We start from the raw sequence: 114615 nt of genomic DNA on the forward strand, positions 1-114615 counted from the left end.
GCTTCCGGGTGCTCCTCCCGGTGTGTCAGTGGGGTGTGGTCAGTGGCGTGTGTCCGTGGCGTGCGCCACGGGTCACGGTGATGGTCATCCCGGCGGTTGCCAGTCCCAGCAGGCAGATGACCGCGCCGGTGACGACGTTGTTCCAGATGACCCCGGTCCCGGCGCCGTGCGTCGCCGTCGCCACCCAGGGCGAGATGATGAGCCACACGCCCAGGGGGACGAGCGTCCACGCCAGCCGGAACATCCGGACCGGTGCGAGTGCCAGTCCCGCCCCGATGAAGGCCGCGGTGAGACCCACGATCAAGTTGTTGATCGTGAGGCTGCCGGCGGTGGCCGAGAAGTGCACGATCCACGGCGATATCGCGGCGTAGATACCGGCCAGTAGGACCAGTCCCTCGGTCGCCACGGCGGTGCCGCTCGAAGCCGTTCGTTCGAGCCGGTCACGCATCTCGGCCAGTTCGGGGTGGCCGCCCATGGTGGGGGAGTGTGAGTGCGGTGAGGACGTCATGGGAGGTCCTTCCTTTCACGCGGGATTCGCCCTTTTGGGTGGAATACCCCATTTCCTGGCGTCTGACCCTGTTCGGGTGATCTCGGGTTCGGGTGATCCCGGGGGCGGGCGAGAGCACTGCTCACGCCGTAGAGCACCGCGTGCCGCAGGTATCGGGCGTGCCGCGAACGATCTCGCGCCAAGGTCTCCGAAACGGGCAAGGTCTCCGGCGGGCCCAGGGGTGGCCCGTGGGGCCTCCCCGAGGTCCGCTGTCAGGTCTCCTCGTCCAGGCGGATCGCTTTTCTGAGGTCCTCCGCGGCCTTGCCGCCCTGCTGCCCCTCGTGGGACTCCAGCAGGGCGGCCGCCACCGCGTCGAGTTTCCGTTGGATGGCGTGTTCCGCCCGGAGCTCGGAATTCTTGAGCAGCGCCAGGAGCAGCAGGGTCACCGCGGACAGGAAATGCCCGGCCAGCAACTGCACGTCCAAGGGCAGGTGGGCGAGGTGGACGGCAACGAAGAGGGCGACCAGGGCGAGGCACACCGTGAAGAACAACGGGGAACTGGTCAAATGGGATGCTCTTTCGGCCAGTTCGGCGAACCGCCCACGTTCGCTGCCACCCCGGTCCACCGGGTGTCGAAGGGTCATTGCTCCTGGATACTGGATGGCGCGGGCGGGTCGGCCGGTGCCATGCCGAGGCCGGCCGGCATTTCCCCGGGGTAGGCGCCCGCCCGCCTCCTGCCTTCTGCGTACCGCCTGCGGGCTGCGGGGTTTCAGCGCGTGCGGCGTAGCGCGAGGACGTTCTCGGTGACGGTTGCGGTCTGGCCCTGGGGGCCGGTTGCGGTGCGTTCGGGGGCGTGGCACCGCTCGACGTGCCAGTCGTCGCCGATCCGCAGGCCGGCCAGCACCTCGTCCGGAGTGGGGAAGTGCACGTCCTCGCCCGCCTGCCAGGACCACGGCGCCACCGAGGCGTGCTCCACCACGATCAGCAGTCCGCCGGGTGCCACCGAGGCGGTGGCGCGGCGCAGCACGTGTGCGCGGGGGATCTCGACGGGGGAGTGGAAGTAGCTGGCGGCGACCAGGTCGAACTCGCCTGCGGGAAAGGTCTGGGACAGGTCGTGCCGTTCGGGGTGGATGCGGTCGGCCACGCCGCTGGCCTCGGCGCCTGAGACGACCCGCCGCAGGGCGGTGGCCGAGACGTCGACGGCGGTGACGTCCCAGCCGCGGGTGGCGAGCCAGATCGCGTCTCCGCCGTGGCCGCAGCCCAGGTCCAGGGCCCGGGCGGGGGACGGTGCGAGGTCGGCGACGAGTTCGGCCAGGACCGCGTTGGGGCCGGTGCCCCACTGGGCGTCGAGGTGCGTGTAGTGGTGCTCCCAGAAGGTGGCGGAGTCGCTGCTGGCGGGCATGGTGATTCTCTCTTCGTCGGGGTGCAAGGGGCGGGCCCGGGTGGGGAGTTGGGCCGCTGGGGAGACGGTGCGGTGCCGCCGGCCGGTGGGGCAAAGCTTCTTGCCGTTTCGGCAACCCGAAGGGTGGGGAGCGTGCGAGGAAGGACGTCCTGGCCTGCGAATCCCGGCCGGACCGGACCGGACCGGACCAGTCCGGACCGGGCCGGCGGGCGGCTGGAAGCCTCCGGCTCGTGGACCGGGTCCGCCGTCAGCGGTTGGCCCTTTCGATCGCGGCCGCGGTGACGGGGGTGAAGAAGTTGACGAGGTTGCCGTCGGGGTCGCGGAACAGCAGTGCGCGGTTGCCCCAGGGCATTGTGGTGGGTTCGGTGACGAAGTCGCTGACGAGGTCGGTCAGGTTCTGGTGCACGCGGTCCACGTCCTCGACGCGGAACTCGACGATCACGCTGTGGTTGGCGGCCGGGCGGGCGGAGCCCGGGGCGAACAGCGGGACGGTGCCGGTGCCGGCGATCGCGAGGGTGGCGTGCGGCGTCCTGAGCTCGGCGAATTCCTCGGTGGCCCACACCGCTGCGATGCCTGTGGCGCGCTCGTAGAAGCCGACGAGGCGTGCGACGTCGCTGGCGATGATGCGGATCGAGACGAAGTCCACGGGATCTCCTTGGTTGCGCTGAAGTCGTGCGTTCCGCAGGCTAGGAGGAATAGGGGACAGAATCGGTCCTGTATTGGCGATAGGTTGCGCTCATGTCTCGTCCCACCGGCCGCGTGCTGACACTCCTGGAGCTGTTGCAGTCCGGCGGCACCCGGACCGTGGCCGAACTCTCCGACCGGCTCGGCGTCGACGGGCGCACCGTCCGGCGGTACGTGGAGCAGCTGGTGGACCTGGAGGTGCCGGTGGAGTCGGTACGCGGCCGGTACGGCGGGTACCGGCTCGGCGCCGGGTACCGCTTGCCGCCGCTCATGCTCAGCGACGACGAGGCGCTGGCCGTCCTGCTCGGCCTGGTCGCCGGCCGCCGCGCGGGGCTGGCGACGGCCGAGCGCACGGCGAGCGAGACGGCAGCGGCCAAGATCCGCCGGGTGCTCCCCAGGCACCTCACCCGCCGGCTCGACACGCTCCTGGAGTCGTTGGCCTTCACGGACCGGCCAGGCGGGTCCGCCCCTCCGGATGCCGGGGTCCTGCTCACCCTCGCCGATGCGGTACGGCACCGCCGACCGGTCTCGCTCCGGTACACCGACCGCGACGGGCGGCCCAGTGAACGCACGCTGCACGCTTACGGGATCGTCTCGCACGCGGGCCGTTGGTACGTCACGGGCAGGGACGCCCGGATCGGCGAGGACCGCACCTTCCGGCTCGACCGCATCGCGGACGCCAGGACCCTGCCCGGCGCGTTCGCGCCACCCGAGGACGACACCGATCCGGCGGAGCGCGTGCTGTCAGGGTTCGCCACGGCCGCGTACCGGCATCGGGTAACGCTGCGCATCCAGGCGGCAGTTGACCACATCAGGGACCGTCTCCCCGCCGCCGTCGCGATCCTGGACGACGGGGCGGAGGGGCCCGGGCGGGAGCAGGCACACGCGCGCGTCCACGACCACGAGCACGGCGAGGGGGACGAGCGCGCGGCCGCAGAGGCGCCCGCCGCCGAGCGCTGGTTGCGGGTCGAGCTGCGGGTGGAGCGGCTCGACTGGCTGCCTGCGGTACTGGCCTCACTCGACCGGCCGTTCGTCATCGAGCGCCCCGACGAACTGCGCGGTCTCGTCCTCGCCCATGCCGACCGCCTGGCGGACTGCGCCCGCGCCCGAGCCTGAGGAAGGGCCCGGGCGGCGAGCGGCGAGGCCGGGTGCCCAGGTGCCGGGCGGCAGGCGTCGTACGGTGGGTGGGGAAGCTCTTCCTCGGGGAAGGAGGGGCAACGTGACGGGAAGGAGGACGACATGACAGTGACGCAGTCCGCAGGAGCAGCCGATCCCACGCGGCCCGATCCGGTGCCGCCCACGCCGGGACCGGCGCCGGGGCCGCCCGGTCCGCAGCCGGGGCCTGCCCCCGGGCCGGTCCCCGCGCCAGGCCCCGATCCCGTACCGGCGCCGCCTCCGGGCCCGGAGCCGGACCCGGTCCCGCCCGCCCCGACGCCTCCTACGCCCGGCCCCTCTCCGGGCCCGGCCCCGGACCCGCTGCCCGCCTGAGCCGCGGGCGGCGAGGGGCTGGTGGGCGGCCGGGCACCCCGCAGCGCGGGGCCGGCGTCCGGACGGGGCGGCAGCACGCTCGGGGCGTGGTCGGCCCGGCCGGTGCCCGGGTGCCCCGCCGAGCCCTCACCGGGTCCGGATGTCGTACGTCGTGCCGGTGGTGACGGCGCGGAGTTTGTCGGGGTTGGCCATGTTGTGGAGCGCGGTGATGCGGCCGTCGGGGCCGAAGTCGAAGGTCACGGTGGCGATCACGCGGTCCGGGCCGCTGAACACCAGGCCGGGGCCGCCGTTGATCCCGACCAGTTCGGCCGTCATGTCTGCGGGGGCGACGCCCTGGTAGGTGATGGTGCCGAGGGCCGCGAACCAGGCGGCCACCGTGGCCGCGCCCACCACCGGACGCAGTGCCTGGCGGACCTTGCCGCCGCCGTCGGTCCACAGCGTGACGTCCGGGGCGAGCAGTTCCATCAGGGCGTTGACGTCCCCGCCGGTCGCGGCGGCGACGAACCGCTCGGTTGCCTGGCGCTGTCGCGACCGGTCGGCGGCGAACCGCGGCCGCCGGGCCCGCACGTGCGCGCGGGCCCGGTGCGCCGCCTGCCGCACCGCCGCTTCGGAGCGTTCCACCGCCTCGGCGATCTCGGCGTGCCGGAAGCCGAAGACCTCGTTGAGCACGAACACCGCGCGTTCGAGCGGACTGAGGGTCTCCAGGACCACCAGCATCGCCGTGGACACCGATTCGGCGTCCGTGACTGCCTGGGAGGCGTCCGGGCCGGTGAGGATGGGTTCCGGCAGCCACGGCCCCACGTACGTTTCGCGCTGGTGGCGGGTGGAACGCAGCCGTTCCAACGCCACGTTGGAGACGATCCGGGTCAGGTATGCCTTGGGGTCGGCCACCTGTGAGCGGTCCGCGGCGGACCACTTGATCCAGGCGTCCTGGACCGCGTCCTCGGCGTCGGCCGCGCTGCCCAGGAGGCGGTAGGCCACGGAGAACAGCAGCCGCCGGTGGCTGTGGAAGACCTGCTGGTCGGGGTGGGCCGGTGGGGTGGTCACCGGACCTCCCGGAGGCGGGAGAAGCGGCCCCCGCGGGGCCAGAACGCACCCGAGGCGGGCATCTTCTTCATACGGCCGTAGGTCGGCCAGGGCGAAGCGGTCACCGTCTCCTTGTACCGGACCGCCAGGTGCCCCGTCAGGCAGATCCGGCGCGGACTGTCATCCGGGTGCGTGAACTGCACCACGGCGTCACCGCGCCCCAGGCTCACCGGCGTGTGGTAGTAGCCGAAGCGGAACGGCTTGGGCTGCTTGCCCCGGAGCGTCCGGCCGATCGACAGGGCGGCGTGCACCCCCGTCGGCATACCGCCCTGGCAGGTGCCGTGCAGGACGCCGTAGCCCTGCCGGATCGCGGCCGCGTCACCGACCGCGTACACGTCGGGGTGCGACACCGACCGCAGTGCGGCGTCGGTGAGGATGCGTCCGTGCCCGTCGACGGCCAGTCCGGCGGCCGCCGCCAGCGGTGAGACGCGGGTGCCGCTCGTCCACAGCACCGCGTCGGCGGCGACGCGTTCCCCGCCGGCCAGTTCGACCGCGTCCGGCAGTACCCTGACCACCTCGACGCCGGCCCGCACCGCCACGCCCAGCCGGTCGAGGGCGGCGCCCAGATACGCCTTCGCCTTCGCGTTCATGGCCGCTCCGGGCTCCTGCCTGCCCAGCAGCACCACGGTCAGCCGCGGGTAGCGCTCGGCGATCTCCGCGGCCGACTCGACGCCGGTCAGTCCGCTGCCCGCGACCACCACCGTGCCGGTGCCGAGCCGCGCCAGCCGGTCGGCCAGCAGCTCGGCGTCCTGGGCGCCGCCCAGGGTGTAGGCGTGGTCCGCCGCGCCAGGCACCGCGGACGTGTCCGCGACCCCGCCCAACGCGTACACCAGCGTGTCGTAACCCAGTGCCTGGCGGTCGTCGATCCGCACCGTCCGGGCGTCCGCGTCCACCGCGGTCACCCAACCCTGTACGAACTGCGCCCCGGTGCCCGCCAGCAAGGCGGGGATGCTCAGCTCGGCGAGCTGCCGGCCGGTCGCCGCCATGTGCAGCCGCAGGCGCTCGGTGAACCGCTCCTGCGCGTTCACCACCGTCACCCGCACCGAGCCGTTCCGCCCGGCCCGGGCCGCGAGTTGGACGGCCGCGGCCAGGCCGGCGTAACCCGCTCCCAGGATCACCACGCGGTGCGCCGCGGCCGCCGTGCCGCGTTCCTGCCGTACGTTCATCGTTCCGTCCTCCTCGGCTCGCTCACTGACGCCCACCAGATGGGAGCGGGCGGCCTGGATGTGACACGGGGAGTGTGTGAGGCACGTCACGGCCGGGTGCGGGGTGGTGGTGGCTCGGCGGCGGTCAGGGCGCGCCGGCCGCCCGCGGGGTGCGCAAGAGGGCGAGGGCCATGACGACGGTCCAGGCGTCGGCCGCGAAGGCGGCGATGCGTTCCAGGCTGCCGAGCCCGAGCCCGGGATCGTGCTGACCGAAGAACAGCCACGCCGCGAGGACCGCGGCGGCCGCCGGCAAGACGCTGACCGGCCGCAACCTTCCGAACAGCGCATTCCCCGGGAGGAATCCGGTGCAGACGAGCCCGAGGTTGCCCAGCCCCATGATGAGCAACGCGCCCAGGACATGGAGGTTCTCATCGGCGTCCGCGGGGACGCAGCCGACCAGGACCCATCCGCCGGCGCCGGCGGCAAGCAGAACGCGGGCACAGAGCGACAGCCGGCTGCGGCCCCAGTGGGCGCCGGTCGCCAGGATGCCGAGGAGCAGCAGCACCCCGTGCACGGCGAAGGAGAGGTTCATCGCGTCGTGCAGCGGTGAGCAGACGTAGCGCGGGCGGGAGACGTCCCACATCCGGCAGTGGATGTTGCCGAGGTCGCTGATGTTGTTCCCGGCCCAGCTGTACGGCGTGGGCCAGGCAGCTCCCACGACCACTTGGACGAGGAGGAACTGCGCGGTGGCGACGAGCCAGGCGGCCGCCCCGATCCTCGCGGGCCGGGAGGCGGGTATGCCGGTGAGCGGGGTGGGCGTGGGTTTCACGATGTCCTTTCCGGGGCCGGGCGGTGGCGTGGCGCAACGGCCGTGCCGGCGCCGGCCGTTCAGGAAGCGGTCTGCGCCGGTCGCCGAACGTTCTCAGGCCCGGGCGCGGCCGCGCATCGCTGTGTCGGGGGAGCGGGGGTGGCTCCTTCGGGGGAGGGGGAGGGGGAGCGGAGGTGCGGTCCGGCCGGGGCCGCGCACGGGGATATCCCGTTGTCGGGCCGGGGGAACGCCCATAAGGTCACCGGCATGTCCCTACGTCTTCGTATGCGTCACGCGCTGCCGGAAGCGATGCGAGCCCGAGACAAGGCCGCGGTCAGTGCCTTGCGTTCGACGCTCGCCGCACTGGACAACGCCGAGGCGGTGCCCGTGGACGCGTCCGCGCGGCGCGGTGCGGCCCTGGAGCACTCGCCGGTCGGCGTCGGCACCACCGACGTCGCGCGGCGTGAGCTCGGTGAGGGCGCCGAGGTGGCCATCGTGCGCGCCGAGGTCGAGGAACGACTGGCCGCGGCCGCGCAGTTGACGGCGCCCGCGCACGCCGACCGGGCCGCCACGCTCCGCGAGGAGGCCGCCGTGTTGCTGCGGTTCCTCGACGGGCCTGACGGGGCGTGACCCCGGCACGGTCGCGGGGGCCGAGCCCCGCTCCCGCGCTGCGCCCGGCCGCCGCGGTCAGTCCGTGTGTGCCTGGAGGGCGTCGAGGAGCCGGGGCCACAGGGCGCGCGGCCGGTCGTGGCCCATGTCGGGGATCAGCATGAGCTGTGCTCCGGGGACGAGGGCGGCGGTGCGTTCGCCGCCGCTCGGGGTGATCAGCGCGTCGTCCGAGCCGTGGATCACCAGCGTGGGCACCCGGAGCGTCCGGAGCGCCTGCGCGCGCGACCCGTCGAGGAGCATCGCGCCCAGTTGCCGCGCGATGCCGGCCGGGTAGTACGCGCGGTCGTAGCCGGCGGCGGCCAGTTCGCGCAGGGCCGCGGGGTCGCCGTAGCGCCTGGAGGCCCACACCAGTTCGCGTTCGGCCGCTGCGAGGTAGCCCGCGCGGTCCGCCGGCTTCGGCGCCAGGAGGACCGCTTCCGCCTCGGGGGTGGGCCGGCCGTAGGCGGGTTCACCGGTGGAGGACATCATGGAGGTCAGGGTCAGCACGCGGGCCGGCTGGGCGATGGCCATCCGCTGGGCGATCATTCCGCCCATCGAGGACCCGACCACGTGGGCCCGTTCGATGCCGAGGGCGGTGAGCAGGCCCAGTCCGTCGGCGGCCATGTCAGCCAGCGTGTAAGGCACCATGGCCTGGGCGGAGGCAAGGTCTCCGGCGCTCACGGCGGCGATGAACCGGCCCATGTCGACGGGGTGCGCGTCGAAGGTGGTGGACAGTCCGCAGTCGCGGTTGTCGTAACGGATCACGTAGCGGCCGCGGTCGGCCAGTGCGCGGCAGAAGTCCTCGTCCCAGGCGAGCAGCTGCGCGCCGCATCCCATCACCAGCAGGACGGGCGGGTCGGCGGGGTCGCCGAACGTCTCGTACGCGAGGGAGACGTCCGGTGAGACGCGAGCAAGGGGCATGCGCCGATCTTGCCGGTGTCGGCTGCCCTACGGCAGTGAATATCGGCGGTGGCCGAGCGGTCGGTCGGCGCCCACCAGCGCTCGCGCCCGGTCACGGCCGAGGGTGCCGCATCCCCCGTGGCGCCGGGCTCAGCCAGGCGGCGAGCAGGGTGAGCGCGGCGGCGGCCAGCAGGACGAGCAGTGCCCACCGGGGGCCGTCGAGGGGGGCGCCGGCGGGGGCCAGGTGGAGGGCGAGGGTGACGAGGGCGACGCCGAGCGCGGTGCCCAGGCCGCGGGTCATGTTGACCAGTCCGCCGCCGGTCCCGGAGGAGGCGGTGGGGACGGCGCTCATGATCAGTGTGTTGTTGGCCGGGGTGAAGGTGCCCAGTCCCAGTCCCAGCAGGGCGAGCAGTACGGCGAGCCAGGCAGGGGTGAACGGGGTGGTGAGCAGTGCGGCGAGGGTGCCTGTGCAGAGCGCGGCGCCCAGCAGGCACCGGCCGCGGTCGGTGAGGGACGGCGGCAGGAGCCGGTCCGCTGTCGTGGCCGCCGCCGCGAAACCGGCCGGCAGCGCGGTGAGCACCGCCCCCGCGGTCAGTTCCGAGTACCCCGCCTGCCCCAGGACGACGGGGACGAGGACGAGGGGACCGAAGAGCACCAGGTAGCCGCTGAGCGCGCCGAGGAGGCCGGTGGAGACCGCCCGCCGGCGCAGCAGTGACAGATCGAGGAGCGGCGCCGCGGCGCGTCGCTGCCGGACGGCGAAGGCCCAGCCCGAAGCGGCGCTGAGCGCGAACAGGCAACCGACCGCCCACCCCGGCACGGGGAGACCGGAGGCCGCCGAGACGCCCAGGAGTCCCGCGGTCGTGGCCACGGACAGCAGGACGAAACCGGACCGGTCGAAGCCCGTGGTGTGCTGTCTGCTGCGGGTGCGGGGGAGCAGGTAGTGGCCGGCGACCAGGGCGAGCACGCCGACCGGAACATTGACGCCGAACACCCAGCGCCAGCCCAGGGTGGAGACCAGCGCCCCGCCGACGGTGGGGCCCAGCGCCAGGCCGAGTGCCTGGGCGGCGGCCTGGACCCCCAGGGCGGTGCGCATCCGCCCGCGCGGTGCGCTGGTGGCGACCAGGGCCACGCTGTTGGCCTGCATCATCGCCGCACCGGCGGCCTGGAGGACCCGGAACCCGATGAGGGTGCCCAGCGAGGGTGCCAGTCCGCAGGCGGCGGACGCGGCGGTGAAGACGACGAACCCGTACAGGTAGAACAGCTTGCGGCCGTGCGCATCCGCCAGTCTGCCGGCGGGGATGAGCAGGGCGACGAGGGTGAGCAGGTACGCGAGCGAGACCCACTCCACGGCTGCCAGCTGCGCTCCGAATTCCTGGCGCAGGCCGGTGTAGGTGAGGGTGACGATGCTGGCGTCGAGCTGGCCCATGAAGGCGCCGAAGCACACCGTGGCGATGGCCAGCCACCAGGCTCCGGGGCGGCGGCGTATCCGCTCCGGGCGCGGACGTTCGGTGGTCAGGGCCGCCGGAACCAGGCGGCGACGCAGCGTGCTACCGGTGCTTCGGCCAGTCACAGCGTCCCCCTGTGGGAAAGACGTCGGTCGGGTCCAGGGGCAGCCGTGGGTGCCGCCGCCTCCTTCCCTTACCACATTACATCGGGTACCGAAATATTTGGTACCCGATGGGTGGGCCGGACGGCGGCCGGCCCCGCGGCACGGCGCTCACCGGTCCCGGCCCGCCGTCATCGCTGTCCCCGCCGCCCCCGCCGTCACTCCCCGCCCGCGCCCTCCTCCAGGAACTCGGCGACGCGGAACAAGGCGGGCAGCGCGGCCCGGACGGCGGTGCGGTCGGGCTCGTCCAGCGACTCCAGCGCGGCGTCCAGCCGGTTCTCGTGGGCGCGGGTCCAGGCGGTGAGCTGCTCCCGGCCGGCCTCGGTCAGGGTGACGACGGAAGCGCGGCGGTCCGCGGGATCGACACCGCGGGCGACCAGTCCGGCGCTGATCATCTGCCCGATCAGGCCGCTGACCGTGCTGGCGGCCAGGCGCTGGCGGGCCGCCAGGTCCCCGATGCGGGCCGGTGAGTGTTCGGCGAGCACCTGGAGGAGCTCGACCTGGGCCATGGGGAGCGTCTCCCACGGGTAGTCGGTGCGGATCGAGGCGCGCAGGGCGCGGCGCAGGCGGGTGACGGCCTCGGTCAGCAGACGGGAATCCGTGGCACTCCCCGTCCGGTGTGCAGGGAGGTGGGAAGGTGACTGCGGGGGCATGGTGGGCACTTTACCCACGGCGTCCACCGGTCATCCTGGGTGGAATTTCGGTGTCCGATGTAACCTCGGGCCCGTCCCTCCCGGCAGATCGCCGGGCCCGCCGTGAGAACGGTCGACCGTATGAACCTGGCGTATCTGCCGAGCCCCTCCCAAGGGGTCTGGCACCTGGGCCCCGTGCCCATCCGCGCGTACGCGCTCTGCATCCTCCTCGGCATTTTCGTGGCGGTGTGGCTGTCGCAGCGCCGGTGGGCGGCGCGTGGCCGGGATCCGCAGGAGGTCGCCGACATCGCGATGTGGGCGGTGCCGTTCGGACTGCTGGGCGGCCGGCTGTACCACGTGATCACCGACCCGGAGCTGTACTTCGGACCGGGCAAGCACCCCATCGAGGCGCTCTACGTCTGGAACGGCGGGCTCGGTATCCCCGGTGCGGTCGCGCTGGGCGCGTTCGGTGCCTGGCTGGGGTGCCGCCGCCGCGGGATCAAACTGGCCGACTTCGCCGACGCGGTCGCCCCCGGCCTGGTCCTCGCCCAGGGCATCGGCCGCTGGGGCAACTACTTCAACCAGGAGCTCTACGGCGCGCCCACCGGTCTGCCGTGGAAACTGCTGATCGACCCCGCCCACCGGCCGCCGGACAGCCCCACGGTCGCCTTCTACCACCCGACCTTCCTCTACGAATCCCTGTGGGACATCGGCGTCATGGCCCTGCTGCTCTGGCTGGACCGCCGCTACCGGTTCCCGCGCGGCCGGCTCTTCGCCACCTACGTCCTGGCGTACGCGGCGGGACGCGTCTGGATCGAAGCCCTCCGCATCGACCACGCCAACCACTTCCTGGGGCTGCGCCTGAACGACTGGGTCTCGGCCGCCCTGATCCTCTCCTCCCTGGCCTACCTCATCGCCACCCGCCACCGCACCGGCGGTGAACCGGCGGCGGAGCGCGGCGGGAACGCGGACGCCGTGAGCGGCAGCCCGGCCCCCGAGGGCCGGGAGCCGGAGGGTGCCAGCGACAGCCGTGGCACCAAGGACAACGGGGGCGCCAAGGAAGACGGCGCCGCCGAGGAAGCCGGCAGTGACAGCGGCAGTGGCAACGGCAGCGGCAGCGGTCTGGCGGGCAGCGAACGGCGTTAGGTCGTTTCTGATGGCTCTTGCTGGGGTGGTGGATCAGTGCTCTGGCTGGGCAGTTGCGTCATATGGTGCGGCGACATGAGCTCACGGACGCGCAGTGGCAGAAGATCAAAGCTTTACTGCCCGTCAATGGCAAGCCTGGCGGGCAGTGGGCCGATCACCGCATAGTGGTCAACGGGGTGCTGTTCAGGGCCCGTACCGGTGTTCCCTGGCCGGACCTGCCTGAACGGTACGGCCCCTGGCAGACCGTCTACGAACGCCACCGCCGCTGGTCAGCTGACGGAACCTGGCAGCAAATCCTGACCGAGTTACAGATCGAGGCAGACGCCACCGACCCCGACGGGACCCTGGCCAAGGACGTCGAGAAGGAAGGTGTGCCGCGTCGTCGGGAGTGGGCGGTGACCATCGATTCCACGTCCTGCCGGGCTCACCAGCACGCGGCCGGTGCGCGTCGTCGGCCACCGCGGGACTTTCCGCAAAAGGGGGCGGTGCGCGTGTGGACACAGAGGGGCGTGAGGCGCTGGGGCGCTCGCGAGGCGGACTGACCGGCAAGGTCCATCTGCTGGCCGATGATCGGGCTCGTCCCTTGACCTGGCAGACCTCTCCAGGCCAGCGAGGCGACAGCCCCATGTTCATCCCCGCGCTGGAGGGCCTGCGGATCCGACGGCGTGGGTCGGGTCGGCCCCGCAGCCGTGTCCGGATCGTGTCCGCGGTGACAAGGCGCACTCCAGCTACGACAACCGTGCTTACCTGCGAAGGCGGGGTATCAAGGCGACCATCGCGCAGCCCGAGGACCAGCGGGCCAACCGCCAGCGCAAGGGCCAGGCCGGCGGACGTCCTCCAGCCTTCGACAAGATGCAGTACCGCCGCCGCAGTGCCGTCGAGCGCTGCGTCAGCAAGTGGAAGCAGCACCGCGCGGTGGCCAGCAGGTACGACAAACGCGACTACATCTTCAACGGCACCGTCACCGTCGCAGCAATCGTCATCTGGCTCCGCGACACCGTCCAAGAGCCATCAGAAACGACGTCTTAGACCGTGTCCTATGTGGTGATCTCTCGTTGGTTAGCGTATGGGGCGGGGTACGTGGAGTTGGATTGTTCCGGACGGACTGTGGGAGATCGTGAAGCCGTTGATCCCGCCGTCGAAGGTGCGGCCACAGGGCGGTGGGACGCAGGACACGCCTGATGAGACGCTGTTCGCTGCGATCATCTACGTGTTGGTCAGCGGTTGTTCCTGGCGGGCCCTGCCGCCGTGTTTCGGGATCTCGAAGTCGACCGCCCACCGCCGGTTCTTGATCTGGTCGCGGGCCGGGGTCTGGGGCCGACTGCACGAAGCGATCCTGCACCGGCTCGACGACGCAGGGCTTATCGACGCCTCCCGCGTGATCCTCGACTCCGCCCACGTGCGCGCTAAAAAGGGGGCGGCCACACAGGTCCGAGCCCCGTGGACCGGGGTAAGCCGGGTTCCAGGATGCACATCCTGTCGGACGCGAACGGACTGCCCCTTCTCGTCGGCGTCTCCGCCGCGAACGTCCACGACAGCGAAGGGCTGAAGCCGATGGTGGCCGGTCACCAAACGAGACACGACCCCCACCGCGGCCGCTGCTTCAAGTCCCAACGTCTCCATGCGGACAAGGCGTACGACGTGCCTCACCTGCGGAAATGGTGACGCGGCAAGCGCATCGGCGTGCGGATCGCCCGTAAAGGCATCGAGTCCAGCGAACGGTTGGGCCGGCGAAGGTGGGTCATCGAGCGGACCATCTCCTGGCTGTCCGGCTACCGCCGGCTCAGTCCCCGCTATGAACGCAACCCCCGGAACTACCTGGCCTTTCTCGGTCTCGCCGCAGCCCTGTGCTGCTACAAGCGACTCGTCCGCCTCACCACATAGGACACGGTCTTAGTTCAGAGAGACTGGATGAGCGGTCCGGACGTGCTGGCGATGGCGCACCGGATCGCCGCGCCGCAGGCCTCGCTGGCGATCATGGGGGACGGCAGCCTCTGGGGCCCGGGCGGCGCGCCGGCGTGCTGGGGAGCTACCCCCAGCCCGTTCGACCGTTCCAGGAGAACTCGCCCGGCTGCGCCCTGCTTGGCAGCGACGTGCCGCTGGCTCCCCTACGCTGGCCGGGTGGCGGAGATCGAGCTGTTCAACGCGTGCTGCCTTCATCTGGCCGAAGGCGAACCGCCTGTCTTGTCCGCTGAGTTGGAAGCGGCCCGGGACCTGGTGTGGGAGAGGGCGGTCGCAGCCAATCCGGCGCTGTTCGACGGCCCGGTGGTGGGGTGCGCGGAACTTCGGCGGGAGGGGACTGCGCCGGGCACGTTGTTCCTGCGCTGGGCAGCGGTGACGTACCGCCACTATGCGCTGCGTCGGGTTCGCGGGGGCCGGGCGTTGCCGTCATTGTTCGTGAACGTGGTCCAGCCGACGACCACGACCGACGGCAGGGCCGTCGTGGGGAGGATGTCGCGGGTGACGGCCGCGCCTGGTCGGTGGCAGCTGCCGGGCGGCTCGGTGGAGCCGCCTCGGGACGGCGAGGTGCTGGACGAAGGAGCGCTGAGGCGGCAGGCGGCGCGGGAGCTGGCCGAGGAGATCGGTGTGGAGGCCGATCCGGAGGTGCTGCGGCTGTGGCTCGCCACCCGCGGCGAGAACGCCAGTGTTGGCCTGACCTACCTTGCCCCGGCCCTGCCGGAGACGGAGTTGAGGATGAGGTTCGCGGCGGGGGTGGCGGCAGAGCGGGCGGCCGGCCGGGAGCCCGAGTTCGACGCAATCACGCTGGTGCGGACGGCCGACGATCTGGCCGGCCTGGTGCCGCAGGCGGATTACCTGGCGGCGGTCGTGGGCCGGTATGCCAACGGCGGGGGCCGGCCCGAGGCTTGATCACGTGGTGGCGAGGAAGTCACGGCCGCGGTCTTCAAGGTCGGTGACGCAGCGCAGGCCGCGGGCCCGGAACCGCGCGAGGTCCCCCCGCATACGGGAGACGGCCTTGCGGGTCCGGACGGAGCGGACGCCGCCCATGTGGTCGATGGCCCGGTGCCAGGTGGCGCACGCCTGCTCGATGCTGCCGCGTTTGAGGTGCATCTCGGCGCCCGCGACCAAGTCCAGGGCGACGATTCGCGCGTAGGTGGAGGACGGGCGTGCTGTGGCGGCCAGCGCGTACTGCTCGGCGGCGGCGCGGTGGTCCCCGAGGGTCTCGTGGACCTTGGCGGTGCGGGAGTATACGGATGCGGCCGGTGGCCCCCAGGCCAGCGCCCAGAACGGCACCTCGTCCCCGGGTGCGCCGGTCAGCAGGTTGCGGGCGTGCTCGGCGGCGGCCAGGGCGGCGCGGTGTTTGCCGCTCTTGGCGAGGGTGTGGGCGTGGACGACGCGGAAGAGGGCTTCGGTCTGGGCGTCGACGTGCCCCTTGGCCCGGTTCAGGCCGGTCTCGGCCAGGCCCAGGCAGTGCTCGGGACGGTGGAGCTTGAGGCCCTGCATGGCCATGGTGCGCATCACGAACCCGTCGTGTCCGCGAAGGCCCGATTCGACGGCCAGGGCGTAGGACTGGAGGTAGTAGCGCTGGGCGAGGCCCTGCTGGCCGACGTCGTAGGACTTCCAGCCCAGCAGGTGCACGCCGCGGCTGGCGGCGGAGAGCATGTGCTGGCGGACCTCGTCGGTGCGGAACCGGGCCCGGCACAGCGGGGCGACGTCGTCGCGGAGGTAGGTGACCAGGGCGCTGCGGCCGTGCTGTCCGCCGTGGCGTTCGTCGAGTTCGGAGAACGCGTTGATCATGTCGCGGACGGCGGCGACCTCGGCCATGCCCACGGTGTGGCCGGTTCGCGCGGCGGCGGTGCGGGCGGCAATGTCCTGGACGTGGGTCAGGGGCAGGGCGGCGGCGGCCACGGAGTAGGCGGAGGCCGTCAGGAAGCGGCGGCGGTCCAACTCGTACCTCCACATGGGCAGCAGGGCATCCAGCGGGTCGTCCCCGAGGGACAGTCCGATGGTGTCACTTTCGGCCTCGGCTGTGGAGGGCAGTCCGAGGTCGGCGGGGGTCAGGAGGCGGCCCAGGCGCCGGGAGAGGGCGACGGCGAGGAAGCGGGGGGTGTCCCCGCGGGGTGCGGAGCCGCCGATCCAGTGCTCGATGTTGGACTTGTTGGTGCGTAAGCGTGTGCCGCACTCGGCCGCGACAGCGCAGACCGCCTTGGCCAGCGCCTCGTAGGTGAGGCCGGATTCCGCGACGAGGGCTTTGAGCTGGTCGTTCGGCGTGCGCGTGGTCATGGGCACCTGCCTGATATACGCGATATACCGCTTGGCCTGCCCGCCACCGTACCGCTGTGGGGCACCTGGCGGTTGACTCTTCATCAGGCCCGAGCCCGGCGGTCGGCAGCCGTATCAGCGCCGCCCCGGATCTGCTCCCGTGCCCACGTCCGCGAGCCGTATGGATGCCCCATGCCCTGGGAGGGATCTCATGGATGAGCCTGATGACCGCTGGATCGCCGCCACCGCGTCGGCGCTGCTGGCGGCGGAGTACGAGAACGTGCCGGTTGAGCCGCTGACCCGGCGCCGGCCCGGCCTGCGGCTGGAGACCGCCTACCGCATCCAGGCGGCCACCGTGGCACGGCGCGTGGCGGCCGGTGCCCGCGTCGTCGGTCACAAGGCCGGTGCCACCTCCGAGGCCATCCAGGAGCAGGCGGGCGTGGACGAGCCGGACTCCGGTGTCCTTCTGGACGACATGGTGCTGGCCAGTGGCAGCACCGTGCACCGCTCCGTGCTGATGCAGCCGCGGGTGGAGGCGGAACTGGCCTTCCGCCTCGGCAGCGACCTGTACGGGCCCGGCGTCGCTCTGGAAGAGGCGCGGGCGGCGGTGAAGGAGGTGTTCCTCGCTTTGGAGGTGATCGATACCCGGTTCACCGGCTGGCAGATCACCATCGCGGACAGCATCGCGGACAACGCCTCGTGCGGGCGGGTGGTCACCGGCCCCATGGTGCCCTTGGACGCGGACATGGACCTGGCGGCCGAGCCGGTCGTCGTCAGCGTCAACGGCACCGCCGTCGCCACGGGCGAGGGCCGGGCGGTCCTGGGCGACCCGTTGCTCGTCCTGGTCTGGCTCGCCGCGAGACTGCACCGCTTCAGTGACGGCCTGCGGGCCGGTCAGCTGGTCCTGGCCGGCGCCCTGCACGCGAGCCTCCCGCTGGAAGCCGGGAGCACGGTCCGGGCCCAGTCGCTGCACCTGCCGCCGGTCGAGCTGCGCGTTCGGTAACCGGCCCGGCACCGCTTCTCTGCGCACCCACACCCTTCTCTCTTGACCGAAGGAGCGGCCGATGGCTGCTGAAGAACGAAGGCGCGTCGCCGTACTCGGCGCGGGTCTGATCGGGATCGACCTCGCAGGCAAGATCACCCGGTCGTCGAAGCTGGAGCTGGCCCTGGTGGCAGGGCGCCGCCGCGACAGTCTGGGCCTGCGCCGGGCGGCGGAGATGGGGCTTCCCACGACCGCCGGCGGTGTCCGCGCCGTGGTGGAGGCCGGGGCGTTCGATGTCGTCTTCGATGCCACCAACGCCGACAGCCATGCCGAGCACTGGGCAGCGCTGCGGCCGACCGGAACCACCTTGATCGACCTGACCCCCACGGGTCTGGGCACGGTCACCGTGCCGGGCCTCGAAGGGCACCGCTCGGCGGCTCACCGGCACCTGAACCTTGTGAGCTGCGGCGGACAGGCATCCATCCCGGTCCTCCACGCCATCGCCCAGCGCTGCACCCCCACCTACATCGAGGTGGTCTCCACGGGGGCGAGCGCGAGCGCCGGTCCGGCCACCCGCCTCAACCTCGACCAGTACATCGCCACCACCTCGGCCGCGATCCGGACGTTCACCGGCGCCCGGGAGGTGAAGGTGATGGTGAACATCAGCCCCGCCCGGCCGGCCCCGCCGTTCCGGGTGGCCATGACCGTCCTGGCCGACAACTTCCGTCCCGCACCGGTGCGCACGAGCATCGCGGCCGCCGCCGAGGCGGTGCGCGCGTACGTGCCCGGGTTCAAGGTGGCCTCCCTCGCGGTGGACCCCGGCCGGATCCAGGTCGCGGTGGAAGTGACCCCCTCAGGCCGCCACCTGCCCCACCACGCCGGAAGCGTCGACATCATCAACGCCGCCGCCGTCCTGCTCGCGGAGCAGTCGGCCGCCGCCTCCCGATGAAGATGAAGGGAACCACGCCCGTGAACAGCACGCCGAACGACCCTCGGCCCTCCGTTCTGATCCACGACCCGACCCTGCGCGACGGGCACCACGCGGTCGGCCACCGGCTCGACGCCGGCCAGCTCCGCGCCTACGCCACCGCCGCGAACGCGGCCCGGGTGCCGGTTGTGGAAGTCGGCCACGGCAACGGCCTGGGCGCCTCCAGCCTCCAGATCGGCCGCGCCCTCCTCGACGACGCCACGATGCTCACCACCGTCCGCGAGGCCCTCACCTCCTCGAAGATGGGCGTCTTCATGGCCCCCGGCTGGGGCACCTCCGAGGACCTGACGGCCGCCGTCGACCTCGGCGCTGACGTCGTACGGATCGCCGCGCACTGCACTGAGGCCGACGTCACCGAACGCCACCTCGGTACGGCCCGCGCCCTCGGCGCCGAAGCCCAGGGCGTCCTGCTCATGAGCCACATGGCCAGCCCCGAGCGCCTGGCCGAGCAGTGCGCCCTGATGGCGAAGTACGGCGCGCAGGCCGTCGGCATCATGGACTCCGCCGGCCACTACCTCCCCGGCGACGTGATTGAGCGGGTCCAGGCCATCGCCTCGGCCGTGGACGTCCCGGTCATCTTCCACGGCCACAACAACCTGGGTCTGGCCGTGGCGAACTCGCTGGCCGCCGTGGAGGCGGGGGCATCCGTCATCGACGCGACCGCCCGCGGGTTCGGTGCCGGAGCGGGCAACACGCAGCTCGAAGCCCTCGTGGCCGTGCTCGACCGGCGCGGCTTCGACACCGGGATCGGCCTGCGCGAGGTCCTGTCCGCCGCCGATGCCGCCGCCGACCACCTGATGAAGGCCCCGCCGTCCATCGACTCCATCGCGGTCGCCGGCGGGCTGGCCGGGGTGTTCTCCGGGTTCAAGTGCCCCGTCCTGGAGGCCGCTCGCGCCGAAGGCGTCGACGCCATCGACCTGTTCCTCGCTCTCGGGGAGCGGCAGATCGTCGCCGGGCAGGAAGACCTGATCGGTGATGTCGCCCGGCAGCTCAAGGCGGGCTCGCGATGACCCGGGCCGCCGTGGTGGCCGCGGTCGGCGCAGCCCTCCCCGCGTCCGTCGTCTCCAACGAGGACCTGACCGCGCGCCTGGACACCACCGACGAGTGGATCCGCTCGCGGACCGGCATCACCCGCAGGCACGTCGCCGGTCGGGAGCAGTCCACCGCCGACCTCGCCATGCGGGCCGCAGCCCAGGCCCTGACCAGCGGCGAACCGGAGCACGTGGACGCCCTGGTCCTCGCCACGACCACGCCGGACCGCTGCTGCCCGGCCACCGCGCCCGCCGTCGCCACCCGCCTCGGGCTCACCGGCATCCCCGCCTTCGACCTCGCCGCCGGCTGCACCGGCTTCCTCTACGCCCTGGCCACCGGCGCCGGACTCATCGCCGCCGGAACCGCGCGCACGGTCCTGGTCATCGGGGCGGACCGCCTGGCCAGCCTCCCCCACCCCGACGACCGCACCACCGTCCCCCTGTTCGGCGACGGCGCCGGCGCCCTGCTGCTCCGCCACGGCACCGCAGGCGAACCGGGGGCGCTCGGCCCGGTCGTGCTGGGCAGCGACGGCACCGGCGCGGACCTGATCCGCGCCGACCACCCCGGCGCCCTCCACATGGACGGAGCGGACGTCTTCCGCCACGCCGTCGACCGCATGGCCGCCGCCTCCCGGCAGGCCGCCGCCGCTGCCGGCTGGGACCTCGGCGACGTCGACCGGCTGGTCCCGCACCAGGCCAACCACCGAATCACCTCCTTCGTCGCCCGCCAGCTCGGCATCCCCGAGGACCGACAGCTCGGCAACGTGGCCGAGGTCGGCAACACCGGCGCGGCCTCCATCCCCCTGCTGCTGGACCGGGCCCGCGCCGACGGCCGCCTGGAGGCCGGGCACCGCACCCTGCTCACCGCGTTCGGCGCCGGACTGACCTGGGGCGCCCTCACCCTCACCTGGCCCGACCTCACCCGCACCCGCCGCCTGGAAGGAGCCCCGGCATGACCGGCGACTTCGCCCGCATCCTGACCGACGACCTCAAGCTGCCCGCCGGCCAGCTGACCGACGACGCCAGCCTCGACCACGCCGGCTTCGACTCCCTCGCCGTCGTCGAACTCTCCGTCCTGCTCGCCGACCGGTACGGCATCGACATCACCGACAGCGACATCAAGGACGCCGCCACCCTCGGCCAGCTCGACCTCCTCATCACCACCAAGCGCAACGGAAGGTAGACCTCCCCATGACCCACACCAGCCGCCGGCCCGGACGGGCCTGGATCATCACCCCCGGCCTGCGCACCGACCGCTTCGAAGCGGCCCGCACCTGCGGCGCCTCGGTCGCCGTCGTCGACATCGAGGACTCCGTCGCCCTGCACGACAAGCAGAGCGCCCGCACCGCCTCCGAAGCCTTCTTCACCCCCGCCGACCCGCCGTGCACGCTCGGGATCCGCATGAACGGCCTCACGACCCTCGACGGCATCAAGGACCTTGTCGCCCTCGCCGCCTACACCGCCCGGCCCGACCTGATCGTGGTCCCCAAGGTGGAAGCGGCCCGCGACGTCGAGCTGGTCGCCGCCGCCCTGGACGCCGACGGCTACACCCCCGACATCTGGGCTCTGGTCGAAAGCCCCCGCGCCTTCGACCACCTGCCCGAGATCATGCGCGCACCCCGCCTCGGCGGCGTCATCTTCGGCTCCGCCGACTACGCCGCCTCCGTCCGCTGCGGCCTGGGCTGGGACGCCCTCCACTACGCCCGCTCGGCCCTCATCAACGCCGCCACGGCCGCGAACATCCCCGCCATCGACGCCCCCACCTGGGAAATCGACGATCCCGACGCCCTGCGCCGAGACGCCGAACGCGCCAAGGAGCTCGGCTTCTACGGCAAGGGCTGCGTGCACCCCCGTCACGTGCAGGTGATCGACGACGTGTTCACCCCCACCGCCCAGGAGATCGCCGAAGCCCGCGCCATCGTCGCGGCCGCCGACGCCAGCGGCGGTACGGTCACCACCGTCGACGGACACATGCGCGGCACCCCCTTCTTCAACCGCGCCCGCGCGCTGGTCGCCGACGCGGACCGAACCTCATGAGCACCGCGCTGCCCCGCGGCTACCGCGCCCTCGACGACGACCGGATCCGCGAGAACGTCGGCCTCTCCTACCGCGAACTCGCCCCCGGCCTGGTCATCGAGCACCGGCCCGGCCGGACCGTCACCGAACTCGACAGTCTCCTCGGCGCCGCCCTGAGCGGCAACGTCGCCCCCATCCACACCGACGCCCACTACAGCAGCCAGACCAAATGGAGCCAGATCCTGGTCTGCTCCGGCGTCACCCTCAACCTCGTCGCCGGCATGACCGTCCGCAGCATCAGCGGCCTGACCACCGCCAACCTCGCCGTCGACCGCGTCCGCTTCACCGCCCCCGTCCACATCGGCGACACCCTCTACGCCGAAACCAAAATCCTCACCCGCCGCGCCTCGGAAAGCAGCCCCGGCAACGGCGTCATCACCTGCCACACCACCGCGCACAACCAGACCGGCACCGACGTCATGGCCTTCAATCGGACCTTCCTGGTCCCCCTGGATGCCGACGCCGTCCGCGACGCCACCAACTACTAGAAGGCGACCATGAGCCCACAGCTGACCTTCGCCCCGGCCGATGACGCCCTGTGGCAGCAGTACGACCAACTCGCCACCCGCGCCTACGGCCACCCCCTCCAGGACATCACCCACCTCCGCAACCAGGCCGACCTCCAAGTCGCCCTCCGCGGCAGCCGCGTCGTCGCCGGCGGCCTCGGCCTCCTCGTCAACCAGTTCTTCGGCGGCGCACCCGTCCCCAGCGCCTGCCTCGGCGACGGCTGCGTAGCCCCAGAGGAACGCGGAGACCACCTCGCCACCCGCATGACCACAGAGCGCCTGCGCCCCCTCATCGACCAAGGCGCGGCCATCTCCACGATCAGCACCTCCTCCACCGGCTACGCACGCCGACTCGGCTGGGAGGCCCCGGTCGACGTCCTCGCCTGGGCCGTGGCCACCGACGACCTCAAGAAGTCCTTCACTGGCGAGGACTTCGAGGTCGAACACGGGCTCAGCGACGAAGCGGCCACCCTCCAGCACCGGCTCGCCCGGCAGTGGAACGGACCCGTCCACCGCCCCGCCTGGTGGACCCGGTGGAAGGAGGCGAAGAGCAACCTCACCACCTACCGCTTTGCCCGCCCCGGCCTGCCCACCGCCGGCCTGCTCACCCTGACGACCCAACGCCACGAGCGCCACGGCATGACGCTGATCGTCCACGACTTCTGGGCCGCCGACCAGCCGGCCACCCACGCCATGCTCGCCTTCCTCGGGCGCCACAACACCCGCGCCCGCACCGTCACATTCCGCCGCGGCGCCCTCCCGCCCTACCCCACCTTGCTCCACGGCCTCCGCCACCACCGGCCTACCGCCGAGTCCTGGCACCCCTGGATGCTCCGCATCCTCGATGCCCCCAAGGCCATCCAGCTCCGCGGCTGGCCCACCGGCCTCACCACCACCGTCCCCATCGAAATCGAGAACGATGCCGGCGACACCTCACGCCGCTGGGCGCTGCACGTAGAAGACGGCACCGCCGAACTCACCCCCACGACCACCGAAGCGCAGGTCACCCTGACCCGACGCCAACTCGCCGTCTGGTACGCAGGCGGCTACCGGACCGCCACCTCCGCACGCATGGCCGGAGTCCACGCCGTGTCCCAGGAAGCGCTCTCGGACCTCATCCGCACCACCATCGACCATGAACCCTGGCTCCCCGACCACGTCTAGCAGTCAGCGCCGACCGTCCGGAGACCGCCGGCCAGACCGAGCCCCTGGCGAAAGTCCCCGTCGGCGGCCACGCCCCCGCCCCCGTGGCGCCGCCCCCGTAAACCCCGTACCCGCCCCGGCGCCCGGCGCGGTCAGGGCCACCCCGGGAGCGCCCCTAACCGCACCGCAACGATCGGCCTGCCACCGAGGTCACGGCCCCTGCGCGAAGTGCCCGAACTTCGCTGCCCCGGGGGCGAAGCCGCCCAAAAGTCGGCCCGAGTCCGGTTGACCGTGCACGGCCGGGCTCGAAACACCATGTCCTGACCGATGCGAACGGTATCCCGCTGCGGGTGTCGCTGACTGGCGCCAACCGCAACGACATCACCCAGCTCCTGCCGCTGATCGATGGCCTGCCGCCGGTGCGGGGCAAGCGGGGCCGCCCCCGCCGCAGGCCCCGCGCGGTGTATGCAGACCGCGGGTACGACCACGACATCTACCGCCGGCGGCTCCGTGAGCGGAACATCACCCCGAAGATCGCGCGCCGCGGACAGCCGCACGGCTCGGGCCTGGGCCGCGTCCGCTGGGTCGCCGAATCCGCCATCGCCCACCTCCACGGCCCCCGCCGCCTACGCATCCGCTGGGAAGCACGCGACGACATCCACGATGCCTTCCTCCCACTCGCCCACTGCATGACGCTCGCACGCAGACTCCCAGCTTTCTGAAAGGACTCCTAAGGGGCCCTCAGCCGACGGCCTTGGCCCGCATCTTCCGGGCCAGGTCGGCATCGCTGCTCAGCCTTTCGGGGACCTTGGCGTCGACGTTGTCCTGGCTGTGGTCCTCGCCGCACGGGCACAGGCTCCAGCCGCTCGTCTCGATGTGGGACGTGTTCGAGGGCTTGTGCCGGTCTCGTCGAGGACACCGACGGAGATCTGCACACCGTCGCTGCCGGGGTCGTCGCCGCTCACCAGGCCGAGTTCGAAGATCAGGTCGGCGGTGGTTCTCCCGGAAGGTCATCCGGTGGCCTCCTTCATACCCGCCACCACCCGCACGCACGCTCAAACCAACCCGACCAGCGACAACCTCAACAGCTCGCCATACACCACATCCGTGGACGAGGTATGACCGATTCCGGGTGCTCCCTTATTCCTAGCCGGCTGACACCATCACGGGCAGGGCACAGAGCCGACACCACTGGAGGAATGGAGAGAACGGTATGAGACGAACCCTATTGGCTGCCGCATCTGCAGCGAGCGGCTTACTGGTGGTACTGGGCATGACGTCCAGCGCGCAGGCGTATCCCATAGAGACGCACAAGGGCTACGCAAGCTCCTCAGCCTACGGTTACGGCGCCTACGAGGTCGACACCAATGGCTACGGATTCATCTATGCGATGGACACGAACGCCGACGGATACCGCATTGTGTCGTCGGTGTACAACGACACCCAGGGCCGAAGGGTCGCCTACGTGGAGGACGCCAACGGCTCCAGCAACGGTTCAGGCGCGGCGTTCTACGACTACGGTGGGCACGCTGGAGATTCGATGCACTTTGTGACGTGCCGCCAGAACGGCTCCAGCGGTACTCCCTTCAACTGCAAGACCACGTACTTCACCCTGCCTTACTGACGTCATCAGCGCTGGTGTGCGTGTATGCCCTGTGGCTCTATCGAGGCTGAACTCGTGCTGTCGTGCCGTTGGCAGGCGGGCCTGCTGGTCAGGCCGCTCTCGGGGAGGCAGCCCACCACGACCGAAAAGGCCAGAACCCCAGGTCTCCATGCCGCCATAGTCTGCTCCCGAGCTTCAGGTCCTCTCAGGCGGGCCGGAGATGCACAGTCGTGAAGTCCCCCGGTTCTCGTCAGCAGGCGCGGACCTGCTCTGGCCAAGCCTCTCGAAGGAGACATCATGCGCAAACGCGGCATCAGCACCCTGATCTCGGTTACGGTCGCTGTCAGTCTGGGGCTGGCCACCACAGCCGAAGCCGACGCAACGGCAGAATCCTCCGTCATACCGTCGATGGCGAGTGAGGCCTCGCGCGGCGATGTGTACGTCAGCCCCTCGGGCAAGAAGTCCAACCCCGGGACGGCGTCCCGACCGGTTCGCGACCTCTCGGACGTACGGCGGGTTCTGAACGCTCGCCGCGCCCATGGCCACATCCGGGTGCTGTTCCGGGGCGGCACCTACAAGCTGGGACAACAGGAATGGAAGGACTACCAGGCCGAAAGCATCACGTTCCGGCCGGAATCCGCGAACGCCCCAGTGCGGTTCGACGGACGGAAGGCGCAGAAGTACTGGCTGGTGGTGCGCCCGACCCGGACCAAAATGACCCTTACGGGACTTCACGTCGCGGGCTACACCGTCGGCGGGATCTTCCTGCGGGGCGAGGGAACGGCCGACAGCCAGCGGGTCATCGGCGCAACCGTCGACCGGATGGTCTTCACTGGTCTCGGTACCGAAACGACAGGCTATGCGGCTGTGCATCTGAACTACGCCAGCAACACCACGGTGCGCGACAGCCAGTTCATCGGGCTGGCGAACGGGAAGTGCCCGGGGTGCATGCATGCTGTCTACTTCGCCCAGCAGAGCAACGACAACAAAGTCACCGGCCGGAACGGCTTCCTCGCCATCTCGGGCGATGCCGTCCGCGCGTCCGACTACAGCAACCGCAATCGGGTGGAGTACGGCTCTGCCTTCGCCATGACCGGTGTCAACGCCGTCTTCTCGGCCTGGAGGATCCGTGACAGGGATCCCAGGTGCTCTGCCGGCAACGTCTTCGTCACCGACACGGACTGGTACGCAGGCTTCAAGGGGAAGAGGATTCCGGCGGTCATGAGCGGTCAGGACAAGGAATACGCGGACACCTGTCCGCATCCCCAGGTCACATCCGAACGCCCCTGACGCGAGGCACGGGCCGCTTCGGTTGCGTGTGGCGAGTCCGAAACGGGCACGCGGCAGCGTCATAGCGCCGCTGAGCGAGGGCCATGTTGCTGGGCGTCGACTGGTCGTCCCGGACCGTCTCCGACTCAGGAAACGCACGGAGACTGAGTTCGCGCAATACCCGGCTCTGCCGCTCCACCGCTTCCGCGACGGCCGGGTTTATCCAGTGGCGCCGAGGGTTCCGCCGCCGGGCCCGGAGCACCCGCCCGAAGCTGAATGGCAGCCCTACGCCAGCACCTGGCGAAGCGCTACTGGCCGCAGGGCGGGTTCCTTACGCGGCCTCGTACTGGTGGGCTCTCGTATTCAACTGTCGCCAGTTCCCGAGGTCCCCAGCCGGCTTGTGACCGTGCGTGATTCCCGAGGCATATCGACTGGGCCTGCTCGACGGCGGGGGGGGGGGGGGGGGGGGGGGGGGGGGGGGGGGGGGGGGGGGGGGGGGGGGGGGGTGGGGGGTGGTTGTGGTTGCTGTGAACCCGCTGCGAACGGAGCAACGCCTCGTGCTTCATTCGAAGCCCTTGCCCCACTTTGTCGCTCCGGGGTGGAAGCGCTTCTTGTCGCAGATACGCCCCCACCAACTCCTGGGACTCACGCGCAAGGTGTTCGATCCAATCCGTGAACCACATGATGTCCCTGTAGGAAGCCCAGTTAGCGGTCATGTCCAGGGTCTCTTTGACGCGCTGTCGTAGCTCTGCCGAGGGCATACGTAGAAGGGCTGACTCGGCGCGTTCTGCATGTCGACGCAGCTCTCGGTGCCATTCGAGACCGTTGCCGCCAGGTCCCATGTCGTAAGGAGCGTCGTGCGACTTCTGCTGGATGGCGAACAGCTCAGTCAGGAGTGCCTCGGCCGCGACTTTGGTTAGTTCACCTTGCTGTTGGTCCCGAGCAGTCTTCGCTTGATGGCGCTGAGTGGCGATCGTCGTCCAAACGGAGGCCCCTGCTCCAATGCCAGTTCCGATCAGCCCCGACAACGCTGCCATCCACACCGATGCGTCCATGGCTGCATCATGCCCAGAGCCCGGGACTTGTGGAGAGTGATCTCCGTAAGTCCCAGGCTTGCCGTCATCGGCCTTGGTGCTGGTGGGCTCTCGCGTTCAGCTGTCGATGGTTCCCCGAGGAATCCAGCCCGCTGGTGACCGTGTGTGATCCCCGGGGGCGTATCGACTCCATGTTCCGCCGGTCTCGTTGCGGAGCCGGGTGGTGGTCTTGTCGTGGTAGCCGAGGGCGTCTGCGACGACGGGGGCGGGTAGTTCGAGCAGTTGCTGTCGGATGGCAGCACCGCGGGCGGCTGCGACAGGAACACCAGCCTTGTTGAGGAGTCCGGACAGGTGGTCGGGACGGAACGGCTGGCCCGCGCGGCGGCCGGGAAGAGCCAGCGGGAGTCCGGGTTGGTGGCGGTGTCCATGTTGTCGCGGTTCGCGAGGTGCTCCAGCAGCAGGGAGTCGACCGGAGCGGGGACGGGTGAGGGCGGTTCCCTGAGTCGTAGGAGTATGGCGCCTCCGTCGCAGAGCACATCGTCGACAGTGAGCCGGACGACCTTGCTCAAAGGCTGTGCGTAGAGGAGCACGATGACGCCGGCGGCGCGTAGGAACATCGGTATCTCCGTGTCGGCCAGCAGCCGCCCCAGGGCGTCCAGACGCTCGTCCTCGCTCAGCGGGGCTCGTCGGGTCGCCTTCATCGCGGGTATGGAAAGGGAGCGTCGGCAACGGCGGCTCTGCATGGCCCAGTTGAGGAAGGCCCTCAAACAAGTGCGGCCGTGCTCGCTGTTCCCGGCCCACCAGGCGTCGATGTCGATCTGGGAGCAGGACGCGAGGGTGGTGTTCCGCTCGCCGAGCCACTTGAGGAAGGAAGTCGCGTGCTTGACCTGATCGGCGGCGAAGCGGCGGACGCTCGGTGTGATGTGGCTCTGCTCGGCGCGGGCCCGCAGCCGGGGCAGGACACGCCAGGTCGCGAAGAGCCGGATCGTTTTGACGTGCTCGGAGTCCTCGATATCGGCCAGATGGCCGTGAAGCCAGCGTTGGAAGGAACAGATGTACTTGTCGACCGCGGGCAGAACCCCGCTTGCCATCAGGAGTTCTTCGAGGTGAGCCGCTGACCGCCAGGGCTGGAGTTCGTGGAAGGCGTCGTGGGTCAGCGGGATCTGGCCGAGGCCGAGCTGCCGCAGCCTCTGCGAGGCGTTTCCCGGCTGGTCGCGACGCAGGGCCAGCCAGGCCAGTCCGCTGCTGGGCTTGTCCATCGCTACCAGCAGGTCGAACAGCGTGACCAGCTCGGGACATACCCGGCCTCTGCCGTCGTCGAGGAGGGCGATGAGCCGGTCCGAGAGTGTGCAGCGTTCGCAGAGCCGTCCACCCAGGAGCTTTCCCTCGAAGCCGCAGCGTGAGCAGTCGAAGGACTGGGAGAAGCCGGCGCAGGTCGTGCAGATCGCGGCGCCGTCGCCGGGGCGGAGTCCGGGAAGAGCGCGTTCCTGGCCGCATCCCGGGCAGGTGCCCCGTGTCCGAACCGCGCGGTCCGAGCAGGTCCGGCAGACGTATCCGTCCGGCCAGGTGCCGGCCTTGTGCCTGCGGCGGCCGCAGCGGCAGCACTCGGCTATGAACCAGCGTTCGTACTGCTCATCGGTGGCGTAGGAGCGGGTCATGCGTCGGGCAGGATGCGGGCGGCGCGGGGTCGCAGCTTCGCGACGTTCGCGGGCGGGGCGGGAAGGTCTCCGGTGGCGGTCTTGCGGACCCCGGCGTTCTCGGCGGTGGTGGCCACCAGGTCAGCCGGGGTGCAGGACAGGATGTCGCAGAGCGCGGCCATGACCTGCAACGACAAGCGTTCTGGGGTGCCGGAGACCAGGCGGTGGACCTGGGAGGCGGACAGGTCGATGCCGCGTTCGCGCAGCAGAGGCACCAGTTCGGTGGCCGTGAAGATCTGGTGCTGAGCCATGACCTCGCGCAGCCGCCACGTGTATCCGACCTTGCGTTTCATGCTTGCCTCCCGGCCTGGGTCTGGAGGGCCGCGGCGATGGTGGAGTCCAGGTGGCGTCGCAGGGTACGGATGCGGAAGTCCGAGGACGCGCAGGTGTAAAGCGAGGTGGTGCTGGCGTGCTCGTGGCCAACCTGTTCCTGGACGAAGCGCGGGTCCCAGCCGTCCTCGATCAGGTGAGTGACGTAGGACCTGCGGAAGGCGTGGAAGTCGAGTCCGTCGTCCAGGCCCAGGGCCTTGCGGTAGGCGATGAAGCGGGAGTTGAGTCGCTGGCAGCCGATCCGCAGGCCGCGTTCGGAGGGCCAGGCCGCCGGGTTGTTGTCGGTGCCGAACAGCGGGCGGACCTCGGTGAACCACTCGTCCAGGACGTCCGGGGTCCAGTCCCACACGGTCAGCACTCCGCGGCGCTTGGGCGGCGATCCCTTCTTGGCCTTGCCGAACCGCACCTGGCATCGGCCGTACTCGCCGAACTCGCCGCCGTACGGGTTCCGGCCGAAGTCGGCGGCGTCCAGCATCCGCGTCTCGTTGCGCCGCAGCCCGTAGGCGTAGGCAGTCTTGAACAGGGTCGCGTCGCGGAAGGCAGGCAGCCAGCCCTTGCGGCCGAAGGCCCGGATGCGGGCGACCTCGTCGTCGCAATGCGCGAAGAAGGCATGCAGTTCGGCCTTGGTGAACGCGCGCTTCTTCGCGTCCGCCTCGTTGTCCTGGACATGCACTGCGGTGTTCCACTCGTGCACCACCTGCACCGGGTGGGTGCCGAACCGCTCTTCGCAGGTCGCCGTCCACTCGTAGAGCGGATCGGTGATGAAGTGGCAGAACGCTCGCACGGCTTCGGAGTACGAGCGGATCGTCGAGCGCTTCAGGTCCCGCAGTGAGCGCAGGTCGCCGAGCCACTCGTCGACCATCGCCGGCGTCCAGTGCCAGGGATAGGTGTTCACGTAGGCCGCGAACGCCTTGACCGTGTTCTCCCGGCCCTCCACCGTCGTGCGGGCGAGATTCCGCGCGAGCTGCTGGTTGGCGAACCAGGTCAGCATCGCCGCGAAGACCTGCTCTTCCGGCCGCAGCAACGCGACCCCGTCGACCAGGGGCAGCCTCGCCACCCCCGGTATCGACCCGTTGAACCCCACCGCTTCACCACTCTCCGTGACTCGCATTAGATGCGAGAAAACCGCATCCTATGCGAGTCGCTAGAAGAGCCCCAGGTCAGCCCCCTGTGCGAGTCGCCGTGGAGCCCGGCGGACGGATATCGTCACCGCCAGGAACCGCACTCAAATCCGCACAGCCGCAACGCGGTTGCCTTCTCTGCCCGGGCAGATTCGCCGACTGTCGCGTGTTCGCATCCGATGCAATTGGCAGCGGTTGGAACAACGGAACAGCCGTTAGCGCCAAGCACTTGATCTTGGTCGCTTCGCCCAAGACGTCAAGTTGGGAGATCGCCCTCCGCTGGCCACGTCGGCAGGGTCTGGTCATTCGACTGGCCCGAATATGCCACAGGCGTAATCGATCTGGCTGCAAGCCACCGCCCTCCAGGGGGCGGGCCGCCGAGATTGCATCCCTGGTCAGGGCCAATGCGCCGCGCAACCGTCGATTCGCGCCTGTCCGGATCACTGGGCAACCTGCCCGGCGAGCCCTCGTGCCCCCAGCCGCCGTACTGCTAAGACAGTGTGCCGTCGGCACATCCACCCGACGAAGGCATCACCCGTTTCCAAGGGGGAATATCCGATCATGCTCAACCGTCGCAAGATATTCACTGCTGTCGCCGCCGCCGCCATGGTGGCCGGACTCTCGGTCGGCACCGCCGCCGCCTCCCCGGCGCTCGGCAACCAGCAGCACTCCGAGTACACGGCCGCCGGCAGCTGCAACTACTACAGCGGCACCGCCCTCACCGTGCGTGGGGACACGGGGCCACGGGTCAAGGAAGTCCAGTGCCTGCTGATCTCCTGGGGCTACAATGTCGGTCCTGACGGAGTCGACGGCAAGTTCGGTGCCAACACGGAGGCGGCCGTCCGGCAGTTCCAGGGCTGGTTCGGCGGCCTGACCGTGGACGGCAAGGTGGGCACCAACACCTGGCGCGCCCTGCGCAGCTGATCCGATGTGCGGGGCTCCGGCGCGACAAGGCGGGAGCCCCGCACCTTTCCACCGGCCATGTACGGGAAGGGCGGTGCCGTCCGTGCTGGTCAACGACCGACCCCGCTTCTGCGTCCCGGTGTGACCTTCCCCGGTCGGCCGGGCGTACGGTTGGAGACATGGCCGGGCAGGTGCGCCGCTGCGCGTACGGCACGCGGCGGACGGTACCGACGCCCCGCACCCCGCCAACGATCTTTCCCGAAAGCCCCACGCACAGTGGATCACCTGTGGTAGCCGCCCAAGATCAAGTTCTTAGCGCTAACCGCTGTACCGATGCTCCCCAAGGCCGAGTACCGCCTGCATGGGCGGCCGCTGGCCCGCCGGAGGACTGACGCACCAGGGGTTGAGCGGTCAGGCGGCCCGCTCCCCCGCGGGCACCTCGCGGTGGCCCCAGCGCGGTCCGGTCTCGGGGTCGTACGCCCACAGGTATTGGGCGTCCGGGGTGCGGGTCATGCCGATGTCCCACAGCGCCGGGGCCCCGGCTGCCTGCCACTCCTGCCGGCCGGCGGCCAGTTCGTCGGCCAGGCGCCGCGGGCCGCCTTGCCACGCGGTCGCCGGGCCGCCTTCGGTCGCGATCCGTGCCCACGAGGACCGGCCATCGTGCGCCCAGGCGGCCAGACCACCCTCCGTCGCCGCGGTGCGGACCTCGATGTCGGGCCGGATCACCCGCAGCGCGAACAGCCCGTTGGCGTCCTCGTGGAGTGCCGCGACGTCCAGATCGACGCGCGTTTGCGCGGTGACCGGATGCTCGTCGTGCACCTGCTCCCAGGTACGGGATTGAGTGCCGCGGGCGGGCATGAACATGGCCAGCCCTTGGATCCATCCGCTCGCGGACCGGCCGTCGGGGGCAACCGTCAGGGCGACGTGCCCGAGCCGGCCCCAAGGGGTGACGATGCGGCCGCCGGGGCGGGTCTGCTCGACCCAGGCCCACGGCACGGTCTCGACGGCGTAGGTGGAGATAATCCGGTCGTACGGGCCGCGGTCCGGCGCGCCGACGGCGCCGTCGCCGACGCGCACTTCGACGCCGCCGCCGGTCGCGGTCAGGTTGGTGACGGCGGCCTCGGCCAGGTGGGGGTCGTACTCCACGCTGACGACCCGGCCGGGACCGGCCCGCTCCGCGAGGAGCCGGGCGTTGCGGCCGGTCGCGGTGCCCAGCTCCAGGGTGGTGTGGCCGGGCTCCAGGTCCAGCGCGTCGAGCATGTCCGCGACGATCGACTCGCAACTCAGGCTGGAGGTGGGCATCCCGTCGATGACCTGGGTGACGGTGGACTCGTACGGCCCGGCGTAGAGCAGACGGGCCCACGCCTCGGGATCAGCGCCGCGGTCAAAGGCCACGTACTCGTCGCGACCGTTCCACGACCACAAGCGCGTCGGTGCGAACCGATGCCGGGGGTGGGTCTCCGCGGCGCGGCGGACCCAGGGGGAGTCCGCCGGCCACAGCCCCAGCTCCGCCATGGCGCGTGCCAGTTCGTCCTGGAGCACGGAGAGATCTTCCATCACTTCCGGCGCTTCCCTGACGGCGGAGGCTGCGGTGGCAGCTGCCCGTCCGAATTCCCGGGCGGCGGTTGCCCTTCCGACAGCGGCTTCTCCGGCTTCTTGTGCTCGGCCACGAGGCTCCTCTCTCGCGGTATCTACGCTCGGCTGCCATGGTGGCGCCCCGACGGCCCGCGCCACCACAGTCCTACTGCCTGTGGCCAGAATGCGCCCCGTCCTGGCCGGGGGCTGCTTGCGGGCATGTGTGCGGTTCTGTCAGGCGGTCATACCCGCGGCCGCCACCAGCTCGCGCACACCGGCTGCTCCGCGCGAGAGCCCGACAGGTGTGGTCACCGACCATAGAGTCTGGGAGGAGTGAGTGGACGCCGTTTGCAGAAGGTGCAAGCGGGTCCGCCGAAGGACTACCGCACTGGGCCTGCGGGTTCCTCTTCCTTCAGGCTGGCGTCGGGTCGAGCAGGAAGGAATCGAGGATGGCGGCGGTGCCTACTGGGTCCGTGGTGTGGTGCACGGTGCGGATCCCCAGCCCCTCGGCCGGCGGCAGATTCTCAGCATGGTCGTCCACGAAAACGCACTCTGAGCCGGTCAGCTCCAAGGCATCGAGTGCCCGCTGGTAGATGAGCGGGGACGGCTTCCGTACGCCCTCCAGCTCCGAGAGGATCAGCGCGTCGAAGACGCCTGTCCACATGCCTTTGTCCTCGTACGGGTTGTAGGGCTCGATGCCGAACGAGTTGCTGAGCATGGCCACCTTTACGCCTGAGGCGCGGGCGCGCTGCGCGGCGGCAACAATTTCAGGCTGGGGATGCAGGTTGGCCAGTGCGCGCCGCATCAGGTCGGTGGGGTCGATGCCGAGGATGCCGCCGATCACGCGGTTCCAGTCCTCCTGTGTGGCCTCCCCTACCTCCAGCGCCGCGTAGATGGCGACGCCGTCGGGATGTTCGTTCAGGGCCGCGAAGTAGGCTCCGGGCGCCAACCCTTCTGCCCTCTCGAACGCCTCGCCGTTCAGTCTCATTCGGGTGGTGAGTACCCCGCCGAAGTCGAGGATCAGGCCCCGATATGGAGCTGGCAATGCGACCTCCTTGCTCGTACCTGCACGCAGTCCCCTGGGGCACCTGGCGGCAGGGGGCCGTTGGATGCCCTCCTCATCCGGGGAGACCACCAGTATCGCCGCTGCCCGACACGCAGAGGCATACGCTTGACGCGAGCAGCCCTAGCTAGTAGGCGGCAACGCCGGTGGCCGGACGGGTGGGTCGCCGGTCGTGGTGGGGCTGCCGCGCGGTGGCCCCACCAAAGCGGACGTACCGCATCCGCACCCACGTACCGGGTCGGGAAACCCTCACCCCTCCGCCGCGCCGCCGCCGAACATGGCGGCGGCCTCGCGTCCGCGTGCCTGGTTCTCCGTGACGTACGGGCGGAGTTCGGCCTCGTAGGCGGCGAAGGCGGTGCGGTGGTCGCCGTCGGCGGCGGCGAGGTTGCGGGCCAGGGAGCGGGCGGCGAGGAGGGCCTGGGAGGTGCCCATGCCCGAGGTCGGGGCCGCGCAGTAGCCCGCGTCGCCGAGGAGCGCGACGCGGCCGGTGGACCAGCGGTCGAGCTGGACCTGGCAGGTGGAGGCGAAGAAGAAGTCCGGGGCCCGGTCCATGGCGTCGAGCAGGCGCGGGACCTCCCAGCCGTGGCCGGCGAAGGCGGCGCGTACCGCCTCCTGCTGGGCGTCCCGGGGCCGCCGGTCCAGGGCGGGCGAGGCGGTCGCGAAGGACAGGCTGGCGGTGAGGCGTTGCGGATCGCCGGCGCTGAAGAGGTAGACGGCGGAGTCGCCGGTGGTGTGCAGGATCCCTTCGTGGTCCAGGCCGAGGAAGTTGTCGGTGGTGAAGCCGGCTCCGGACATGCCCAGGTGGTGCAGTGCCTGGTCATGGGGGACGAAGGCCAGCCGCCGCACCCGTGAGAAGACCCCGTCGGCCCCGAAGACCAGGTCGAAGTCCCGGGCGGCGGCCTTCTCGAACTCGACGGTGACGCCGTCCCGGTGCTCGGTCAGCGCCGCGATCGAATCGTCGAAGAGGTACTCGATGGCGCCGTCGGTGGTTGCGGTGGTGAGACGGTGCAGCAGGCGGGTCAACTCCCCCTTGGGGACTTCGAGTTCCCCGGCGAACGCCTCGGCGGGCAGCTGGCCGCACGCGGCTCCGGACGCGTCGATCAGGGTCGTGCCGCGCATCCTGGTGTCGTGGGCGCGCACCTCGGCGAGGATGCCGAGTTCGTCCAGGACCTCGAAGGCGGCGCCGCGGAAGTCCACGGCGTAGCCGCCGCCGCGGACGGCGGGGGCGCGTTCGACGACGGTCACCCGATAGCCGTCGCGGTGCAGGAGGTGGGCCAGGGCGGGACCGGCGACGCCGGCGCCCGAGATCAACACGGTGGTTGCGGTCATGGCGAGGACGTTAGACGGGTCTTGTCCAAATGGTCAATCCATCTGGATGAACCATGTGGGCAACTCTGCTGCTACGCTCACCGGCATGGGAAACCGCGAGGATCTGCTGGCGGGCGCCAAGAAGTGCCTGATCGAACGCGGCTGGGGCCGTACGACGGTGCGGGACATCGCCGCGGCCGCCGGTGTCAGCCACGCCGCCATCGGCTACCACTTCGGCTCCCGGGACGCGCTGCTCACGCAGGCGCTGGTGGAGGCGGTGGACGAGCTGGACGAGGAACTCGCCGGCCGCTCCACCGGTGACCGCCCGGAGGACCGCTGGCAGGCGCTGATCGACAGCTTCACGACGCACCGTGCGCTGTGGGTGGCCCAGTTGGAGGCCGCCGTCCAGGCGCAGCACTCGCCGGAGGTGCGCGAGCGCCTGGCGGAGGGCCAGCGCCAGGGCCGCGAGGGGCTCGGCGGTTCGGTGCCGCTCGCGCTGCTGTCCGGACTGATGCTCCAGTGGCTGGTGGATCCCGACCATGCGCCGTCGGGGGCCGAAGTGGTCGCCGGGCTGCGGTCGTTGCGGTGAGTCGGTGAAGTGAGCGGCTCGCCAGGTGTTCCGGAAGGGGGCGCCCGCGGCCGATCATGCGGGCATGGAGATTCCTGACCGACGGATCGAGCTGTTCACCGGTGACGAGAGTGAGCAGCGGTTCAGCGGCCCCGCCACGGGGGAGGAGCGGGGGATACTGGTGGCGATGCTGGGCGCCCAGCGCGCCACGCTGCGACTGAAGTGTTCCGGGCTGGGGGCGCAGCTGGCCCTGCGGTCCGTGCCTCCTTCCTCGCTCTCGCTCCTGGGGCTCGTCCGGCACCTCGCCCATGTGGAACGCCGCTGGTTCCGATCCGTACTCGCCGGAGAGGACGTCGCGTTGCGCTTCTCGTCCACGGCCGCACCCGAGGGCGACTTCGACGGCGCCGGCCCCGAGCCGGAGGTGGTCGCGGCGTCCTGGGCGGCGTGGGAGGCCGAAGTCGCCTTCGCGGAGGCGTTCGCCGCCCAGGCTCCGCATCTGGACATCGAAGGCCGCGATGGCTGGCGGGGCCCGGTCTCGCTGCGCTGGGTGCTCCTCCACATGATCGAGGAGTACGCCCGCCACAACGGGCACGCCGACCTGATCCGCGAACGGATCGACGGAGCGGTGGGGGTCTGAGCCCCGCGTGTGCTCCCGGCGTGGCGAACGCCTGCGCCGGGTCAGGCGGTCAGGTCAGGTGGTGGCCAGCAGGAAGTCCTCGCCGCTGGACGGGCGGAGGGCGTCGGTGCGGTGGGCGAAGTAGCGTTCGGCGAGGGAGGTGCCCGAGACGTGTGCGGTGTGCGGGAAGCCGGCTTCGCGGGCGAGGGCCAGCATGTCCTGCGGGGGGTAGAAGCTGAGGAACGGCGTTCCGGATGACCGGGCGCCGTTGGTGCTCGCCCGGAGGCCCGGGCGGTCGGCGGCGTCGAGGAGTTCGGCCGGCAGCAGGAAGGACAGGGCCAGGGTCGAGCCCGGCGCGAGGGCGGCGATCTGGCGCAGGGTGGCCGCGGTGGCGTCCTTGGTGAGGTACATGCTGACGCCGGTGGAGACGATCACCGTCGGCCGGGCGGGGTCGAAGCCGGCGGCGACCAGCTGCTGGAGCCAGTCCTCGCTCGCCTCGAAGTCGACCGGCACCAGGTGCAGCCGGTCGGGGATGCCGTAGCCCAGTTCGTGCAGGCGGTGCCGCTTCCAGCTCTGCGGGCCGGGCTGGTCGACCTCGAAGACCTGGAGGCGGGCGGCGATCTCCGGTCTGCGCTGGGCGAAGGTGTCCAGACCGGCGCCCAGGATGACGTACTGGGTGACGCCGCGGTCGGCCTGTTCGGCGATCAGGTCCTCGATGAAGCGGGCACGGGCCACGACGGCCGCCCGGAAGGCGCTGGTGGCGTGCGGATCCATGTCGGGGCGGCTGCGCCAGTCACCCTCGGGGGCCGCGAGCCGCAGGCCGATCTCGTCCACGAGGACGTGCGGGGGCGGGTCGATCTGGACGTGCATCGCCCGCCAGAGGGCTGTCCGCACCGCGGTGCTGTCCGGCGTGGCGGGGTGGTTGCCTGGCATGGTGGTTCCCCTTCCGTGGCGGGGTGGTCAGTTGCCGGCGGGGGCCTGGAGGCTCCACAGGCGGCCGTCGGGGTCGCGGACGGTCATCTCCCGGGTGCCGAAGTGGGTGTCCTCGAACGGCGTCACCACCTCGACGGCGGGGTCGGCGCGGAACGCGTCCGCGTCCGGCACCTTCAGGACGAGCCGGGTCTGCGGCTCCTGGTCCTCGGGGACCTCGGCGATGAAGACGTACGGTCCCTCGCCGTTGCGGAGCCGGCCGGAGTTGTGGTCGGTCGTGAACTCCAGCTCGTACCCCAGGGTCTGGAAGAACTTCGCCGCCCTTCCCCAGTTGTGCGTCGTCAGGAAGACGGCCTCGATGCCTTCGGTGGCCATGTCAGGACTCCTTGTCGGTCGTGTGCGGTGCCTGCTCGGGGGAGTCGTCGAGGTAGGCGCGGAGCGCGTCGGTGACCAGCGCCGACAGCGACATGCCCGACTCGATGGCGCGGTACTTGACCTGCTTGATCAGCTCTACCGGCAGGTACACGTTGAACTGCTTGACTTCTTTGTCGCCCACGCGGCGATGCTAGCATACTAGCAAGCTAGGAAGGTGGGGCTGGTTTCCTGCGTCACATGGGTGCCATCGCCGGCTCGCCGATCACCACTTCCGCCCAACTCCGCGCCCGCGGCGGGATGCCGGCCGGGTGGGTGCGCGGAGCGGGACCGGCTCGGTTCCGGCTCGGTTCCAGGGGTCGGTGAACGACCGTCCGGGCACCGGCTCGGCGATGAGCGCGACCGGAACGAAGAAGTCGACCCGGCCGATCACGAACATCCCGGAAGCTGCTCGACGACGGCGGCCCCCGCGGCGCAATACCCGGCCTCGGTAGGCGCGTCCGGCCCGGCCGCCGCGTTTCCATTCGACATCTCGCGGACGGGCTCCTTGAATGGCTGTGCCAGGGAGTAGACATCAGCCGGGACACCACCGGGCTGACGGGGCCGTCCGGAGTGGATCAATGCATGTGAACGGTGCTGCTTCGCGGATAGATTCCTACTATGCGTACGACGCCGCGCAGAGCGCGCGCGATGTGGTCGCCCTCCTGGAAGTCCTGTGGGAGCGGGGCCGGGACGGCGCCTCGCCCGCGCCGGTCTCCACGCCGCAGCTGCGCGTGCTGCACGTCCTGGAGCGCGGCGAGGGCATCAACCTCAACGCGCTGTGCAAGGCCCTCGGCGCGGCGCCGTCCTCGGCGAGCCGCCTGTGCGACCGCCTCCAGGCACTGGGTCTCATCGAGAGCGTCCGCAGCGAGGCCAACCGGCGTGAGCGGTACCTGCGGTTGACCGGAGAGGGCGCGGCCTACCTCGCCGGCCTGCGGGTCCGCCGCGAGGAGGCGCTGCTCGACGCCATCGACGCGATGCCGCCGACGGCCCGCCGGGCCCTGGCCGAAGGGCTGCGGGGCTTTCGCCGGGCGGTCCGCACCACCGCACCGGAACTCGACGGTGCACCGTCCCCCCGCCCGTCGCGACGGGACTGAAGGGGCGCCGGGGGTTCCGCGAAAGGATTCCGACGGTACCGTGGCTTGACGGTACTGGATAACATTTGTCATGCGACAAATAAGGTGTGCATCGATGATCGTGAACGGGGCTCGGGCCACTGGGCAGTTACGGGAGCCCCGGCCATGATTGGTGGAAGGAAAGTGTTGTGAGCACGACCGAAGCTGCCGCACGCGAGCGTGTCCTCGCGGTGCTGCGCGCAGAGGCCGATGACATCGCGGACCGCTGGGTCCAACTCCAGATGGCCCAGGCACCGTTGGGCGACGGGGTCAGCGAGTCCGAGCTCCGGGAGGAATCCGACGCGCTGCTCAGCGCCCTGATCTCGGGACTGGACAGCGACGGGCCGGTCGCACGCCTGGTCAGCGGTCACCCCGAACTCCGGCAGGCGGTCTGCGACCTCTCCCTGCGCAGAGCACGCGCCGGGGCGTCGCCCACCGACACCTCGCTGGCGGTGCTCGCGCTGAAGGAGGCCATGCTGGAGGCGGTGCAGCGGCAGACGGAGAACAGCGCCGCCCTGTTCGGCGCGGCCGTGCTCATCAACCGCCTGCTGGACAGCGCCGGCGTCCTCTCCTTCGAGACCTACGTCGAGGGCCGCGAGGAGATCATCCGCCGCCAGAGCCGGCAGCTGCTGGAGGTCTCCACGCCCGTGGTGCGGCTGTGGCGGCAGGTCCTCGCCGTGCCCCTGATCGGTACGCTCGACACCGCCCGCACCCAGGTGGTGATGGAGAACCTCCTCCAGGGCATCGAGGAGCACGAGGCGCGGGTCGCCATCATCGACATCACCGGTGTGCCCACCGTGGACACCGCGGTCGCCCAGCACCTGATGCAGACGGTCAACGCGGTGCGCCTGATGGGCGCGGACTGCGTCATCAGCGGCATCCGGCCCCCCATCGCGCAGACCATCGCCCAGCTGGGGATCGACCTGTCGACGATCCTCACCCGGGCCACCCTGTCCGACGCTCTGGCCGCCGCGGTCAAGCTCACCGACACCCCCTCCGCGCGACCCACCCCGGCGGACCGATGAGCAGCGCATCCTCGAACGGTGTCCCGATCCTGCGGCTCGGCGACGTGCTGGTCACCGGCCTGCTGAACGAGCTCGACGACAAATCGGCCATCGCCTTCACCGAGGAACTGACCGCACGCATCACCACGGACCGCGCCCGCGGCGTGCTGATCGACATCTCCCGACTGGAGATCATCGACTCCTTCGTGGCCCGCACCCTGATGGAACTGACCACGATGGCACGCCTGTTGGGGGCCCGGGTGATCGTCGCCGGGATGCGGCCGCCGGTGGCCATCACCCTGGTCGAACTCGGACTCCAACTCACCGGGGTGGAAACCGCGCTCAACGCGGAGCAGGGGATGACAGCGCTGGGGTGGCACCGCGTTCCCGCGCCTCCCGAAGGGGTTATGCGTGACACAAGCCAGTGATGTCGGCACCGCTGCGCGCGGTGGGGCACACGTCTACGAGGAAGGCTGCCCGACCACGCCGACGGTCCACGAGGTACGCAGCGAAGAGGACCTGCTCGCCGTCCGGCACGCGGTGCGCGCGGCGACCCTGCGCGCCGGGTTCAGCATCGTCGACCAGACCCGGGTCGTCACCGCGGCCAGCGAACTGGCCCGCAACGCCTACGTCCACGGCGGCGGTGGCACGGTGACCATAGAGTTCCCGGACCGCAACGGCACGCCGGGGCTGCGGCTGACGGTGCGGGACGACGGCCCCGGCATTCCCGACCTCTCCGCGGCGCTGACCGACGGCTTCACCACCGGCGCCGGTCTGGGCCACGGACTGGGCGGCGCCCGGCGCCTGATGGACGAGTTCGAGATCGACACCGCGGCCGGCCAGGGCACCACCGTGACGGTGACCCGTTGGGCGGTCCGTTGACCTCGCTCCAGCCCTGCACCACCACCCACGTCCGCATCGACCACTACAGCGCCGTGCACCTGGCCGCGGAGGCCGCACGGGAACTGGCCGCCCGGTGCCGGCTGCCGGGCGCGCTGGCCTCCCAGGCGGCCGTCGTCGCCTCGGAACTGGGCAGCAACCTCGCCAAGCACGCGGTCAACGGCTCCCTGTTCATCCAGCCGATGCCGCTCGGCGGCGGGGTGGAGATCCTGGCCACCGACCGCGGCCCGGGCATGCCCGAACTGGGACGCTGCCTGACGGACGGTTACACCACCACCGGCTCTCTGGGTGCCGGACTGGGCGCGGTGGTCCGGATGGCGTCGCACTTCGCGATCCGCACGGAGGCCCCCGGCGGCACGCTGGCCTGCGCCCGGATCGCGCCGCCGGACCGGGCGGACGCGGCGAAGGCGGCCGTCGGCGCGGTCTCCGTTCCCGCCGAACGCGAAACGGCCAACGGCGACGGCTGCGCCGTCCTCGACGCCGGGGGCTGCCGCACCGCGCTCGTCGTGGACGGCCTCGGGCACGGGGAGCCGGCCGCCGAGGCCGCGCAGTCCGCCCTGCGGGCCTTCGCCCGCGCCCCGGACCGGGCGCTGCCGGACATCCTCCACAGCGTGCACCGCGCCCTGCGCCACACCCGGGGCGCGGCGGTCGGCCTGCTGCGGCACCACCCCGACCGGGTGGAGTACGCCGCGGTCGGCAACATACGCTGCGTGGCGCTGACCCCGCACGAGGTCCACCGCCGGCTGACCGGCCAGCCCGGCATCGTGGGCCTCAACCTCCCCACCCCGCAGGTCCGTCGCGTCCCTCGGGAGCCGGGCCTGAGCTTCCTGCTGCACTCCGACGGCATCGACCCCCGCTGGACGCAGAGCACCTCGCCCTTCCTGCTGCGGCTGCCGGCCCCGCTGCTCGCGGCCGCCCTCGCCGACCGACACCGCCTGACCCGCGACGACGCCACCGTCGTCGTCGCCGGCCCCCACCAGGGACTCACGTGACCCCCCACGCCTGCCACTCGCTGCCCGCCCTGCGCCAGGCCCTGCGACGCCTGTGCGCCGCCCACCGCATGCCCCTGGAGACCCGGGCGCGCCTGGTCCTGTCCGCGACCTTGGTCGCCCGCCCGGAATTCCGGGCCGGCCGCCAGGTGAGCCTGGAAGCCTCCCGGGAGGACGGCCCCGACGACAGCGTGCACCTGACCATCACCCTCCGCCCCCGGCTGGCCGCCGGCCCGCTGCGCCCGGCCGAACTCCCGCTGCCCGCCCGTACCACCCCCCAGGGCGCGGTCCTCTGGCACCTGGCGTTCCCCGCACCGGAGCAGCCCGACGACCCCGGCACGGCCCCGGCGCCGGAGTTCCGGCCCGCCGCACCGCACGTCAACGGCTCCGGCCCCGGCGGGAGCGCGGGCGGCGCCGACACCCTCGCGGCCGACGAAGCGGCGCAGGAAGAGGAGCTCCAGGCGGTGCTGGCCCGCCTGGACCAGCTGACCGCGGAACACCAGGACCTCAAGCACGAACTCGCCGAGACCAACAGCGGTGTGCTCGCCCTCTACGTCCAGCTCGAAGAGCGCGACGAACAACTCCGGTCCGCGCACGGGCAGATCCTCCGCGAGATCGAGGACGCCCTGAGGCCGCCGCCGCTGGTCATCGACGGGCTCGAACTCGCCGTCCACTACGCCCCGGCCGACGCGCACGCCCCCACCGGCGGCGACCTCTACGACTGGTTCCTGCTGCCCGACGGCACCGTGCACATCACCATCATCGACGCCCTCGGCCACGGCATCCGCAGCACCCGCAGCGCGCTGAACGTCACGCACGCGGTGCGCACCCTCGCCCTCGAAGGCCACCCGCTGTCCGCCATCGTCGAGCGGACCCACGACATCCTCACCCCGTTCGACCCGGACATCGTGGCGACGATGCTGCTCGCGCGGATCTGCCCGGTCAGCGGTGAGCTGCGCCTGGCCAACGGCAGCCATCCGCCGGCCCTGCTCAGCCGCGCCGACGGCACCTCCCGCTTCCTGGAGGTACGCGGCCGCGGCGTGGGCTACCCGCTGCCCGGCAGCGAAAGGGTCCTCAAGGACCGGCTGGACGCCGGCGACCTGCTCGTGCTCTACACCGACGGACTGACCGAGAGCCGCCGGGACCCCCTCGAAGGCGAGGCGCGGCTCGTCAAGAGCGCCCGCCGCCACCAGCACCGCCCGATCGGCGAGATCCCCTACGCCATCGCCGACGACATGCACACCGTGATCCTGCACCCGGACGACACCCTCGCCCTCGTCGTCCGGCGCAGGGACGGGGTGGCGCCGTAGGCGTCCTCGGGGTGCGGCCGCGGGGGGCCGGGGCGTGGGCGGGCGCCGGAGCACATCGCGCGGGGCCGATATGCCGCGTGCGCCCCGACCCGGCGGAAAGCCGTCCGTAACGGCCGAGTTGTGATCAAATCGCCGGGCCCTCGACCGACCCGAGCCCTGGAGTCCCCGTGCCCTTACGGATAGCGATCACCGCCGAACCGATACCGTCGCATGTCTCCGCGCTGGACTTCGTCCTCCGCCCGGCCCGCGAACAGGGCCACCACGTGGCGCTCCACGCCCCCCTGATGTTCCGCGGCGAGGCCCGGCGGCGCGGGGTGGAATTCCACCCCGCCGGTACGGACTGGTCCTGCGAACGGGCCGTGCAGCAGGCGGCGAGCGAGATCTGGCGGGCGTCCGGCAACGCGCCCTTCAACCGCTACGTCTTCGGACACCTCTGGCCGGAACAGGCCGCCGCGAAGGCCGCCGACCTGCTCGCCGCGTGGACCCGGGCCCGACCCGACCTGGTGATCGCCGAGTGCAGCGACCTCGGCGCGCACCTCGCGGCCACCGTCCTGGGCCTGCCCCTGCTCGCCGCGGACAACGGCCTCGGCCCGGTGCTCCTGGACCTCTGGGACACCGACATCGCACCCGCCCTGCTCCCCCTCCACAAGGCGCACGAGCAGGACACCCCCGCCCTCCCCCCGATGCTCGTCCCCGCGCCGGTGCCGTGGTTCTACGGGACGCCGCCGCCCGCCGCGCGCCCGGTCCGGCGCACCCTCGCGGAGTTCCGGACCGTCCTGCCCGAGTGGCTGGACGGCGCCCCCTCCGGCCGCCCGCTGGTCTACGTGAGCCTGGGCACCCTGACCACCGCGATGCCCGGCCTCCGTACCGTCGTGGGGGACGCCTACCGGGAGATCATGGCCGCGCTCCGCGGCATCGACTGCGACGCGATCGTCTCCGCGGGCGACCTCGCGGGGGACCTGCGGAGCCCGGACCCCCGCATCACGCTCGTCGGGTACGCGCCGCAGCCGGCCCTGCTGCGCCGCGCCGACCTGTTCGTGACGCACGGCGGGCGGGCCTCCCTGCTCGACGCGGTGCAGGGCGCGACGCCCGTCCTGGGCCTGGGCGTCCTCGCCGACCAGCCCGCCAACACCGCCGCGTTCGCCCGCCGCGGACTCGGCCGGGCGCTGGACCTCACGGCGACCCGCGGCGAGCTGGCCGACGCCATGACGGACCTCCTCGGCACCCCGGGCTACCGCGCCGCCCTGCGCGCCGCCGGCGCCGAGCTGGCCCAACTGCCGCCCCTGGACCTGGGGGACCTACGGGACGGCAGCGGGACCCGCCCGGGCGGCCGGGCGCCGGACCGGCCGCGCCGGCCCGGTCCGCCGCGCGGCGGACCGGGCAGGTGCTACCCGAGGCGACCCGCCTCGTAGCCGCCGCCGGGCTGCCGGACCAGGACGCTCATGCGGTTGGTCGCGTTCATGAGGGCGATGAGCATCACCAGGTCGGCCAGCTGGTCCTCGTCGTGGTGGCGCGCGGCGGCCGCCCAGGTCTCGTCGCTGACACCGCCGGCCGCGTCGGCGATCCGGGTGCCCTCCTCGGCCAGCGCCAGGGCCGCCCGCTCGGCCTCGGTGAAGACCGTGGTCTCGCGCCAGGCGGCGAGCAGGTGGAGCCGGGTGGCGCTCTCCCCGGCGGCCGCGGCGTTCTTGCTCCACACGTCGGTGGCGTATCCGTCACCGTTGATCTGGCAGGCCCGCAGCAGGACGAGCCGCTGCGTCGCGGCAGGCAGGCTCGACTCCGTGAGGACGGTCTTGCTCGCCGCGCCGAAGTGGGCGGCGGCCTTCGCCGCGGTCGCGGTCGGGTTGCCGAACAGGTTCACACGAACGGTCATGGTGCGCTCCTCGCACATCGTCAGGTCGAAGTCGAACAGGAGATGCCGGCCGCCCGGACGGCGTGACAGGACGGCGGTGAGACCTACCTCACTCCCGTCCGGTGTCACGCGGCGGGCCCGACCGGCGTCGTGTGGGCGAGGCCGCACGCGGCGGACCCCGACGGACAGGAGCCGGTGATGAGCGAGCACAGCGACCGCACGGCGGGGGCCACCCCGCCGCCCGCGGACACCGACCGGGTGGACCGCGCCACCGAGACCTTCCTCGCCCACCGGAACCTGCTGTTCACCGTCGCCTACGAGATGCTGGGCCTGGCCGCCGACGCCGAGGACGTCCTCCAGGAGACCTGGCTGCGGTGGGTGGACGTGGACCCGGGCATCGTGCGGGACCCGCGCGCGTACCTCGTCCGGATCACCACCCGCCAGGCGCTGGGCCGGCTGCGGTCGCTGCGCCGGCGCAAGGAGACCTACGTCGGCCCCTGGCTGCCCGAACCGCTGCTGACCGCGCCCGACGTGGCCGAGGACGTCGAACTGGCCGAGGGCGTCTCGATGGCGATGCTGCTGGTGCTGGAGACGCTGGCGCCGACCGAGCGCGCGGTGTTCGTGCTGCGGGAGGTGTTCGGCCTGGAGTACGACGAGATCGCCGAGGCCGTCGGTAAGAAACCGGCCGCGGTCCGGCAGATCGCCCACCGGGCGCGGAACCACGTCGCCGCCCGGCGCCCCCGCGGTGCCGTGTCCCCGGCCGAGAACCGCAGGGCCCTGGTGGCGTTCCGGCGGGCGGTCGAGACGGGCGACCTTCAGGGCCTGCTCGACCTGCTCGCCCCGGACGTCGTCTTCCTGAGCGACGGCGGCGGGGTCGTCCGGGCCGCGCTGGCGCCCGTCGTGGGCGCCGGCCCCGTCGCCGACCTGCTGACGGTGGGACTGGGCAGGATCGCCGGCGCCGCCTGCGCGCAGCCGGCGCAGGTCAACGGCCACCCGGCGCTGATCCTCCGGATCGGCGGGGAGATCGAGGGCGTCCTGGCCGCGCGGACCGAGGAGGGCCTGATCACCGGCCTGTACTTCGTCCGCAACCCCGAGAAGCTCTCCCGCGTGGCGGCGGAGAACGCGCTGCGCCGCTGACCCGCGAGCCGGTGGACCGGTACCGACTCCACCGGCAGCCCCAACTCGCCCGGCGGCGCAGCGCGTTGGCGCCGCCGGGCCGGTGCGCCGAGCCGCCGGCGGCCGTCCGGCAGCCCTGGCCACGGGCTGCCCGTTGCTCCTACGATGCAGGGAGCGAGGAGGGGGACTCGACGTGGCACAGCGCGTGGGGCGGCTGGAGTTCGGCATCGCCTGGGTGATCAGGAACCTGGACGTGTTCATCGCCGTGGGGCTCGGCCTGACCATCGGCCTGATGGACGTCTTCGGCGACGTCATCAGCGACAAGGTGTCGTCCGGCGCGACGCTGCTGGTGCTCGGCACGCTCGCGGTCGGCTCGATGACCGAGCGGCTGCGCCGCAAGTCCGACATCCAGGAGGCGTCCGCGGACACCCGCCGCGCCCTGGAGGACCTCGCCATGGTCCGCTCGCTCACCGGCGACCAGGTCGGCGACGCGCTCGAACGGGCCCGGGCCCAGACCAACCTCTGGTACTTCAAGGGCGGCACCGGCACCTACCTGCGGGCCGTCACCCTGCCCCGGTGCGTCGAGGCCGCCACCCGCCAGCGCACCCAGCTCAGCGTCAAGATCGACATCATCAACCCGGCGGACGAGCAGACCTGCGCCGCCTACGCCCGCTTCCGCCAGACCTTCGCCCGCCGCCGCAACGACCACAGCGCCGACGCCTGGACCGCCGACCGCACCCGCAAGGAGGCGTACGCCACGGTCCTGGCCGCCGCCTGGTTCCGCCAGCGGCTCGACACCCTGGAGATCAGCGTCCACCTCTCCGCGGGCGTCCCCACCCTCCGCTTCGACCTCTCCGAGTCGTGCCTGATCATCACCCAGGACGACCCGAACCGCGTCAACCTCCTGGTCGCCCGCGACCGCCCGCTCTACGAGTACTACGTCACCGAGCTCCACCAGAGCCGCGAACAGGCCGTCGCCCTCGACCTGCGCGGCATCGGCCCGCTGAGCGACGAACCGACCGTCGACGAGGTCCGCGCGGTCTTCGACGACGTCGGCCTGTCCCTGCCCCCGGTGTTCAGCGACGCCGACGTCGCCGAGATCGTCGAGAAAGCCCTGCACGCTGAGGACCCCTACCGGAGGTGAGACGCCTCGGGCGCGGCTCATGGACTACGACACGCTCGACCGACTGCTCCGGCCCGGCGCCCCGCGGGAGGCCCCCCGCGCCAGCGTCACCGGCGCCCTGGAGGACATCGCCTGCGGCAAGCGGGAGTTACGCGCGGTCCGCCACCCGCTCGGCTTCCTGTGCCTGCCGCTGGTCCGCGACGGCGCCCGCGGCGTCTGCGTCCACCTCTTCGGCACCGGCCTCGCCGCCGACCCCACCGCCGACCCCATGCACGCCCACAGCTGGGAACTGCGCAGCTACGTCCTCTACGGCCGGGTCGGCAACGTCCCGGTCACCGTGACGGACGGGGCCCGCACCCCCACCCACCGGATCTTCGAGGTCGTCAGCGACCCCTCCGGCGTCGACGAACTGCGGCCCACCCCCCGCCTGGTGCACTGCGCACCGGGCCCCGCCACCTCCACCGGCAGCGGCGAGACGTACCGCCTGCCGGCCGGGGAGTTCCACGCCACCGTCGTCACCCGCGGCCGGCCCGCCGCCACCTTGGTGCTCGGCCGGTCGCTGCCCGGCCACACCGACCTCTCCCTGGGCCCCCTGCACGGCCGCGGCCACCGCACGGTGCGCCGGCTGTGCGGCGCGGAACACACCGAACGGACCGTCCGCACAGCACTCAGGAGGATCCATGCCGAGCAGCGCGAGTGACCGGGACGCCGCACCGTACGCGCGCGAGACGCGGGTGGCCGTCGCCGCGGCGGAGGAGGCGGGCGGGCTGCTGCGCGGCCGCTTCGGCGCGGCCCGGGCGGTGGGCGTCAAGGACGCCGCGGGCGATGTGGTCACCGACCTCGACCTGGCCGCGGAGAAGCTCATCCTCGCCCGCCTCCAGCGGCACTTCCCGCACGACCGGATCCTGTCCGAGGAGGCGGGGCTCCTCGGCGCCGCCGGGCCGCGCACCTGGCTGGTGGATCCGCTCGACGGCAGCAACAACGTCGCCATCGGCCTGACCGCGTACGCCGTCGGCATCGGGCTGTGTGTGGACGGCGCGCCGGTCGTCGGGGTGGTCCACGAACCGGTCACCGGCGCCACCTGGCGGGCCGTCCGCGGTCAGGGCGCGGCCTGCGGCCCCGATCGCCTGCCGGGGCCGCCCGGTGCGGTGCCGCGCAGCGGCCCGGTGGTGGCCTGGACCCAGGGCCACGCGGTGGACCGGGCCGACCCGGTGGCCGCGGGGCTGCGGGGCCAGCTGGAGCGCTGCACCCGGCGGACGCTCCAGCTGTGGGCGCCGCTGCTGGGTTGGAGCATGCTGGCGCGCGGCGCGATCGACGGCTTCGTCGGCTACCGCGCGGAGGGCATCGACTTCCCCGCGGGCGCCCTGCTGGCCGCCGAGACGGGCGTGGCGTTCCGCACCCTGGACGGCGGCCCCTTCACGGTGGGCTCGGCCGGCCCGGACACCGACCGCAGCTTCGTCGCCGCCCGCGGCGACACCCTCGCGTACCTGCTCGACGTGGTCGCCCGCACACGGGCCGCCTGAACGGGCCGGGCCCGCCGGGGAACGGCCGCTTCACCCCACCGCCACCGCCAGCGCCAGCGTCGCCGTCAGCGTCGCCCCCACCGCCAGCACGAACCCCGTCCCCATGAAGCGCCGCAGCGGGATGACCGTGCCCTGGCCGCGGCACCGTTCGAACCACAGCAGCGTCGCCAGCGACGCCCACGGCGTGACCAGCGGGCCGACGTTGGTGCCGATGAGCAGCGCCAGCAGCTGGTGGTGGTTGCCGACCGGCACCGCCGCCTCGCCCGCCAGATAGACCGGCAGGTTGTTGAGGACGTTGGACAGGCCCGCGCCCACGCCCGCCGAGCGGAGCATGCCGCCGAGGCCGCCGCCCGGCCCCATCGCCGTCGTCAGCAGTGCGTGCAGCCCGTGCGCGTCCACCGTCTCGACCACCAGGAACATCCCCGGCACCAGCACCAGCAGCCGCCACGGCACCAGCGACAGCCGCAGCTCGGCGGGGCGCCGCACCGCGAAGGCGGCCACCACGATCAGCATCGTGGTCAGGGACGCCGACCACAGCGGCACGTCCGCCAGCAGGATCGCCAGCAGGAAGCCGGTACAGGCCAGCGCGCACACCCGGAACAGCACCGGATCGGCCGGCGCCCGCCGCTCCGGCGGTACGTAGGTAGCGGAACCCCGCCGTCCGCTCCGCCAGTAGAAGCCCCACAGGCACACCATCGTCACCGCGATCGCGGCCAGCTGGGGCAGGCCCATCGTGGCGGCCATCGCGACGGGGGAGAGCCCGACGCGGTTGGACGCCAGCAGGTTCGTGAGGTTCGACACCGGCAGCAGCAGGCTCGCGGTGTTGGCCAGCCAGACCGTCGTCATGGCCAGCGGCACCGGCGCGATGCCCACCCGCCCGGCCAGCGCCAGCATCACCGGCGTCAGCAGCACCGCGGTGGTGTCCAGATTCAGCGTGATGGTGGTCACCGACGCGAAGGCCACGCACAGCCCGAACAGCCGCGGGTAGCTGCCCTTGCCGGTCCGCGCCACCCAGGACGCCACCGCGTCGAACACCTCCGCCTGGCCGGTCAGCTCGGCCATCACGATGACCGTCGCCAGGAAGACCAGCAGCGGCCCGATCCGCGCCATCGCGTCCCCGGCGGGCGCGGTCGGCAGCAGACCCGTGGCCACGCACAGCAGGCCGCAGGTGAGCAGCCCGGCGGCGAGCCAGTCCAGAGGATGCAGACGTTTGAGGAAGCGCACGCCGCACAGCGTCGCACACCCGGCCGGGCGGCGCGGGGGAGAGGGGGAGAGCGGACGGACCGAGGTCGGCAACCACCTGACCGGCCCCCCGGCGGCCTCCTACGATGGGGGCATGGTGACTGATGGGGAACTGCTCGGACGGACACGCGACTTGGACTTCTTCATCAGCTACTCGCCCGCCGACGAACAATGGGCCTCCTGGATCGCCTGGACGCTGGAGGAAGCCGGGTACCGCACCGTCATCCAGGCGTGGGACTTCGTCGCCGGCACCAACTTCATCGACTTCATGGACCGCGGCGTGAGCGAATCCGTCGCCGTCATCGCCGTCCTCTCCAGCCACTACGGCCGCTCCACCTACGGCCGCATGGAATGGCAGGCCGCGCTCCGCGCCGAACCGGAGGAGCCCGAGCGCAAGCTCCTCACCGTCCGCGTCGAGGACATCCCGATCGAGGGCCTGCTCGCCACCATCACCTACGTCGACCTGGTCGGCGTGGCCGATGCCGAGGTCGCCCGCGGGATGCTGCTCACCCGCGTCGGCCAGGCCGTCGAGGGCCACGCCCGCCCCGGCCGCCGGCCCGGCTACCCCGGCTCGGCGACCGCCGGCGACCCCTTCGACCTGCCCGGGCCCGCCGCCGACGGCCCGCAGCGCCCGCTCGGCCGCACCGGCTGGTCCGGCCGCCGCCGCCCGGCCCGCGCGCCCCGGTACCCGCAGGCCCCCGGCGCCGCCCGCGACCAGGGCGCCCTGACCGTGCTGCACCTCGCCGGCCCGGACTTCGGCCGCGGCCGCGAACCGGACGCGCTGCGCCGCGAGATCCGCGGCGACCTCGTCGAGCTGAAGGACGCCGGCGCCCCCGCCCCCGACCTCCTCGTCGTCACCGGCGACCTCACCGCCTCCGGCAGCCCCCGCGAATGCGACCAGGCCCTCAGCTTCCTCACCGGGCTGCGCTCCCAGCTCGACCTGCCGCCGCAGCGCGTCATCGTCGTCCCCGGCAACCAGGACGTCAGCCAGGCCGCCTGCCGCGGCTACTTCCACACCTGCGAGGCCGACGAGATCCCGCCGCAGCCCCCGTACTGGCCCAAGTGGCGCCACTACACCCGCCTCTTCCGCGGCCTCTACGAGGGCCTGGACACCGTCTTCGACAGCGACCAGCCCTGGACCCTCTTCCCGGTGCCCGAGCTCCACACCGTCGTCGCCGGCTTCAACTCCTCCATCGCCGCCAGCCACCGCCCCGACGACCAGTACGGCTTCCTCGGCCGCGACCAGGCCGCCTGGTTCGCCGAGGCGCTGCGCGGCTACGAGGAGGAGGGCTGGCTGCGCATCGGCGCGCTCCGCCACCCGCTCACCGGCCGCCGCCGCCCCCAGGACACCCCCGGCGGCCCCGGAACCCTCCGCGACGTCGACACCTTCGCCCGGCTCGCCGCGCCCCGCCTCCACCTGGTCCTGCACGGCCCCAGCGGCGGCCCCCGCACCACCGGCGGCGAACCCTCCCACGACCACCTCCCGCTCCAGAACGGCACCCTGCCGCTGTACGGCTCGGCCGCCCCCGCCGGCTTCGCGCTGCTGCGCGTCACCGCGGACGGCGTCACCCGCTGGACCGGCGACGGCGGCACCGCACCGGCCGTCTTCCCCGTCACCTGGCACCGCGCCGGCCGGATCTTCACCCGGTCCGGCGAGCCCGCGGCCCCGCCCGCCGCCGTCCCGCCCGCCGACAACCGCGCCGTCGACGAGCCCGCCGACTCCCTCGCCGAACGCGTCAAGGAGGTCTGCCGCGCCCGCCAGGAAGGCGTCCGGCTGCGCGACGTCCCCCGCACCTCCCCCGACGACCTCGCCCAGATCATGGTCACCTGGCGCGACGAGGGCGTCGTCCGCCAGCAGCGCATCGCCGTCCACCCCGGCACCCCCACCGACGCCGAACTGGACCGCTTCCTGGCCCAGGCCCACGCCACCGACACCGGCACGGAGGCCGAACTGGTCCACGACGGCCCGCCGCCCGAGCAGTCCCTGCGCGCCCGCGCCGGGCGCCGCGGCGTCCGCGTCCGCAGCTTCCTGGAATTCCAGGGCCTGCTCGACCTGCGCGGCTACGTCGCCGCCCAGACCGCCCGGCTGGGCAACGACGACCGCTACGCCCCCGACCTCTACCTCCCCCAGCGCTACCGCGACGCCGAACGCCCCGACGCCGAGGAGCGCGGCCATCTCGTCGAGGCCATGCTCCAGCTCCTGGAGACCGACCACGGCCGCTTCATGCTGCTCCTCGGCGACTTCGGCCACGGCAAGACCTTCGCCCTGCGCGAGCTGGCCCGCCGCATCCCCGAACGCCTCCCGCACCTGACGCCGCTGCTCATCCCGCTGCACACCCTCGACCGCGCCCACAGCCTCGAAGGGCTGGTCGCCGCCCACCTCGCCGGCCACGACGTCGACACCATCGACCTGCGCGCCCTGCGCTACATGCTCGGCCAGGGCCGCGTCGTCCTCCTCTTCGACGGCTTCGACGAACTGGTCAACCGCGTCAGCTACGACCGCGCCGCCGACCACCTCCAGGTCCTCCTCAACGCCGCCGTCGACAACGCCAAGATCGTGGTCAGCAGCCGCACCCAGCACTTCAAGTCGCAGGACCAGATCCTCACCGCGCTCGGCGAACGCGTCGGCCTGCTCCCGCAGCGCCGCATCCTCGCCGTCGAGGGCTTCGTCCCCGAACAGATCCGCGCCTACCTCGTCAACCGCTACGGCGACGAGCGGACCGCCGACCGCCGCTTCGAACTCCTCGGCAACATCCCCGACCTGCTCGCCCTGTGCGCCAACCCCCGGCTGCTCAGCTTCGTCGCCGACCTCGACCCCGACCAGCTGCGCGCCGTCGCCGGCGCCGGGCGCGCCCTGAGCCCCGCCCGGCTCTACGAGGACGTCTTCACCGCCTGGCTCGCCCACGAGGAACGCCGCGGCCAGGGCGGCCCCGGCGCCGCCCCCGGCCTCACCCTCGACCACCTCTGGGCCGCCGTCACCGCGCTCGCCCGTCGCCTGTGGGAGACCGGCCGCAGCGGTCTGCACCTGGAAGAGCTGACCGACACCGTCGCCACCGCACTGGCCGGACTCGCCGGCACCACCCTCACCACCCAGGAGAGCGCCCAGGCGGTCGGCGCCGGAAGCCTGCTGATCCGCACCGACGACGGCCTGTTCCAGTTCATCCACGGCTCCGTCGTCGAATGGCTGGTCGCGCGGGAGGCCGCCGCCCGCCTCGCCGGCGGCGACAGCACCCTGCTCGCCGCCCGCCCGCTGAGCGCCCTCGCCGTCGAGTTCTTCTGCGACCTCGCCGACCACGACCTGAGCACCGCCTGGGTCCGCACCGTCCTCCACGCCTCCGGGCCCGGCGTCAGCGACGCAGCCCGCGCCAACGCCGTCCGCGTCATCGACCGGCTCCGCGTTCCGGCCGGCGCCGACCTGCGCGGCGCCCGCCTCTCCGGCGAGGACCTCTCCGGCCGTGACTTCTCCGGCGTCGACCTCACCGGCGCCGACCTCACCGACACCCGTCTGATCGGCGCCAACCTCTCCGGCGCGGTGCTGCGCGACACCCGCCTCAACGGCGCCCGCCTGGACCACGCCGACCTCTCCGGCGCCGACGTCACCGGCGCCGACCTGCGCGGCGCCCGCCTGACCCGCACCGACCTGCGCGGCGCCCGCCTGACCCGCAGCCGCTGGCACCGCGCCGCGCTCATCGACCCGCTGACCGACCCGGAGGTGCGCGCCGCCCCCGAACTCCGCACCGCCGCCCTGGCCCCCGGCATGCCCGTCGAGGTCGGCTTCCGCCCCGCCGCCGTCGGCGTCCCCTACGGCTTCGACATGCGCACCAGCCGGCTGCCCGAACCCCTCTCGTACAGCCCCGAGGGCGAACTCCTCGCCGTGGGCAGCGAGGACGGCGGCGTGCTGGTCTGCGCCGCCGACACCGGCCGCGCGATGCGCACCCTGCACGGCCACGAAGGGCGCGTCTACGCGGTGAAGTTCCGCTCCCGGGTCCTGGCCACCGGCGGCGCCGACGGCACCGTGCGCCTGTGGGACCCGGTGTCCGGGCGCCAGCTGCACCGCCTGGACGTCCACCCCGGCGGCGTCTGGCCGGTCTCCCTCGACGACGCCGGGACCCTGGTCGCCACCGGCGACGCCGACGGCCTGGTCACCCTCTGGGACGCCGCCACCGGCGAACCGCTGCACCGCCTCCCCGGCCACACCGCCCCCGTCTACACCGCGGTGTTCAGCGCCGACGGCCACACCCTCGTCACCGGCGACGCCGCCGCCGGCCTCCGTGTCTGGGACACCCGCACGGGCGAGTGCACCGGCCGCCTCGACGGCCACGAGGGCGCCGTGTACCGCGCGCGGTTCAGCCCCGACGGCACCCTCCTGGCCACCGGCGACCAGGGCGCCGGCGACCACGGCACGGTCCGCGTCTGGGACCTCGCCGAGCGCCGCCTGCTGCACGCCTTCACCGGCCACACCGGCCGCGTCTACACCCTCGACTTCCACCCCGACGGCACCCTCCTCGTCAGCGGCGACACCGACGGCCAGGTGCGGCTGTGGGACCCGGTCGTCGGCGCCCCCGCCGGTGCCCTGGAGCGGTGCACCGGCGCCGTCTACCAAGTCATGTTCGGCAACGGCGGCCGGCTGCTGGCCGCCTGCGACAGCGACGGCACCGTCCGCCTGTGGCGGGTCGCCCTGACCGGCGGCCACCGCGCCATCAGCCTGCTGCGCCAGCAGCCCACCGAGCACCGCGGCTCCGCCTGGGCCTGCCGCTTCCGCCCGCAGGACAGCCAGCTCGTCACCGTCGGCAACGACGGCGGCGCCCAGATCTGGAACGCCGACACCGGCCAGGGCCAGCGCATCCTGCGCGGCCACGGCCGCCGGGTCAACACGGTGGCCTTCAGCGCCGACGGCGCCCGCCTCGCCACCAGCGGCAACGACGGGATCGTCCGGCTCTGGGACGCCCGCACCGGCCGCCGCACCGCCGAACTCACCGGCCGCGGCGACCGGTTGATCTCCGCGGTCTTCAGCCCCGCCGGCCCCCTCCTCGGCACCGCCAGCAACGACGGCGACGTCTACCTCTGGAACGCCGCCACCGGCGAGTACCTCCGCGAGATCGACGTCGAGACCGACCACACCTGGGCCGAGGCGTTCAGCGCCGACGGCACGCTGCTCGCCACCGCCAACGACGACGACTCCGTCCGCCTGTGGTGGCGCGCCACCGGCGCGCACGTCGCCACCCTCTCCGAGCACCGGGGCCGGGTGCGGTCCATCGCCTTCCGCGGCGACGGCACCGCGCTGGCCACCGGCTGCGACGACGGCCGGGTCCGCCTGTGGCACCAGGAGAGCGGCGACCTGGCGGCCGAACTCGACGGCCACAGCGACCGCGTCTACGCCGTCGCCTTCGGGGCCGGCGGCGACTGGCTGGCCAGCGCGTCCTGGGACGGCACCGCCATCGTCTGGCGCGACGGCACCCCCCGCCATGTCCTGACCGGCCACCAGGGGCGGCTCTGGGCGGCCGTCGCCCACCCCCGGCTGCCCCTGCTCGCCACGGCCGGCGACGACCGCGTCATCTGCCTGTGGGACACCCGCACCGGCACCCGCACCGCCCGCCTCACCGGCCACACCGGCCGCATCTTCTCCCTCGCCTTCAGCCCCGACGGCACCCGCCTGGCCAGCGGCGGCGAGGACGGCACGGTCCGCCTGTGGAACGTCCCCGCACCGGCCGGCCCGCCCACCGCGCACGCCACCCTCATCGGCGTCCCCGGCGGCTGGGCGGCCCTGACCCCCGAGGGCGGTTACAAGTACGAGGGTGAGGTGACCGGTGAGTTCTGGCACGTCGTCGGCATGGCCCGCTTCACCCCCGGGGAACTCGACGACTACCTCCCGGGCGTCCACCGCCTCCCCCTCGACGCGGACCTGTGATCCCGGCGGCCGCCGCGCGGGCGGGCGAGGGCCGGGCACGCCCCGCACACGACGCCGATATCCCCCGGAAGATTGGATGGCGGAACAACCGTGACAGCAGTGACAGGCCCGTGGATCCGCCGTTTCCATACCGCGCCCCGGGCCGCGGTGCGGCTGGTGTGCTTCCCGCACGCCGGAGGATCCGCCTCCGCCTACCTCAGCCTCTCCCGTGAACTGGCGCCGGAGCGAGAGGTCCTGGCGATCCAGTACCCGGGACGGCAGGACCGCCGTACGGAGCCCTGCATCGAGGACCTCGTCGACCTCGCAGCCGCGATCACCCCTGAGCTGAAGCCGTGGGCCGACGCGCCGATGGCTCTCTTCGGCCACAGCATGGGGGCGACCGTGGCCTTCGAAGTCGCCCGGCGGCTCACCGCCGGGGGACATGCGCCGGTCGCCCTCTTCGCGTCAGCGCGGCGGGCGCCGTCCCGGTCCCGCGACGAATCCACGCATCTGCACGACGAGCGGCTCCTGGCGGAGGTGAGGCAGCTCGACAGCACCACCGCGGAGGTCTTGGCCGACGAGGACCTGCGCGCCATGGTGCTCCCCGCCCTCCGCGCCGACTACAAGGCCGCCGAGACCTACCGGTACGTCCCGGGGGCCCCGCTCACCTGCCCCCTCATCGCTCTCACCGGCACCGACGACACGAGAGTCTCCCGGGAGGAAGCGGAGTCCTGGGCGGAGCACACCACGGCGGACTTCGCTCTCCACGCCTTTCCGGGCGGCCACTTCTTCTTCCGCGAACACCTCGCGGACGTGGTGGCGTTGATCAATGGACGGCTCGCCGCTTCGCCTGCGGCAGCCGAGCCGGGACGCTCCTGCTGGAGCCGTTGAGCGCCCGTGCGGCTACCCGCGCGGGTGGCGGGCGTGGTGCGCCACCGGCGCGGTGTCGGTCCGCGGGCTCAGGTGAGGGCGGCGGCCAGGAAGGCGAAGGCGGCGATGAGGACGGCGACGCGGACGTAGTGGAAGCGGTCCCAGCGGTTCATCTGCTGCTGCCAGTCGGCGGGCCGGTTCTCGGGTGTCCAGGTCTTGCCCCGGTTGTTGATCGGGACGAGCAGCAGGACCGACAGGAGCACGCTGAGGAGCAGCAGCGCGGCGGCGGTGAGGACGAGGCCGGTGCCGCGCTGGTGCCATCCGGCGACGGCCCGGACGCCGACGAGGACGAGCGAGGAGAGATACCAGACCGGCATCACGGCGCCGAGCATCCGGCCGCCGTGGGCGCGGCCGAGTTGGCCGCTGTCGCCGGGGAGTGCGTCGAGGATCCGGTTGATGACGAAGGCGACGGAGAACTCCACCCCCACCATCACGCCGACGCTCACGATGGTGACGACCTGGAGTGCGTTGAGCATGAGGACCCCCTGGGATCTAGCGCTGCTAGCTGATGAGCCAACGCTAGACCTGCTCCCGCTCGGATGTCTAGCGATGCTAGGGTCGAGCCATGTCGGTAAAGGAACGCAAGGAGCGCGAACGGGCGGACCGCGAACGCCTCATCGTGGCGACGGCCCGCGAACTCGCCGAGCAGCAGGGCTGGGACGCGGTCACCACCCGCCGGCTCGCCGAGCGCATCGAATACAGCCAGCCCGTCCTCTACAGCCACTTCCGCGGCAAGCGCGAGATCATCGGCGCCGTCGCCCTCGAAGGCGCCGCCGAGTTGGCCGATGCGGTGCGGGCCGCGGCGTCCGCCGCGGACGGCCCGCGCGCCCGGGTCGCCGCCCTCGCCCGCGCCTACCTCGACTTCGCCGCCCGCAACCCGGCGGTCTACGACGCCATGTTCCAGCTCGACGGCGGCCTGGCGTTCGCGGAGGAGGACACCCCCGAGCCGCTCAAGGACGGCTTCGCCGCCCTGCTGGAAAGCCTGGGCGAGGTCGCCGGCGACGGCGTCCACCCGGGGCTGTTCACCGAGGTCTTCTGGGCGGCCCTGCACGGGCTGGCGACCCTGACCCGGGCGGGACGGCTGCCGCCCGGCGACACCGAGCGGAGAGTGGAACTGCTGGTGGACCGGCTCGCCGTGCTCTGACGCACACGGTCGGCGGCCGCACGCCGTGCCGGCGGCCCCGCGGCCGCCGGACTCGTTCTCTTCGGCCACCCACCGGCCGAAATGGCGCTGTCCCCGTTTGCTGCCACAACCCGCCGGACATATCTGACCCGTCGCCGTCCGCCTTTCCAGTCAGCGGAAGGATGCGTGGCAGATTGGACCCCCTTTCTCCGGACAGCGCACCGGTCCCCGGTGAGCTGATCCGTCCCGGCACCGCCCCCGCGTCCGTCTCCCGCGCGGGACCGATGACCATCGGGGTCGAAGAGGAATTCCTCCTCATCGACCCCGAGACGCGCCTGCTGGCGCCCGTAGCGGACGCTGTCATCGCGAAGGCCGCCCCCGCCCTCGGCGATCACGTCACCCCGGAACTCACCCGCTACCAAGTGGAAACGCGCACGGACCCGCACACCAGCCTGGCCGCTCTCGCCGAGCAATTGCACGCCACCCGCCGGCAGGTGGCCGAGGCAGCCGCCACCAGCGGCGCACGACTGGTCTCCAGCGGCGCGCCCGTCCTCCTGCCCGCCGGCCCTCCGCCGTTGACGTCCGGCGAGCGGTACGCCCGCAGCGCCGCGCAGTTCGGCGCGCTCGACGACGAGCAGGTCGCCTGCGCCTGCCATATCCACCTCGGCTTCGACGACCGCGACCTCGCCCTGCGGGTCAGCAACCACCTGCGCGTCTGGCTGCCCGCCCTCATCACCGTGGCCGCCAACTCCCCGTTCTGGGACGGCCGGGACACCGGATACGCCAGTTGGCGCAACATCGCCTGGAACCGCTGGCCGGTCGCCGGCCCGCCGCCCCACTTCGCCTCCACCGGCCATTACGACGATCTGGTCGCCACGCTGATCGGCACCGGGGCCGTCCTGGACCACAGGGGCGTCTACTGGGACATCCGCCCCTCCCACCATCTGCCCACCCTGGAGGTCCGGGTCGCGGACGCCGCACCGACCGTCGACCACACCGTCCTGCTCGCCGGCCTCGTACGGGCGGCAGCGGCGACCGCCCTGGAATCCGTGCGGCGCGGCGAGCCCGCACCGCAGCCCGACCCGCACCTCCTGCGCGCCGCCTGCTGGCGAGCGGCCCGCCACGGCCTCGCCGGCCACGCCGTCAACCTCACCCACCACGCCCTCGAACCGACCCAGCGCCACCTGCGCGACTTCCTGACCTGGCTGCGCTCGGCCCTGAGCCGCCACGGCGACCTCCGCCACGTCGAGACGCTGACGGCACACCTGCACCGCCACGGAACGGGTGCGGCGTACCAGCACCGCGCCTACCGAAGACGCCAGCGCCTCACCGACATCGTCGACGACCTCGTCACCCGCACCCTGTCCCCACCGCTCCCGCGGGGCACAGCCCGAGCCTGACCGGGCGCGCGACGCGCAACGCCGCCCGCCGTCCGGGGGACGGTGCGGGCGGCGTACCGGCCGGGCTCAGCGGTTGTCGTGCAGTTCCTGGTGCATCTGCGGCTGGTCGTCCTGGTCGTGGGTGAGCGCGAAGCGTTCGACGTCGTTGAACGCCCTGGAGGCGACGCCGAGGATCTCCTCGTAGGGATTGACGCCCACGGTGTCCTTGGCGGCGCCGCCGAACAGGCCGCCGCCGATGCCGCTGACGACGTCGTGGCCGGCGGCGAGCGGTTTGCCGGCCTCCGCCAGGACACCGTGCGGCAGGCCGGCCAGGTCGGCGTACTTGTCGGTGAGTGCGACGCGGACCATGGCCACGTAGGCGTCGTGCGCGCCCGGCGGCAGGAACTTCCGGTAGAAGTCGAGGGCCTGCCCGGTCATGAAGACGCCGTCGTCGGTCCTGCTCCACTCCTTGTCGCGTTCCTGGTTCCACAACCGCTCGACCTCGTCGGCGTCCTTGGGCAGCAGCCACTTCTCCGGCGTGCCGAGGTAGTGGTTGACGTAGTGCCAGGCACAGACGAAGCCGTGGGCGTCCGCGCGGGAGACGTTGATGCCCAGGTGCTTCATGGCCTGGAGGATCTGGGTGCTGAAGACGCAGGCGGCGCCGGTGGTGTACTTCTGCGAGACTGGCTCGCCCCACTTCGCGTAGTCCCATTCGCCGCTCTTCTTGTGCAACTGCCGCACCGAGGCGTGGACCAGGCGCACCTTGGTGACGGTGGCGGCCAGCGAACCGTCCCGCAGCGCACCGCGGTTGCCCATGTCGAGGAAGAGCCGCGAGGACTGCGACAGCCGCCGGCCCGGCCCCTCCACACCGCCCAGGCGCCCGGTCGAGCGGAGGGTGAACGCGCCGGTGGGGGAGAGGTAGGTGCCGATCAGTCCGACCGTTCCCTGGAGCATCGACGCCTCACCGTGGTGGTGGGCGAAGAAGCCTTCGGCGGCCTTGACGTCCGCCTCGCTCCACCCCGGCGGCTCGGCCGCGGCCACCTCCAGGAACTCCCGCAGCCGCGGCGGAAGATGGCCGTTGTCCTGGCCCGGCTTGAGCGTCCCGATCGTTCGGAACAGCCCGTTGACGCCATCGACCTCCTTCTTCTCGATCAGCTCGGACACCAGCGCATCGGCGAGCGGGTCACCGGCCTCGTTCGCCTCTTCCATCGCGGACGCGACCGTCTCAGCCGTCAATGCCACAGTGCAGCTCCGTTCTTCGCCATCGGAATCGCTCCGGCGAAGATGTCCGCGCATCCCCGTGCTCATCCGGCGACGGACCGACCACCACCCGTACGAGGGAACCGGCGGCCGAAGTGCCGTGCCACCGCATCGAGACCCGCTGCGGGCCGCTGAGGGCCGCGCAGCGAGGGCCTCCGCGGCGGGGCGCCGGCCTTCGGTGATCCACAATGGGGCGTATGAGTGTCCTGCCACCGCAGCCGCGGTTCACCATATTCGTCCACCTCACGGCCTTGCCCGCGTGGCTCGCGCTGGGGCGCCCCGAGCGTCAGCAGATCATCGCGGAACATGTGCAGCCGCTGCTGGAGAAACACGACACCGTCCAGGTCCGGTGGTTCGACGCCGAAGCGTGGGCCGCCGCTCCGTCGGATGTCCTCGTGGCGACGGCGGACGACCTGACCTCGTGGTCCGACCTGTTCGAGGGCCTCCGCGACAGCCCCCTGTGGAGCGTGCCCTACTTCCGGGTGGAGCTGGTACTCCCCACGGTCGAGGACGGCTTCGCCGACTACGAGCGCCGCACCGGGCAGCGCGGCTGAGCCGCACCGGCCCGCGGCCGGCGGGGGTCAGCTCGCCTTCGGCGGCTTGCGCGCGTCGAAGGCGAAGAGGGTGTTCTTGGCCGCGGCCACGATCACCGCGCGGCCCGCAAGCGTCACCCGCGGGCTCGCGCCCTGCTCGCCCCCCACACCGTCGGCCTGCGGATCCGTTGACCACAGGCGCTTGCCGTCGTCCGGCGACAGCGCGACCACCCGGCCGGTGGCCGAGCTGAAATACAGCGCGCCGACTCCCGCGGCGGGGCCCGACGCGCCCTCCACGCCGGACTGCCGCGACCACTTCATCCGGCCGGTCGCGGGGTCGAGGGCCGTGACGAGACCGGTCTGCCCGCTCACGTAGACGGTGCTGTCCGCCATGCCGGGCGTCCCCGCGTACACCGTGGCCAGCTTGGAGTACGTGACCTTCCGCGAGACCGGGTCGACCCGCGCCACCCCGTCGTAGCCGGCCGGCTGCGTGCCCTGCATGTGGACGTGGAGGAGCACGAGCCCGCCGTGGGCGACGCCCACCGGCACGGTGGGGCCGTTGACCGCGAGGGGCTTGCCCAGCGCCCCCGAGGCGCGGTCGACCGTGTACAGGGCGGGGTGGTGCACCGCCACGGCGTCCACCTCGGCGGTCGGCGCGCACATCGCGAGGAGCTGCCGTCCCACCGGGACGGGAGCGCACTGTGTGCCCGCGGGGAAGGGCGACGTCCAGGCGAGGTGCCCGCTGTGCGCGTCGCGGGCCTCGAAGCGGGAGTTGGCGGCGTTGACCGTCACGATGTCGGAGCCGACCACGAGGGCGTCCTGCGTCCGGCCCGTGACGGCCGTCGACTGCGCGCCGGACGGTACGGACCACAGCTCCCGGCCGGTGGTGGCGTCGAGGGCCACCACCTCGCTGGCCGGGCCCTTCGGGTCGTCCTGCGCGGCGAAGCGGTAGCCGAGCACCGTGTCGTCGGTGGCGCCCACCAGGTGCATGCCCTGGACGGGGACGCCGGGGCTCTTCACCGTCCACACCCGCGAGCCGTCCTTGGCCCTGATCCGGGCCGCGACCACACCGCCGCCCCCGCAGAACACCGCGTCGCCGTGCGCGACGCAACGGAGTTCGTCGGGGATGTCCGCGCGGCCGCCCGGTACGGTCTCGTGCCACGGCTGGAAGCCGTCGGGAAGCGCGGCACCCGCCGCCGCCAGGGTGTCGGCCCTGCCGCCGCGGGTGTTCCCCCCGGAGCCGCCCGCCTGCAACGCGGCGGCTCCGCCGCCGATCACCGCCACCGCGACCGCCACCGCGAACACGGGCCGCCGGCGGCGGCGCAACCGGCGGACGGGGGAGGCGTCGGCGCTCCCCGTATCGGCAACGACCGGGGTAACGGCAGGGGCGACGACCGGGGTGGCGGCCGGGGTGGCGGCCGGGGGCGCCGGCACCGGGGTGGCGGGCGGCGCGAAGTGGTGCTGGGTGATCACGTCGCGGGTGCGAGCCGCGCCGACCTCCCCCGTGTCGTTCTGGCCGAGGTCGGCCGGCAGGTCCCGCAGCAGCACGAGGAGTTCGTCCGCCGAGGGGCGCCCGTCGGGGTCCTTGGCCAGGCACGATTCGACGACCGTGCGCAGGGCCGTCGGCACGTCCTCCAGCGACGGTTCGTCGTGCACCACCTGATACGCGGCGATGTACGGGCTGTCCGCGTCGAACGGCCCGTGGCCCGTCGCCGCGTACGCGACCAGCGTCCCCAGCGAGAAGACGTCGGACCGCGGCCCCACGTCGCGCGGCGCCTGCAACTGCTCCGGCGACATGAAGGGCGGCGTACCGATGACCCGCCCGGTCATCGTCAGCGTCTGCTGGTCCGCGGCGCGCGAAATCCCGAAGTCGATGACGCGTGGGCCCTCGGGCGAGAGCACGACGTTGGAGGGTTTCAGGTCACGGTGGACGACCCCGACCCGGTGGATGTCGCGCAGCGCCTCCGCCAACCCGATGGCGAGCCGCCGCAGCTCCGCGCCGCTCAGCGGGCCCTTCGTGGCGATGCGCCGGGCGAGCGTGGGCCCCTGGATATAGGCCGTCGCCATCCACGGCTGCTCGGCCTCAGGGGCGGCGTCGACCACGGCGGCGGTGAACGCGCCGCTCACCCGCCTCGCCGCCGCCACCTCCTGCCGGAAGCGGATGCGGAACTCGTCGTCCGCCGCGAACTGCGGATGGATCAGCTTGATCGCGACAGGCCGCCCCGAACTCGTACGAGCCAGGAAGACCGTGCCCATGCCACCCGAGCCGAGCCGCGCCTCAAGCGGATAACCACCGATCTCGGCTGGATCACCTCCGCGCAGCGACACTCTTCCCGACCTCCTGTCCCCGTGTCCCTCTGCCGGTCACGGGCCTGCGTCCTCGTCCTTACCCACAACCTAGTCGCAGGTCAGTACAGCAGAGCACAGCGGGTGACGAACAGGGAGCCCAGCACGTGGACCCCCGGGTCGCCGGCGCCCTTGCCCACCGCCTCGGCCCGCCGCCTGGTCCGGCCACTCCGCCGCGCACCGGGTGGATGCGCCGGCCGCGAACACGTCGGTCGCCGCTCCGCAGAGGCGTGGACGGAGTCCGCGTCCAGGAGGAGGCGGGCGAGCGGCAAGCCCGTGCCGGCGGACACCACGGTTGCGCTGCTGCGAGCGGTGTACCACCGACCAATGCGGTGAAGGGGCGCACCGTAAGGGTGACCCCCGGCGTGATCAAGGCAGCCATGGACAAGTACCTGACAAGCCGCGGGGTCGCCCCTCGATGCGGGGGCCGGACGCCGCAGGGCCGAGGAGCCGGTGCGCGAGCGAGCGGGCTGCCTGCGGCCCGTAGCCCGGAAGCTCCGCCGAGTAGGCCGGCGTCGGGCGCTGGTGCCGGGCCGGGCCGACACCGCCGGAAGCGGCCGGGCGGCCCCATGGCGAGGTTCGGTTGCCGAGAGCCCCTTCCCCGGGCGGCGCGTCAGGGCAGCAGCAGACGAGCGAGCAACGCAGCCGCGTTCGGACGGGCCCCTGCATGCCCATGCCCGAGGCGAGCGGCCGAGCGCCCGTCAGGCTCACTGGTGGGCGTCGGCGCGGCGGTACCCCGCTGCTACGCGAAAGAAAGCCGGAACACGAGGGAGGAACTGTGTCGGTGGACGAGCAGCAACAGCACCTGATTCCGCGTCCGCGCTCCTGGCCGTCGGTGCCTGTGGCGACGGACCCGTTGTTCGAGCCGGGCATCACCGGCCGCTACGCGGGGGCGTTCAGCGTGACCAAGACACTCTGCGAGGACAACAGCGACCTGGACCACCCCGGTGCCGAGGTCGATGCCCTGGCGGCAAGCCTCCGGGTCCCGCTGACGTTCTCGTTCAAGGACGCTGCCGTGCACAGCGCCCTGTACCACGACCCGACCCTGCCGGAGGGGATCGACACCAACGTGGTCTCCTACCACAGCGGCCACGGAGGCACCAACGACCAAGGGGTCTATGCCGCGCTCCTGCACCACGAGGAAGACGACCACGAAGGCTGCGACGCCTTCTCGGACCGGATGACGATCGGAGCCCGGCGCTGCCGCTACGTCTTCTGGTCCACCTGCAACTCCACGCTCATCAAGGACGGCAAGCCGTGGCAGGCATGGGGACCGCCCAACCGCGGCTTCCGCATGATCTTCGGGTACGAGACCAGCTGTAGCGACGATTTCACCTATGGGGCTGCCTTCGTGCGCAACGCGCGCTGGGGGTTCTGCTTCAGCGTGGCCTTCCTGCTGGCCTCCTGGGACGCCGACCCCGGCCAGATCCCCGTGGCCACGGCCTGCGGCGTCCAGCCCCTTGAGACCCACGAACGCCTCTGGCGGGAGAAGGTCTTCTCGGCCGAGGCGGTGGGCCCCGTCGTGTGGGAGTGGGTGTCCCTGGAAGAGGTGGCCCGGCTTCAGGAACCCAACCTGGCCTACCCGCCCACCCTCCAGATCGCGGTGCTCGACCCCGGCTTCGCCGTCCCGCCACCGGAGTTGGCCCGTCGGTTCGCCATCCCTCCCGAAGCCCTCCACCTGGAGGACTCGCGCCTGGTTGCCGTCGAGGGCGAGCGCCGCCTGACGCTGGAGGCGGGCGGCGACCGCTGGTGCGTGCAACTGGCCGAGCTGGCCGAGCACATCGAGACCGGGGGAGCGTCACTCCCCGACGAGCAGGCACGCGCCCTCGCCGAAAACGCCCTGCGCGCCTTCGGCCTGTGGACTCCCCTCCTGCGCGCGGAGCGGATCGCGCACCTGTACGAGGGCACCTCACGCGTGAGCATCCCGCCCCCCTTCAGGCCCACGCACCGGGCGACGCTGGTGGAGTTCCGCCAAGTCATCGGGACGCTGCCGGTCGTCACCCCCGGCGCCGGCACGTTTCAGGTCCTCATCGCCGCCGACGGCACGGTCACCTCCATCGTCTCCTCCTGCCGAGCGGTCCTCGGGATGTCCGACCAGCCCGTCAGCGGCCCGCCCCCTCCCCAGCTGCCCGACCCGGAAGAGGCCCTCCAGCTGGAACTCCAACGACTGCTGGAACGCCTGGACTTCGACGCCACCCGGCCCGGCGCGGTCACCGTGCTCCCGGACACCACCGAGATCGGCTACGACATCCAAGGCAACCACGGCGTGCTGATCGTCCAACGCCGCGTCGAACTCACCACCCCCAACGGCCTGACGAAGCGCCATCTCCTCAAGGCCGTGCTCTACGGTTAGGCGGTTCGTTCGGGCCAGTTGACTGTCGGCCTGGGTGCGCTGGGAAGACCGAGGTGCAGCGGAGAGTATCGACCAACTGATCATTTCAGCATGAGTCGAGCGGTGAGTCCTGCGGTCGGTGATCTTGGTCGGCGGGGTGTCCGGGTGCGTACTGATCTTGTTCCGGACGACCTGTGGGAGCGGGTGGCTCCGTTGCTGCCACCCGCTCCCGAACGACGCCCCCGCCCCCCGGGCGCCTTCGCGTTCCGGATCGAGCGGCGCTCGCCGGCATCACGTAATACCGTCGAGGCGTCGCCCGCTCACCTGCCGGTGGCAGCAGGTAGCAGGTGACACGTGGAAACCCCGGACGCCGCAGGGTGCTCCGTACCGGTCAGGCACGGGAGGCGAGGTGCCGCCATTCGTTCCATGTGTCGAGCCGCTTCCGGTAGGCCGCCTCGACCACCGGATAGGGGTAGGTGCCGAGGAAGAGCCGCAGGGGTGGTGCGTCGGTGTCGACGAGTTCGAGGACAACGGCGGCGGTGCCTCGCGCGTCCTGGGGGGCGCGGGCGGACGCACCGGCCCGGCGCGCGGCGCGGACGGGTTCGTAGGCGGGCAGCGGCTCGGTGTGCACCCCGGAGGCGCCCGACCAGTCGGTGCCGTAGGGGCCGGGCTCCACGAGGGTCACGTTGATCCCGAACGGAGCGACCTCCTGGGCCAGGGCCTCGCTCATCCCCTCCAGGGCCCACTTGGAGGCGTTGTACAGCCCGAGCGTGGGGAAGGCGGCGAGGCCACCGAGGCTGGAGACTTGCAGGATGTGACCGCTGCCCTGGGCCCGCAGGTACGGCAGAGCCGCCTGCGTCACCCACAACGGGCCGAACAGATTGGTGTCGAGCTGCGCACGGGCCTGTTCCTCGGTGGCTTCCTCGACCATGCCGAACAGACCGTAGCCCGCGTTGTTGACGACCACGTCGAGGCGGCCGAAGAACTCGGCGGCCCGTTGCACCGCGGCGATGGCGGTGACGCGGTCGGTCACGTCAAGGCGGAGCGGGAGGACGTTGTCCCCGTAGGCGTCAAGGAGGGGCCGCAGGGTCTCGGGATCGCGGGCGGTGGCGGCGACGCGGTCGCCGCGGTCGAGAGCGGCCTCGGCCCAGATACGGCCGAAGCCGCGGGACGCGCCGGTGATGAACCAGGTCTTCTTCTTCATGGCATCGAGCCTGCGTCGCTTACGCCTCACCAGCCAGCACCCCTCCAGGGTTACCCTCACGGCATGGTGGTCGACAATCTCCTGGGAGATTTCCTCAAGGCCCGGCGCGGACAGGTCGCTCCGGCGGATGTGGCGGTGCCCGCCGGCGGACGTCGCCGGGTGGCAGGACTGCGCCGGGAGGAACTGGCCCGGCTCGCCGGAATCAGCGAGCCGTACCTGGTCCGGCTCGAACAGGGCGTCGACCGGCACCCGTCGCTCCAGGTGCTGCGCTCCCTTGCGCAGGCGCTGCGGTTGGACGCTGACGCCGCCGCCCACCTGCACGCCCTCGTCGGGCCCGCCCCCGCGCCGCCGTCGCGGACCGAGGTCTCCGCGGACGTGCACCGGCTGCTCGACGCGTGGGCGGACCGCCCCGCCTACGTGCGCGACCGGCGCTTCGACGTGCTCGCGGCGAACAAGCAGGCCCGTGCGCTCGCCCCGATGTATGAACCCGGGAGCAACCTGGTCCGAGCGGTGTTCCTCGACCCGGCGACCCGCCGGCTCTTCCCCGACTGGGCGGAGGTAGCCGCGCAGACCGCAGCAGCCCTGCGTGCCGAAGCTGACCCACGCGACCCCGAAACCGCCTGCTTGGTCGCCGAGTTGGAGACGGACGACGAGTTCCGTCGTCTGTGGATGCGGCACGAGACGCGGCCCGCCCGTGACGAACTCAAGCGCTTCATGCACCCGGTCGTCGGCAGCCTCGCCCTGCGACGGCAGGCGCTCACCGTCGGCGGCGCCGAGCAACAGGTGATCATCGTGTATCAGGCGACGACCGGGAGTCCGTCCGAAGCGGCCCTGGCGCGTCTGTCGTAACGCGTCAGACGTCTGCCCTTGACCAGGGAGCCCCGACCGTCGTTCGGGGGACGGAATGCCTGCTGAATGAGTTCCCGCGACCAGCGGGGCCGCGCGTACGGCACGGTCCGTGGGAGTCGTCCGGGACTTTTCCGGGAGTTCCGGCTTCATCAACCGGGCGCGAGCAGGGAACGACTGAAAGACCCTTCGCGCAGGTCGGTCCGGGACGGAATCCCCCGCATCGCCGCGGGTCGTCGTGCTGTCTGGTCAGATGTTGAGGAAGCGCTCCAGCCGGATGGGGGCGCGGCGGTCTGCCAGATGGACGTCGGCGGTGAGGTTGAATTCCCCCCAGCCCAGCACCACCAGCCCGAAGTTGCTCGACCGGTCGGTCACCGTGCGGTCGTGATCGGGGAACGTCGGGTGCAGGTGGTAGACGACCTTGGTGACGCGATCGAGTTCGGCGTCCTCGAAGCTCGTGAGGTAGATGCTGATGCGAAAGTACGGGCGGCCGCTCGGGCTCTGCGAGCTGTCCGGCCGCGTGGTGTGGGCCAGGTGCAGCGTTGTCCGGTGCGTCAGCGCCGCAGGCGCTGCGGCGGGCCTGCGGTCAGGGTGCCGGTTGCGGACCAGGCCCAGCAGGTCGGCCGTTTCGGTGCCGCATTGCTGCGGTGCCGGCAACCCTTCGGCCCTGAGCTGGACTTGCAGGTGCCGGTAGATGTCGCCGAGGCTGAGCATGGCCCCGGCTCGCGTGGTACCGGTGCGCATCAGACGCAGCAGCCGCTCGGTGAACGCCGTGTGCCGCTCTCCGGGGAGGACCAGCGCCGTCCGGCTTCCCGGGGACGAGGCCAGGGTGTACGTCCCGGCTACCTGGAGCTGACCCAGGATGGCATCCGCGTCCTCGGCCAGCGTTGCGCTGATCGCTCGCCCGCTGAAGCAGCTGTCCAGGATCACCGCCCGAACGGCCGCCCTGCTGTCCAGAAAGACGTCGCGCACCGCCTCGAACGGCATGGCGGTGAACTGCGGTCGGTCCGGCCGGGTGGCCGACAGGCTCAAGTAGAGTTCGCGACGGCGCGGTTCGAGTAGTCCGTGGCCGCTGTAGTAGAAGAGCAGCAGCTCCTCGGCCTCCGCAGCGGCCCGTCCCAGCAGGTCGCCGACCTCGGCGACGCCGGCCGCAGGGGGCGCGGTCCAGCAGAACGCGGGATCGAAACCGCCCAGCCTCGGGTCGATCAACACCCGTCGGAGATCGGTGAGGTTGTGGGCGACGGCCGGAACATCGGTAAGCCGTGGATCGTCGTAGGCCGCCGCGCCGGCCAGCACGATCCGGGAGCGGCGGGGGTCGACCGCGCGGGCCGTGGCCGGGTCCGCCGAGACGTAGTGCGGAAGCGTTTCTCGCGCGGGCGGCGACTCGCGAGGCTCCGGGGCTCTCATTCCGGCTGCCGCGGATCATCGAGGTGCCGCAGGGTTTCGCGGAGCAGGGCCTCGACATCGGCTGCCCGTTCGGCGGCCACCGTCACACTGCGGTCGCCGGCCCGTACTTCGATCCGGATGTCCGCCTTGCGCGGCTGAGACAGATACGCGCGGAGCGCCGCGCCCAGCACCGTCAACGCCCCTCCGCTGCCCACGGCGACGACCAGGGCGTCGGCCACCGCGCCCAGCTCACCGGGCCCCGGCGCGGCTTCGGCGAACGCGACCAGCCCCCGCAGCTCCGGTTCGTGCCGCAACCAGTCCGCGAGCTCCGCCGCCTCCTCGACCGGGTCGCCGCCCGTCACCGACAGCCACACGCCACGCACGCGTCCCCCTCGTCTGACTGCCGTGAGCATGCCCGCGAAGCCAGTCGGGTACGCGACGGGAAGGCCGCTTCTTGCGCGACGTCGGCGGGAGGTGCTCCGGAGGCGATCGGGGTGGGGCGCCCTCCGGGGGAGTGGTGAAGGCGCCCCGGTTCGGGGCGGACCGTCGGATGATGACGGCCCGTCACTTACAGGTCGGCGGGTCGGCCGGCTGGAGTGGCGGTCACGGGCGGTAGAACTTCACGTAGCCGCCGTTGTCCGGGCGGTCGTACCAGCCGCGGAACGCCCAGTTGAGGTAGCCTCCGTCGCCGACGTTCGTGAACTCGCCGTCCTCGAAGACCCAGATGCCGTAGACCACGCCGTCGTAGGTCGCCGAGCCGTACGTCTTCACGCCGTTGAGGTGGTCCTCGTAGCCCTGGCTGAGGTTCATCACCATGACGTTGTACTGGCCTCCGGCGGCGTAGAACGCCGATTCCCGGAGGTTCTTGACGAAGCCCTCGCGATTCTGGGCGGTCTTGACGGACGCCTCTATCTTGTTGGCGATGCCGAGCACGTCGATGGTGAAGTTCAGGTTGGCGTTGGCGCCGACGCTGACCGGCGACTCGCCCGCCGCCGCGGAGGCGGGGGCCGGGGCGGCCGTGGCGGTAGCGGGGAAGGCGGCACCGGCGACGGTGAGCGCGGCTCCCAGGGCCATCGCGGCCAGGCTTTTCTTCAGGACGCCAGAAGCGGACATGGTTCTCCTTGGTAACTGAGGGGTGGCACTCTCCGCATGGGCGGAGAGCAGGCCGGGGCAGCGGGGAGAACCGCGGCTCCGGCACGGACACCAGACTCGGCGGAGCCGCTCATGAACGGCTCATACCGTGCTCACGCGGCCCGTTTCCCGTGATCGGACCGCTTCCGGCCGCTACCCGTACGCGTCAGACATGTCCACATGGTGAGAGGGGCGTGGGGTGATCACGCGGCGGTCATTTTCGTGGTCTTTACTTGGACAAGGGCGGTCAGGGCGCGCCCAGTTCGACGGTATGCACAAGAGGGCACGATGGTTCAGTTGCGGCTCCTGGGGCCGGTGGAGATCGAGACGGACCAGGGCGTGCCGTTGGCACTGGGGGCAGGCCGCATCCGTACGGTGGCCGCGGTGCTGATCAGCGAGGTCAACCAGGCGGTCCCGGTGAACCGGCTGATCGACCTGGCATGGGACGGGGACCCGCCCGCCCGCGCCCGCGGTGTGGTCCACAATCACGTGCACCGGCTGCGGCGGCTGTTGGCGGGCCATGCCGAACTCGCCACGCGGGGGCCGGGGTACGTCCTCCTCGCCGACCCCGGCTCGGTGGACGTGCATCGCTTCCGGAGCCTGGTCGGCGGTGTCCGGGACGTCGACCCCCCGGCGGCGGTCGCGATGCTGCGGCAGGCCCTGGGGCTGTGGCGGGGCGAGGCGCTGGCCGACGTGCCCGGAGAACGGGTGCGCCGGACACTGGGCGCCGGCCTGGCGCAGGCACGGGTGGCCGCGCTCCAGGAGCTCGGCAGACGGCTGCTGGAGCTCGGCCGGTACGGCGAACTGGTCACGGAACTGAGCGGGTGGATCGCGGAGCACCCGCACCACGAGGAGCTGACCGCGCTGCTGATGCGTGCCCTCCAGGCCGGCGGCCGGCAGGCCGAGGCCCTCGACCACTACCACCGTGCCCGCCGCCACCTGAAGGAGCAATTGGGCATCGATCCCGGCCCGGCGCTCAGCCAGGCGTACCTGGCGGTCCTCGGAGGCGGCCACAGCCCTCCGCCGGCCGCCGGCCGCGCGCAGTCCGCGGCGCGGCACCCGGCACCGGCCACACCGCCGCGCGCCGGGCCGCCACCCCGGGGGCCCCGCTGCGGGCCGTCCCCCGGGGAGCCGGGCGCGGCGCTGCCCGCCGCCCCGTACGCCTGCGGGCACCGAGCGGACCCGCCACCGCCCCGGATCGCCCAGTTGCCGCCCGTCGTCGCCGACTTCTGCGGCCGTGAGCGGGACCTCGCGGTGCTGGACCAGCACCTGGACCGGGTGCCACGGCCCGCGTGCCTGGTGCTCGCCGGGGCGGGCGGGACCGGCAAGACCACCCTGGCGGTGCGGTGGGCGCACCTGCGCAAGGCGGAGTTCCCCGACGGGCAGCTCTTCGCGGACCTGCGCGGCCTGGAGCGGCCCCCGATGCGGCCCGGCACCGTACTGGCCGCGTTGCTGCGGGCCCTGGGCGTGCCGGAAAAGGGGATCCCCGAGGCGGTGACGGAAGCGGCGGCGCTCTACCGTTCGCTGCTCGCCGGCCGGCGGATGCTCGTACTGCTCGACGACGCCGGCTCCCCGGAGCAGGCGCGCCCCCTCCTGCCCGCGACGCCGGGGTGCCTGGCGGTGGTGACCAGCCGGCGGCGCCTGAGCGGACTCGTGGTGCGGGACGGTGCGGCGCTGGTCAGGGTGGGGCCGCTGGCCGCGGAGGAGGGGCTCCAGTTACTCGGCAACGCGCTGGGACGGAAGCGCATCGAGGCGGACACGGCGGCGGCTCGGGCGCTCGTGGAGCGGTGCGACCGGCTGCCGCTGGCGCTGCGGATCGCGACGGCCCGGCTGATGGCGCACCCCGAGTGGTCGCTGGACTGCTGGACGGACAAGCTGGCCGACGAGCGCCGCCGGCTGCGGGAGCTGTCCGCCCACGGCACGGAACTGACCATGGAGACCTGTCTCCACCTCAGCTACCGCGGCCTGTCGAGCGGCGCCGCCCGGCTCTTCCGCTTCCTCGGTCTGCACCCCGGCCCGTACGTGGAGAGCCAGGACGCCGGTGTGCTGGCCGGCTGGGACGCCGACCGCACCAGCCGTCACCTCGCCGAGCTGTGCGACGCCCACCTCCTCGAAGAGGACGTCCAAGGGCACTACGTACAAAGGGAGTTGGTGCGCCTGTACGCCGCGCAGCGCGTCGCCGCCGAGGAGCCGCGGTTCGCTCGGGACGAGGCGGTGCGGCGGCTGCTCGCCCACTTCGCCCGGCGCCGGGAGTCCCTCCGCTGACGGCGGGGCCCGCCGCCGCGGAGGGAGCGGGCGTCAGGACCGCGACGCCCGTCTGCGCCTGCGGACGAGCGGCACCGCGGCGGCGGCGCCTAGGGCGAGGGTTCCGGTGCCCGCGCCCGCCCACACCGCGATCGGCAGCCCCCGCTCGCCACCGTGGTGCGCCGGGCCCCGGGTGACGTCGAGGTAGCTGGTCTTCTTCACCCGCCCGCGGTGGCTGACGACAGTGACGGGATACGAGCCGGGCTCCAGGTCGGTCCTGAGCCGCGCCGGGCCCCAGTACATCGGGGGATCCTGCTCGTGGCCCTTCAGGGGATCCGACCTCAGTCCGGCCGGGGCCTGGAACGCCGGGGATGTCGCCGTCATGCGCTCCTCCTCACCCGGGTCCGGATACGCGTCCTGCCACCTGACGAATACCGTCCGGCCCGCCGCGACCGTGACACCCCTGACCCGGGCGTCGAACACCCGGCCCGCCTCCCGGAAGAACGCGGGGCCCTGGACCCTGCCCAGGTAGTCGTCGTCGCCGGGGTGGGCCGAGCGGACCTCCAACCGGGCCTGGGCCCTCCGCTTCCCCTGCGCATCGGTCACCCGGAGCGTGTACGCGCCGTCCTTCAGGGTGGTGCGCAGCGGCACGTCGAAGGCGTTGAAGACGCGGGTGTTGTTCCAGCCCTTGCTGTGTGCGAGTCGGACCGGCGCAGGGAACGCCGTGGAGCGGACGGTGAAGGACGTCCCGGTCTCCCCGGGGTACAGGTCGTCGAAGAACACGTTCACCTTGGTGCCCGGCCGCCGGGCGCGGCCTCCGTCCACTTCGACGGAGGGGAGCCTGGGAGGCTTGACGTCGATGGTGTCGCGGGCGATGACCCTGCCGTGGGCCTTGACGACGAGCGGATACCTGCCGGGCTCGGCCGTCGGCGGGATGGGCGCCTTGACGCCTTCCCCGCCGGTGTCCTCCGCGGGGGCGTCCAGCCGGATCGGGGCCGCGAAGACCGGCGATTCGGCCACCAGGTCCATACCCGGCTTGCGGGTGAAGTTGAGCAGATCGATGCCGATGGCCTCGCCGGGGCGGGGCCCCGCGAACGCCTGGCTGATCGCCGGCGGATCCCCGGCCGCCACGGCCGGCCACGCCAGGATCCCGCAGCTCAGCACTCCCCCGCACACGCCGACGGCCACCGCCCGCTGCCAGCCCGCCCCCATGGCGCCTCCCCTCGCTCACCGAGGAAGAGGGCGGGATCGCCGCGCGGGTTGCCTGGCACAGCCCCTGCCCACGAGGCAAGGCCCGCCGGTACGGGGCAAGGCCGGACGGTCCGCCCCTCCGGCGGGCCCTGGACGGCTTCCAGGGCCCGCTGCCGTGCGAACGGCTCCGCGCTCGGCGGCGCGGCCGTCACGCGGCGGAGTGCACCAGCGCTCCCCCCACGTAGGTCCGCAGGACCCGGGCCGTGTGGATCTCCTCGGCCGGGGCGGTGAAGATGTCCCGGTCGAGGACCACCAGGTCGGCGAGGTGGCCCGGTCGCAGGGTGCCGGCCTCGTCCAGACCGTTGACGTGGGCCGAGCCCGCCGTGTAGGCCGCGATCGCGGTGGCGAGGTCGAGGCGCTGCTCCGGCAGGAAGACCGGTGCGTCGGCTGCCCCGGGCTCCTTCCGGTTGACGGCGACGTGGATCCCGGCGAGCGGGTCGGGGCTGCTCACGGACCAGTCGCTGCCCGCCGCCAGCGTCGCGCCGGCCCGCAGCAGGGAGCCGAACGGGTATTGCCAGGTGGCGCGTTCGGGCCCCAGGAAGGGGATGGTCAGCTCGTCCATCTGCGGTTCGTGGGCGGCCCAGAGCGGTTGGATGTTGGCGATCGCGCCGAGCTGTGCGAAGCGCGGGATGTCGTCGGGGTGGACCACTTGGAGGTGGGCGAGGTGGTGCCGGGTGGCACGGCGGCCGTTGGCGGTGCGGGCGGCCTCGATCGCGTCCAGCGCCTCGCGCACCGCGCGGTCGCCGAGGGCGTGGAAGTGCACCTGGAAGTCGAGCGCGTCGAGTGCGGTGACGTACGAGCGCAGCTCGACCGGGTCGACGAAGCTCAGGCCGCGGTTGGCGGTGGCGCAGCCGCAGCCGTCCAGATACGGAGTGGTCATCGCGGCGGTGAAGTTCTCCGCGATGCCGTCCTGCATGATCTTCACCGAGCCGGCCCGGAACCTGCCGTGGTTCAGTTCCGCGCGGCGGGAGACCAGCTCGGGGATCTGGTCGGCGCCCCGGCCGCGGTCCCACCAGAGCGCACCGTTCACCCGGGCGGTGAGGGTTCCCGCGCGGGCGGCGGCGAGGTAGGCGTCCGAGGGGTCGGGCTGGCCGTTGAACTCGCCGAGCAGGGCGTCCTGCCAGCCGGTGATACCGAGCGAGTGCAGCAGCCGCTGCGCGCGCAGCAGGCCGTCGAGACGGTCGGCGGCGGTCCGCGCGGGCACCAGCCGGGCCACCAGGCCGGTGGCGCCTTCCTGGAGGACGCCGCTCGGCGTGCCGTCCTCCTCCCGTTCGATCCGGCCGTCCGCGGGGTCCGGGGTGTTCCGGGTGAGGCCGGCGAGTTCCAGTGCCCGGGTGTTGGCCCAGGCGCCGTGGTGGTCGCGGTTGACGAGGTACACCGGCCGGTCCGGCACCACGGCGTCGAGCAGGTGCCGGCTCGGCAGGCCGCCCTCGAAGCTCTCCATGGACCAGCCGCCACCGGTGATCCAGGTGCTCTCGGGGTGGTCGTCGGCGAACTCCCGGACGCGGCGCAGGTAAGCGTCGACCTCCAGGGCGCCGGTGAGGTCGCACTCGGCCAGCTCCAGACCGCCGTAGACGGCGTGGATGTGGGCGTCCTGGAAGCCGGGGAGCAGCAACTTCCCCCGGAGGTCGATGACGTCGGTCCGCGGGCCGATCAGCTCGCGTACCTCGTCGTGGCCGACGGCCGTGATCCGCTCCCCGGTGACGGCGAGACTGCTCGCCCGGGTGCGGGCGGGGTCCCCGGTGTGCACGGGGCCGTGGGTGAAGACCAGGTCTGCCGTGGTCATGGGTGTTTCTCCTGGTGGGTCGGTGGCCCGCGAGCGGGCCGGGGAAGACGGGGCGTGGTCCGTGCGGGCGTCCGCAGCGGGCCGGTCAGCCGGCGGTGTCCGGGGCGCCGGCGGAGGAGGCGTCTCGGGACGGGAAGAAGTAGGGCGGCCGGCGGCGTGCGCGGGCCCACGCGGCGGCCAGGAGGCCGGAGACGATCATCAGCACCGGGACGAGCAGCGCGAACCAGCCGTTGTCGGCGGAGAGTGCGAAGTGATCGGTGGAGCGGTAGAAGGTCCAGACGAGGTAGCCGCCGACGGCGAGCAGGGCGAGCGCGCCCAGCACCGGTCCGACGACCGCGCGCAGCGCCTCCGTCGGTGAGGCGCGCAGCAGGTGGCGGAAGTGCACGGCGGCGGCCGTGGCGGTGAGGGCGTAGTAGAGGGCGACGACGATGCCGATCGCGTTGACCGCGGCGGAGATCAAGTCGCTGACGGTGGGGATGACCAGCGCCAGCAGGGCCAGGACGAGGGCGATCGCGGTGATCAGCAGGGTGCCGGCGGCGGGGGTTCCGTGCCGGGGGTGCAGGCGCGTCCAGACGGGGCCGAGGACGCCGTCGCGGCCCATCGCGTACATTCCGCGCGCGGTGGGGATGACGGACGCCTGGAGCGACGCCACCGCGGAGAGCATCAGGGCGATGAGTGGCAGCGCGGCCAGCGGCTGGTGGGCGAGCTTCGTGCCGAAGTAGGCGAGCCCCTGTGCGCCGTTGTCGGACAGTTCGCCCAACGGCAGGACCCGCTGGAAGGCGGTGCCGGCGAGCAGGAACAACAGCAGCATGACGGTCAGCGCCAGGAACCCGCCGCGCGAGGCGTCCCGCGGGTCGGTGACCTCCTCGCCGACGCTGAAGACCGACTCGAAACCCCAGTAGCAGAAGACCGCGAGCACCACGCCCTGGGCGAGGGCTCCGGCCGAGGGGATGTCGAAGGGGTTGAACCACTGGAGCGAGAAGGGCTGCTTCCCGGCGAACAGGCCGTAGCCGCAGAAGGCGAGCAGCACGCCGTACTCGAAGACCAGCAGGTATTTCTGGAGGCGTGCGGCGAGGTCGAGCCCGCGGACGGCGACCAGCGCGGCGGCGACCAGGACGGCCATGCCGAGGAGGGTGGACTGGAGGGTGGAGTCCGGGTCGAGGCGGAGGCCCGCGACGCTGTGGAGGTGGGCCTGGCCGAGGAGTTGGATGATCGCCGAACCGGTCACCGTGGTGGTGTACGCCATGAACACGATCGTGCCGACGGTGTTGACCCATCCGGTCAGAAAGCCCAGCCAGGGGCTGAGGATCCGGCCCACCCACTGGTAACTGCTGCCGGCGTGGGGTTCGGCACGGTTGAGCCGCCCGTATCCGCCGGCGATGCCGAGCACGGGCAGGAAGGCCAGCAGCATGATCGCCGGCAGGTGCAGCCCGACGGTGCCCGCCATCAGTCCGAGTCCGATGCCGATGCTGCTGGTGGCCGCGGTGCTCGACGCGGCCAGGACGATGCCGTCGACGACGCCGATGGACTTCCGCATTGCGGTCTTGGGGGCCTGGGGGCTGCTTTCCGGTGTGCTGCCCGCGTCCCGTACTGGAACTGCCAATGATCTCCGCCTTGTTGGTAGGGGGAACGTGGCCGAAGGGCCCGATGGCAGGTCATGGAAGACCTTGCCTCTTCCCATGTCAATGCCGTTGTCATAAGGTCCGGCCATGGCTGAGCGTGTGGTTCCCGAACCGCTTCGACGGCGCAGAAGGCCGACGAAGCAGGGCACGGTGCTGTCCGAGCGGGTCATCGTGGAGACGGCTCTCCGGCTGGTCGGCCAGCACGGCGCGGAGGCGCTGACGGTCCGGCGGCTGGGTGCCGCACTGGGCGCCGATCCGAGCGCGCTGTACCGGTACTTCCGCAACACCGACGACCTGCTGCTGGCCCTCGCCGACGAGTTGATCGGCCGCGCCCAGCACGGCTGGCGGCCCACCGGTGACTGGCGTGCCGACCTGTGCGAGCTGGGCCTGCGCATCCACGCCTCGTACCAGGCGCACCCGCAGGCCGCCTTGCTCGCGGCGCACCGCACGACGGGGCGGGACAACGAGATGCGGTCCGTGGAGATGATCCTCGGCGTGCTGCGGTCGGCGGGCTTCCGCGACCCGGCGGCGGTACGGATCTACCACGCCTTCGTGGACCAGGCGCTCGCCTTCGCGGCCCTGGACGCGGCCGCGCTGGCCATGCCGGCCCCCGCGCAGGCGGCCGACCTCGGGGTGTGGCAGGGCCGCTACGGCGGCCTGGGCGCGGCCACCCACCCCAACATCGCAGCCACCGTGCGCCTGCTGGCCGCCGAGATGCCGCGCAGCGGCTATCCCTTCGCGCTGGAGCTGCTGCTGGACGCGGTCGCGGCCAGGCTGCCCGGGGCGGGCGCGGGGGCGGAGGCGGACTGAGGCCCGGAGCGGACGCCCGCGCCGTGCGCCGTGCCGGGGCCCGCGGCGCGGAGCGGATCGCCGCCGGGGCACCGGCCCCCGGGCGCGGCCGGCCGGAGCGCGGCCGGCCGGGGTGCGGTCGGCCTCGCACCCGGGGCACGCGGTCCCCTGCCCCGGCTTATGTCAACGGTGTTGACCCTTTGGCGGGGCCGGCGGTCTGATGGGCGGAGCCGGAGGCCACCCCCCTGCCCCCAAGGAGCCCGCCATGGATCCCGTCCACGCGCTCAAGGACGCCGACCCCACCCCGTTCTGGCTGGCCGACCCCGGCCGCCCGCAGGCGGCGCCGGCCCTGGTCGCCGACACGAGCTGTGATCTGCTCGTGGTGGGCGGCGGCTACAGCGGTCTGTGGACCGCCCTGATCGCCAAGGAGCGCGATCCCGCCCGCGACGTCGTCCTGATCGAAGGCGAGGAGATCGGCTGGGCCGCCTCCGGCCGCAACGGCGGATTCTGCGAGTACAGCCTCACCCACGGCCTGGCCAACGGCATGGCGCGCTGGCCCGGCGAGCTGGCCGAGCTGGAGCGGCTCGGCATGCGGAACCTCCAGGCGATCGAGGACACGATCGACAGGTACGGCATCGACTGCGACTGGCGGCGCACCGGCTCCCTCACCGTGGCCACCGAGCCGTACCAGGTCGACGAGGTGCGCGAGTTCGCCGCGCTCGCCGCCCGGTACGGCCGCGCGCAGACCCTGCTGGACGCCGGCCAGGTCCGCGCCGAGATCAACTCACCGACCTTCCTGGGCGGGCTCTGGGACAAGGACGGCACGGCGATGCTCCATCCCGCGCGCCTCGCCTGGGGCCTCAAGCAGGCGTGCCTGGACCTCGGCGTACGCATCCACGAGCACACCCCGGCCACCGCCGTCGCGGCGGCCGGCCCGGGGATCTCGGTGCGGACCGCCTACGGCCGCGTCCTCGCCAGGAGGGTCGCCCTCGCCACCAACGCCTTCCCCTCCCTGCTCAAGCGGCACCGCCTCTACACCGTCCCCGTGTACGACTACGCGCTGATGACCGAGCCGTTGTCGCACGAGCAGCTGGCCTCCGTCGGCTGGCGCAACCGGCAGGGGTTCTCCGACACCGCCAACCAGTTCCACTACGTGCGGCTTTCCGCCGACAACCGCATCCTGTGGGGCGGCTACGACGCCGTCTACCACTACCGGGGCCGCGTACGCGCCGAGCACGACCAGCGGCCGGCGACCTTCGCCACCCTGGCCCGGCACTTCTTCCGGACCTTCCCACAGCTGGAGGGGGTGCGCTTCACCCATGCCTGGGGCGGTGCGATCGACACCAGCACCCGCTTCTGCGCGTTCTTCGACACCACGCACCGGGGCCGGGTCGCCCATACGGCCGGGTTCACCGGACTGGGCGTGGGGGCGACCCGGTTCGCCGCCGAGGTGATGCTCGACCTGCTGGCCGGGGAGCGGACCGAGCGGACCGCTCTGGAGATGGTGCGGCGCAAGCCCCTGCCGTTCCCGCCGGAACCGGTCCGCTGGGCGGGAATCCAGGCCACCAGGCGCTCCCTCGCCCGCGCGGACCGGAATTCCGGACGGCGCAACCTCTGGCTGACGGCCCTCGACCGGCTCGGCCTCGGCTTCGACAGCTGAGGCCCGCCCCACCGGGCGCCGGCCGACCGGCCTCGCCGGGCCGGCGGGTCGTTCGTCAACGGCTCCCGTGCGGGTCGCGGGCGGTCGGCCGGGACGGGGCCTCCGGCGCCTCGTTCGCGGACAGGTCCGCCAAGTCCCGCAGCAGCGGCAGGAGTTGGGCCAGGCGCCGGGAGCCGAGCCGCTCGGCGGGCCAGCTGTTGACGCGGGCGACCGCGGGAGCGATCCGGTGCAGGAGCGCACGGCCCTCGGGGGTGAGGTGGACCTGATGGCGGCGGCGGTGGGCGGGGTCGACCTCGCGGGTGATCCAGCCGCGGGAGGCGAGCCGGTCGAGCATGGTGGCCATGGTGGACCGGTCGATGGCCGTGGCCTTGCTGAGCTCGACCTGGGTGACGCCGGGGGAGTCCGCGAGGACGGTCAGGACGGCGTACTGGGGGGCGGTGAGGTCGGGGACCTCGGCCTGCCAGATCGCCGTGAGCTGCTGCATGGCGCGGCGTACCAGGTGCATCGGAGTGTCGGTGAGGGGCTGCTCGGACATGACCGCAGGATCTCCGAATCGTTCCAGCGCGGGTGGGTGGTGAGGCGGGCCCGGCGGCGGGGCCTCCTGGCGGAGATCTTGGCACAGACGACGGAAACGGGGCGGGCCCGCCCGAGAGGAACATCAGTACACGGATTATCTGTATAGTGAATGTCAGTGCACTGATTAATGCCGCCGGTGCACTGCCGAACACCGTCAGGAGGGCCCATGAAGCATCCGTCCGACCTTCGCGCTCACATCGACGCACTGGAGAAGCTGGGTGATCTCCACCGCGTCCATGAGCAGGTGGACTGGAATCTGGAGGCCGCCGCTCAGACCAGGTACAGCACCGAGCGCCGGCTCCCGGCCCCGCTCTTCGAGAACGTCGCGGGCGTCGCCGAGGGCTTCCGCCTGCTCGGCGCCCCGGCCGCACTGAGCTCCGACCCGAACCGGCGGTACGCGCGCGTCGCGCTCAGCGTCGGCCTGCGCCCGGAGGCGACCGGCCGCGAGATCGTCGAGCGCCTGGTCGCCGCCCGGCACCGCCCGGGTGTGCCACCGGTCGCGGTCACCGCCGAGGCGGCCCCGGTGAAGCAGAACGTCCTGCTCGGCGACGAGGCCGACCTCAACCGCTTCCCCGTACCCTTCGTCCACGAGGGCGACGGCAACCGCTACGCCAACACCTACGGCGTGATCATCGCCCGGACCCCGGACGGCTCGTGGACCAACTGGTCCATCGCCCGGATCATGATGATCGACGGCACGCACATGACCGGTCTCGTCATGCACCCCCAGCACCTCGCCCGGATCTGGCAGCAGTGGGCCGACCTCGGCAAGCCCATGCCCTACGCGCTGGTCCAGGGCGGCGACCCCGCGATCCCGTACGTCGGGGGCATACCGCTCGGCGACGGCGTGGCCGAGGCCGACTACATCGGCGCGCTGATCGGCCGTCCGCTGGAGGTGGTCAAGGCCGAGCTGTCCGACCTGATGGTCCCGGCCGGCGCCGAGATCGTCATCGAGGGCCACCTGTCCGTCGAACGCGAGGGAGTGGAGGGCCCGTTCGGCGAGTTCGCCGGCTACCTCCCGCGCGAGACCAGCCGCCAGCCCGTGTACCGCGTGGAGGCCATCACCCACCGGGACGCGCCGATCTGGCCGCTGGTGGCGGAGGGCAAGCCGGTGGACGACTTCCACACCGTGACCGGAATCGGCGAAGCCGCCGGCGCGCTCGACGCGATCCGCGAGGCCGGACTGCCCGCCGCCTCGGCCTGGGCGCCGCTGAGCGCGGCGAGCCACTGGCTGGTCGTCACCGCCCCGGCGAACTGGCGTGAGCTGCTGCCCGGCACCACCGAGGAGGAGTACGCGCGCCGGGTCGGCGAGGCGGTGTTCGGCACCAAGTTCGGCTCCTGCCTCCCGCGGGTCTTCCTGCTGGACGACGACTTCGATCCCACCGACGACGCCGATCTGCTGTGGGCCCTGGCCACCCGCGTCCACCCCGACGGGCGCACCGTCCGCTTCGCGGACGGCCCGGTCCTTCCCCTGCTCACCTGCTACACGCCCGAAGAACGGCACGCCGCCCGGGCGACCAAGGTGGTCCACGAGGCCCTGCTCCCCGCGCCCGGTGAGCGCGAGCGGCAGAGCACCTTCGAGGACGCGTACCCGGTCGAGGTGCGGGCCAAGGTGCTGGCACGCTACGCCCGCTGACGCCTCGTCAGCCGGCCAGCCAGCCAGCCAGCCAGCCGGCCGGCCGGCCGCCGGCCCGGCAGCGGGCGGGGTGGCCAGCCGGCCGTCCCGACCCCGCCGGGCCACCCGAAGGAAACGACACCGAGGACACGAAAGGTCGAGGCATGCGCCTGATCGTCGGAATGACCGGCGCCACCGGAGCCGTGCTCGGCATCCGGCTCCTCCAGCAGCTGCGGGAGCAGCCGGACGTGGAGACACACCTGGTCATGAGCCGCTGGGCGAAGGCGACCATCGCCATGGAAACGGACTGGACCTCCCGGGACGTCGCCGCCCTCGCCGATGTGGTGCACGGCGCGGACGACCAAGCGGCATCCGTGTCCAGCGGTTCCTTCCGCACCGACGGGATGGTGATCCTTCCCTGTAGCGCGAAAACGCTGGCGGCGATCCGGGCCGGGTACGGCAGCGATCTGATCGCCCGGGCCGCGGACGTCGTCATCAAGGAACGCCGGCGCCTGGTACTCGGCGTACGCGAGACGCCGCTCTCGACCATCCACCTGGAGAACATGCTGGCCCTCTCCCGGATGGGCGTGACGCTCCTGCCGCCGATGCCCGCCTTCTACAACAAGCCGCAGAGCCCGGACGACATCGTCGACCACATCGTCGCCCGGGTCATGGACCAGTTCGGCCTGGACAGTGAGCGAGCCGTACGCTGGGAAGGCCCCGCCACGGCGCACGGTCACCGCACCTCCCGCGCCCGCCGACCGGCCCAGGCCGCGGAAGCCGCCGGATGAAGCCCTCGGGGCGCCCCACCCGCACGGCGGATCCGGCAGCGTGCGCAGCACGTTCGTCCCCTGTGCACAGACGTCCCCGGAACGGCCGGGCCCGCCCGGCGCCGGTACGCCGGCCGAGGCCCCGACTTCGACACGTACCGCCGCCCGCTGTGGAAGCGCAGCATCAAACCGCTGATCACCCGACCCGGCGTCGCCCGCGGTCCCGGGCCGGGGACGGTGCGTTGGGTGGTGGAGCGAACGGTCCGGCCGATCATGCGGGGCGTCGATAAATGCCTCGACATCCGGCACGGTGGTCGGGGACGCTTCCCGCGATGACCAGAATCGACGACACGCCACCCGCGTGGGACGAGCGCACCCAGCTCACCACTTTCCTCGACTACGCACGGGACACTGCCCGCGCCAAGTGTGCGGGCGTCTCCGCGGAGAACGCCCGCAAGGCGCTCCTGCCGGGCTCACCGCTGATGACCATGAGCGGAGTGATCAACCATCTCCGCTGGGTGGAGTACTACTGGTTCCAGGTGGTCTTCCTCGGCGAGGAAGACCGGGCCCCCATGACGGATGAGGACCCCGACCGCGAAATGCGTATCGCCGTCGACTTCCCGCTCATTCGGTTGCTCGACGAATACGCCGAACAGAGCGCCCGCTACCGCGAACTGGTCGCCGGGAACGACCTGGACAAGCAAGCCCAACGAGCCATCCGCGACGGCCGCCACGTCGACCTGCGCTGGATCCTCCTCCACCTCACCGAGGAGACGGCACGCCACAACGGCCATCTGGACATCCTGCGCGAGATGCTCGACGGCACAACCGGTTACTAGGAACCGTCCGGGCATCATGGGTTGGCGCGCACGGTCGGCGGTAGGTGTCTGCGCGGTCCCATGGTCTGCGCCCATGACCACCGAGGAGTACCTCTCAACGCTTGACGCGTTGGCCGTGCAGCCGTTCCCGGAGGCGACTTATGTCGACACCTCCGGTGAAGGCGGACCGGAGCATCATGTGCGCGAACTGCACGTCAGTCGGGACTTCTGGGAGGACGACGACGGGCAGGCCGGGGTCGAGGCCGAAGCCGAACTCCAGACCTGTCTCGACGGCCTGGCCGCACACCTGACAACTCGGTGGGGCAATGCGTTCGTCGTGGACCTCGGACCGTATCTCAGCGCCAGCTTGCGAGGGCGAGCCGGTGCCCGAGCCACTCGACCACCTCAGCCAACAAGTGGTGAGCATGCAGGTGTGGCCACTCCCCGACAGCGGTCGTCGGCTCGCGCCGGCGGTCGGCCAGGCCGACAAGGAGCTGCCACTCGTCCTGTTTGCCGCCGTCGGCAGAGCTTCCGCACGCGACTTGAGCACGAGTGGCCGGTCATGAACGGAGCCGCACGAGGACAGCGGCAGCTGAGACAGTGCCGAGAAACGGCGCCGCTCTCCTTGCCACCGACAGCCATTGCCGAAGTGAGCTTGCCCGTACCGAGGCGGGGGCGCCGGGCCCTACCGGCGGACCGCCGAGACCAGTCCGCCGGGCCGCTCCTCGTCCTGCGGTGGGGTTCCGATCGGGCGGCCGTAGGCGGCGGCGCGCTCGTGCAGGGTGTGGGCGTCGGCCTCCCAGCCGTGCCCCGCCAGCCACCCCACCGGGTCGTCGGGCATCTCCGAAACCCACAGGGATGCCGCCGACCCCGGCACGGCGTCCGCGCCGAAGCGCTCGATCACGCCGCGCGAGCCCAACGTCAGCCCCATCCGACTGCCTGCCGCCGACTGCGCGCTGATCCGGGCCAGCAGCAACTCCACGGCGTCCGCGGGCAGGTAGATCAGCAGTCCTTCGGCGATCCACACGGTCGGCACCGCCGGGTCGTGCCCTGCGGCGGCCAGCGCGCCCGGCCAGTCCGCCCGCAGATCCACCGCGACGGTGATCCGCTCGCAGCGTGCGACGGTCCGCTCCTCGCGCAGTACCGAAGCCTTGAAGTCCAGTGGCGCGGCAGTGTCGACCTCGAACAGCCGGGTGCCGTCCGGCCAGTCCATCCGGAAGGCCCGGCTGTCCATGCCGGCGCCGAGCAGTACGACCTGCCGGATTCCGGCCGCGGAGGACTGCCGCAACAGGTCGTCGAGGAACCTCGTCCTGATGACGATGGAGCGCGACACGGCCAGCCGGCGGCGTCGGGCGGCCTCGTCACCGGGCGGCGGCGAGGAGGGCCACAGGCCGCCGGCGGTGGCGAAGGCCCGTGCCAGCGGGTCGTGGAACAGCGCGTCCGCCCGCTCGGTCTCCAGCGCCCGCACCCGGGCCACCCCGACCGCCGTGGCCCACACTCCCGACGGCTGAACCCGCTCCCGCTCATCAGTCACCGCGCCAGCCTAAGCGATCGATCAGACGGGCGGGGCAGGGGTTCGCTGCGGCCCGAGTTGAACGGTAGGCCCGTTCCCCTCAAGAGTCGTGATGACCGCTGGAGCGCTTGAACAGGATGTCGGCGGCGCGGTCCATGACCTCGGTGCGACTGCGGCCCTCGTGGTCGGCGGCGAGGAAGTGATTCCCGATGCGCAGACAGAAGGCGAGCAAGCTGCGCGCCTCGATCTCGTCGGCATCGGAGCAGAACGTGCCGATGAGCTCGCGCAGCAGGTCCATGCGGCGGTTGTCGGGAGAGCTGGCCTCGCCCACGGGAACGGAGCGCACTTCGACAGCGTTCCGGCAGCCGTTCGTGCGCCACAACTGGGGCCGGGGGGCAAGGCGTTGCGACAGCTGTGAGTCGGGCTCGCAGCCCGCGTCCCGCAACGTCTCGTCGGCGGCCTGCCGCACGCCCGTAAATTACCGGACTCCGTGCCCGATCGGCCTCGGAGTCGCCTGGTCACCCCTGCCTGTCGTGCCGCCCGGCAGCTGCGACGACGCTCGTTCGACTGATCCGATCGATCAGGCGGGCGCGCCGGCCAGGACTTCCACCCGGCCGGTGTCAAGCGAGTAGTAGGCGCCGACCACGGCAAGCGCGCCCCTTCGCACGAGCGGGGCCAGGTCCTGGTTGGCGCGCAGATCAGCCGCGGTCAACGTGACCTGGGCCCTGGCCATGGTATCGACCGGGTCGGTGCCGCTCTCCCGGAGTGCCTGCTCGTACGCCGGCTGGAGCGCCTTGACGATCGCTTGCAGGTTGCCGGGCAGCCTTTTGCCGTCACGAAGGGACTGGTACGCCGCTTTGACAGCGCCGCAGCGCTGATGCCCGAGGACCACGACGAGGGGGGTGTTGCTGGTCATGGGTCCGTACTCGACAGAACCGGTGACCACCGGGCCGACCGCCGCCCCGCCCGTGCGCATGACGTAAAGATCACCCAACCCGGTATCGAAGAGGAGTTCGGGTGGCACCCGTGAGTCGATACACGAGAGGACCGAACCGAAAGGCTCCTGTCCCCGGGCCAGGAGCTGACGCCGGCTGGGATCCCGGTCGGGGTGCTGGAGGTGCCCGCTCACCCAGCGCTGGTTGCCTTCCATCAGCCTCGTGAATGCCGCGGCGGGGGTGGTGGGCCGTGCCTGCGACGAGGCACTGGGGGCCGACGAGGCTTCGCTCTTCGCAGAGCACCCCGCAAGCGCAACTGCGGCGCCCACCAGTCCGCCGGCAAGCAGCGTCCTACGACCCGGACTCCCGGCTCTCTCCATCGATTGTTCCCCTCGATGCCGCTCAGACTTGTCCTGTGTCCTGCCGGGCTCCATGGTCGGCGTTGTGCAGGCTCCCGCACCGCAGGCACAAGCGGGCGTGGGCCGCATTGCGGCAGACGGACCACCGCATCTGCCTGCTTCGCGCCGATGCGACGCAGGGGACGGCGACGGCGACGGCGACGGTGCCGCAGGAGCTGGTGCGTGGAATGCCCTGTCCTGCCTCTGGGGAGAAGTGGGCCCCCAACGTCCTGGATCCCGTCGGAAAGGGCGCCGCGGACCATCGCCTGGGTCCATAGCCCTGGTGGTCACGAGGACAACCTCGTCGACGACGCCGGTCCGGCGGCACCTCCCGTGGTCGGCGGTCCGGGAAGTGGGCGGATGCAGCCGTCGGCCGATCAGTGTGTGCCCGCGGTCAGGGGAGGAGGGGAGGAAACCGCCCACCGGACCGCTATCCGTGTGACCGGCAGCGCCGGAGCAATGGCAGTGGCACCCCGCCCGACCGAGGTGGCCACGAGACGAGGACCAGTCAGCTGCTGACCTGCTTGAATGGCCGAGTGACCGCTGACATCCTCTTCCTTCGCGTCTTCTGCGGCCCGGGCGGCGAACACGGCAACGTTCTGGGCGTGGTACGCGACGGCCGTGCCTTTCCCGACGAGCGGTCCAGACAGGCCCTGGCCCGGGAACTGGGGCTGAGCGAGACCGTGTTCATCGACGATGCCGAGCGCGGTGTCGTAGACATCTATACGCCCGGAACGCGGCTCTCGTTCGCCGGGTACCCGCTCGTCGGCGTGGCCTGGCTGCTCGGCCTGGAAACGCTGGAGCTGTCCGTGGGCAGCATCCTCGTGCGTCGCGCCGAGGGCTGCACGTGGATCAGAGCACGAGCGGAGTGGGTTCCGCCGCGCACGCTGCGGCAGTACGGCAGTGCGCAGGAGGTCGACGGGCTGGCGGTGCCGGAACCAGGAGAGTGGGTATACGCCTGGGCCTGGCAGGACGAGGCCGCCGGCCGCATCCGTGCCCGGGGGTTCCCGGGCCGTGGCGACGGCATCGACGAGGACGAGGCCACCGGCGCGGCAGCACTCCTGCTCGCCGACCGGCTGGGGCGAGCCGTCACGGTCACCCAGGGCAGCGGATCGCACATCATGGCAGCCCCCGGCCCCGACGGCACCACCGATATCGGCGGACGTGTCTGCGTCGTGGACGATTCCTGGTGCTGAACTGCAACGCCATGGCGAGCGGGCTGCTGGCCGAAGCACAGCGAGGTGCCGAGCGCGGCGGATGCGGGTGTGCTGTCAGCAGCCGACATCCGTGTGGGCGGAGCGTTCCAGGGCATGCGAGCCGTGATGCCTTGGCCTAGGAGGTTTCGTGTTCGACGGCTTCGAGTTGACGCGATGTGAGGGGGACGGCGCTTACCTGCGGGTGCGCCATGGCGGCGACGGTCCGGCGGTCCTGCTCCTGCACGGGCATCCGCGCACGCACGCCACGTGGCACCGTGTCGCCCCACTGCTGGTCGCGGCCGGTCATACGGTGGTCTGCCCCGACCTGCGTGGCTACGGTCAGTCCGACAAGCCCGCGACCGACCCGGAGCACCGCCCGTACTCCAAGCGCGCCATGGCCGGCGACTGCCTGGCGGTCATGCGCCGCCTCGGGCATGAGCGGTTCGCCGTCGTCGGGCACGACCGGGGCGCGTACGTGGCCACGCGCCTCGCCCTGGACCATCCGGAAGCGGTGTCCGCGGTGAGCGTGCTGGACGCCGTCCCCATCGGGGAGGCGCTGCGGCGCTGCGACGCGACGTTCGCCGCGAGCTGGTGGCACTGGTTCTTCCTCGGACAGACCGACAAGCCGGCCGAACGCGTCATCAACGCCGACCCCGACGCCTGGTACCAGGCCACAGCCGAACAGATGGGCACCGAGGCGTACGAGGATTACCGCCGCGCCATTCACGACCCTGCCACCGTGCACGCCATGTGCGAGGACTACCGCGCCGGCCTCGGTGTCGACCGGGAGCACGATGACGCCGATCGGCAGGCCGGCCGGCGCATCCGTTGTCCGTTGCAGGTGTTGTGGGCCACCCGGGACGACATGGTCGACCTCTACGGCGACGTACCGGGCGTGTGGCGGGACTGGGCGAGTAACCGGCTGGACGGCGGCCCGATCGACTCCGGCCACCACATCGCGGAAGAGAAGCCCGAGGAGCTCGTCTCCGCCCTGTGCGCGTTCTGGAGGACCGCCTGAGAAGGGCAGGACGCGATTCCGCGGGAGACCTCACGCCTGGCCAAGTCGGGGTGCTGCCCCAGGCGTTCCGCGGGCGGTTCGCGCAGGTCGATGGTGCAGGGTGCCTGGCACGGCGGACGTCGAAACGGGTGCCTGGCACGGCATCCTTGCCCAACCCCCTGCCTGGGGCGCGCTGTCACACGGCCGCGAACCGCGCGTTGCTCCTTGCCGACGCGCTCAGGCAGAGTTACCGCGCACCGGCGACTTCTGCTCTGAACAGCGCCTGCCGTGGGCGGTTCGCCGCCGGACCACCTCACAGGGCACGCACCGCGCTCTCTGCGCCACTTCATGGCGCCAGGGAGAAGTAGTTCTCCTCCTCCTGGGTGAAGTGCAGACGCAGGACGCTGTGCAGGCCGTACAGGCAGGCACGCAGGTCGTCGAGCTGTTCCGGGCGCACGTGCCCCTCGGCATCGGCGAGTTGCAGATGGGTGCCGATGCGGTGGGCCAAGCGGTGGATCTCGGTGTGCGCCCGGCTCATCGTGGCGGTGACCTCGGGGCCGCCGAGGGCGGCGGCGAGGGCGGGGTAGAGCTGGTGCTCTTCGGCGAGTTCGTGGGGCAGGAGGCGTTGGGTGAGAAGCTCGTCAACGTGCCGTACGGTCTCCAGGGCTCCGGGGTGTGCGGCGTCGGTGAGGTGGTCGGCGGCTTCGCGGACGGCTTCGATGACCTCGCGCAGGTCGTTGTGCTCGGCGGCGAAGCGCTGGATCAGCTGCTCGGTGGCGGGTTCGATTGCCGGCTGCGCGGTCCGGTCGGGGCGGAGGGCGCGCAGGGCGTTGAGGATGACGGTGACGTCGATGGCCTCCTGGAGCAGGGCGCCGGCAGCGGGTGGCAGCAGGCCGAACGCGGCAGCGACCATGGCCGCCAGGGACATCGTCATGCCGGCCAGTGCGCTCTGAACGGCGATGTGGCGGGCGCGGACAGCGATGGTGGCGGCGTCGGCGAGGCGGTCGACGCGGTCGCTGGTGAGCACGATGTCGGCGGCCTCGGAGGAGGCACTGGACCCGTGCGCGCCCATGGCGACACCGACGTCCGCGGCGGCCAGGGCCGGGGCGTCGTTGACGCCGTCGCCGACCATGACGGTGATGGCGCGCTCGCGTTCGTCGCGGACGGCGGCGACCTTGTCGGCAGGGGTCTGCTGGGCGCGGACGCCGTCCAGGCCGAGGACCGCGGCGACTTCGCGGGCGGGTTCGGCGCGGTCCCCGGTGAGCATCAGCAGGCGCCGGATCCCGGCCTCGCGCAGGCGTCGCAGAGCCCGCGGCGCGTCACTGCGCAAAGGATCGCGCAGCAGGATCGCACCGGTGAGGGTGGTGTCCTCGGTGAGCCAGACGACGGCGGCGCCGTCCAGGGCGGCACGGTTGTCGGCGGCGCGGGCCCAGCTGGGCAGGGGGGAGCCGTCGTGTCTGCCGACGCTCACCGTACTGGTGCCGGTGTCGCTGCCGGCGCTCGTCGTGGTCCTGGTGGTGAGGCGGCCGGTGGCTCCGTGACCGGGCCGTTCTGCGACCTCGTGCACCGGTACGAGCGCCAGGCGGCGACCGTGGGCCTCGTCCGTGATGGCCCGGGCCAGGACATGGGGGGAGTACTGGTCGACCGAGGCGGCCAGCGCGAGGACCTCGTCAGGCGTGTGGCCGGGGGCGGCTGCGATGTCGATGACCCGCGGGCGGCCGGTGGTGAGGGTGCCGGTCTTGTCGAGCACCAGGGTGCGGGCGCGCCCCAGGGTCTCCAGGGCGGCCCCGTCGCGCATGACCACACCCTGGCGGGCGGCGCGGGACAGGCCGGAGACGATCGCGACGGGCGCTGCGAGGAGGAGCGGGCACGGAGTGGCGACCACCAGCACTGCCACCGCCCGCACGGCCGAGCCGGCGGTCAGCCAAGCCAGGCCGGCCACTGCCAGGGCCAAGGGCAGGAACCAGGCGGCGTAGCGGTCGGCCAGACGGATCACCGGGGCGCTCTCGGCACCGGCCTGCTGGGCGAGGCGGACGATCTCGGCGTAGGTACTGTCCTGCTCGGTGGCGCCGGCCCGCAGGTCGAAGGCGGTGCCTGCGTTGACGCCGCCGCTGCGGACCGTCTCGCCCGTGGCGCGTTCGACCTGACCGGACTCGCCGGTCAGGACGGACTCGTCCAGGACAGCGGTGCCGCCCTCGATGCGCCCGTCGACCGGCACGACCTCCCCGGGGCCGACGACCAGCAGGTCACCGGCCCGGACCTCGGCCAGGGGCACGGTGCGAACCTGGTCGCCGATGCGGCGGCGGGCCGAACGGGGGGCGTGTTCCAGCAGGTGGCGCAGGTCGTGCGAGGCACGGCGCTCGGCCGCCGCGTCCAGCCAGCGGCCGGTGGCGAGCATGAGCGCGATCAACGCCCCGGCCACGTACTCGCCGGTGGCGAGGGTGCCGGCCAGCGCGAGGACGGCGATCAGATCGACACCGGCCCGGCCACGCCGCAGCGCACCGATCATCCAGACCACGGCAGGCACGATCGCCGCGACCGTACCCACGGCCCAGCACACGTCCGCCAGCGTCCGGGCCCTGGCCAGCCAGGCGATGCCCCCAGCCGTCAAAGCCGCGACGGTGATCGCGAGCAGCACCGGCTCCAGCCGCGGCCGGCGCGGGGAGCCCGTGGCCCGCCCGTCCGTTCGTGCATCGTTCCGTCCATACACCGCACACTCCGAGGGCTCACGTCCTATTTTCCGTCGAGCCCCGCTCCGCGGCCATGCCGGCCGGCGGCACCACGAACTCCGGCCCCTGGCGGACCGTCCGTCCTCGCGGACACCCCCGCGACAGCCGGCAGCCTCCGCGGTCACGCACCACACCGTCGTCGGCCCGCGGTCGACCGGTGCCCGTTCTCCCCGCGCAGACCTCAGCCGGAACGGCGCGTGGGGGCTGCGGGCGGACGACGGCCAAGGGGCATGGCGAGAACCGCAGAAGCTGGTGGCCGACCGAGCCCAGTCCGTGGCCGGCGCGGAACCCTCCGCGGCCGCGCGCCGACGACCGGGCATCCGCCCGGCCGGAGGCGCGAGCCGGAGCCGGCAGCGGGTGCCCTTCCGGAAGGTCCTCCGCCACCTTCACCCGGAGGGGAGCGCGGACGTCACTGCCAGGTGCCGCGCAGGACGCGGGGGCGGTCGGTCGCCGGGGGCTACGTCCATGGGCCTGGCGGCGGGCCGGGCGCCAGGGCCGAGCGGATGGCCGTCAGGGGAGCCGGCGGGGGTGCTGTCAGGGGGCTGCCGGAGGGTGGTCGTCACCGGTACGTGAACGGGCCGGGGCTCGTGCCCCCGCGGCCCGGCCGCTGCCGTCGGCCGGTGCCGCACCGGACAGGTTGAGGCACATCGGCGCCAGCACGCACTCGCGCCCCATTCGCCCCTCCCGCGCCTGATACCGGTTCGAATATGCCAGGACCACGTGCAATGCCGGTTCATCCCTCAGAAGACGCTGAAACCTGGATGAGGCACGATCCTTGGGAAATCGACCGCCTTCGCCCCTGTACCGGTCCAAACGGTGCTGCCGCCGGTCCCTCAGCCCGCTCTTCACGGATCGTCACCTCCGCAGTTCACACCCGGCGTCGCCGCGATCAGCGGTAGTGGAGCGATACCGGCCCCCCGGTCCGCGTGTCCAGGGGGAAATGGCCGAACCTGTTCCATGGCTGATCTTGCACGCTGTCATTCGCTGTCAATGACTGGTCAATTGTTGTGCAAAGTGGGTTCCGTGAAACTGAGAGCCGAGGGGTGCGGGGGTGGCGCGATTCGGCTGCGGAGGCTCCCTTCCGCTTCGTCGTGACAGGTATGGCAAACAACGGGATCAACGAACGAGGGGCCGTCCAGTGACCGAGACAGTTGACGCCGAGTCGCCTGCGAAGAAGGACCACCGAAATGTTTCCGCACCGATGGCGGAAACCGACGGTCTCACTGTCGGGCAAGCCACCGCTTGGGTGGACATCAGGTCCCTCCTGCCGGCCGACTCGCCCCGTATCGCCGGGGCGAACATCGAGCACGCCCGTTTGCTGGCCGAATCCGGAGCGCGGTTGCCGCCCATCATCGTGCAGCGTTCGACCATGCGCGTCATCGACGGGATGCACCGGCTGAGGGCAGCCGCCCTGCGCGGTGAGACCGAGATCGAGGTGCGGTTCTTCGACGGAGCGGAACAGGACTGCTTCGCTCTCGCGGTCAGGGCCAACGTCGCCCACGGCCTTCCGCTGTCCCTGGAGGAACGCACGGCGGCCGCCCAACGCATCGTCCGCTCCCACGCCCAGTGGTCGAACCAGGTGATCGGCGAGGTCACGGGGCTGGACGCGAAGACCATCGCGTCGTTGCGCCGGTCCACCGAGGGCGTGCCGCAGATGGAGTCCCGGATCGGCAGGGACGGACGGGTCCGCCCCCTCGACGGAGCCCAGGGGCGCAGGCTGGCCGGCGAGTTGATGGCCCAGCGTCCGGACGCGCCGCTGCGCCAGATCGCCCGGGCCGCAGGGGTGTCCTTGGGCACCGCCTCCGACGTGCGCCGACGGATCCGCAGCGGCCAGGACGCGGTTCCGGCCGGACTGCGGACGGCCGGCCCGCCGTCCCCGGCCCGGGGCGCGGTGCCGGACGGCCGGCGCGGTACGGCTGATCCGAAGGCCGTGCAGCACCACCGGCGCGTCATGCTGCGGAAGCTGCGCAAGGATCCCTCCCTGCGGTGCAACGAGGTCGGGCGCGCCCTGCTGCGTTGGCTGGAGGTCCAGGCGGTGGAGGGCGAGGAGTGGGAGCGACTGCTGAACAGTGTGCCGAGGCACTGCACGGAAGCCATCGCGGAACTGGCGCGGGGCTGCTCGGGGGTCTGGCAGGAATTCGCCGCACAACTGGAACGGCGCGAACAGGCCAGCGCATGACATGCGGCAAGGAAAATGCGGCTCCGCGAGGACGCCGCACCGGTTCCCGGTGTATTCCGTACGGGATCTCTCCTCGCCGATTCGAGGGAAAAGCAGCAGGGGCCGGCCGCAGCCTCTTTCCGTCCCGGCCGGACGGGACCTGCGGCAGGCCCCGGATGAGGGAAGGCGGGGATGACCAGATTCTCACTCTCCGGCACGGCAGGGGCGGGCTATAGTGAGGATTCTTCCGGTCGGCGTCTCGACCACTGATGTGTGCTCTCCACCCCGGCATATGGTCATCGGTCGGATCCTGCGGGCCCCAGGAGCGCTTTCTCGATGAAGAAGTGACCGACCGCCGGCGTCACCGGCATCGGCCGGGTAACTGCGTGAACTCACGGCCCGCAGTCCTGTGCTGCGCGTGGAAGGTACGGAGCGGCCCCGTGGTGCCACCACGGACGGAGATGTTCGACCCGGGAATTTCCCCGGTTGAACACCCGTGGTGCGGGCCGGAGTACCGCTCACGTACGCACGCCCTCCCACCGTGCCATTCGCCGGGCTGTTCCCGATGCTCGTGACACTTCCGTCCACCGGCCCGGGGCCCTCGGTGACGAGGCGGAACGGAAAGTCCTGCACAGCCGCCACGGCGGCACACCAGAAGTGTTCTCACCAAGGGAAAGAGGCTGAACTGTGCTGGATACGGCGGTAATCGGGGCCGGCATGGCGGGGGCGGCGGTGGCCGCCGAACTGGAACGAGCGGGCCGCGACTACGTGGTGCTGGAGGCCGGCCCGCACCGGGGACGTACGCACATCGCCGCGGACGACGACTCCGCCCACCTGGCCGACCCGGCACAGGACCCGTCCTTCACCCCGTTCCTCGCACGGCCCGGGGCGCTGTACGGGCCCTTCTCCGGGTACCGGCGACGGGTCGGGGGGCGGAGCCTGTACTGGCGCGGGATCTGCCTCCGCGTCGAGGACGACGTGTTGGGCGAGTGGCCGGCCGAGGTACGGGATGCCTTACGGGGAACCGGCGGCGAACCGGGCCTCTACGCGCGCACGGAGGAGGCCCTGCGGACATGGTGCCGCGGGAACCGGCTGACCCAGGCCCGCACCGCGACCGAAGAAGCGATGGTCAAGGAACTGACCGGGCTCGGATACCCGGCCGTGCCGACCCCGCGGGCCATACGGATGCTGGGACGGGGGCGGTGGGAGGCGTACTCCCCGATCACCGACCTGCCGCCGGCGCGCCTGCGCGCGGGGCATCGTGTCACCGCCGTGCGGAAGCGCGCCGACGGCTACTCGCTGATCCTCGGCGACGGCGGCGGCCCCGCACTCGACGTCCGGCACGTCGTCCTGTGCGCCGGCACCCTCGGCACCATCGAACTCGTGGACGGCCTGCTGCACGGAGGCGACCGGGAACCACGGCGTTACCCCCTGGTCGATCATGTGGCCTGCGGCATGCTCGTCGTGGAACCCGACGGCCGGCACGAGGAGATGGAGTCCTCGGTGCACGCGGCATTCGACGCGCCGTCCCGCTCCAATCTGATCGTCGAACGCCAGCGGCACGGCGAGGGGGTCCTCCTGGACGCCTGGACCATGGGGGAGCAGCCGCCGGAGGCGGCGTCCACCGTCCTGGTCGGCGACGCGACGCGCATCGTCCTGGAGCCGCCGGCCCGGGCCGCCCTCGACGCGGTACGCCGGGACCAGCGCACGGTGCTGGGGCGGCTGGCCGAGCACGCGGGACTCACCGTGCACGTCCGCGAGGAGTACGTCTCGTTCGACGACGCCCTGGCCTGGGCCGAGGCGCATCCGGGCACCGCCGCGTGCTATGACGCGACGATCGGCGAACTCGACCACGAGAGCGGCGGACTGGCGCTGGGCGGGGAGCACGTGGACGTCACCGGGCAGCTGCGGCAGGCCCCAGGCGCGGCCGTCGTCGGGCCGTGCCTCTTCCCCCGCGCGGGGGCGGCCAATCCGAGTCTCACCACGCTGGCGCTGGCGCGGTACGTCGTCCAGCGCATGCCCTGACGCGGTGCGCTGCCGCGACCACCGGCGGCCGGCGGGGGAGCGGGCCGCCGCCCTCGTGTGGCGGGGCGGACCCGACGCGTACTCCGTCGAATTCCGGAAACCCGAAGGAAATTCCCCGACATGGTGAAGTGATTGCCCACTCGGAATCGGCAGGGTCCGCCGAGGTAATCGCCGCCGTCCCGGTGGGGTGCTCCGCGGTCCCCGGCGAATTTCCGCGCGATCGCGGTGCCGGGGGGGGGCGGTGCCGGGGGCCGGTTCCGGCCGTGCGGCCCGCGGCCCGGTCATCGGCGGCGTCAATTGCCTTTTGCGCGCCGTGAGTTGGGTCGGTAGGGTCGGTGCCGATCACAGGAACGACCTCATCGGCCAGGTGTCTCGAAGGCCCTTTCCGGAAGCCGTGAGGGACCGCTGGAAAACGTCCGGCAGCGCGGCAGCCGCTCGGCTGTATTCGTGAGGAATGTGTGGGGGATTATGCAGAGTGGTACCTCCCGTGACCCCGAAATCTCCGCTGATGAGCGACCGGTTCGCCACTGACACCGAGCGAGGAGCCACGTACATGATCGAGGTCACCGGTCTTGGCCGCGTGTTCACCAAAAGGGGACGGAAGGCGAAACGTGCCCAGCAGGGCGGGTCGGCGGCGCCCGGCAGCCGCATCGTCGCGCTGGAGGGCGTGAACCTGTCCGTCCCCGAGGGCGAGACCCACGGCATCCTCGGACCCAACGGGGCGGGCAAGACCACCCTCGTCAAGATCCTCAGCACCATGCTCCTCCCGACCTCCGGCCGGGCACGGGTCGCGGGCCACGACGTGGCCACGGAGGCCGACCGGGTCCGCCGCCGCATCGGGATCGTCTTCGGCGGGGATCACGGCCTCTACACCCGGATCACCGCCCGCCAGAACCTGGCCTTCTGGGCGACGATGTACCGCGTCGACGCGGGCGTGGTGAAGCGGCGCAGCCAGGAACTCCTGGAACGGGTGGGGCTCACGGACCGGGCCGATGAGCCCGTGGAGGGCTTCTCCCGCGGTATGCGGCAGCGCCTGCACCTGGCGCGGGGGCTGATCGGCGACCCGGCCGTCCTGTTCCTCGACGAGCCCACCATGGGCATGGATCCCCTCGCCACCCGGGACTTCCGGGACCTGGTCCACGAGCTGAAGGCCGAGGGGCGCACCATCCTGATCACCACCCATGACATGGCCGAGGCGGAGGCCCTGTGCGACCGGGTGTCCCTGATCGACCACGGAACGGTTCTCGTGACCGAGTCGACCGCCACCATCGGGCGGATGCTCTCCGGACACGACCGCATCGACATCACCCTGCGGGAGGACCAGGCGCACCTGCTGGCCGAACTCGCCGGCCTGTCCGGGGTGGAGCGGGTCGACAAGCTGCCGGAGCCGGGGACGGCGCGGATCCACACCACGTCGGCCGACGCCAACCCCGTCGTACTGCGCTGGCTGCTGGACGCGGGCGTCGACGCCTTGCGCACGGGCCGGCCCACGCTGGAAGAGGTCTATGTCCACCTCGTGGGGAACCGGGGGCTGACCGTATGAGCGTGCGGGTCATGGCCGCGGCGGCCAAGGTGCAGTGGAACACCAGCATCCGGGCCCCCGAACACATGGCGATCGTCATCACGGCGCCGATCATGTCCGTGATCTTCCTGTCCATCGTGCGCTACAACGACCGCGACGACCTCGTGGCCAACGCCGTCATCGGCACCGGCCTGTTCGGCATCTGGTTCGTGGCGGTGGACGTGGCCGGCGGCGTCATCCAGAACGAGCGGTGGATGTCCACCCTGGACCTCGTCCTGGCCGCGCCGCGCGCGTTCGGCCTGGTTGTCTGCGGCCGCATCCTGCCGGTGATGCTGATCGGTGCCTTCACACTGCTGGAGTCCTGGCTGGTGGCCACCGTGGGCTTCGGGGCACACCTGTCCGTGCGGCACCCGGGGATCGCGCTGGCCGCCCTGCTGGTGACGTTGTTCGCCACCGCGTGCACGGCGACGATGCTGGCGACGTTCTTCGTGATCAGCCGCGACACGACGATCTACCAGAACGCGCTGAGCTACCCCTTCTACATCCTCGGCGGCGTGGTGTTCCCGCTCTCCGCGCTGCCGGACTGGATACAACCCGCGGGGCGGGTGGTCTTCCTCTCCTGGTCGGCCGACCTGCTGCGCGACAGCCTGTCCGGCGACGAGGTCCAGGACGTGCTGCCGCGGCTGGGAGCGATCGCGGGCCTGGGCGCCCTCGCGCTGCTCCTCGGCATCTACCTCATCCGCAAAGCGGCGGAACGCGCCCGCCGCACCGGGACGGTGAGTCTGGCATGACGGCGAAACAGGTCATCGGCCAAGCCGCCTTCGTGGGCTTCACCGAGTTCAAGCACGTGTACACCCTCAAGACCTGGCTGACGGGGTGGATGCTGCGCCTGGTCAGCCAGGTGGTCTTCTTCGGGCTGGTGGGAAAGATGGCCGGCGACCGGATCACCGCCGAGTACGTCCTGCTGGGCAACGTGGTCACGGTGATGGCGATCGAGGCCACGCTGGTGATCACCACGGCGGCGCTGGAACGGTTCCAGGGCACCTACCCCATGCTCGTCGCCTCGCCCACCAACATGGGGCTGGTGTACCTGGGGCGCGGCCTGCACTGGGTGGTGGCCGGGCTGGGCAGTTCCGCCCTGGTCCTCGCGCTGGTGTGGGGCCTGTTCCGGCCCGACTGGAACTGGCGGGTCGCGGTGTTCGCCCTGCCGTGCCTGGCGCTGATCGGCATCAGCGCCTACGCCTACGGGGCGTTCCTCGCCGCGTGCTCGCTGCGCCACCACAAGTTCCGCTGGCTGTACCTCAACTTCGGTTTCACGCTCCTGATGACGTTCTGCGGCGCCAACGTTCCGCGGTCGTTCTGGCCGGCGCCGATCGAGTGGTTCACCGAGTTCCTGCCTCTTTCGCACGGGCTCGCCGCGGTGCGCACGCTGGCGGCCGCCGGTCCGGTCTCCGAGGTCGTCGGCCAACTGGCGCTGGAGATCTGCGTCGCGGGACTCTGGGCGGTGCTGACGTTGGTGTTCTTCGAACGCATCGCGGGCAAGGGCCGCCGGGACGGGTCGCTGAACTTCACCTCGTGACGGCTCGGCCACGGTGCCCGGCGGGCAGGCCGGGTACCACCGCGGACGAGCCCCGGGCGGCGTGCGCACGGGCCACGCCGCCCGGCCTGTGCGCACGGGCCGGGCGGCGTGGCCCGTGCCGTCGCGCCAGGGCGCTCGGACAGGGCGCCTGCGGCCCCTCCCCGCGCGCCCGCACCGATTCTCCCGCGGCGACAGGCCGTCCGGTCATCCGCCCGACGATTGTCGCGGCTACCGGCACCGCCTTTTCCCGCGGCAATCCCTTTCCCCGGCAGAGGGATTCCGCCGCACCGCCCCGGCCAGACGTCTCCCGGGCGTGATCCCTGAACGAGAGGAATGCGGTGTACTCTCGCCAGGAGTCCTCTCCATGGAAGCATCTGAATGGTTCGCCGACCGTGAGGGTGCCGCGCCGGGAAGCGGAATTCATGGAAACCGCCGGCGTCACTGCTTTTCGGGGCCGGGCATTTCCCCTCCCCGCCTTCGACCACCTCCTTTCCGACGGCGTGCCGAAAGGCCGGCCGAGCCCGGACCCGGCGACATCATCGCCGCAGTCGGCGAGGCTGTGCGGCGCCCGCACACCGGGCCGCACGAACGATCACCAAGACCACCGGGCAGGGGCCGTTCCCCGCGCCGCCTCCGCCCGGCCCCACTCCCCTGAAAGGAAAACGGCCCGATGAGCCGCAACATCCGTGTGGACGTGGCAGTGGTGGGCGACGGCCTGATCGGCATGTCGACCGCCCTTCATCTGCACCGCAGGTATCTGTCCGCCGCGGTCATCGGTGGGACGCCGCAAGGGCGTGCGTCCACCGCGGCCGCGGGAATGCTCACCCCGGCGTGCGAGTACGACCCTTGGATGCCGCAGGAGTTCTACGAGTTACTGCACAAGGGGCTCGACTACTACCCCGAGTTCCTTTCCGCCTTCGGCTTCGCTCCCGAGACGGTCGGATACCGCCCCACCGATTTCACGCTGCTGGACCTCGTGGAACGCCCGGACAGCCTCCGGTCCCGGACGGAGTGGATGGACAAGTACGGCATCGACCACAGGTGGCTCAGCGCCGCGGAGGTCTGCGAGGTGGAGCCGCAGCTGTCCCCCAGGGCCTTCCGCGGGGCCATCCGCATCACGGGCGAGGCGGTGGTCAACCCGCGGGCCCTGCTCCAGGCGATGACGGAGTGGGTGACCGAGGAGGGCAGTCAGGTGCTCGGCGGCGGCCTGGCCGGGGTCGGCGACGAGCGGGGCCGGCTGCGCCTGACGACCGGCGGGGGCGACACGGTCGTCGCCGACCAGGTGGTCATCGCCGCGGGCGCCTGGAGCGACCGGGTGGGCCGCGCGTTCGGCCTGGACATCCCCGTCTGCCCGGTGAAAGGGCAGATCGTACGGCTCTCCGGCCCGCCCGGACTTCTGAACTCCGTGGTGTTCATGCCCAGCGGCGGATGCGGGTCGATCGTCTCCCGGTCGCCCGGCGAGTACATCGTGGGCACCAGCGAGGAGTACCTGAGGCCGGAGGCGGACAACACGGCCGGTGTGGTCGGTGCCGTCCTCGGCCGGCTGTGCTCCGTCGTCCCCGAGGCCGCGGAGTGGCGCATCGAGGAGATGTGGAGCGGCTTCCGCCCCATGACCTCGGACGAACTGCCCGTCATCTCCCGCGCCGACGACCCCAGGATCGTGGTGGCGACCGGGCATCACCGCAACGGGGTGCTGCTGACCCCGGTCACGGGCCGGCTCGTGGCGGCACTGGTCGACGACGAGGCCCCCGGGCTGAGCCTGGACCGCTTCCGCTACGGGCGTCCGCTGCGCCCGCACACCCGATTCGCCACCAAGTACTGACGGGCCCGGAGGTTCCCATGAAGTCCTTCACGATCCGTGCGGCGCGGCCGCACGCGGACGAGACGACGGCCCTCCTCGACTGGAGCGCCACCCGCCTCGACGAGCTGGAACGCTGGGCCATCCGCCGCCAGGTGCGCGTTCCCCGGCCGATCCTGGCCGACGTACGGCGCCGGTACGCGGAGCACGACGGCGGTGCGCCGGCGCCGGTGCCGCCCGTCCGGGACCGGGAACCGGACCCCGTCCCCGCCGCGCAGGCCCCCGAAGCCGCCCTGCTGGCCGCGCTGGAGAGGGATCTGCTGATGTACGCGGCGTCCCTGGCCGAGGGGCGCGTCGACGATCTGACGGTGACGACGATGCCGGGTATCCCCGCGGCGTTCTACGCTCCGGAGAGCCGCCGGTTGTTCCTGCCCGGATGGCTGGTGGAGACGGTCCCGGACCGTCTCTTCGCGCCGACGGCGCTGTTCCCGGAGCCGCCGCCGGCCACCGTCTCGTGGCTGTTCTTCCAGAGCCTGGTCCTCACGCCGCCGTCCGTGCCGTCCGGTCCGACGGCCCATGTCCTGGGGATCCGGGAGTCGGACTGAGACCGGACGGTCACCGGCCGGGGCGGCGTCCCCCCGGCCGGGCGCGCGGTCAGCCGGGGAGGCGCAGCCCCGCCAGGGCGGCCACCTCGGCCAGCTCGTCGAGCAGTGCCAGATCGAGGGGATTGTTGATCTGCGCGTAGCAGCGTTCGGCACCGGCGTCCCGGTAGGCCCGCAGGACCTCGGCCACCTGCTCCGGTGACCCCACCGCGCCGAAGCCCGCGATCTCCGCGGCCGGTTCACCGGTGTCCGCCACCCGCCGCGCCAGCGCGGCCCGGTCGCGGCCGGGGCACAGGACGAGGGAGGCGGACACGGTGATCTCCCCGGGTTCGCGTCCCGCCTCCGCAGCGGCCGCCGCTACCCGCCCGGCAGCCGCCCGCACCTGCTCCGGAGTGGTGAACGGAACATTGAACTCATCGGCGTACCGCGCGGCGAGACGCGGCGTCCACCGCTTGCCGAGGCCGCCGACGATGAGCGGCGGATGCGGCGTCCGGACCGGCCGGGGCAGTGCCGGACAGCGGTCGAGGCGGAGGTGCCGCCCCTGGTAGGAGACTTCCGCTCCGGGGGCGGCCGTCCACAGGCGCCGGATCACCTCCAGCGTTTCCTCGAGCCGGGAGAACCGCTCCGTGACGGAGGGGAAGGGGATGCCGTACGCCTGGTGCTCGCGTTCGTACCAGGCCGCTCCCACGCCCAGTTCGAGACGGCCGCCACTCATCGCGTCCACCTGTCCGGCCATCAGCGCGAGGACGGGGGCGTGGTGGAACGTCGCGGCCGACATCAACGTGCCCAGCCGCATGCGGTGCGTGTCCCGGGCCAGGCCGGCCAGCAGCGTCCAGGCGTGCAGGGGACCGGGGCCGGGGTCGCCGTCGCCGATGCGGACCAGGTGGTCGCTGGTCATGAGGGCCTCGAAGCCGAGGGCCTCCGCACGGCGCGCGAACGTGCTCACCGCGTCGTAGGTGGTGCCCTGCTGGGGTTCGACGAGCAGACGGAGAGTCATACCTCGTTGCCTTTCCTCGTGGGTGGTCCAGGCATGTGGGTCAGGCCGGGACGTGCGGGGCGTGCCGGGCCGGGCTCCCTCACCGGCTCATCCGGAGGCCGGCCGGCTCGTCGGGGGAGCACGGCCAGCGTTCGCGCAGCGCCGCCAGACACCGTGCCGCTGCGTCCCCGTTGCCGTAGCAGGTGATGCCCGGACGCCGCATCGCCTCGTATGCCCGAGGGTCGTCGAGCAGCCGGCCGACCTCTTTGACGATGAGCGCCGGATCGGTGCCCACCAGCCGGGCGCAGCCCGCCGCGACGCCTTCGGGCCGCTCCGTGCGGTCCCGCAGCACCAGCACGGGCGTCCCCAGCGTCGGCGCCTCTTCCTGCACCCCGCCGCTGTCGGTGAGGACCAGCGTGGCCCGGTGCATCAGGTGGATGAATTCGGCATAGCGCAGCGGTTCGCAGAGCAACACCTGGGCGAAGGAGGAGAGATGCCGGTGGAAGACGCGACGGACATCCGGATTGGGGTGGAGCGGGATGACGCACCGCAGTGCGGGCCGGGCGCGGCACAGTTCCGCCACGGCGGCGGCCACCCGGGCCATGGGAGCGCCCCATGATTCCCGGCGATGCATGGTCAGAAGAAGGGTCGGGTGGCCTTCGGCGAACGGCACGGACGGGTGATACGCAGCTCGGCCGGGGTGGGCCAGCACCAGGTGCAGGGCGTCGATCACCGTGTTCCCGGTGACGTACACGTCGTCCGAGGGCACCCCTTCGGCGAGCAGGTTCGCCGCGGCACCGGCGGTGGCGGCGAAGTGCAGAGCGGCGAGCGGGGTGATCAGCCGCCGGTTGATCTCCTCGGGGAACGGCTCGAACCGGTCCTCGGTGCGCAGGCCGGCCTCCACGTGGGCGACGGGTATGCGCTCGCAGGCCGCGGTGTAGGCGGCCGCGAACGCGGTCGTGGTGTCCCCCTGTACCACGACGACGTCGACACGTTCGTCGAGCAGGGGTTTCCTCAGTTCGTGGATGATGCGGCTCGCCATGGTGGTGAGCCTTTGCCCCGGGCGCATGATGCCGAGGTTGTGCCGCGGACGAAGGCCGAAGAGGCCGTTGATTTCGTCGAGCATGTCCCGGTGCTGTCCGGTGGTGATGACGACGGGCTCGACGCCGGAAGCGGCGTCGAGCGCCAGCACCAGCGGTGCGAGTTTGATGGCTTCGGGGCGAGTTCCGTAGACGATCCCCACGCGCAGGGGCATGTGTTCCTTCTCTCCGGCGCCGAACAGCGCAATGCTGAACGGGAAGTCGGCTTACAGTTCGCTGAGACTTTCGGCCTGAAGTGACCTGCAAAGGATTCCCTGGAATTTCCCGTCAACCGGCTGATTCCTCTTTGCCGATGGGGTGCCGAGCGGGTGAATGGCCGAGTGATACGGCCCATAACCGCACCGGCATGCGCATGCCTTGTCCGGTAAGGGCCGGCAGGTCGGGATCTGGTTAGCTTCACACACACCCGGTGTTCGGTCAACGAACCGTCAAAACCCCGATCGTTGGCCCTTGCGCGACGCTCTGCCCGCTGTGCTAGCGTGCGGCGCAGCCCGGCTGGGATACCCGAGTCGATATCCGCCGGTGAGCGATTGACGAACGGCACGTTCTTTCTCAGGTCTGTCATGACTGTCCGACACGCACCCCGTTTCCGTGGGTGCGTGAACAATCTCGGAAAAGGGAGATCGGGGGCCCGTGTGAACCATGCCATGCACATCGTTCCGGCTGCCGGAGGAGATTCACTCCTTTCGTTCGGCCGCCCTGTCTATGACGAACGCGAGGTGGCGGCCGTCGTAGCCGCCCTGGGGTCCGGGGACTTGGCCACGGGGGCCATCACCAGGGAATTCGAGACCGAATTCGCTGAGTCTTTCGGCTTCGCACACGCACGCGCGGTGACGTCCGGCAGCACCGCGAACCTCCTGGCCGTCGCGGCCATGCTCGAACTCGGCCGGGCCCGGCCGGGGGACCGGGTCGTGGTGTCCGGCGCGACCTTCGTCAGCGCGGTCAGTCCGGTCGCCCAACTCGGCCTGGTCCCGGTGTTCGTCGACGTGGCCGCCGACGACGTCAACACCGACCTCGACCTGGTCGAGCAGGCCGTCGTCGAACACGGCGCACGCGGCGTTCTGCTGCCGCACACCCTCGGCCAGGCGCTGCCGATGGACCGCCTCGCCGGGATCAAGCGCCGCCACGGTGTCTTCGTCATCGAGGACTGCTGCGAGTCGTTGGGGGCCGCCGACGGAACAACCCCGGTGGGCGCCGCCGCCGACGTGGCGACCTTCAGCTTCTACGCCGGCCATCACCTCACCATGGGGGAGGGCGGCGTGGCGGCCGGGCACTCCGCGGAGATCGATGCTGTCCTGCGCAGCCTGCGTGCCTTCGGCCGGAACCCGGACTACCGTCTCGGACGCTTCGCTCACCCGGTCGGCGACCGCCCCCTGGCTCCGGAGGAGCGGTACATCCACCTCAGGCTGGGCTACAACGCCAAAATCACCGATTTCCAGGCCGCGTTCGGCCGGGTGCAGCTCACGCGCCACAGGGAACTTGCCCAGCAGCGACGGGAGTTGGCCGCCGGCCTCTCCGCGGTGCTCCGCGAGTTCGGCTGGACCGTGCTGGGCGATCCGGTCGCGCCGGGCGCCTCCCCGTTCGCGGTGCCGGCCCTCCTGCCGGACGGCCTGCCGCTCACCCGCGCCGTCGAGGTACTGCTGGAGCACGGCATCGACCCCCGCGGGTTCCTCGGCGCCTCCCAGGCCCACCAGCCCTGCTTCGACGGCGTGCCCACCGTTCTCCACGAGCCGTACGTCCACACGCGCACGCTGGCCGAGCGCGGGCTGCTCCTGGGCTGCCCGCCCCGCACCGACCACGCCGCGGCCCTCAAGGCGCTGCGCGGAGCCCTGGAGGCGCTGTCATGAAGATCCTGCTCGTGGCGGAGAAGTATCCCCCGATCGTCGGTGGCGGCGAGACACACCTCCACCAGCTGGCGGAGGGGCTGGTGGCCCGTGGCCACGAGGTGACGGTGGCCACCGAGGCCGTCCCCGACGGTCCGGAGCGCCGCTTCTACCGTGAGGGGGCGGTGCGCCTGCGCGAACTCACCGGGCTGATGGACGCCTGCCAGCGCCTGGACGCCAAGGCGGCGGTGGCGGGCCTGCACTCCGTGTTCGCCACCAGCGACGCTGATGTCATCCATGTCTTCAACTACGTGCCGGCGCTCCTGACCAGCTGGCTGCGGCCGGCGGTCCGCGCCAGGCTCGCCGTCTCGCTGTTCGAGACGCACATGCCGGGGCAGCGGGTCTTCGACCTCTGGGGCGACTATCCGCTGGAGCGGTCCCTGCAACGCGGGCTCGTCGACAACCTCCGGGCCGACGTGATGGTGTGCGGTTCCCAGGCATACCGGCGCTGGGCCCTGGACGCCGGCTTCGCGGACCGGGACATCCACGTCGTGGAGTTCGGCACCGACCTCGACCGCTTCCGCGAGGACGCCGCCGCCCGGGCCCGCTGGCGCACCCGCCACGGCGTCGCCGAGGACGAGACGGTCTTCCTGGTCCCCGCGCGGCCCGTACCCCGCAAGTGCATCGAGGACGCGGTGGCGGCGCTGGCCCGGCTGGCCGCCCGGCATCCGCGGACCCGCCTGGTCCTGACCACCCCGACCGCGCGCACGCTCGACTCCTACGCCGACAAGCTGCGCGCCCTGGCGGGCGAACTCGGAGTCGCGGAGCGGGTGATCTGGGAAGAGGGGCTCTCCTGGCACGACATGCCGACGCTGTTCTCCGGGGCCGACGCGGTGGTCCTGCCCTCCTCCCACGAGGGGTTCGGCATCGCCCTCGTGGAGGGGATGGCCGGCCGGCGTCCCGTGATCACCTCGGACATCGAGGGCCACGACGAGGTCATCGACCACGGGCGCACCGGATTCCTGTACCCGGCGCGCGATGTCGGGGCACTGGCCCGGTGCATGGAGCGCGTCGTCACCTCGGACCCGGCAGACCTCGTGACGGCGGCACACGCCGAAGCGGTGCGCCGCTTCTCGTCCGCGGCCGTCGCCGCCGGGCACGAACGCGCCTACGAAGCGGCGTGTGCCCGGCGGTGACCGGCCCCGGCGCAGCGCACCAGCCAGCCGACCCCACGACCGAAGAGCGGGATATGAGCACACACCATGCCCTGGCCCACCAGGCCGCGCCGGTCCGCCCCGAACGCGCGGGCCACCTGGCGCAGGCACTGTCCGCCTGGCTCCGAGGCGGCGCAACCCAGCGGCCTGACGGCGCCTACTGCGGATGGCAGGCACCCGACGGACGTCTCTCCTACCCGTATCCGGAGATCACCGGGTACATCCTGACCTTCTTCGCGCACGAGACGCTGAACGCGTCCGACCGGCAACGGGCGGACGCCGCGGCCTCGTGGCTCGCCGACCGCCTCGACGGCGGAGACTACTCGTGCCGCCCCGACCACGGTGACGGCGCGGTCTTCCTCTTCGACATCGGCATGATCACCCACGGTCTGCTGTCCTACGGCCGACGCGTCGACGACCAACGGCTCCTCGCCGCGGGACGCGCCGCGGCACGGTTCCTGCTCGACCACCTGCCGCCCACCGGGCACCCCCACCCCCTGGCGTCCGGGAAACGACCGCCCACGGCCGAGCCGACGTGGTCGAACTCCGGCAGCGCCCACCTGCTCAAACTGCTCCAGGCACTGGTGAGCGCGGACGACGCGGGCGTCAGGGGAGCCGACGCGGCCGCCGGGAGGCTGGTGGACGCCCTGCTCGCCGAGCCCCGCCCGACCGCCGGAGCACCCGTCGTGACCTGCCCGGGCAGCGAACTGATCAGCCTGCACGCCGCGTGCTACGCCGCCGAGGGCCTGTGGGTCTGGGACACCGCGCGCCGCCGTCCCGAGGCCCGGGAACGCGCGGTCCGGATCACCGAGTGGGTGTGGCGGCAGCAGCTCGCCCAGGGCGGCTTCCCCACCTACGCCCACCGCACGGGCGGCCCCGCCTCCGACCGGATGCAGTCCGACGTGCTGGCCCAGGCGATCCGCCTGGCCGGACTGCTGGACCTGCGGCCCGACGGGTTCGACGCGGCGGTCTCGACGCTGGCCGCCAGCATGTACACAGCGGACGGCACGGCAGCGGTCCTCTACTGGCCCCAGGCCGCGGAACCGCACCGCAACTGCTGGAGCTCCCTGTTCGCCTGCCAGGCACTGCGCCTGTGCGGCGGCACGGCCGGTCTGGCCTGGCACGAACTGATCTAGTCGCGCCCCTGCGAAAGGCTCACGACATGAGTGACTCGGTCCTGCTGTCGACGCGTCAGCCACTGCCCCCGATCGACTACAGCCACGCGGCGGGGGCGTGGATCCACACCGCCGACGGCGACCGCCTGCTGGACGCCGCCAGCGGACTGGTGTGCGTCAACATCGGCCACGCCCATCCGCACGTGGTCGAATGCCTCGCACGCCAGGCCCGCACCGCCACGTTCGCCACCCCCGGGGCCCTGCTCCCGTCGGTGCAGGAGGAGCTGGCCGTACGGCTGACCGAAGCCGTCAACAGACCGGGGGACGGGGTCAGCCTCTCCTGCTCCGGAACCTCCGCGGTGGAGCTGGCCATCTCCTACGCCCGGCTCATCCAGCGCCGGCGCGGCCACGACGGCAGGCACCGCATCCTCACCGCCCGGCTCGGCTACCACGGCAACAGCGCGCTGACCCTGGGACTCTCGGGGCACCGCCGCCGACGCCCGCACCCGGACGACGCCCTGGGCCTGGCGCCGGCCTTCGACCCGCCCTACCCGGGGCAGCACGCCAACTGCCCCCACGAACGGTGCCGGGCGAGCTGCGCGGACTCGGTGGCCGAGGCCGTCGACCGGCTGGGCGCCGGCTCCGTCGCGGCCGTGCTCATCGAACCGGTCAACGGCACGACGGGCGGCGCCTACGTGCCACCCCCCGGCTACCTGGCGGAGCTGCGCCGGGCCTGCCACGACCTCGGCGTACTGGTCATCCACGACGAGGTCCTCACCGGCCTGGGCCGGACCGGCCGGCCGCTCGGCTCGGACCACTGCGCCGACGCCGCGGCGGACATCGTGGTGCTCTCCAAGGGCCTGTCCGCCGGCTACGTCCCGCTGTCGGCCGTGCTGGTGAACCCTGCCGGGGTGGCCGAACTGCGCACCTCCGGACGGCCGTTGCCGCTGATGGGCACCATGTCGGCGACGCCCCTCCAAGCCGTGGCGGGGCTCGCGGTACTGGACGTGCTCGCGGAGATCGGGGCGCTGGACTCCACCCGGCTGCGGGGCGGGGACGTCACCGCCGCCGTACGGGCGGTGGAGGGACTGCCCGTGGTGAGGGAGACCCGTGGGGTGGGCTACTTCCACGCCGTGGAGCTGGCGCCCGGCACGCAGACCGCCGTCCTGAAGGCCGCCCGCGACGAACGCCTGCTGCTGTACCCCTTCAACGGTTTCCACCCCGATGGCACGGGCGAGGGAGTCATCGTCGCTCCGCCGCTCAACTCCTCCCCGTCCGAGGTCGACTTCCTGTCGGACGGCCTGCGGCGTGCGCTGGAACGCGTATCCGCCCGGTCCGAAGCCCCCTCCCACCGCTGAAAGGCACCCTCGTGATGTCACCCACGACCACGCACTGGGCGGGACGCCCGGTGCTCGTCACGGGAGCCGACGGATTCATCGGTTCCCACCTCACCGAAACGCTGGTGAGCCGCGGGGCCAGGGTCACCGCGGTCGTCCGGCGCGTCTCGGCCGGGCAGGTGACGAACCGGCTGCGCAACCTGCCCGCCGCGGCCGTCGACGCCCTGGAGCGGGTCGTGCACGTCGATCTCGCGGGACCCTCGGCGGTCGACGTGCTCAGCCGGGTGGAGGCCGACACCTGGTTCCACCTGGCCGCGGACGCCTACGTACCGGCGTCGCTGGACCAGCCGGCCGACGTGGTGCGCACCAATGTGATGTCCACGCTCAACGTCCTACAGGCCGCCCAGGCACGGCAGCCCGCACACCTTGTGGTGACGAGTTCGAGCGAGGTCTACGGCAGCCAGCAGGAGGCGATCACCGAGGGGCACCCGCTGGAGCCGGCCACGCCCTACGCGGCGTCCAAGGCGGCCTGCGACCGACTGGCCTGGTCCTGGCACCACACCTACGGGCTGCCGCTCACCATCGTCCGGCCGTTCAACTGCTACGGGCCCCGCCATGTCTACGACGCGGTGCCGCTCTTCCTGGCCAAGGCGCTGCGGGGAGAGCCGATCACCATCAACGGCAGCGGCGAGCAGACGCGGGACCTCACCTTCGTGACGGACACCGTCGCGGGGTTCCTGGCGCTGGCGGAGCTGCCGGCCGCGGGCGAGGCGTACAACATCGGCACGGGCACGGACCACCGCGTCCTCGACGTGGCCCGCGCCATCGTGGAACTGACCGGTTCCCGCAGCGACCTCGTGCACGGCCCGGCCCGCGCCGGCGAGGTCCGCAAGCTCCAGGCCGACCCCGCGAAGCTCACCCGGGCCACCGGCTGGCGTGCCGAGTACGACCTGGTCAAGGGCCTGGCGGCCAATCTTGAGTGGATGCGGGAGCACGTGGAGACGGTATGGCCGACACGATCCTGATGGACGCCGGCGGCGTGCTCTTCAACAACGTCACCGAGGAGACGGACTTCCTGGACCGCCTGGCGTCGCACCACGGTGCCGACACCGACCGGCTGCGGAACGAGATCGACGCCCGCGACGCCGCGTACGAGACCGGGCGCGCCCATGTCCACGACGTCCTGCGCGAGGCCCTCGCCGCGGCCGGGGCCGATGCCGCGCCGGACGCCCGGTGGCTGGACGACCTGTACGGCGACTGCGTGGCCGCCCACCCCGGAGCGTTCACGGCGATCGACGCCATCCGGCGGCACCGTCCGGACGTGCAGCTGGTGCTGACGAACAACGAGGCCGCCCACTGGGACCGGGTCAAGGACGACCGGTACGGGCACCTCGGACGCTTCGACGTCGTCGCCTCGTCGTGGCGGGTCGGCGAGGTCAAGCCCACCAGGGAGTTCTTCGAGGCCGTCGCCCGCCGGTGCGGTCGCCCCCTCGACAACGCCGTCCTGCTGGACGACAACCCGGACGTGCTGGCCGAGGCCGCACGCCAGGGACTGCGTACGCTGCATGTCGACGCGCCCCGGACGCTGCCCGAGGCGGTGGCCGGCCTCCTCCATTTCACCCTCACCGAGGCCGACATGAAGGACCGCACATGACCGCCCGCGCCCCTGAGGACACCCCGGCCGCGCAGGCCGGACACGGTCGCCGCGGCCTGCCGGGCCGGCCCGGTGCGGCCCGCGCTGTGGGCCGGCTCTCCACCCGCCGCCCGGTCTTTGCCGAGGGGGACACGTCCGGGAGCTTCGCCGCACAACTGCGGACGGTGTCCGACCGCCCGGCCGCCGTCCCCACGGACGGCGCCGGTTCCGGCAGCCTCGCCCACCTGGGGGATGACGAGACGCGGGCGGTGCTCGCCGCACTGCTCGGCCGGATCCGGGGCGGGTCGCTGCGATGACCACTGCCCTCGACCCGGCGGAGAACCTCGCACGGCTCCAGGCACGGACGCTGTTCGTGATCCGCGGCGGCAGGCTCACCGCGATCAACGACGTCGGACGGCCCGCACCGCCCCGGTGCTTCCTGTCGTACACGGCCTGGGGCGTGGAGGCGTGGTCCAGCAGCGCGGTGCCGGCGGACCTCGACGACGAGCTGCGTCGATGGGCGGCGGACCAGCCACCGGCCGTCCTGTCCCGGATCGTCGGCCCACCGGCAGAGGTGGTGCGGCTGCTGGCGCGGCACGGCCCGGTGACGCGGACCTTCGTGGGCCCGGCCTTCGTCGTGCCCGACTCCGCCGGGGAGCCGGCGGTGCCGGGCATGACCCTGCGGGACTGCGGCCCGTCGACGGCGCCCGTCTTCCGTGACACGTTCCCCGAGCTGGCCGACTCGATCGCCGAACGGCAGCCGGCCGTCGCGGCGTTCGACGGGGAACGGCCGGTCGCTGTCTGCTGTGCGGCCCGCGACAGCGGCGCGGCTTACGAGGCGGGCACGGAAACCCTGCCGAGCCACCGAGGGCGCGGTCTGGCTCCGGCTCTGGTGACCCGCTGGGCCCGTCTGGTGCGCGCCCGGGGCGCCAGGCCGCTGTACAGCACCGAACACGACAACCTCGCCTCCCTGGCCGTGGCACGGCGCCTGGGCATGACCCGGTACGCCGTCAACGTCACCCTCCTCTGACGCCCCTGGCCACCACCGAACCGCCGCCCGCCGCACCCTCCACGACCGAGGCCGGCGGTGGAACGGGGGCGCCCACCCGGCGATCTGGAGTGGTCCGCCGAGGCCGCCACCGCCTGGGACGACATCGAGCAGGCCGCCACCCACACCTTCGCTCCCTCCGAAGCCGTCGTCTGGCCCAGGCTCCGGATGAGTCCGGTCCCCACGTGGCGGGTCGGGGTCAGCGCGTTCCTCGCGAACAACCCCGGCCTGTGCGACCCCTCCTGGGGCGCGGCCACCGACGCGGAACCGGAGGCTGACGCCGACTACCGGCCCGACGCGGGCTACGGCGGGGTCCCGGGGCGCCCTGTGCCGCGCCGCCGGCCGGCGGACGAGGACGGTTGCACCTTCTCCGGTCACCGCGCCGCCCTGTACGTCAGAACCGCTGCCCGCACGGGATGGCCTGCGTGTTCGTCCGGGGCCCGTCAGCGTGTACCCGAAGCGGATTCGGCGGTCAGCTCTGGACGCCGGTACCCGACAGGCTGCCTTCGAGTACGTCGCGGAGTTGCGAGCGGGCGGTGACGCCCAGCTTGGGGAAGACCCGGTAGAGGTGGGAGCCGACGGTGCGCGGTGAGAGGAACAGTTTCTCCCCGATCTCGCGGTTCGTCAGGCCCCGGGCGGCCAGCTGGACGATCTGCTGCTGCTGGGGGCTGAGTTCGGTGAAGGCGCTGGGTGCGGCGATGGTCGCCTCGATGCCGGCGGCGCGCAGTTCCGCCTGTGCCCGCTCGATCCACGGCCGGGCGCCCAGCCGCTGGAAGGTTTCCAGGGCGGCGCTGAGCAGGGGACGTGCCTGGGCGATACGGCGCCGGCGGCGGAGCCATTCCCCGTAGTCGAGCCGGGTCTGGGCCCGTTCGAACGGCCACTGCTCACCCGCGGGCCGTGCGAGCGCCGCCTGGAAGAACGGCTCCGCGTGCTCGGGATCCGCCAGCAGGGCGCGGCCCCGGTCGATCAGGGCGGCCACCCGTGCCGACACGCCGGTACCGAGCCGTCGCGCCGCCCGCTCCAGCAACTCCGAGGCGTGCTCCTGCCGACCTCGGCGGACGGCCGCGGCCGCGAGGTCGGCCAGGACGGTGTAGGAGGCGTGGTAGTGGACCGGATCGCCGTCGTCGGTGAACGCGGAGCGGAACTGTGCGTATGCGGTGTCGTAGTCGCCCTCGGCCACGGCCGCCAGTCCCAGGGCCCGGCGCGCGAAGACCGCCACCGAGCGGCTCTCCAACGGGTCGACGAGGGCCAGGGCTCGCTCGGCGAGCCGGCGCGCGGCGGCCGGGTCGCCGAGCAGGCCGACCACCGTGGCGTCGAGTGCCCAAGCACACGCCTCGGCGTGGTCGAGTCCGGCCGCCGCGGCCATGGCCGCGATGTCGGCCGCCACCGAGCGGGCCTCGGACCATCGGCCCTGATCCAGGCGGGTCCAGCCGGCCGCGCACGCCAGCCCGTCCGGGACCGGGCCGTGGACCTGCCACTGGTCGAACGCCTCGTCGAAGGTCTCGGCGGCGAGCGTGGTCCGGTCGAGCAGCCAGGCGACGATGGCCAGCGCGGTCAGGCGCCGGGCGTCGCCCTTGGCCTCGGCGATGAGCTCCGGCAGCACCGGAGCGAGGGACGCTCCCGCGCCGCTGGGGTCGGAGACGGCCAGCACCCAGGCGCGCAGCGCCGTACCGGCGGCATCGTCGGGTACGCGGGAGAGCAGGCTCTGGATCTGTCGCTGCTGGGACTCCTCGCCCGAGTAGTAACGGACCACCGCCGCTGCGGCCAGTGCGTCGAGTACGAGGGGCGACCGGGCCCCCGCCGCCGTGTCCGCGACCCGCATGAGCAGGGCGAAGGCCGCTGTGTGGTGGGGGCCCAGGGACATGAGCCGGCCGGTGGCCAGCGCGGCTTCGCCCAGGAGCGACGGGTCGTCGGTGCACGCGCGGACCGCGGCGGCCAGGTGTTCCACCCAGCCGAGTTGACCGGTGAAGACGGCACCGGCAGCGGCTTCGGTCAGCAGGCGCGCCCGGTCCTCGCGCCGCGGGCTGAGCTCCGCGGCGCGCTCCAGGGCCGCGGCAGCGGCCGCAAAGCCTCCTCGGCGCCGGGCCCGGTCGGCCGTCCGCTGCAAGGCGGCCGCCACGTCCTGGTCAGGGCGCACCGTCGCGGCGGCGAGGTGCCAGGCGCGGCGGTCGGGCTCCTCGCGCAGCAACTCCGCGAGCGCGAGGTGCGCCCTGCGGCGTTCCTTGAGCGGCGCGGCGTGGTAGACGGCTGAGCGGACGAGCGGGTGACGGAAGGAGATCCCGGCTCCGTCCTGGCGTACGAGACCGGCTCGATCCGCGGGTTCCCATGCCTCGTCGTCCGCCTGCGGGAGTCCCATGGCGGCTGCCTGCGCGTCCGCCGCGTCGGCGGCCGCGAGGAGCAGCAGGATGCGGCGGGTCGGTTCCGGCAGGTCCGCCGCGTGCCCCGCGAAGATCCGCTCCAGCCGGTCGGTGACCGGCAGCGGGCCCTCCACGTGACTGCCCTCGGGGGGCCGGACCGCGGTGGCGTGGGCGAGTTCCACCAGAGCCAGCGGGTTGCCGGCCGCTTCCTCAAGGATCCGCAGGCGGGTCCGGCCGGTGGGCGGCGCGGGCTGCCGGTCGAGCAGCCGGTTGGCCGCCTCGCCGTCCAGCGGGCCGAGTGCGAGGCGCTCGTACCCCTTGTCGAAGCCGGGTAGCGCGGCCGCGGTGCGGACTCCGAGCAACAGCGTCACCGGCTCGCTGTCCATGCGTCGCGCCACGAAGGAGAGAACGTCCAGTGATCCGCGGTCGATCCACTGCGCGTCGTCGACCACCACCAGCAGCGGTGCCGTTTCCGCCAGGTCCGACAACAAGGTCAGAACCGCCAGGCCGACCACCATCGCGTCGGGAGCCTCGGCACACTCGTCGAGTCCCAGGACGGCACGGAGCGCGGCGCGCTGCCGCGACGGCAGGCCCTCCGCCGCACCGAGCACCGGGCGGAGCACCTGATGAAGACCGGCGAATCCGAGGTGCGCCTCGGACTCGCTCCCCACCGCTCGCAGCACTCGGCCGCCCGCCCCGTGTGCGTGATCGGCCGCGATGTCGAGCAGCGTGCTCTTTCCGGCACCGGGGTCACCCGTGACGACCAACACGTCACTGCGGGACCGACCAGCGCCGACATGCCGGATGATTTCCGCCGTCTCGCTCTCTCGGCCCACCAGCGGCAGACCGGAATGGCGCGTCGAGCGCTGGCCCCCACGGACCCATCCATCATTTTCCACGCATGCCCCAGGGAATTGAAATACCCCAGATACTAGCGGGGGAGAACCGGGCAGCGCCCGCGGCGGGAGCGGACTCCGGGCCGCCCGGAAGCGCAGCGGACTCGAAGCTGCTCAGGATCATGCAGTCACGTGCCGCATACCCCCGGCCGTCCGTCCGGCCACAGAATCGGGCAGCGGGCACGGCTGTGCCTTTCCCGGCCGACGGGCAGGCACGGCCGGGCGCCGCCGGTGGCGTCCTGCCCTCACGAACGGGGAGCGCGCAGGCCGTCCCTCTCGCACGGAAGGCGCTGTCGTGGTGACCGGATGCTCGTGGCTGGTCGGACTCGGGCTCCGTACGTCGTGCGGTCGGCTCGTACACCACTTCTCCGTGGTCGACGGCATGGCCGATCCCGGGCAGGCCCGCCAGGCTGCTCTTGAGCGGGCGAACGACCCGAGCGAACGCGCGGTGCACGGAACCCTGCGACTCGACGACGGCTGTGTCGAGATGCGCCGGATGTCGCGTGACCTCCCGGGCGCCTGGCGGCTGTCCGTCCCGAGTCCGCGCACGGCGTAGCAGCGGCGCCCGCCCTGCGCCCGCCCGCTCAGGGCCCGGCGC

Annotated in this window: 98 protein-coding genes and 5 pseudogenes; 63 read left to right on the plus strand and 40 right to left on the minus strand. The window is 72.3% G+C overall.

What is annotated here, in order from left to right; all coding sequences use genetic code 11:
* Positions 1-25 precede the first annotated feature (25 nt).
* From MUU72_RS15070 to MUU72_RS15085, 4 genes are all read right to left on the minus strand, one after another.
* A complete protein-coding gene (locus tag MUU72_RS15070; protein WP_248013756.1) occupies positions 26-508 on the minus strand; it encodes an SPW repeat protein in 483 nt (160 codons plus the stop codon).
* A gap of 251 nt (positions 509-759) precedes the next feature.
* Positions 760-1053 (minus strand): hypothetical protein, encoded by a 294-nt coding sequence (locus MUU72_RS15075; protein WP_308403822.1) that lies wholly within the window; start codon positions 1051-1053, stop codon positions 760-762.
* Positions 1054-1256: 203 nt separating this feature from the next.
* Positions 1257-1889 (minus strand): class I SAM-dependent methyltransferase, encoded by a 633-nt coding sequence (locus MUU72_RS15080; protein ID WP_248013758.1) that lies wholly within the window; start codon positions 1887-1889, stop codon positions 1257-1259.
* 247 nt (positions 1890-2136) lie between these two features.
* Entirely contained in the window at positions 2137-2535 is a 399-nt protein-coding gene (locus MUU72_RS15085; RefSeq protein ID WP_248013759.1) for a VOC family protein, read from the minus strand.
* A gap of 92 nt (positions 2536-2627) precedes the next feature.
* Here MUU72_RS15085 and MUU72_RS15090 point away from each other — a divergent pair, with 92 nt between their 5' ends.
* Positions 2628-3689 carry a helix-turn-helix transcriptional regulator gene (locus MUU72_RS15090; protein ID WP_248013760.1) on the plus strand — a complete coding sequence of 354 codons (1062 nt, stop codon included), beginning with the start codon at positions 2628-2630 and terminating at the stop codon, positions 3687-3689.
* A 498-nt stretch (positions 3690-4187) separates the two neighbouring features.
* Here the strand turns inward: MUU72_RS15090 and MUU72_RS15095 are convergent, their stop codons facing one another.
* From MUU72_RS15095 to MUU72_RS15105, 3 genes are all read right to left on the minus strand, one after another.
* Entirely contained in the window at positions 4188-5108 is a 921-nt protein-coding gene (locus MUU72_RS15095; protein WP_248013761.1) for an RNA polymerase sigma-70 factor, read from the minus strand.
* Positions 5105-6313: an NAD(P)/FAD-dependent oxidoreductase gene (locus MUU72_RS15100; RefSeq protein ID WP_248013762.1), complete on the minus strand. Its 1209-nt coding sequence runs from the start codon at positions 6311-6313 to the stop codon at positions 5105-5107. Before MUU72_RS15100 ends, MUU72_RS15095 begins: the two co-directional genes overlap by 4 nt.
* A 124-nt stretch (positions 6314-6437) precedes the next feature.
* Complete coding sequence (locus MUU72_RS15105; protein WP_248013763.1) at positions 6438-7121, minus strand: DUF998 domain-containing protein; 684 nt, start codon at positions 7119-7121, stop codon at positions 6438-6440.
* Between the two features lie 288 nt (positions 7122-7409).
* Between MUU72_RS15105 and MUU72_RS15110 the strand changes: the two genes are divergently transcribed.
* Positions 7410-7730, plus strand: a complete 321-nt coding sequence (locus MUU72_RS15110; protein WP_248013764.1) for a GatB/YqeY domain-containing protein — start codon at positions 7410-7412, stop codon at positions 7728-7730.
* Between the two features lie 57 nt (positions 7731-7787).
* Here the strand turns inward: MUU72_RS15110 and MUU72_RS15115 are convergent, their stop codons facing one another.
* The 3 genes from MUU72_RS15115 to MUU72_RS15125 form a co-directional block, all read right to left on the minus strand.
* On the minus strand, positions 7788-8669 hold the full coding sequence (locus MUU72_RS15115; protein WP_248013765.1) for an alpha/beta fold hydrolase: 882 nt from the start codon (positions 8667-8669) through the stop codon (positions 7788-7790).
* Positions 8670-8760: 91 nt separating this feature from the next.
* Positions 8761-10218: an MFS transporter gene (locus tag MUU72_RS15120; protein WP_308403823.1), complete on the minus strand. Its 1458-nt coding sequence runs from the start codon at positions 10216-10218 to the stop codon at positions 8761-8763.
* Between the two features lie 194 nt (positions 10219-10412).
* Positions 10413-10907, minus strand: a complete 495-nt coding sequence (locus MUU72_RS15125) for a MarR family winged helix-turn-helix transcriptional regulator (RefSeq protein WP_248013766.1) — start codon at positions 10905-10907, stop codon at positions 10413-10415.
* A 120-nt stretch (positions 10908-11027) separates the two neighbouring features.
* Here MUU72_RS15125 and lgt point away from each other — a divergent pair, with 120 nt between their 5' ends.
* The 4 genes and pseudogenes from lgt (at position 11028) to MUU72_RS15145 (ending at position 14900) form a co-directional block, all read left to right on the plus strand.
* Complete coding sequence (gene lgt / locus MUU72_RS15130) at positions 11028-12032, plus strand: prolipoprotein diacylglyceryl transferase (protein WP_248013767.1); 1005 nt, start codon at positions 11028-11030, stop codon at positions 12030-12032.
* A gap of 62 nt (positions 12033-12094) precedes the next feature.
* Positions 12095-13061: pseudogene (locus tag MUU72_RS15135) on the plus strand (IS5 family transposase).
* 37 nt (positions 13062-13098) lie between these two features.
* A pseudogene (locus MUU72_RS15140) lies at positions 13099-13916 on the plus strand (IS5 family transposase).
* A 237-nt stretch (positions 13917-14153) separates the two neighbouring features.
* Positions 14154-14900, plus strand: a complete 747-nt coding sequence (locus tag MUU72_RS15145; RefSeq protein WP_248013768.1) for an NUDIX hydrolase — start codon at positions 14154-14156, stop codon at positions 14898-14900.
* Here the strand turns inward: MUU72_RS15145 and MUU72_RS15150 are convergent, their stop codons facing one another.
* Positions 14901-16274 carry an NsdA family TPR-like regulatory protein gene (locus MUU72_RS15150; RefSeq protein WP_248013769.1) on the minus strand — a complete coding sequence of 458 codons (1374 nt, stop codon included), beginning with the start codon at positions 16272-16274 and terminating at the stop codon, positions 14901-14903.
* 190 nt (positions 16275-16464) lie between these two features.
* On the opposite strand from MUU72_RS15150, the gene MUU72_RS15155 reads away from it, so the two are divergent.
* The 11 genes and pseudogenes from MUU72_RS15155 (at position 16465) to MUU72_RS15205 (ending at position 25872) form a co-directional block, all read left to right on the plus strand.
* Complete coding sequence (locus tag MUU72_RS15155) at positions 16465-17256, plus strand: 2-keto-4-pentenoate hydratase (protein ID WP_248013770.1); 792 nt, start codon at positions 16465-16467, stop codon at positions 17254-17256.
* A 61-nt stretch (positions 17257-17317) separates the two neighbouring features.
* A complete protein-coding gene (locus tag MUU72_RS15160; RefSeq protein WP_248013771.1) occupies positions 17318-18184 on the plus strand; it encodes an acetaldehyde dehydrogenase (acetylating) in 867 nt (288 codons plus the stop codon).
* A 20-nt stretch (positions 18185-18204) separates the two neighbouring features.
* Complete coding sequence (gene dmpG / locus MUU72_RS15165) at positions 18205-19233, plus strand: 4-hydroxy-2-oxovalerate aldolase (protein WP_248013772.1); 1029 nt, start codon at positions 18205-18207, stop codon at positions 19231-19233.
* On the plus strand, positions 19230-20210 hold the full coding sequence (locus MUU72_RS15170) for a beta-ketoacyl-ACP synthase III (RefSeq protein WP_248013773.1): 981 nt from the start codon (positions 19230-19232) through the stop codon (positions 20208-20210). The genes dmpG and MUU72_RS15170 overlap by 4 nt, the downstream gene beginning before the upstream one ends.
* Positions 20207-20437, plus strand: a complete 231-nt coding sequence (locus tag MUU72_RS15175) for an acyl carrier protein (protein WP_248013774.1) — start codon at positions 20207-20209, stop codon at positions 20435-20437. The genes MUU72_RS15170 and MUU72_RS15175 overlap by 4 nt, the downstream gene beginning before the upstream one ends.
* Before the next feature lie 8 nt (positions 20438-20445).
* Complete coding sequence (locus MUU72_RS15180) at positions 20446-21291, plus strand: HpcH/HpaI aldolase/citrate lyase family protein (RefSeq protein WP_248013775.1); 846 nt, start codon at positions 20446-20448, stop codon at positions 21289-21291.
* Positions 21288-21818, plus strand: a complete 531-nt coding sequence (locus MUU72_RS15185) for a MaoC family dehydratase (RefSeq protein ID WP_248013776.1) — start codon at positions 21288-21290, stop codon at positions 21816-21818. The genes MUU72_RS15180 and MUU72_RS15185 overlap by 4 nt, the downstream gene beginning before the upstream one ends.
* Before the next feature lie 9 nt (positions 21819-21827).
* A complete protein-coding gene (locus MUU72_RS15190; protein WP_248013777.1) occupies positions 21828-23000 on the plus strand; it encodes a GNAT family N-acetyltransferase in 1173 nt (390 codons plus the stop codon).
* Positions 23001-23245: 245 nt separating this feature from the next.
* Positions 23246-23701, plus strand: a pseudogene (locus MUU72_RS15195) (transposase); the annotation flags it as partial.
* Between the two features lie 491 nt (positions 23702-24192).
* Positions 24193-24603: a hypothetical protein gene (locus MUU72_RS15200; RefSeq protein WP_248013778.1), complete on the plus strand. Its 411-nt coding sequence runs from the start codon at positions 24193-24195 to the stop codon at positions 24601-24603.
* 276 nt (positions 24604-24879) lie between these two features.
* The gene (locus MUU72_RS15205) at positions 24880-25872 is read left to right on the plus strand and encodes a right-handed parallel beta-helix repeat-containing protein (protein ID WP_248013779.1); all 993 of its coding nucleotides are present in this window, start codon (positions 24880-24882) and stop codon (positions 25870-25872) included.
* A gap of 994 nt (positions 25873-26866) precedes the next feature.
* Here the strand turns inward: MUU72_RS15205 and MUU72_RS15210 are convergent.
* Genes MUU72_RS15210 through MUU72_RS15220 form a run of 3 tightly spaced genes read right to left on the minus strand, consistent with a single transcriptional unit; the run spans position 26867 to position 29969 of the window.
* A complete protein-coding gene (locus tag MUU72_RS15210) occupies positions 26867-28543 on the minus strand; it encodes a site-specific integrase (protein WP_248013780.1) in 1677 nt (558 codons plus the stop codon).
* Complete coding sequence (locus MUU72_RS15215; protein ID WP_180686800.1) at positions 28540-28875, minus strand: helix-turn-helix domain-containing protein; 336 nt, start codon at positions 28873-28875, stop codon at positions 28540-28542. Before MUU72_RS15215 ends, MUU72_RS15210 begins: the two co-directional genes overlap by 4 nt.
* The gene (locus MUU72_RS15220) at positions 28872-29969 is read right to left on the minus strand and encodes a tyrosine-type recombinase/integrase (RefSeq protein ID WP_248013781.1); all 1098 of its coding nucleotides are present in this window, start codon (positions 29967-29969) and stop codon (positions 28872-28874) included. Before MUU72_RS15220 ends, MUU72_RS15215 begins: the two co-directional genes overlap by 4 nt.
* Before the next feature lie 625 nt (positions 29970-30594).
* Between MUU72_RS15220 and MUU72_RS15225 the strand changes: the two genes are divergently transcribed.
* Positions 30595-30957, plus strand: a complete 363-nt coding sequence (locus tag MUU72_RS15225) for a peptidoglycan-binding domain-containing protein (protein ID WP_248013782.1) — start codon at positions 30595-30597, stop codon at positions 30955-30957.
* A 390-nt stretch (positions 30958-31347) separates the two neighbouring features.
* On the opposite strand, the gene MUU72_RS15230 is transcribed toward MUU72_RS15225, so the two are convergent.
* The 3 genes from MUU72_RS15230 to MUU72_RS15240 all read right to left on the minus strand — a co-directional run bounded on the left by MUU72_RS15230 (position 31348) and on the right by MUU72_RS15240 (position 34903).
* Positions 31348-32493 (minus strand): methyltransferase domain-containing protein, encoded by a 1146-nt coding sequence (locus MUU72_RS15230; protein ID WP_248013783.1) that lies wholly within the window; start codon positions 32491-32493, stop codon positions 31348-31350.
* 430 nt (positions 32494-32923) lie between these two features.
* Complete coding sequence (locus MUU72_RS15235) at positions 32924-33556, minus strand: HAD family hydrolase (RefSeq protein WP_372503112.1); 633 nt, start codon at positions 33554-33556, stop codon at positions 32924-32926.
* Between the two features lie 267 nt (positions 33557-33823).
* Positions 33824-34903 carry an FAD-dependent monooxygenase gene (locus MUU72_RS15240; RefSeq protein ID WP_248013785.1) on the minus strand — a complete coding sequence of 360 codons (1080 nt, stop codon included), beginning with the start codon at positions 34901-34903 and terminating at the stop codon, positions 33824-33826.
* A gap of 85 nt (positions 34904-34988) precedes the next feature.
* Here MUU72_RS15240 and MUU72_RS15245 point away from each other — a divergent pair, with 85 nt between their 5' ends.
* Both MUU72_RS15245 and MUU72_RS15250 read left to right on the plus strand, forming a co-directional pair.
* Positions 34989-35471 carry a TetR/AcrR family transcriptional regulator gene (locus tag MUU72_RS15245; protein ID WP_248013786.1) on the plus strand — a complete coding sequence of 161 codons (483 nt, stop codon included), beginning with the start codon at positions 34989-34991 and terminating at the stop codon, positions 35469-35471.
* A 64-nt stretch (positions 35472-35535) separates the two neighbouring features.
* The gene (locus tag MUU72_RS15250) at positions 35536-36087 is read left to right on the plus strand and encodes a DinB family protein (RefSeq protein WP_248013787.1); all 552 of its coding nucleotides are present in this window, start codon (positions 35536-35538) and stop codon (positions 36085-36087) included.
* Positions 36088-36141: 54 nt separating this feature from the next.
* Here the strand turns inward: MUU72_RS15250 and MUU72_RS15255 are convergent, their stop codons facing one another.
* From MUU72_RS15255 to MUU72_RS15265, 3 genes are read right to left on the minus strand one after another with little or no spacing between them, the layout of a single operon-like run.
* Positions 36142-36999, minus strand: coding sequence for a class I SAM-dependent methyltransferase (locus MUU72_RS15255; protein ID WP_248013788.1), 858 nt, complete (start codon positions 36997-36999; stop codon positions 36142-36144).
* 27 nt (positions 37000-37026) lie between these two features.
* Positions 37027-37371: a VOC family protein gene (locus MUU72_RS15260; protein ID WP_248013789.1), complete on the minus strand. Its 345-nt coding sequence runs from the start codon at positions 37369-37371 to the stop codon at positions 37027-37029.
* A gap of 1 nt (position 37372) precedes the next feature.
* Entirely contained in the window at positions 37373-37552 is a 180-nt protein-coding gene (locus tag MUU72_RS15265; RefSeq protein WP_248013790.1) for a ribbon-helix-helix domain-containing protein, read from the minus strand.
* Positions 37553-37988: 436 nt separating this feature from the next.
* On the opposite strand from MUU72_RS15265, the gene MUU72_RS15270 reads away from it, so the two are divergent.
* The 7 genes from MUU72_RS15270 (at position 37989) to MUU72_RS15300 (ending at position 44137) form a co-directional block, all read left to right on the plus strand.
* Positions 37989-38504, plus strand: a complete 516-nt coding sequence (locus MUU72_RS15270) for a MarR family winged helix-turn-helix transcriptional regulator (RefSeq protein ID WP_372503114.1) — start codon at positions 37989-37991, stop codon at positions 38502-38504.
* Between the two features lie 167 nt (positions 38505-38671).
* Positions 38672-39547, plus strand: coding sequence for an STAS domain-containing protein (locus MUU72_RS15275; RefSeq protein WP_248013792.1), 876 nt, complete (start codon positions 38672-38674; stop codon positions 39545-39547).
* Positions 39544-39954, plus strand: coding sequence for an STAS domain-containing protein (locus tag MUU72_RS15280; RefSeq protein ID WP_248013793.1), 411 nt, complete (start codon positions 39544-39546; stop codon positions 39952-39954). The genes MUU72_RS15275 and MUU72_RS15280 overlap by 4 nt, the downstream gene beginning before the upstream one ends.
* Positions 39938-40408, plus strand: coding sequence for an anti-sigma regulatory factor (locus tag MUU72_RS15285; RefSeq protein WP_248013794.1), 471 nt, complete (start codon positions 39938-39940; stop codon positions 40406-40408). The genes MUU72_RS15280 and MUU72_RS15285 overlap by 17 nt, the downstream gene beginning before the upstream one ends.
* Complete coding sequence (locus MUU72_RS15290; RefSeq protein ID WP_248013795.1) at positions 40393-41418, plus strand: SpoIIE family protein phosphatase; 1026 nt, start codon at positions 40393-40395, stop codon at positions 41416-41418. Before MUU72_RS15285 ends, MUU72_RS15290 begins: the two co-directional genes overlap by 16 nt.
* Entirely contained in the window at positions 41415-42725 is a 1311-nt protein-coding gene (locus MUU72_RS15295) for a PP2C family protein-serine/threonine phosphatase (protein ID WP_248013796.1), read from the plus strand. The genes MUU72_RS15290 and MUU72_RS15295 overlap by 4 nt, the downstream gene beginning before the upstream one ends.
* A gap of 167 nt (positions 42726-42892) precedes the next feature.
* Complete coding sequence (locus MUU72_RS15300; RefSeq protein WP_248013797.1) at positions 42893-44137, plus strand: glycosyltransferase; 1245 nt, start codon at positions 42893-42895, stop codon at positions 44135-44137.
* On the opposite strand, the gene MUU72_RS15305 is transcribed toward MUU72_RS15300, so the two are convergent.
* The gene (locus MUU72_RS15305) at positions 44113-44595 is read right to left on the minus strand and encodes a carboxymuconolactone decarboxylase family protein (RefSeq protein WP_248013798.1); all 483 of its coding nucleotides are present in this window, start codon (positions 44593-44595) and stop codon (positions 44113-44115) included. The two genes, MUU72_RS15300 and MUU72_RS15305, sit on opposite strands and share 25 nt — an antisense overlap.
* A gap of 177 nt (positions 44596-44772) precedes the next feature.
* On the opposite strand from MUU72_RS15305, the gene MUU72_RS15310 reads away from it, so the two are divergent.
* The 4 genes from MUU72_RS15310 (at position 44773) to MUU72_RS15325 (ending at position 48336) form a co-directional block, all read left to right on the plus strand.
* Entirely contained in the window at positions 44773-45711 is a 939-nt protein-coding gene (locus tag MUU72_RS15310) for an RNA polymerase sigma-70 factor (RefSeq protein WP_248013799.1), read from the plus strand.
* A gap of 172 nt (positions 45712-45883) precedes the next feature.
* Positions 45884-46834: a hypothetical protein gene (locus tag MUU72_RS15315; protein ID WP_248013800.1), complete on the plus strand. Its 951-nt coding sequence runs from the start codon at positions 45884-45886 to the stop codon at positions 46832-46834.
* Between the two features lie 19 nt (positions 46835-46853).
* Complete coding sequence (locus tag MUU72_RS15320; RefSeq protein ID WP_248013801.1) at positions 46854-47513, plus strand: hypothetical protein; 660 nt, start codon at positions 46854-46856, stop codon at positions 47511-47513.
* On the plus strand, positions 47494-48336 hold the full coding sequence (locus tag MUU72_RS15325; protein WP_248013802.1) for an inositol monophosphatase family protein: 843 nt from the start codon (positions 47494-47496) through the stop codon (positions 48334-48336). The genes MUU72_RS15320 and MUU72_RS15325 overlap by 20 nt, the downstream gene beginning before the upstream one ends.
* Positions 48337-48366: 30 nt before the next feature.
* Here MUU72_RS15325 and MUU72_RS15330 read toward each other — a convergent pair whose 3' ends face one another.
* Positions 48367-49560, minus strand: coding sequence for an SLC13 family permease (locus MUU72_RS15330; protein ID WP_248013803.1), 1194 nt, complete (start codon positions 49558-49560; stop codon positions 48367-48369).
* A 112-nt stretch (positions 49561-49672) separates the two neighbouring features.
* Here MUU72_RS15330 and MUU72_RS15335 point away from each other — a divergent pair, with 112 nt between their 5' ends.
* Entirely contained in the window at positions 49673-55486 is a 5814-nt protein-coding gene (locus MUU72_RS15335) for a WD40 domain-containing protein (protein WP_248013804.1), read from the plus strand.
* A 90-nt stretch (positions 55487-55576) separates the two neighbouring features.
* Positions 55577-56356, plus strand: coding sequence for a thioesterase II family protein (locus MUU72_RS15340; protein ID WP_248013805.1), 780 nt, complete (start codon positions 55577-55579; stop codon positions 56354-56356).
* 68 nt (positions 56357-56424) lie between these two features.
* On the opposite strand, the gene MUU72_RS15345 is transcribed toward MUU72_RS15340, so the two are convergent.
* Complete coding sequence (locus MUU72_RS15345; RefSeq protein ID WP_248013806.1) at positions 56425-56871, minus strand: anthrone oxygenase family protein; 447 nt, start codon at positions 56869-56871, stop codon at positions 56425-56427.
* Between the two features lie 89 nt (positions 56872-56960).
* Between MUU72_RS15345 and MUU72_RS15350 the strand changes: the two genes are divergently transcribed.
* Together MUU72_RS15350 and MUU72_RS15355 are read left to right on the plus strand one after the other, a co-directional pair.
* On the plus strand, positions 56961-57539 hold the full coding sequence (locus MUU72_RS15350; RefSeq protein WP_248013807.1) for a TetR/AcrR family transcriptional regulator: 579 nt from the start codon (positions 56961-56963) through the stop codon (positions 57537-57539).
* Between the two features lie 173 nt (positions 57540-57712).
* Entirely contained in the window at positions 57713-58918 is a 1206-nt protein-coding gene (locus MUU72_RS15355; protein ID WP_248013808.1) for a carboxylate-amine ligase, read from the plus strand.
* Positions 58919-58984: 66 nt separating this feature from the next.
* Here the strand turns inward: MUU72_RS15355 and MUU72_RS15360 are convergent, their stop codons facing one another.
* A complete protein-coding gene (locus MUU72_RS15360; RefSeq protein WP_248013809.1) occupies positions 58985-60139 on the minus strand; it encodes an oxygenase MpaB family protein in 1155 nt (384 codons plus the stop codon).
* A 215-nt stretch (positions 60140-60354) separates the two neighbouring features.
* Here MUU72_RS15360 and MUU72_RS15365 point away from each other — a divergent pair, with 215 nt between their 5' ends.
* A complete protein-coding gene (locus MUU72_RS15365) occupies positions 60355-60711 on the plus strand; it encodes a darcynin family protein (protein ID WP_248013810.1) in 357 nt (118 codons plus the stop codon).
* A gap of 27 nt (positions 60712-60738) precedes the next feature.
* Here the strand turns inward: MUU72_RS15365 and MUU72_RS15370 are convergent, their stop codons facing one another.
* On the minus strand, positions 60739-63018 hold the full coding sequence (locus MUU72_RS15370) for a serine/threonine-protein kinase (RefSeq protein ID WP_248013811.1): 2280 nt from the start codon (positions 63016-63018) through the stop codon (positions 60739-60741).
* Positions 63019-63820: 802 nt separating this feature from the next.
* On the opposite strand from MUU72_RS15370, the gene MUU72_RS15375 reads away from it, so the two are divergent.
* On the plus strand, positions 63821-65389 hold the full coding sequence (locus MUU72_RS15375; protein ID WP_248013812.1) for a DUF6345 domain-containing protein: 1569 nt from the start codon (positions 63821-63823) through the stop codon (positions 65387-65389).
* 144 nt (positions 65390-65533) lie between these two features.
* A pseudogene (locus MUU72_RS15380) lies at positions 65534-65661 on the plus strand (IS5/IS1182 family transposase); the annotation flags it as partial.
* Positions 65662-65759: 98 nt separating this feature from the next.
* Here MUU72_RS15380 and MUU72_RS15385 read toward each other — a convergent pair.
* Positions 65760-66572: an SDR family oxidoreductase gene (locus MUU72_RS15385; protein ID WP_248013813.1), complete on the minus strand. Its 813-nt coding sequence runs from the start codon at positions 66570-66572 to the stop codon at positions 65760-65762.
* Positions 66573-66635: 63 nt separating this feature from the next.
* Between MUU72_RS15385 and MUU72_RS15390 the strand changes: the two genes are divergently transcribed.
* Entirely contained in the window at positions 66636-67421 is a 786-nt protein-coding gene (locus MUU72_RS15390) for a helix-turn-helix domain-containing protein (protein ID WP_248013814.1), read from the plus strand.
* 246 nt (positions 67422-67667) lie between these two features.
* Here MUU72_RS15390 and MUU72_RS15395 read toward each other — a convergent pair whose 3' ends face one another.
* From MUU72_RS15395 to MUU72_RS15405, 3 genes are all read right to left on the minus strand, one after another.
* Entirely contained in the window at positions 67668-68714 is a 1047-nt protein-coding gene (locus MUU72_RS15395; protein WP_248013815.1) for a caspase, EACC1-associated type, read from the minus strand.
* A gap of 107 nt (positions 68715-68821) precedes the next feature.
* Positions 68822-69187: an effector-associated constant component EACC1 gene (locus tag MUU72_RS15400; RefSeq protein WP_248013816.1), complete on the minus strand. Its 366-nt coding sequence runs from the start codon at positions 69185-69187 to the stop codon at positions 68822-68824.
* Between the two features lie 220 nt (positions 69188-69407).
* Positions 69408-69917: a stress protein gene (locus tag MUU72_RS15405; protein WP_248013817.1), complete on the minus strand. Its 510-nt coding sequence runs from the start codon at positions 69915-69917 to the stop codon at positions 69408-69410.
* Positions 69918-70223: 306 nt separating this feature from the next.
* On the opposite strand from MUU72_RS15405, the gene MUU72_RS15410 reads away from it, so the two are divergent.
* The gene (locus MUU72_RS15410) at positions 70224-72200 is read left to right on the plus strand and encodes an AfsR/SARP family transcriptional regulator (RefSeq protein WP_248013818.1); all 1977 of its coding nucleotides are present in this window, start codon (positions 70224-70226) and stop codon (positions 72198-72200) included.
* Between the two features lie 33 nt (positions 72201-72233).
* Here the strand turns inward: MUU72_RS15410 and MUU72_RS15415 are convergent, their stop codons facing one another.
* The 3 genes from MUU72_RS15415 to MUU72_RS15425 all read right to left on the minus strand — a co-directional run bounded on the left by MUU72_RS15415 (position 72234) and on the right by MUU72_RS15425 (position 76753).
* Positions 72234-73391 carry a hypothetical protein gene (locus MUU72_RS15415; protein WP_248013819.1) on the minus strand — a complete coding sequence of 386 codons (1158 nt, stop codon included), beginning with the start codon at positions 73389-73391 and terminating at the stop codon, positions 72234-72236.
* A gap of 187 nt (positions 73392-73578) precedes the next feature.
* The gene (locus MUU72_RS15420) at positions 73579-75216 is read right to left on the minus strand and encodes an amidohydrolase (protein WP_248013820.1); all 1638 of its coding nucleotides are present in this window, start codon (positions 75214-75216) and stop codon (positions 73579-73581) included.
* An 85-nt stretch (positions 75217-75301) separates the two neighbouring features.
* Positions 75302-76753, minus strand: a complete 1452-nt coding sequence (locus MUU72_RS15425; protein ID WP_248013873.1) for an APC family permease — start codon at positions 76751-76753, stop codon at positions 75302-75304.
* Positions 76754-76925: 172 nt separating this feature from the next.
* Between MUU72_RS15425 and MUU72_RS15430 the strand changes: the two genes are divergently transcribed.
* Together MUU72_RS15430 and MUU72_RS15435 are read left to right on the plus strand one after the other, a co-directional pair.
* Positions 76926-77648, plus strand: a complete 723-nt coding sequence (locus MUU72_RS15430; protein ID WP_248013821.1) for a TetR/AcrR family transcriptional regulator — start codon at positions 76926-76928, stop codon at positions 77646-77648.
* A gap of 244 nt (positions 77649-77892) precedes the next feature.
* Positions 77893-79287: an NAD(P)/FAD-dependent oxidoreductase gene (locus MUU72_RS15435; protein WP_248013822.1), complete on the plus strand. Its 1395-nt coding sequence runs from the start codon at positions 77893-77895 to the stop codon at positions 79285-79287.
* 55 nt (positions 79288-79342) lie between these two features.
* On the opposite strand, the gene MUU72_RS15440 is transcribed toward MUU72_RS15435, so the two are convergent.
* A complete protein-coding gene (locus MUU72_RS15440; RefSeq protein ID WP_248013823.1) occupies positions 79343-79822 on the minus strand; it encodes a MarR family winged helix-turn-helix transcriptional regulator in 480 nt (159 codons plus the stop codon).
* A 207-nt stretch (positions 79823-80029) separates the two neighbouring features.
* On the opposite strand from MUU72_RS15440, the gene MUU72_RS15445 reads away from it, so the two are divergent.
* The 3 genes from MUU72_RS15445 (at position 80030) to MUU72_RS15460 (ending at position 83087) form a co-directional block, all read left to right on the plus strand.
* The gene (locus MUU72_RS15445) at positions 80030-81499 is read left to right on the plus strand and encodes a UbiD family decarboxylase (protein ID WP_248013824.1); all 1470 of its coding nucleotides are present in this window, start codon (positions 80030-80032) and stop codon (positions 81497-81499) included.
* 143 nt (positions 81500-81642) lie between these two features.
* Positions 81643-82269 carry a non-oxidative hydroxyarylic acid decarboxylases subunit B gene (locus MUU72_RS15450; protein WP_248013825.1) on the plus strand — a complete coding sequence of 209 codons (627 nt, stop codon included), beginning with the start codon at positions 81643-81645 and terminating at the stop codon, positions 82267-82269.
* Positions 82270-82580: 311 nt separating this feature from the next.
* Positions 82581-83087, plus strand: a complete 507-nt coding sequence (locus tag MUU72_RS15460) for a DinB family protein (protein WP_248013826.1) — start codon at positions 82581-82583, stop codon at positions 83085-83087.
* A gap of 664 nt (positions 83088-83751) precedes the next feature.
* Here MUU72_RS15460 and MUU72_RS15465 read toward each other — a convergent pair.
* The 3 genes and pseudogenes from MUU72_RS15465 to MUU72_RS35615 form a co-directional block, all read right to left on the minus strand.
* Positions 83752-84564 carry a class I SAM-dependent methyltransferase gene (locus MUU72_RS15465; RefSeq protein WP_248013874.1) on the minus strand — a complete coding sequence of 271 codons (813 nt, stop codon included), beginning with the start codon at positions 84562-84564 and terminating at the stop codon, positions 83752-83754.
* A gap of 115 nt (positions 84565-84679) precedes the next feature.
* A pseudogene (locus tag MUU72_RS15470) lies at positions 84680-84889 on the minus strand (TetR/AcrR family transcriptional regulator); the annotation flags it as partial.
* 270 nt (positions 84890-85159) lie between these two features.
* On the minus strand, positions 85160-86188 hold the full coding sequence (locus tag MUU72_RS35615; RefSeq protein ID WP_308403824.1) for a carbonic anhydrase: 1029 nt from the start codon (positions 86186-86188) through the stop codon (positions 85160-85162).
* A gap of 260 nt (positions 86189-86448) precedes the next feature.
* On the opposite strand from MUU72_RS35615, the gene MUU72_RS15480 reads away from it, so the two are divergent.
* A complete protein-coding gene (locus tag MUU72_RS15480) occupies positions 86449-87108 on the plus strand; it encodes a PhzF family phenazine biosynthesis protein (protein WP_248013828.1) in 660 nt (219 codons plus the stop codon).
* A 148-nt stretch (positions 87109-87256) separates the two neighbouring features.
* Positions 87257-88126: an alpha/beta fold hydrolase gene (locus MUU72_RS15485; RefSeq protein ID WP_248013829.1), complete on the plus strand. Its 870-nt coding sequence runs from the start codon at positions 87257-87259 to the stop codon at positions 88124-88126.
* 325 nt (positions 88127-88451) lie between these two features.
* Here MUU72_RS15485 and MUU72_RS15490 read toward each other — a convergent pair whose 3' ends face one another.
* A complete protein-coding gene (locus tag MUU72_RS15490) occupies positions 88452-90614 on the minus strand; it encodes a heavy metal translocating P-type ATPase (protein ID WP_248013875.1) in 2163 nt (720 codons plus the stop codon).
* A gap of 1466 nt (positions 90615-92080) precedes the next feature.
* On the opposite strand from MUU72_RS15490, the gene MUU72_RS15495 reads away from it, so the two are divergent.
* The 7 genes from MUU72_RS15495 to MUU72_RS15525 all read left to right on the plus strand — a co-directional run bounded on the left by MUU72_RS15495 (position 92081) and on the right by MUU72_RS15525 (position 100521).
* Positions 92081-93013 (plus strand): ParB/RepB/Spo0J family partition protein, encoded by a 933-nt coding sequence (locus tag MUU72_RS15495; RefSeq protein WP_248013830.1) that lies wholly within the window; start codon positions 92081-92083, stop codon positions 93011-93013.
* A gap of 666 nt (positions 93014-93679) precedes the next feature.
* Positions 93680-95017, plus strand: a complete 1338-nt coding sequence (locus tag MUU72_RS15500) for an NAD(P)-binding protein (RefSeq protein WP_248013831.1) — start codon at positions 93680-93682, stop codon at positions 95015-95017.
* Between the two features lie 508 nt (positions 95018-95525).
* Positions 95526-96560: an ABC transporter ATP-binding protein gene (locus MUU72_RS15505; RefSeq protein WP_248013832.1), complete on the plus strand. Its 1035-nt coding sequence runs from the start codon at positions 95526-95528 to the stop codon at positions 96558-96560.
* Positions 96557-97330 carry an ABC transporter permease gene (locus tag MUU72_RS15510; RefSeq protein ID WP_248013833.1) on the plus strand — a complete coding sequence of 258 codons (774 nt, stop codon included), beginning with the start codon at positions 96557-96559 and terminating at the stop codon, positions 97328-97330. Before MUU72_RS15505 ends, MUU72_RS15510 begins: the two co-directional genes overlap by 4 nt.
* On the plus strand, positions 97327-98118 hold the full coding sequence (locus MUU72_RS15515) for an ABC transporter permease (RefSeq protein ID WP_248013834.1): 792 nt from the start codon (positions 97327-97329) through the stop codon (positions 98116-98118). Before MUU72_RS15510 ends, MUU72_RS15515 begins: the two co-directional genes overlap by 4 nt.
* Positions 98119-98788: 670 nt before the next feature.
* Entirely contained in the window at positions 98789-99940 is a 1152-nt protein-coding gene (locus MUU72_RS15520) for an NAD(P)/FAD-dependent oxidoreductase (protein ID WP_248013835.1), read from the plus strand.
* A 17-nt stretch (positions 99941-99957) separates the two neighbouring features.
* The gene (locus MUU72_RS15525; RefSeq protein WP_248013836.1) at positions 99958-100521 is read left to right on the plus strand and encodes a hypothetical protein; all 564 of its coding nucleotides are present in this window, start codon (positions 99958-99960) and stop codon (positions 100519-100521) included.
* A 49-nt stretch (positions 100522-100570) separates the two neighbouring features.
* On the opposite strand, the gene MUU72_RS15530 is transcribed toward MUU72_RS15525, so the two are convergent.
* Together MUU72_RS15530 and wecB are read right to left on the minus strand one after the other, a co-directional pair.
* Positions 100571-101515, minus strand: a complete 945-nt coding sequence (locus tag MUU72_RS15530; RefSeq protein ID WP_248013837.1) for a TIGR03560 family F420-dependent LLM class oxidoreductase — start codon at positions 101513-101515, stop codon at positions 100571-100573.
* A gap of 79 nt (positions 101516-101594) precedes the next feature.
* Positions 101595-102749 (minus strand): non-hydrolyzing UDP-N-acetylglucosamine 2-epimerase, encoded by a 1155-nt coding sequence (gene wecB, locus MUU72_RS15535; RefSeq protein ID WP_248013838.1) that lies wholly within the window; start codon positions 102747-102749, stop codon positions 101595-101597.
* A 492-nt stretch (positions 102750-103241) separates the two neighbouring features.
* Between wecB and MUU72_RS15540 the strand changes: the two genes are divergently transcribed.
* From MUU72_RS15540 to MUU72_RS15575, 8 genes are read left to right on the plus strand one after another with little or no spacing between them, the layout of a single operon-like run.
* Positions 103242-104441 (plus strand): DegT/DnrJ/EryC1/StrS family aminotransferase, encoded by a 1200-nt coding sequence (locus MUU72_RS15540; RefSeq protein ID WP_248013876.1) that lies wholly within the window; start codon positions 103242-103244, stop codon positions 104439-104441.
* Positions 104438-105613 carry a glycosyltransferase family 4 protein gene (locus MUU72_RS15545; protein WP_248013839.1) on the plus strand — a complete coding sequence of 392 codons (1176 nt, stop codon included), beginning with the start codon at positions 104438-104440 and terminating at the stop codon, positions 105611-105613. Before MUU72_RS15540 ends, MUU72_RS15545 begins: the two co-directional genes overlap by 4 nt.
* Before the next feature lie 53 nt (positions 105614-105666).
* Positions 105667-106767: a hypothetical protein gene (locus tag MUU72_RS15550; protein WP_248013840.1), complete on the plus strand. Its 1101-nt coding sequence runs from the start codon at positions 105667-105669 to the stop codon at positions 106765-106767.
* A 26-nt stretch (positions 106768-106793) separates the two neighbouring features.
* Positions 106794-108104 carry an aminotransferase class III-fold pyridoxal phosphate-dependent enzyme gene (locus tag MUU72_RS15555; protein ID WP_248013841.1) on the plus strand — a complete coding sequence of 437 codons (1311 nt, stop codon included), beginning with the start codon at positions 106794-106796 and terminating at the stop codon, positions 108102-108104.
* Positions 108105-108118: 14 nt separating this feature from the next.
* Positions 108119-109108 carry a dTDP-glucose 4,6-dehydratase gene (locus MUU72_RS15560; protein ID WP_248013842.1) on the plus strand — a complete coding sequence of 330 codons (990 nt, stop codon included), beginning with the start codon at positions 108119-108121 and terminating at the stop codon, positions 109106-109108.
* Complete coding sequence (locus MUU72_RS15565) at positions 109090-109737, plus strand: HAD family hydrolase (RefSeq protein ID WP_248013843.1); 648 nt, start codon at positions 109090-109092, stop codon at positions 109735-109737. The genes MUU72_RS15560 and MUU72_RS15565 overlap by 19 nt, the downstream gene beginning before the upstream one ends.
* Entirely contained in the window at positions 109734-110033 is a 300-nt protein-coding gene (locus MUU72_RS15570; RefSeq protein ID WP_248013844.1) for a hypothetical protein, read from the plus strand. Before MUU72_RS15565 ends, MUU72_RS15570 begins: the two co-directional genes overlap by 4 nt.
* Positions 110030-110746 carry a GNAT family N-acetyltransferase gene (locus MUU72_RS15575; RefSeq protein WP_248013845.1) on the plus strand — a complete coding sequence of 239 codons (717 nt, stop codon included), beginning with the start codon at positions 110030-110032 and terminating at the stop codon, positions 110744-110746. Before MUU72_RS15570 ends, MUU72_RS15575 begins: the two co-directional genes overlap by 4 nt.
* A 490-nt stretch (positions 110747-111236) precedes the next feature.
* On the opposite strand, the gene MUU72_RS15580 is transcribed toward MUU72_RS15575, so the two are convergent.
* Positions 111237-114020, minus strand: a complete 2784-nt coding sequence (locus MUU72_RS15580; RefSeq protein WP_248013846.1) for a helix-turn-helix transcriptional regulator — start codon at positions 114018-114020, stop codon at positions 111237-111239.
* 295 nt (positions 114021-114315) lie between these two features.
* Here MUU72_RS15580 and MUU72_RS15585 point away from each other — a divergent pair, with 295 nt between their 5' ends.
* The gene (locus tag MUU72_RS15585) at positions 114316-114573 is read left to right on the plus strand and encodes a hypothetical protein (protein ID WP_248013847.1); all 258 of its coding nucleotides are present in this window, start codon (positions 114316-114318) and stop codon (positions 114571-114573) included.
* The last annotated feature ends 42 nt before the right edge of the window (positions 114574-114615 follow it).

Source organism: Streptomyces rhizoryzae (assembly GCF_023155275.1).
GTDB lineage: Bacteria > Actinomycetota > Actinomycetes > Streptomycetales > Streptomycetaceae > Streptomyces > Streptomyces rhizoryzae.

Bases quoted from the DNA above. Each gene is read 5' to 3' on its own strand.
- MUU72_RS15070 (WP_248013756.1), bottom strand. From the start codon at position 508: ATGACGTCCTCACCGCACTCACACTCCCCCACCATGGGCGGCCACCCC.
- MUU72_RS15080 (WP_248013758.1), bottom strand. From the start codon at position 1,889: ATGCCCGCCAGCAGCGACTCCGCCACCTTCTGGGAGCACCACTACACG.
- MUU72_RS15090 (WP_248013760.1), top strand. From the start codon at position 2,628: ATGTCTCGTCCCACCGGCCGCGTGCTGACACTCCTGGAGCTGTTGCAG.
- MUU72_RS15100 (WP_248013762.1), bottom strand. From the start codon at position 6,313: ATGAACGTACGGCAGGAACGCGGCACGGCGGCCGCGGCGCACCGCGTG.
- MUU72_RS15110 (WP_248013764.1), top strand. From the start codon at position 7,410: ATGCGAGCCCGAGACAAGGCCGCGGTCAGTGCCTTGCGTTCGACGCTC.
- MUU72_RS15115 (WP_248013765.1), bottom strand. From the start codon at position 8,669: ATGCCCCTTGCTCGCGTCTCACCGGACGTCTCCCTCGCGTACGAGACG.
- MUU72_RS15125 (WP_248013766.1), bottom strand. From the start codon at position 10,907: ATGCCCCCGCAGTCACCTTCCCACCTCCCTGCACACCGGACGGGGAGT.
- lgt (WP_248013767.1), top strand. From the start codon at position 11,028: ATGAACCTGGCGTATCTGCCGAGCCCCTCCCAAGGGGTCTGGCACCTG.
- MUU72_RS15150 (WP_248013769.1), bottom strand. From the start codon at position 16,274: ATGACCACGCGCACGCCGAACGACCAGCTCAAAGCCCTCGTCGCGGAA.
- MUU72_RS15155 (WP_248013770.1), top strand. From the start codon at position 16,465: ATGGATGAGCCTGATGACCGCTGGATCGCCGCCACCGCGTCGGCGCTG.
- MUU72_RS15160 (WP_248013771.1), top strand. From the start codon at position 17,318: ATGGCTGCTGAAGAACGAAGGCGCGTCGCCGTACTCGGCGCGGGTCTG.
- MUU72_RS15170 (WP_248013773.1), top strand. From the start codon at position 19,230: ATGACCCGGGCCGCCGTGGTGGCCGCGGTCGGCGCAGCCCTCCCCGCG.
- MUU72_RS15175 (WP_248013774.1), top strand. From the start codon at position 20,207: ATGACCGGCGACTTCGCCCGCATCCTGACCGACGACCTCAAGCTGCCC.
- MUU72_RS15180 (WP_248013775.1), top strand. From the start codon at position 20,446: ATGACCCACACCAGCCGCCGGCCCGGACGGGCCTGGATCATCACCCCC.
- MUU72_RS15185 (WP_248013776.1), top strand. From the start codon at position 21,288: ATGAGCACCGCGCTGCCCCGCGGCTACCGCGCCCTCGACGACGACCGG.
- MUU72_RS15190 (WP_248013777.1), top strand. From the start codon at position 21,828: ATGAGCCCACAGCTGACCTTCGCCCCGGCCGATGACGCCCTGTGGCAG.
- MUU72_RS15200 (WP_248013778.1), top strand. From the start codon at position 24,193: ATGAGACGAACCCTATTGGCTGCCGCATCTGCAGCGAGCGGCTTACTG.
- MUU72_RS15205 (WP_248013779.1), top strand. From the start codon at position 24,880: ATGCGCAAACGCGGCATCAGCACCCTGATCTCGGTTACGGTCGCTGTC.
- MUU72_RS15210 (WP_248013780.1), bottom strand. From the start codon at position 28,543: ATGACCCGCTCCTACGCCACCGATGAGCAGTACGAACGCTGGTTCATA.
- MUU72_RS15215 (WP_180686800.1), bottom strand. From the start codon at position 28,875: ATGAAACGCAAGGTCGGATACACGTGGCGGCTGCGCGAGGTCATGGCT.
- MUU72_RS15225 (WP_248013782.1), top strand. From the start codon at position 30,595: ATGCTCAACCGTCGCAAGATATTCACTGCTGTCGCCGCCGCCGCCATG.
- MUU72_RS15230 (WP_248013783.1), bottom strand. From the start codon at position 32,493: ATGGAAGATCTCTCCGTGCTCCAGGACGAACTGGCACGCGCCATGGCG.
- MUU72_RS15240 (WP_248013785.1), bottom strand. From the start codon at position 34,903: ATGACCGCAACCACCGTGTTGATCTCGGGCGCCGGCGTCGCCGGTCCC.
- MUU72_RS15245 (WP_248013786.1), top strand. From the start codon at position 34,989: ATGGGAAACCGCGAGGATCTGCTGGCGGGCGCCAAGAAGTGCCTGATC.
- MUU72_RS15250 (WP_248013787.1), top strand. From the start codon at position 35,536: ATGGAGATTCCTGACCGACGGATCGAGCTGTTCACCGGTGACGAGAGT.
- MUU72_RS15255 (WP_248013788.1), bottom strand. From the start codon at position 36,999: ATGCCAGGCAACCACCCCGCCACGCCGGACAGCACCGCGGTGCGGACA.
- MUU72_RS15260 (WP_248013789.1), bottom strand. From the start codon at position 37,371: ATGGCCACCGAAGGCATCGAGGCCGTCTTCCTGACGACGCACAACTGG.
- MUU72_RS15270 (WP_372503114.1), top strand. From the start codon at position 37,989: ATGCATGTGAACGGTGCTGCTTCGCGGATAGATTCCTACTATGCGTAC.
- MUU72_RS15280 (WP_248013793.1), top strand. From the start codon at position 39,544: ATGAGCAGCGCATCCTCGAACGGTGTCCCGATCCTGCGGCTCGGCGAC.
- MUU72_RS15305 (WP_248013798.1), bottom strand. From the start codon at position 44,595: ATGACCGTTCGTGTGAACCTGTTCGGCAACCCGACCGCGACCGCGGCG.
- MUU72_RS15310 (WP_248013799.1), top strand. From the start codon at position 44,773: ATGAGCGAGCACAGCGACCGCACGGCGGGGGCCACCCCGCCGCCCGCG.
- MUU72_RS15320 (WP_248013801.1), top strand. From the start codon at position 46,854: ATGGACTACGACACGCTCGACCGACTGCTCCGGCCCGGCGCCCCGCGG.
- MUU72_RS15325 (WP_248013802.1), top strand. From the start codon at position 47,494: ATGCCGAGCAGCGCGAGTGACCGGGACGCCGCACCGTACGCGCGCGAG.
- MUU72_RS15335 (WP_248013804.1), top strand. From the start codon at position 49,673: ATGGTGACTGATGGGGAACTGCTCGGACGGACACGCGACTTGGACTTC.
- MUU72_RS15345 (WP_248013806.1), bottom strand. From the start codon at position 56,871: ATGCTCAACGCACTCCAGGTCGTCACCATCGTGAGCGTCGGCGTGATG.
- MUU72_RS15350 (WP_248013807.1), top strand. From the start codon at position 56,961: ATGTCGGTAAAGGAACGCAAGGAGCGCGAACGGGCGGACCGCGAACGC.
- MUU72_RS15365 (WP_248013810.1), top strand. From the start codon at position 60,355: ATGAGTGTCCTGCCACCGCAGCCGCGGTTCACCATATTCGTCCACCTC.
- MUU72_RS15385 (WP_248013813.1), bottom strand. From the start codon at position 66,572: ATGAAGAAGAAGACCTGGTTCATCACCGGCGCGTCCCGCGGCTTCGGC.
- MUU72_RS15390 (WP_248013814.1), top strand. From the start codon at position 66,636: ATGGTGGTCGACAATCTCCTGGGAGATTTCCTCAAGGCCCGGCGCGGA.
- MUU72_RS15405 (WP_248013817.1), bottom strand. From the start codon at position 69,917: ATGTCCGCTTCTGGCGTCCTGAAGAAAAGCCTGGCCGCGATGGCCCTG.
- MUU72_RS15410 (WP_248013818.1), top strand. From the start codon at position 70,224: ATGGTTCAGTTGCGGCTCCTGGGGCCGGTGGAGATCGAGACGGACCAG.
- MUU72_RS15415 (WP_248013819.1), bottom strand. From the start codon at position 73,391: ATGGGGGCGGGCTGGCAGCGGGCGGTGGCCGTCGGCGTGTGCGGGGGA.
- MUU72_RS15420 (WP_248013820.1), bottom strand. From the start codon at position 75,216: ATGACCACGGCAGACCTGGTCTTCACCCACGGCCCCGTGCACACCGGG.
- MUU72_RS15425 (WP_248013873.1), bottom strand. From the start codon at position 76,753: ATGCGGAAGTCCATCGGCGTCGTCGACGGCATCGTCCTGGCCGCGTCG.
- MUU72_RS15430 (WP_248013821.1), top strand. From the start codon at position 76,926: ATGGCTGAGCGTGTGGTTCCCGAACCGCTTCGACGGCGCAGAAGGCCG.
- MUU72_RS15435 (WP_248013822.1), top strand. From the start codon at position 77,893: ATGGATCCCGTCCACGCGCTCAAGGACGCCGACCCCACCCCGTTCTGG.
- MUU72_RS15440 (WP_248013823.1), bottom strand. From the start codon at position 79,822: ATGTCCGAGCAGCCCCTCACCGACACTCCGATGCACCTGGTACGCCGC.
- MUU72_RS15445 (WP_248013824.1), top strand. From the start codon at position 80,030: ATGAAGCATCCGTCCGACCTTCGCGCTCACATCGACGCACTGGAGAAG.
- MUU72_RS15450 (WP_248013825.1), top strand. From the start codon at position 81,643: ATGCGCCTGATCGTCGGAATGACCGGCGCCACCGGAGCCGTGCTCGGC.
- MUU72_RS15460 (WP_248013826.1), top strand. From the start codon at position 82,581: ATGACCAGAATCGACGACACGCCACCCGCGTGGGACGAGCGCACCCAG.
- MUU72_RS35615 (WP_308403824.1), bottom strand. From the start codon at position 86,188: ATGGACCCAGGCGATGGTCCGCGGCGCCCTTTCCGACGGGATCCAGGA.
- MUU72_RS15490 (WP_248013875.1), bottom strand. From the start codon at position 90,614: ATGATCGGTGCGCTGCGGCGTGGCCGGGCCGGTGTCGATCTGATCGCC.
- MUU72_RS15505 (WP_248013832.1), top strand. From the start codon at position 95,526: ATGAGCGACCGGTTCGCCACTGACACCGAGCGAGGAGCCACGTACATG.
- MUU72_RS15510 (WP_248013833.1), top strand. From the start codon at position 96,557: ATGAGCGTGCGGGTCATGGCCGCGGCGGCCAAGGTGCAGTGGAACACC.
- MUU72_RS15515 (WP_248013834.1), top strand. From the start codon at position 97,327: ATGACGGCGAAACAGGTCATCGGCCAAGCCGCCTTCGTGGGCTTCACC.
- MUU72_RS15520 (WP_248013835.1), top strand. From the start codon at position 98,789: ATGAGCCGCAACATCCGTGTGGACGTGGCAGTGGTGGGCGACGGCCTG.
- MUU72_RS15525 (WP_248013836.1), top strand. From the start codon at position 99,958: ATGAAGTCCTTCACGATCCGTGCGGCGCGGCCGCACGCGGACGAGACG.
- MUU72_RS15530 (WP_248013837.1), bottom strand. From the start codon at position 101,515: ATGACTCTCCGTCTGCTCGTCGAACCCCAGCAGGGCACCACCTACGAC.
- wecB (WP_248013838.1), bottom strand. From the start codon at position 102,749: ATGCCCCTGCGCGTGGGGATCGTCTACGGAACTCGCCCCGAAGCCATC.
- MUU72_RS15540 (WP_248013876.1), top strand. From the start codon at position 103,242: ATGCACATCGTTCCGGCTGCCGGAGGAGATTCACTCCTTTCGTTCGGC.
- MUU72_RS15545 (WP_248013839.1), top strand. From the start codon at position 104,438: ATGAAGATCCTGCTCGTGGCGGAGAAGTATCCCCCGATCGTCGGTGGC.
- MUU72_RS15550 (WP_248013840.1), top strand. From the start codon at position 105,667: ATGAGCACACACCATGCCCTGGCCCACCAGGCCGCGCCGGTCCGCCCC.
- MUU72_RS15555 (WP_248013841.1), top strand. From the start codon at position 106,794: ATGAGTGACTCGGTCCTGCTGTCGACGCGTCAGCCACTGCCCCCGATC.
- MUU72_RS15560 (WP_248013842.1), top strand. From the start codon at position 108,119: ATGTCACCCACGACCACGCACTGGGCGGGACGCCCGGTGCTCGTCACG.
- MUU72_RS15565 (WP_248013843.1), top strand. From the start codon at position 109,090: ATGGCCGACACGATCCTGATGGACGCCGGCGGCGTGCTCTTCAACAAC.
- MUU72_RS15570 (WP_248013844.1), top strand. From the start codon at position 109,734: ATGACCGCCCGCGCCCCTGAGGACACCCCGGCCGCGCAGGCCGGACAC.
- MUU72_RS15575 (WP_248013845.1), top strand. From the start codon at position 110,030: ATGACCACTGCCCTCGACCCGGCGGAGAACCTCGCACGGCTCCAGGCA.